Source organism: Allomuricauda sp. d1 (assembly GCF_039592695.1).
Classification (GTDB): domain Bacteria; phylum Bacteroidota; class Bacteroidia; order Flavobacteriales; family Flavobacteriaceae; genus Flagellimonas_A.
In genome coordinates this window covers 346,030-461,372 of the sequence record NZ_JBBUTK010000003.1, presented here as the reverse complement: position 1 = coordinate 461,372, position 115,343 = coordinate 346,030, and the positions used below count along the sequence as shown (strand labels likewise).

At 43.7% G+C, this 115,343-nt stretch carries 87 protein-coding genes (2 of these 87 only partly in view); 46 read left to right on the top strand and 41 right to left on the bottom strand.

Going from position 1 to position 115,343, the window contains the following annotated elements:
• Both AAAH86_RS13810 and AAAH86_RS13805 read left to right on the top strand, forming a co-directional pair.
• A protein-coding gene (locus AAAH86_RS13810) for a glycerol-3-phosphate dehydrogenase/oxidase (protein ID WP_343488236.1) crosses the window boundary here: on the top strand, positions 1 to 1,195 show its 3' portion. 482 nt of this gene lie to the left of the window's left edge; the window shows 1,195 of its 1,677 coding nt (coding positions 483-1,677); its start codon lies off the left edge, out of view; the stop codon is at positions 1,193 to 1,195.
• A gap of 83 nt (positions 1,196 to 1,278) precedes the next feature.
• Positions 1,279 to 1,734, top strand: a complete 456-nt coding sequence (locus AAAH86_RS13805; protein ID WP_343488235.1) for a hypothetical protein — start codon at positions 1,279 to 1,281, stop codon at positions 1,732 to 1,734.
• A gap of 192 nt (positions 1,735 to 1,926) precedes the next feature.
• Here the strand turns inward: AAAH86_RS13805 and AAAH86_RS13800 are convergent, their stop codons facing one another.
• Positions 1,927 to 2,928 (bottom strand): NAD(P)H-dependent glycerol-3-phosphate dehydrogenase, encoded by a 1,002-nt coding sequence (locus AAAH86_RS13800; protein WP_343488234.1) that lies wholly within the window; start codon positions 2,926 to 2,928, stop codon positions 1,927 to 1,929.
• A gap of 128 nt (positions 2,929 to 3,056) precedes the next feature.
• On the opposite strand from AAAH86_RS13800, the gene AAAH86_RS13795 reads away from it, so the two are divergent.
• Entirely contained in the window at positions 3,057 to 3,974 is a 918-nt protein-coding gene (locus tag AAAH86_RS13795) for a nicotinic acid mononucleotide adenyltransferase (RefSeq protein WP_343488233.1), read from the top strand.
• A gap of 156 nt (positions 3,975 to 4,130) precedes the next feature.
• On the opposite strand, the gene AAAH86_RS13790 is transcribed toward AAAH86_RS13795, so the two are convergent.
• The gene (locus AAAH86_RS13790; RefSeq protein ID WP_343488232.1) at positions 4,131 to 4,571 is read right to left on the bottom strand and encodes an SRPBCC family protein; all 441 of its coding nucleotides are present in this window, start codon (positions 4,569 to 4,571) and stop codon (positions 4,131 to 4,133) included.
• 118 nt (positions 4,572 to 4,689) lie between these two features.
• Between AAAH86_RS13790 and AAAH86_RS13785 the strand changes: the two genes are divergently transcribed.
• Together AAAH86_RS13785 and AAAH86_RS13780 are read left to right on the top strand one after the other, a co-directional pair.
• Positions 4,690 to 5,661, top strand: a complete 972-nt coding sequence (locus tag AAAH86_RS13785; RefSeq protein ID WP_343488231.1) for a phytanoyl-CoA dioxygenase family protein — start codon at positions 4,690 to 4,692, stop codon at positions 5,659 to 5,661.
• A gap of 165 nt (positions 5,662 to 5,826) precedes the next feature.
• Positions 5,827 to 7,407, top strand: a complete 1,581-nt coding sequence (locus tag AAAH86_RS13780; protein WP_343488230.1) for a SulP family inorganic anion transporter — start codon at positions 5,827 to 5,829, stop codon at positions 7,405 to 7,407.
• Positions 7,408 to 7,495: 88 nt separating this feature from the next.
• On the opposite strand, the gene AAAH86_RS13775 is transcribed toward AAAH86_RS13780, so the two are convergent.
• The 7 genes from AAAH86_RS13775 to AAAH86_RS13745 all read right to left on the bottom strand — a co-directional run bounded on the left by AAAH86_RS13775 (position 7,496) and on the right by AAAH86_RS13745 (position 12,187).
• Positions 7,496 to 8,023, bottom strand: coding sequence for a hypothetical protein (locus AAAH86_RS13775; protein ID WP_343488229.1), 528 nt, complete (start codon positions 8,021 to 8,023; stop codon positions 7,496 to 7,498).
• 62 nt (positions 8,024 to 8,085) lie between these two features.
• The gene (locus AAAH86_RS13770) at positions 8,086 to 8,439 is read right to left on the bottom strand and encodes a hypothetical protein (RefSeq protein ID WP_343488228.1); all 354 of its coding nucleotides are present in this window, start codon (positions 8,437 to 8,439) and stop codon (positions 8,086 to 8,088) included.
• Positions 8,440 to 8,448: 9 nt separating this feature from the next.
• Positions 8,449 to 9,159 (bottom strand): membrane or secreted protein, encoded by a 711-nt coding sequence (locus AAAH86_RS13765; protein WP_343488227.1) that lies wholly within the window; start codon positions 9,157 to 9,159, stop codon positions 8,449 to 8,451.
• A 9-nt stretch (positions 9,160 to 9,168) separates the two neighbouring features.
• On the bottom strand, positions 9,169 to 9,546 hold the full coding sequence (locus tag AAAH86_RS13760) for an ester cyclase (RefSeq protein WP_343488226.1): 378 nt from the start codon (positions 9,544 to 9,546) through the stop codon (positions 9,169 to 9,171).
• Positions 9,547 to 9,614: 68 nt separating this feature from the next.
• Positions 9,615 to 10,094: a cytochrome c gene (locus AAAH86_RS13755; RefSeq protein ID WP_343488225.1), complete on the bottom strand. Its 480-nt coding sequence runs from the start codon at positions 10,092 to 10,094 to the stop codon at positions 9,615 to 9,617.
• 102 nt (positions 10,095 to 10,196) lie between these two features.
• Positions 10,197 to 11,171, bottom strand: coding sequence for an alpha/beta fold hydrolase (locus AAAH86_RS13750; RefSeq protein WP_343488224.1), 975 nt, complete (start codon positions 11,169 to 11,171; stop codon positions 10,197 to 10,199).
• Entirely contained in the window at positions 11,171 to 12,187 is a 1,017-nt protein-coding gene (locus AAAH86_RS13745) for a bestrophin family ion channel (protein ID WP_343488223.1), read from the bottom strand. The genes AAAH86_RS13750 and AAAH86_RS13745 overlap by 1 nt, the downstream gene beginning before the upstream one ends.
• Positions 12,188 to 12,372: 185 nt before the next feature.
• Between AAAH86_RS13745 and AAAH86_RS13740 the strand changes: the two genes are divergently transcribed.
• Together AAAH86_RS13740 and AAAH86_RS13735 are read left to right on the top strand one after the other, a co-directional pair.
• A complete protein-coding gene (locus AAAH86_RS13740) occupies positions 12,373 to 12,660 on the top strand; it encodes a UBP-type zinc finger domain-containing protein (RefSeq protein WP_343488222.1) in 288 nt (95 codons plus the stop codon).
• A gap of 1 nt (position 12,661) precedes the next feature.
• A complete protein-coding gene (locus tag AAAH86_RS13735; protein ID WP_343488221.1) occupies positions 12,662 to 14,320 on the top strand; it encodes an FAD-dependent oxidoreductase in 1,659 nt (552 codons plus the stop codon).
• Positions 14,321 to 14,322: 2 nt separating this feature from the next.
• Here AAAH86_RS13735 and AAAH86_RS13730 read toward each other — a convergent pair whose 3' ends face one another.
• On the bottom strand, positions 14,323 to 15,297 hold the full coding sequence (locus tag AAAH86_RS13730) for a nitronate monooxygenase (protein WP_343488220.1): 975 nt from the start codon (positions 15,295 to 15,297) through the stop codon (positions 14,323 to 14,325).
• A 207-nt stretch (positions 15,298 to 15,504) separates the two neighbouring features.
• On the opposite strand from AAAH86_RS13730, the gene AAAH86_RS13725 reads away from it, so the two are divergent.
• Positions 15,505 to 15,978 (top strand): thioesterase family protein, encoded by a 474-nt coding sequence (locus tag AAAH86_RS13725; protein ID WP_343488219.1) that lies wholly within the window; start codon positions 15,505 to 15,507, stop codon positions 15,976 to 15,978.
• On the opposite strand, the gene AAAH86_RS13720 is transcribed toward AAAH86_RS13725, so the two are convergent.
• From AAAH86_RS13720 to AAAH86_RS13695, 6 genes are all read right to left on the bottom strand, one after another.
• Positions 15,973 to 16,875, bottom strand: a complete 903-nt coding sequence (locus AAAH86_RS13720; RefSeq protein ID WP_343488218.1) for a DMT family transporter — start codon at positions 16,873 to 16,875, stop codon at positions 15,973 to 15,975. The genes AAAH86_RS13725 and AAAH86_RS13720 overlap by 6 nt on opposite strands.
• Entirely contained in the window at positions 16,872 to 17,225 is a 354-nt protein-coding gene (locus AAAH86_RS13715) for an ArsC/Spx/MgsR family protein (RefSeq protein WP_343488217.1), read from the bottom strand. The genes AAAH86_RS13720 and AAAH86_RS13715 overlap by 4 nt, the downstream gene beginning before the upstream one ends.
• Positions 17,226 to 17,315: 90 nt before the next feature.
• Positions 17,316 to 17,918 (bottom strand): short chain dehydrogenase, encoded by a 603-nt coding sequence (locus AAAH86_RS13710; RefSeq protein WP_343488216.1) that lies wholly within the window; start codon positions 17,916 to 17,918, stop codon positions 17,316 to 17,318.
• A 10-nt stretch (positions 17,919 to 17,928) separates the two neighbouring features.
• The gene (locus AAAH86_RS13705) at positions 17,929 to 18,621 is read right to left on the bottom strand and encodes an aspartate/glutamate racemase family protein (protein ID WP_343488215.1); all 693 of its coding nucleotides are present in this window, start codon (positions 18,619 to 18,621) and stop codon (positions 17,929 to 17,931) included.
• 181 nt (positions 18,622 to 18,802) lie between these two features.
• Positions 18,803 to 19,105: a helix-turn-helix transcriptional regulator gene (locus AAAH86_RS13700; RefSeq protein ID WP_343488214.1), complete on the bottom strand. Its 303-nt coding sequence runs from the start codon at positions 19,103 to 19,105 to the stop codon at positions 18,803 to 18,805.
• 78 nt (positions 19,106 to 19,183) lie between these two features.
• The gene (locus AAAH86_RS13695; protein WP_343488213.1) at positions 19,184 to 19,936 is read right to left on the bottom strand and encodes a DUF4163 domain-containing protein; all 753 of its coding nucleotides are present in this window, start codon (positions 19,934 to 19,936) and stop codon (positions 19,184 to 19,186) included.
• 86 nt (positions 19,937 to 20,022) lie between these two features.
• Here AAAH86_RS13695 and AAAH86_RS13690 point away from each other — a divergent pair, with 86 nt between their 5' ends.
• From AAAH86_RS13690 to AAAH86_RS13675, 4 genes are all read left to right on the top strand, one after another.
• The gene (locus AAAH86_RS13690; RefSeq protein ID WP_343488212.1) at positions 20,023 to 21,177 is read left to right on the top strand and encodes a cystathionine gamma-synthase; all 1,155 of its coding nucleotides are present in this window, start codon (positions 20,023 to 20,025) and stop codon (positions 21,175 to 21,177) included.
• Between the two features lie 106 nt (positions 21,178 to 21,283).
• Positions 21,284 to 22,627 carry an NADP-specific glutamate dehydrogenase gene (gene gdhA / locus AAAH86_RS13685; RefSeq protein ID WP_343488211.1) on the top strand — a complete coding sequence of 448 codons (1,344 nt, stop codon included), beginning with the start codon at positions 21,284 to 21,286 and terminating at the stop codon, positions 22,625 to 22,627.
• A 75-nt stretch (positions 22,628 to 22,702) separates the two neighbouring features.
• Entirely contained in the window at positions 22,703 to 23,422 is a 720-nt protein-coding gene (gene recO / locus AAAH86_RS13680) for a DNA repair protein RecO (protein ID WP_343488210.1), read from the top strand.
• Between the two features lies 1 nt (position 23,423).
• Entirely contained in the window at positions 23,424 to 25,838 is a 2,415-nt protein-coding gene (locus AAAH86_RS13675; protein ID WP_343488209.1) for a TonB-dependent receptor, read from the top strand.
• 54 nt (positions 25,839 to 25,892) lie between these two features.
• Here AAAH86_RS13675 and AAAH86_RS13670 read toward each other — a convergent pair whose 3' ends face one another.
• Positions 25,893 to 26,225, bottom strand: coding sequence for a hypothetical protein (locus AAAH86_RS13670; protein WP_343488208.1), 333 nt, complete (start codon positions 26,223 to 26,225; stop codon positions 25,893 to 25,895).
• A gap of 277 nt (positions 26,226 to 26,502) precedes the next feature.
• Here AAAH86_RS13670 and ileS point away from each other — a divergent pair, with 277 nt between their 5' ends.
• The 4 genes from ileS (at position 26,503) to AAAH86_RS13650 (ending at position 31,836) form a co-directional block, all read left to right on the top strand.
• Positions 26,503 to 29,967 carry an isoleucine--tRNA ligase gene (gene ileS / locus AAAH86_RS13665; RefSeq protein WP_343488207.1) on the top strand — a complete coding sequence of 1,155 codons (3,465 nt, stop codon included), beginning with the start codon at positions 26,503 to 26,505 and terminating at the stop codon, positions 29,965 to 29,967.
• 2 nt (positions 29,968 to 29,969) lie between these two features.
• Positions 29,970 to 30,353 (top strand): TraR/DksA C4-type zinc finger protein, encoded by a 384-nt coding sequence (locus tag AAAH86_RS13660; protein WP_343488206.1) that lies wholly within the window; start codon positions 29,970 to 29,972, stop codon positions 30,351 to 30,353.
• A gap of 86 nt (positions 30,354 to 30,439) precedes the next feature.
• Positions 30,440 to 30,997 (top strand): DUF4097 family beta strand repeat-containing protein, encoded by a 558-nt coding sequence (locus tag AAAH86_RS13655; protein ID WP_343488205.1) that lies wholly within the window; start codon positions 30,440 to 30,442, stop codon positions 30,995 to 30,997.
• Between the two features lie 191 nt (positions 30,998 to 31,188).
• Positions 31,189 to 31,836, top strand: a complete 648-nt coding sequence (locus AAAH86_RS13650) for a lipoprotein signal peptidase (RefSeq protein WP_343488204.1) — start codon at positions 31,189 to 31,191, stop codon at positions 31,834 to 31,836.
• Here the strand turns inward: AAAH86_RS13650 and AAAH86_RS13645 are convergent.
• Positions 31,824 to 32,384 (bottom strand): 5-formyltetrahydrofolate cyclo-ligase, encoded by a 561-nt coding sequence (locus AAAH86_RS13645; protein WP_343488203.1) that lies wholly within the window; start codon positions 32,382 to 32,384, stop codon positions 31,824 to 31,826. The genes AAAH86_RS13650 and AAAH86_RS13645 overlap by 13 nt on opposite strands.
• A gap of 410 nt (positions 32,385 to 32,794) precedes the next feature.
• Here AAAH86_RS13645 and uvrC point away from each other — a divergent pair, with 410 nt between their 5' ends.
• The 8 genes from uvrC (at position 32,795) to AAAH86_RS13605 (ending at position 45,878) form a co-directional block, all read left to right on the top strand.
• Positions 32,795 to 34,582 (top strand): excinuclease ABC subunit UvrC, encoded by a 1,788-nt coding sequence (uvrC, locus tag AAAH86_RS13640; RefSeq protein WP_343488202.1) that lies wholly within the window; start codon positions 32,795 to 32,797, stop codon positions 34,580 to 34,582.
• The gene (locus tag AAAH86_RS13635; RefSeq protein WP_343488201.1) at positions 34,566 to 36,836 is read left to right on the top strand and encodes a patatin-like phospholipase family protein; all 2,271 of its coding nucleotides are present in this window, start codon (positions 34,566 to 34,568) and stop codon (positions 36,834 to 36,836) included. Before uvrC ends, AAAH86_RS13635 begins: the two co-directional genes overlap by 17 nt.
• 303 nt (positions 36,837 to 37,139) lie before the next feature.
• Positions 37,140 to 37,916, top strand: coding sequence for a DUF3108 domain-containing protein (locus AAAH86_RS13630; RefSeq protein ID WP_343488369.1), 777 nt, complete (start codon positions 37,140 to 37,142; stop codon positions 37,914 to 37,916).
• 168 nt (positions 37,917 to 38,084) lie between these two features.
• On the top strand, positions 38,085 to 39,053 hold the full coding sequence (locus AAAH86_RS13625; protein ID WP_343488200.1) for a tryptophan 2,3-dioxygenase family protein: 969 nt from the start codon (positions 38,085 to 38,087) through the stop codon (positions 39,051 to 39,053).
• On the top strand, positions 39,053 to 40,369 hold the full coding sequence (locus AAAH86_RS13620; RefSeq protein ID WP_343488199.1) for a peptidoglycan DD-metalloendopeptidase family protein: 1,317 nt from the start codon (positions 39,053 to 39,055) through the stop codon (positions 40,367 to 40,369). Before AAAH86_RS13625 ends, AAAH86_RS13620 begins: the two co-directional genes overlap by 1 nt.
• Positions 40,335 to 41,972 carry a glucose-6-phosphate isomerase gene (gene pgi / locus AAAH86_RS13615; protein ID WP_343488198.1) on the top strand — a complete coding sequence of 546 codons (1,638 nt, stop codon included), beginning with the start codon at positions 40,335 to 40,337 and terminating at the stop codon, positions 41,970 to 41,972. The genes AAAH86_RS13620 and pgi overlap by 35 nt, the downstream gene beginning before the upstream one ends.
• Positions 41,973 to 42,136: 164 nt before the next feature.
• On the top strand, positions 42,137 to 45,346 hold the full coding sequence (locus AAAH86_RS13610; protein ID WP_343488197.1) for a carboxypeptidase regulatory-like domain-containing protein: 3,210 nt from the start codon (positions 42,137 to 42,139) through the stop codon (positions 45,344 to 45,346).
• Positions 45,347 to 45,440: 94 nt separating this feature from the next.
• Positions 45,441 to 45,878, top strand: a complete 438-nt coding sequence (locus tag AAAH86_RS13605) for a hypothetical protein (RefSeq protein WP_343488196.1) — start codon at positions 45,441 to 45,443, stop codon at positions 45,876 to 45,878.
• Between the two features lie 103 nt (positions 45,879 to 45,981).
• Here the strand turns inward: AAAH86_RS13605 and AAAH86_RS13600 are convergent, their stop codons facing one another.
• Positions 45,982 to 47,031, bottom strand: a complete 1,050-nt coding sequence (locus tag AAAH86_RS13600) for an endonuclease/exonuclease/phosphatase family protein (protein ID WP_343488195.1) — start codon at positions 47,029 to 47,031, stop codon at positions 45,982 to 45,984.
• A gap of 90 nt (positions 47,032 to 47,121) precedes the next feature.
• On the opposite strand from AAAH86_RS13600, the gene AAAH86_RS13595 reads away from it, so the two are divergent.
• Entirely contained in the window at positions 47,122 to 49,854 is a 2,733-nt protein-coding gene (locus tag AAAH86_RS13595) for a carboxypeptidase-like regulatory domain-containing protein (protein ID WP_343488194.1), read from the top strand.
• 58 nt (positions 49,855 to 49,912) lie between these two features.
• Complete coding sequence (locus AAAH86_RS13590; RefSeq protein WP_343488193.1) at positions 49,913 to 51,274, top strand: DUF5689 domain-containing protein; 1,362 nt, start codon at positions 49,913 to 49,915, stop codon at positions 51,272 to 51,274.
• 49 nt (positions 51,275 to 51,323) lie between these two features.
• Here AAAH86_RS13590 and AAAH86_RS13585 read toward each other — a convergent pair whose 3' ends face one another.
• From AAAH86_RS13585 to AAAH86_RS13575, 3 genes are all read right to left on the bottom strand, one after another.
• Positions 51,324 to 51,950 carry a DinB family protein gene (locus AAAH86_RS13585; RefSeq protein WP_343488192.1) on the bottom strand — a complete coding sequence of 209 codons (627 nt, stop codon included), beginning with the start codon at positions 51,948 to 51,950 and terminating at the stop codon, positions 51,324 to 51,326.
• A 239-nt stretch (positions 51,951 to 52,189) separates the two neighbouring features.
• Positions 52,190 to 52,594 carry a response regulator gene (locus AAAH86_RS13580; RefSeq protein WP_343488191.1) on the bottom strand — a complete coding sequence of 135 codons (405 nt, stop codon included), beginning with the start codon at positions 52,592 to 52,594 and terminating at the stop codon, positions 52,190 to 52,192.
• Positions 52,591 to 54,477 carry a PAS domain-containing protein gene (locus AAAH86_RS13575; RefSeq protein WP_343488190.1) on the bottom strand — a complete coding sequence of 629 codons (1,887 nt, stop codon included), beginning with the start codon at positions 54,475 to 54,477 and terminating at the stop codon, positions 52,591 to 52,593. The genes AAAH86_RS13580 and AAAH86_RS13575 overlap by 4 nt, the downstream gene beginning before the upstream one ends.
• Positions 54,478 to 54,654: 177 nt before the next feature.
• On the opposite strand from AAAH86_RS13575, the gene AAAH86_RS13570 reads away from it, so the two are divergent.
• Together AAAH86_RS13570 and AAAH86_RS13565 are read left to right on the top strand one after the other, a co-directional pair.
• On the top strand, positions 54,655 to 55,140 hold the full coding sequence (locus AAAH86_RS13570; protein ID WP_343488189.1) for an ankyrin repeat domain-containing protein: 486 nt from the start codon (positions 54,655 to 54,657) through the stop codon (positions 55,138 to 55,140).
• Positions 55,137 to 55,898 (top strand): amidohydrolase, encoded by a 762-nt coding sequence (locus AAAH86_RS13565; RefSeq protein ID WP_343488188.1) that lies wholly within the window; start codon positions 55,137 to 55,139, stop codon positions 55,896 to 55,898. Before AAAH86_RS13570 ends, AAAH86_RS13565 begins: the two co-directional genes overlap by 4 nt.
• On the opposite strand, the gene AAAH86_RS13560 is transcribed toward AAAH86_RS13565, so the two are convergent.
• Complete coding sequence (locus AAAH86_RS13560; RefSeq protein ID WP_343488187.1) at positions 55,885 to 57,582, bottom strand: Ig-like domain-containing protein; 1,698 nt, start codon at positions 57,580 to 57,582, stop codon at positions 55,885 to 55,887. The two genes, AAAH86_RS13565 and AAAH86_RS13560, sit on opposite strands and share 14 nt — an antisense overlap.
• Before the next feature lie 63 nt (positions 57,583 to 57,645).
• Positions 57,646 to 58,362 (bottom strand): ComF family protein, encoded by a 717-nt coding sequence (locus AAAH86_RS13555; RefSeq protein ID WP_343488186.1) that lies wholly within the window; start codon positions 58,360 to 58,362, stop codon positions 57,646 to 57,648.
• 31 nt (positions 58,363 to 58,393) lie between these two features.
• Here AAAH86_RS13555 and AAAH86_RS13550 point away from each other — a divergent pair, with 31 nt between their 5' ends.
• Together AAAH86_RS13550 and AAAH86_RS13545 are read left to right on the top strand one after the other, a co-directional pair.
• Positions 58,394 to 59,296, top strand: coding sequence for a hypothetical protein (locus AAAH86_RS13550; RefSeq protein WP_343488185.1), 903 nt, complete (start codon positions 58,394 to 58,396; stop codon positions 59,294 to 59,296).
• A 137-nt stretch (positions 59,297 to 59,433) separates the two neighbouring features.
• On the top strand, positions 59,434 to 60,975 hold the full coding sequence (locus AAAH86_RS13545; RefSeq protein WP_343488184.1) for a glycine--tRNA ligase: 1,542 nt from the start codon (positions 59,434 to 59,436) through the stop codon (positions 60,973 to 60,975).
• 74 nt (positions 60,976 to 61,049) lie between these two features.
• Here the strand turns inward: AAAH86_RS13545 and AAAH86_RS13540 are convergent, their stop codons facing one another.
• Complete coding sequence (locus AAAH86_RS13540) at positions 61,050 to 61,559, bottom strand: nuclear transport factor 2 family protein (RefSeq protein ID WP_343488183.1); 510 nt, start codon at positions 61,557 to 61,559, stop codon at positions 61,050 to 61,052.
• Between the two features lie 166 nt (positions 61,560 to 61,725).
• Here AAAH86_RS13540 and katG point away from each other — a divergent pair, with 166 nt between their 5' ends.
• Complete coding sequence (gene katG, locus AAAH86_RS13535) at positions 61,726 to 63,978, top strand: catalase/peroxidase HPI (protein WP_343488182.1); 2,253 nt, start codon at positions 61,726 to 61,728, stop codon at positions 63,976 to 63,978.
• A 314-nt stretch (positions 63,979 to 64,292) separates the two neighbouring features.
• Here katG and AAAH86_RS13530 read toward each other — a convergent pair whose 3' ends face one another.
• Positions 64,293 to 66,401: a glycoside hydrolase family 97 protein gene (locus tag AAAH86_RS13530; protein ID WP_343488181.1), complete on the bottom strand. Its 2,109-nt coding sequence runs from the start codon at positions 66,399 to 66,401 to the stop codon at positions 64,293 to 64,295.
• Positions 66,402 to 66,461: 60 nt separating this feature from the next.
• Positions 66,462 to 68,531: a TonB-dependent receptor plug domain-containing protein gene (locus AAAH86_RS13525; RefSeq protein WP_343488180.1), complete on the bottom strand. Its 2,070-nt coding sequence runs from the start codon at positions 68,529 to 68,531 to the stop codon at positions 66,462 to 66,464.
• A gap of 76 nt (positions 68,532 to 68,607) precedes the next feature.
• Here AAAH86_RS13525 and AAAH86_RS13520 point away from each other — a divergent pair, with 76 nt between their 5' ends.
• Together AAAH86_RS13520 and AAAH86_RS13515 are read left to right on the top strand one after the other, a co-directional pair.
• Entirely contained in the window at positions 68,608 to 69,369 is a 762-nt protein-coding gene (locus tag AAAH86_RS13520) for an exodeoxyribonuclease III (protein WP_343488179.1), read from the top strand.
• A gap of 48 nt (positions 69,370 to 69,417) precedes the next feature.
• The gene (locus AAAH86_RS13515) at positions 69,418 to 70,458 is read left to right on the top strand and encodes an aldo/keto reductase (RefSeq protein ID WP_343488178.1); all 1,041 of its coding nucleotides are present in this window, start codon (positions 69,418 to 69,420) and stop codon (positions 70,456 to 70,458) included.
• A 247-nt stretch (positions 70,459 to 70,705) separates the two neighbouring features.
• Here the strand turns inward: AAAH86_RS13515 and AAAH86_RS13510 are convergent, their stop codons facing one another.
• The 6 genes from AAAH86_RS13510 to panC all read right to left on the bottom strand — a co-directional run bounded on the left by AAAH86_RS13510 (position 70,706) and on the right by panC (position 77,786).
• Complete coding sequence (locus AAAH86_RS13510) at positions 70,706 to 72,874, bottom strand: pyrroloquinoline quinone-dependent dehydrogenase (protein WP_343488177.1); 2,169 nt, start codon at positions 72,872 to 72,874, stop codon at positions 70,706 to 70,708.
• A 31-nt stretch (positions 72,875 to 72,905) separates the two neighbouring features.
• Positions 72,906 to 74,267, bottom strand: a complete 1,362-nt coding sequence (gene radA / locus AAAH86_RS13505) for a DNA repair protein RadA (RefSeq protein ID WP_343488176.1) — start codon at positions 74,265 to 74,267, stop codon at positions 72,906 to 72,908.
• 174 nt (positions 74,268 to 74,441) lie between these two features.
• Positions 74,442 to 75,584 (bottom strand): alpha/beta hydrolase-fold protein, encoded by a 1,143-nt coding sequence (locus tag AAAH86_RS13500; RefSeq protein WP_343488175.1) that lies wholly within the window; start codon positions 75,582 to 75,584, stop codon positions 74,442 to 74,444.
• A 22-nt stretch (positions 75,585 to 75,606) separates the two neighbouring features.
• The gene (locus AAAH86_RS13495) at positions 75,607 to 76,572 is read right to left on the bottom strand and encodes a lysylphosphatidylglycerol synthase transmembrane domain-containing protein (protein WP_343488174.1); all 966 of its coding nucleotides are present in this window, start codon (positions 76,570 to 76,572) and stop codon (positions 75,607 to 75,609) included.
• 1 nt (position 76,573) lies between these two features.
• Positions 76,574 to 76,924 carry an aspartate 1-decarboxylase gene (panD, locus tag AAAH86_RS13490; RefSeq protein WP_343488173.1) on the bottom strand — a complete coding sequence of 117 codons (351 nt, stop codon included), beginning with the start codon at positions 76,922 to 76,924 and terminating at the stop codon, positions 76,574 to 76,576.
• Between the two features lie 13 nt (positions 76,925 to 76,937).
• Positions 76,938 to 77,786 carry a pantoate--beta-alanine ligase gene (panC, locus tag AAAH86_RS13485; protein WP_343488172.1) on the bottom strand — a complete coding sequence of 283 codons (849 nt, stop codon included), beginning with the start codon at positions 77,784 to 77,786 and terminating at the stop codon, positions 76,938 to 76,940.
• A 102-nt stretch (positions 77,787 to 77,888) separates the two neighbouring features.
• Here panC and AAAH86_RS13480 point away from each other — a divergent pair, with 102 nt between their 5' ends.
• From AAAH86_RS13480 to AAAH86_RS13455, 6 genes are all read left to right on the top strand, one after another.
• On the top strand, positions 77,889 to 78,698 hold the full coding sequence (locus tag AAAH86_RS13480) for a glycogen/starch synthase (RefSeq protein ID WP_343488171.1): 810 nt from the start codon (positions 77,889 to 77,891) through the stop codon (positions 78,696 to 78,698).
• A gap of 5 nt (positions 78,699 to 78,703) precedes the next feature.
• The gene (locus AAAH86_RS13475) at positions 78,704 to 80,572 is read left to right on the top strand and encodes a DUF4270 domain-containing protein (RefSeq protein ID WP_343488170.1); all 1,869 of its coding nucleotides are present in this window, start codon (positions 78,704 to 78,706) and stop codon (positions 80,570 to 80,572) included.
• Between the two features lie 123 nt (positions 80,573 to 80,695).
• The gene (glmS, locus tag AAAH86_RS13470) at positions 80,696 to 82,543 is read left to right on the top strand and encodes a glutamine--fructose-6-phosphate transaminase (isomerizing) (RefSeq protein WP_343488169.1); all 1,848 of its coding nucleotides are present in this window, start codon (positions 80,696 to 80,698) and stop codon (positions 82,541 to 82,543) included.
• A 207-nt stretch (positions 82,544 to 82,750) separates the two neighbouring features.
• Entirely contained in the window at positions 82,751 to 85,501 is a 2,751-nt protein-coding gene (locus AAAH86_RS13465; RefSeq protein WP_343488168.1) for a TonB-dependent receptor, read from the top strand.
• 169 nt (positions 85,502 to 85,670) lie between these two features.
• Positions 85,671 to 87,179 carry a F0F1 ATP synthase subunit beta gene (gene atpD, locus AAAH86_RS13460; protein WP_343488167.1) on the top strand — a complete coding sequence of 503 codons (1,509 nt, stop codon included), beginning with the start codon at positions 85,671 to 85,673 and terminating at the stop codon, positions 87,177 to 87,179.
• A gap of 86 nt (positions 87,180 to 87,265) precedes the next feature.
• On the top strand, positions 87,266 to 87,544 hold the full coding sequence (locus AAAH86_RS13455) for a F0F1 ATP synthase subunit epsilon (protein ID WP_343488166.1): 279 nt from the start codon (positions 87,266 to 87,268) through the stop codon (positions 87,542 to 87,544).
• Positions 87,545 to 87,640: 96 nt separating this feature from the next.
• Here the strand turns inward: AAAH86_RS13455 and AAAH86_RS13450 are convergent, their stop codons facing one another.
• The 7 genes from AAAH86_RS13450 to AAAH86_RS13420 form a co-directional block, all read right to left on the bottom strand.
• Positions 87,641 to 92,557, bottom strand: a complete 4,917-nt coding sequence (locus tag AAAH86_RS13450) for a T9SS type A sorting domain-containing protein (protein WP_343488165.1) — start codon at positions 92,555 to 92,557, stop codon at positions 87,641 to 87,643.
• Positions 92,558 to 92,561: 4 nt separating this feature from the next.
• Positions 92,562 to 94,679 carry a hypothetical protein gene (locus AAAH86_RS13445; RefSeq protein ID WP_343488164.1) on the bottom strand — a complete coding sequence of 706 codons (2,118 nt, stop codon included), beginning with the start codon at positions 94,677 to 94,679 and terminating at the stop codon, positions 92,562 to 92,564.
• Positions 94,679 to 99,583 carry a hypothetical protein gene (locus AAAH86_RS13440; RefSeq protein WP_343488163.1) on the bottom strand — a complete coding sequence of 1,635 codons (4,905 nt, stop codon included), beginning with the start codon at positions 99,581 to 99,583 and terminating at the stop codon, positions 94,679 to 94,681. Before AAAH86_RS13440 ends, AAAH86_RS13445 begins: the two co-directional genes overlap by 1 nt.
• Before the next feature lie 123 nt (positions 99,584 to 99,706).
• Complete coding sequence (locus AAAH86_RS13435) at positions 99,707 to 100,438, bottom strand: NADAR family protein (protein ID WP_343488162.1); 732 nt, start codon at positions 100,436 to 100,438, stop codon at positions 99,707 to 99,709.
• A gap of 2 nt (positions 100,439 to 100,440) precedes the next feature.
• Positions 100,441 to 104,514: a fibronectin type III domain-containing protein gene (locus AAAH86_RS13430; RefSeq protein WP_343488161.1), complete on the bottom strand. Its 4,074-nt coding sequence runs from the start codon at positions 104,512 to 104,514 to the stop codon at positions 100,441 to 100,443.
• Between the two features lie 11 nt (positions 104,515 to 104,525).
• A complete protein-coding gene (locus AAAH86_RS13425; protein WP_343488160.1) occupies positions 104,526 to 106,973 on the bottom strand; it encodes a hypothetical protein in 2,448 nt (815 codons plus the stop codon).
• A 136-nt stretch (positions 106,974 to 107,109) separates the two neighbouring features.
• Positions 107,110 to 107,640, bottom strand: coding sequence for a GNAT family N-acetyltransferase (locus AAAH86_RS13420; RefSeq protein WP_343488159.1), 531 nt, complete (start codon positions 107,638 to 107,640; stop codon positions 107,110 to 107,112).
• Positions 107,641 to 107,699: 59 nt separating this feature from the next.
• Between AAAH86_RS13420 and AAAH86_RS13415 the strand changes: the two genes are divergently transcribed.
• Genes AAAH86_RS13415 through bioD form a run of 3 tightly spaced genes read left to right on the top strand, consistent with a single transcriptional unit; the run spans position 107,700 to position 109,848 of the window.
• Positions 107,700 to 108,854, top strand: coding sequence for a pyridoxal phosphate-dependent aminotransferase family protein (locus AAAH86_RS13415; protein ID WP_343488158.1), 1,155 nt, complete (start codon positions 107,700 to 107,702; stop codon positions 108,852 to 108,854).
• A complete protein-coding gene (locus tag AAAH86_RS13410; protein ID WP_343488157.1) occupies positions 108,851 to 109,237 on the top strand; it encodes a DUF2007 domain-containing protein in 387 nt (128 codons plus the stop codon). The genes AAAH86_RS13415 and AAAH86_RS13410 overlap by 4 nt, the downstream gene beginning before the upstream one ends.
• Entirely contained in the window at positions 109,234 to 109,848 is a 615-nt protein-coding gene (gene bioD, locus AAAH86_RS13405; protein ID WP_343488156.1) for a dethiobiotin synthase, read from the top strand. The genes AAAH86_RS13410 and bioD overlap by 4 nt, the downstream gene beginning before the upstream one ends.
• On the opposite strand, the gene AAAH86_RS13400 is transcribed toward bioD, so the two are convergent.
• Complete coding sequence (locus tag AAAH86_RS13400) at positions 109,840 to 111,336, bottom strand: glycosyltransferase family 39 protein (protein ID WP_343488155.1); 1,497 nt, start codon at positions 111,334 to 111,336, stop codon at positions 109,840 to 109,842. The genes bioD and AAAH86_RS13400 overlap by 9 nt on opposite strands.
• A 56-nt stretch (positions 111,337 to 111,392) precedes the next feature.
• On the opposite strand from AAAH86_RS13400, the gene bioA reads away from it, so the two are divergent.
• From bioA to AAAH86_RS13380, 4 genes are all read left to right on the top strand, one after another.
• A complete protein-coding gene (bioA, locus tag AAAH86_RS13395) occupies positions 111,393 to 112,691 on the top strand; it encodes an adenosylmethionine--8-amino-7-oxononanoate transaminase (protein WP_343488154.1) in 1,299 nt (432 codons plus the stop codon).
• The gene (locus tag AAAH86_RS13390) at positions 112,688 to 113,950 is read left to right on the top strand and encodes a beta-ketoacyl synthase N-terminal-like domain-containing protein (RefSeq protein ID WP_343488153.1); all 1,263 of its coding nucleotides are present in this window, start codon (positions 112,688 to 112,690) and stop codon (positions 113,948 to 113,950) included. Before bioA ends, AAAH86_RS13390 begins: the two co-directional genes overlap by 4 nt.
• 79 nt (positions 113,951 to 114,029) lie before the next feature.
• On the top strand, positions 114,030 to 115,130 hold the full coding sequence (gene bioB, locus AAAH86_RS13385) for a biotin synthase BioB (RefSeq protein ID WP_343488152.1): 1,101 nt from the start codon (positions 114,030 to 114,032) through the stop codon (positions 115,128 to 115,130).
• Positions 115,131 to 115,186: 56 nt separating this feature from the next.
• A protein-coding gene (locus AAAH86_RS13380) for a cupin-like domain-containing protein (RefSeq protein WP_343488151.1) crosses the window boundary here: on the top strand, positions 115,187 to 115,343 show its 5' portion. It continues 725 nt past the right edge of the window; the window shows 157 of its 882 coding nt (coding positions 1-157); its start codon is at positions 115,187 to 115,189; its stop codon lies off the right edge, out of view.

The window sequence follows — 115,343 nt, the reverse complement described above, 5'->3', positions numbered from 1 at the left end:
GAACGGCGCGGGGTACTATGCAGAATATCGTACCGACGATGCCCGATTGACCATTGAAAACATCAAGACCAGCCTTCAATATGGTGCAAAAGCATTGAATTATGTCGAGGTGACCGATTTCTTATATCAAGATGAAAAAGTAGCGGGAGTCAAGGTCAAAGATGTTCCCACGGGAAATGAGTTCGACATTAAATCAAAATATGTCATCAGTGCGGCAGGCCCTTGGGTCGATGAGCTCAGAAGTGTCAATAACTCTAAAAAGGGTAAACGCCTGCATTTGACGAAAGGGGTGCATTTGGTCTTTCCTCGAGAAAAGCTTCCCGTGAAGCAATCAGTGTACTTTGATATTCCCGATGGGCGTATGATGTTCGCCATCCCCAGAGGAAAAATTACCTATATCGGAACGACCGATACCAATTATAATTCCGACAAAGACAATGTACAGACCGATTTGGCCGATGCGATTTACTTGATATCCGCAGTGAACAACATGTTCCCAGACATCGATTTAGAGATGGAGGACATCATCTCTTCTTGGGCAGGATTGCGCCCTTTGATCCATGAAGAAGGAAAATCGGCTTCCGAACTTTCCCGTAAGGATGAAATTTTCACGTCAGATACGGGCCTTATCAGCATCGCTGGTGGCAAGTTGACGGGCTATCGCAAAATGGCAGAGCGTGTGGTCAATCGAGTGGCCAAAAAATTTGAGGAAGACCACGATATTGAGTTTGAGGATTGTACTACTGATAAGATTCCGTTGTGCGGAAGCGACTTCAAAAAGTTCAAGCATGTTAAGAGGTATATTGACGAGGTCTTTGACCGAATCAAAAAAGATGGATTCTCAGCTTATGACGCTTGGTATTTGGTGACCGCCTACGGAAAACAGACCGAGACGATACTTAATCATTATCTAGTGTTCAAGAACAAAGAAGCCGACATACGTATGATACGGGCTGAACTCAAGTTTGCCATAGAACATGAAATGGTGCTCAATCCTATGGATTTCTTTATCCGTCGTACGGGCCGACTTTATTTTGATATTGACAGCGTACGCCAATACCTAAAGCCCTTACTGGATGATTTCAAAAAAGGATTTGGCTACGATGCGGAAACACTGCAATCTTTTGAAGAAACCATGCTGCACGAATTGAAAACGCATTCCGACTTTTCGTTGGAGCGCAGAATGTCTGACTAGGCTTCTTAGTTCTTAATGATAATTTAGTCCTAGAAGTTTTCAATTCTACCAATCCTTAATTATTTTAAAGGGAAAACAAGAGTATGAAAACACTTATTGTTCTTTTGGGAGTTTCGGTGATGGCCCTCATAGTTATAAAAATTATCAATGGAACCTATGATTTGGCCTTCGCTGCACGAATCGGTATGTCAGCCATGTTGATTTTTGCGGCGATGGGGCATTTTATGTTTCCCGATGGTATGGCGATGATGATACCTGAATTTATTCCGCTCAAAAAAGAAATGGTGTACTTTACTGCAGTACTCGAAATTGCTGCCGCAGTCGGATTGCAGATAGGTCAAATTCGTGTACTGACGGGATGGTTGCTGATTATTTTTTTCATTCTAATACTTCCATCAAACATCAAGGCAGCTATGGAGCATCTTGATTTTCAGAAGGCCACTTTTGACGGAAAAGGCCCAATATACCTATGGTTCAGGATTCCCCTTCAGATATTCTTTATTGTTTGGGTGTATGTAAGCTCAATCAAGTTCGACTAGATTTTCTGTCTGGAGTGGGAGAAAATATAACCATCTTGGCTCCCCTCTTAAGTCTAAGAGGGGTGTCCCGCTATAGCGGGACGGGGAGTTTTGTTATCGCAATTCCGCTTATACCAAGATTATTTCAAACCCTCCGTCTCGTCCCTTGGCCGAGACTCCTCCCTTTGTCTAAAGGGAGGAGCTTTATAATTACTAATCCAGCTTTTCGGTTAGTGCCTTGAATGTCTTTTTGGCATTTTTCCCCTCATAGAGAATGGCATACACTGCGTCAATAATTGGGGTTTTGACCTTTTTCTTGAATGTCGTCTTGATTTCATGGGCGCTTTTGGTGGCGTAATAACCTTCGGCGACCATGGTCATCTCCATCATGGCACTTTTTACCGTATACCCCTTGCCAATCATATTGCCGAACATACGGTTGCGGCTAAAAGTGGAATAACCAGTGACCAACAAATCCCCCAAATAGGCAGAATCATTAATGTTGCGGTCAATATTGTGGATGCGTTTGGTATAGCGTTTCATCTCGCGTATCGCATTGCTCATCAACACACTTTGAAAATTATCGCCATAGCCGAGACCATGGGCAATACCCGCGGCAATGGCATAGATGTTTTTCAACATTGCGGCATATTCGGTACCGATGATGTCTTCAGAGACTTTGACATTGATGTAATGACTTTTAAAGTGTTCGCCCAGTGTTTTGGCCTTCTTTTTATCTGCACAGGCTAGAGTCAAATATGACAAGCGCTCCAATGCCACTTCTTCGGCATGGCATGGACCTGTGATGACCCCTATATTTTTAAAGGGCACATCAAACTTTCTATGAAAATGCTCTCCCACAATCAATCCGCTTGAGGGAACGATGCCTTTGATGGCGGAGAAAATAATTTTATCCTTCAGTGGAAGACGCAGTTTTTTCAATTCTTCCTCTAAAAAGGCAGAGGGGATGGCAAAAATGAGCCAATCACAAGCATTGATGGCCTCATTGATATCATCGGTGAGCACCAGATACTCGTTGTGCAACTCGACTGAACTCAAATAATTGGGATTGTGCCCTTCTTTTCGAATGTGTGCTATGGCATCGGTATTGCGCATATACCAATGCACGGTATCCAGGTTTTCGGTCAGCATCTTGACGATGGCCGTGGCCCAGCTTCCTCCTCCGAGAACAGCGATTTTTAGGTCTTGTTTCATTCAGTCAAGTTAAAATTCAAAGGTATTGAAATCCATTTCATAAAGATAAATTACTGATTATCAAAACGTTATATTTTTTGGCACAATGCTTGACATTATCCAAATAGAATCCCGAAAAACCAGACACTATGAGGGCAAGAAAATTACTTTTAGGATTATTGGGCATTGCAATGTTGGCGAGCTCTTGTTACACCGAGGTCATTTTAGACGATGCCGTTATTGCAGCATCTCCTTTTGAAACGGATCAGGCGTTACAGTCTTACGATTTATGGTACGTAGATATCAATGCTACACGTGGTAATGGCGAAGTGCCTTTTTTGCAAAGTGCTTTTACCGTTTCATTTGATAGGGGAGTATTCTACGCAAACAACAATATTGTCGGTATTGGCAAGACGGGCAACGGCTTTGGCATTGATGTGGGTTCATTTGCGACACTGGCGGGGGCGGTCGAGATTGACCACGATGTGGATGGACTTTGGTTTTTAGAGGTTTTTGCTGTTAACAACAATACAATAGAACTGTATGACCCACGCTCAGATACCTCATATTTTCTCAGAGGCTATCAACGGAACAACTTCGATTATGATTTGGTCTTTTATGAAAATCTGGACTATTTCTTGCAAGAATATGAAGCTTGGGAAAAAACCTATACCAGTGAGGTGGGTGCTGTCAATGAATTTGATGAAGAGAATTTCTTGCGATTTTTCTCTGACAACGGCGGTTATTTTCAATCCTCAATAGATGCTGTGGGAACCCCATTGCCAAATTTACAATGGGATTTTGAGGGAGACTATGAGGTCTTTGATACTGATGACCCCACGCTCAAAACTTTAACATTGGGTTACGATTTTTTGGGCAATGATTATTTTGAACTCTACGTTATCAATGATGGTACCATAGAGTTGTACCATGTAGCAAGCGAGACCATCTATGAATTTGGTGGCAGGGGCTTTCTACAGTATTTAAAGTCGGGCGATAAAGTGGGCAAGAAGCGAACAAAGTCCACAAACAAAAAGATGAAGGTGACCCGACAGCGAAAAATGTAAGATATAGTCATAGTCTACGACTATAGAAATAAGTTTTTTGGTTGGTTATTTAGTTGGGAATCGCCCCGTAGCAATACAGCTCGGGGCGGTTTCTTTTTCAACGGCATGATGTGAATTGTACCCAGAATCTACACAGAATCAAACAGGCGAACATAATCATTGCCTTTCGGCAAATTCTTTGAACTGTCTCATCCATTTTTCAATCTGCTTTCTATACACACTCGGAAATAGAATCGCCATAAGTCTTGGCATGACCCAACTCATGCGAACGTAGTCAACTTCGTATTCGTACCGTGTTTTGTTATCGCCAATCGAGACAAATGTGCATTTCATGGTATTGTCCATGTGTTCGTGGTGATATATTGCCTCAAAAGACTCAGGTAGTCGGTTAACAGTGATCGTCTCTGTCAGTTCCATCTCTCGTTTACCGTGTTTATAGTACATTTTTGAAACGGCACCATCTTGTCCTATTTGTCCACTGACCAATTCTTTTCTCTGAAATCCGTCTTGATACTCCTTTAGATTATTTGGGTCGGCAAACAGTTCAGCAACTAAGGATTTTGGCTTATTGATGTCGATTGAGCCTTTGATTTTCATGCCAGTCTCTTTTGACTAAGATTTCTAATGGTTATAAAGCACACTCTAATATCCACAATTTACCCATTAAGTGTATATCAACAAGAAATACTGCTCCTTTTTTTATAACTTACTGTCTATGAACGAGGAAGAGAAAATCGAAATGGCCAACAAGGCCCATGAAGAAATTCCGGGCAATCCTTCCACGGCCACGAGCAGCAAACAGCAATTGAACGACGGCTCCAACGGTAAACCCCTTCGGATTTTATCGAAAGACGATTGGGATTTCTGGATTGAAAACGGCTATGTCATCATCAAAAATGCAGTGCCTAAAGCACAGGCAAAAGCGACCGCTGATTTTTTATGGGAATTTGAGGAAAAAGACCCCAAAAACACCGAGACTTGGTACACGGCTCCACGTGCAGAGATGAAGATGAAAGAATTGGCAGGTACGGGTATGGTCGAGGTCTACAATCACCAACACCTTTGGAACAACCGCCAGACCCAACGGGTCTATGATGCCTTTGTGGATGTTTGGGGCACCGAAAAATTGTGGGTCACTATAGACCGGGCCAATTTGAACTTTCCGAACCGACCGGGGTTTGAGCAAAAAGGATTTATCCATTGGGATTATGATCCTGAGACCCGACCTCAAAACGTACAGGGCGTATTGGCGCTTGCCGACCAGTTGGATGAACAAATGGGTGGATTTCAGTGCATCCCGTGGCTCTACCGCAATTATGATACATGGAAGCTGGCCCAGCCCGAAAACCGCGACCACTTTCAGCCCAATGTTTCTAACCTTCAGGATAAGCTTGTAAAAGTCACCATGGAGGCAGGGGATTTGTTGATTTTCAATAGTCTGCAACCGCACGGCATCCGTCCGAATAAATCCAAGGATAAAGTCCGTATAGCCCAGTACATTTCCATGATGCCCGCCGAAGAGGATAATGAGGAGCTTAGAAATTGGCGCATCCATTCTTGGAAAAATAGAGTGGCCCCTGAAGGCTATGCTTTTCCTGGTGACCCACGGAATTGGGAACGTGACAAATACGAAACTGCTAAGTTGAGCCTGCTCGGTGAGAAGTTGTTGGGGTTGAAGCGGTGGTAGTCAGATTTATTGAAGTTGATTGTATGCATTGTCCCCTTGAGGGGACTTTAGGGGTGTAAAAAACACCTCCCTCAATCCCTCCTTTTTAGGAGGGAAGACGAATCATAAAACTTTTAAGGTCGGCTCAAAGAATAACACTATTTTTGCCCGCTTCAAACGGAAGCCATGAAGAAGTACTTGAATCTCTTTGATTTCTCCCAAAAGGTCAACTATCGCACTGAAATACTTTCAGGCCTGACCGTGGCCTTGGCCTTGGTGCCCGAGGCCATTGCTTTTGCCTTTATTGCTGGGCTTTCGCCGCTTACTGGACTCTATGCGGCTTTTGTGATGGGCTTGGTCACCTCCATTTTCGGGGGCCGGCCCGGAATGATTTCCGGGGCTACCGGAGCGATTGCCGTGGTCATTGTCTCGTTGGCCAAGGATTTTGGGGTTGAGTATGTGTTCGCCACCGTTATTTTAGCGGGACTCCTTCAAATGGCAGCAGGGTTTCTGCGTCTGGGCAAATTGATGCGTTTGGTGCCGCATCCCGTGATTTTTGGATTTGTGAACGGCCTTGCCATCATCATTTTTATGTCACAACTGGACCAATTCAAGACCACCGATGGCAATTGGCTTTCGGGCGTGACGCTCTATATGTTTTTGGGTCTGGTGCTGTTGACCATGCTCGTCATCTGGGGGTTGCCAAAATTGAGCAAGGTGGTGCCCGCATCCTTGGTGGCGATTTTGTTGGTTTTTGGCATTGTATTTTTCTTCGGATTGGAAACGCGCACCATCGGCGATATCGCTTCCATCAAAGGTGGTTTTCCACCATTTCATATCCCCGATTTGCCCTTTTCTTTGGAAACGTTGAAAATCATCTTTCCCTATGCGGCAATCGTCGCTGGGGTAGGATTGATAGAAAGCCTCTTGACCCTGAACATTGTGGATGAAATCACCGAAACCCGTGGTCGCGGCAATAAGGAAGCCGTGGCACAAGGGGCGGCCAACATTTTGTCCGGACTCTTTTCGGGTATGGGCGGTTGTGCGATGATTGGGCAGAGTTTGATCAACATTTCCAATGGCGCGAGAGCAAGGCTTTCAGGTATTGTGGCCTCGCTCATGCTATTGGCTTTTGTGATGTTTGGATCAGAACTGATCGAGAAAGTACCGATGGCCGCCTTGACAGGCCTTATGGTCATGGTCGCATTAGGTACGTTCGAGTGGGCCAGTCTGCGCACCTTTCGTAGAATGCCAAAATCAGATGTGTTGGTCATGGTATTGGTGACCTTGGTGACGGTGTTCTTGCACAACTTGGCGTTGGCCGTTTTGGTAGGCGTCATCATTTCGGCACTGGTTTTTGCATGGGACAATGCCAAACGCATCCGTGCACGAAAGCGAATCGATGAAAACGGGGTCAAACACTACGAAATTTACGGACCGTTATTTTTTGGCAGTACGAGTCTTTTTGGTGAAAAGTTCGATGTATTGAACGACCCCGATGAGGTGGTTATTGACTTTAAGGAAAGCCGTGTGGTCGATATGTCTGCTATCGAGGCCTTGAACAAAATCACGGAGCGCTATCAAAAAGTGGGCAAAAAAGTACACTTGAAACATTTGAGCCGCGATTGCATCCGTTTGCTTGAAAACGCAGATGACATTATTGAAGTCAATGTCTTGGAAGATCCCACGTACAAGGTGGTAACCGACAAGCCACAGCGAAAACCCACTAAAGATGGTGAAAATCCTTTTAAGGTCTGGGGGCTTTGATTACGAGCGTAGCAAAGTAATCCGCTTCTTTTGATTGAGATTGCTTCACTTTGACTTCGACTGCGCTCAGTCTGACAGTTCGCAATCATTATTCCCTCACCTTACCAGTAAACACACTGATATTCGGATTGATGGGATTGCCGTTCATGCGCCGCATCAAGGTAATCTGCCCCGCATGGTAGATACAATCGGAAAGCATGCCGTTGAGCAGATTCCAAAATGGGAAATCGGCTTGGTTATCGCCCCGTTGAAACACCACTTTTGAAAACTCAAAATCATGAGCCTGCATAGCAGCGTATCGGGCACTTGCATTCTCTAGGTTTTCAAGGGTCATTTTTCGCAACTCTTGAAATGTGAATTTAGAAAAATCCATAGGCCGAACATTGGGCTTGGCATCTGCAGCGTTTTGTATCATGTCTGACATGCCATAGATATGCTGCAAGGTTTCAATGACACTGCGGCCTTCGGCAGTAGGGCGGTACTCCAAATCTTCTTGGGTCAATCCCTCTGTCGCCCAATAATACCGAAATCCGAGTCCGTCAACCATCCTTGAAACGATATTCCCAGATGAATATTCGACGGGTTGTTCAGGAATTTCTCGGAAGGGGAGCTCCATATCTTGAGATTGTATATGCACTGCCGAAAATAGGACTAATATGATAAAAAGGATTTCTGTTTTCATTCGATACAACCTTTATAGAACGGTGCGAATGCATGCACTTCAACATCAAAAAGTTGGTTCTGTACGGCAATATCAGAATTGATAAGCATCTTTGCAGACTCTAGGTCCATGGCCTTGAATATTACCATGCCCGTATCACCGTAGCGGGCACCCATGGCAATACTTTTGTCACTGCGAAGTTGCTGCAAGAAGCTTGAGTGCTCTTTAAAATGGGTCTGCTCATTGGGCGGTTTTTCAGCATCCCAATTTTTGCCTACGGTATAAAGGGCTATAAAAAGCTGTTCTTTTTTCTCAGGGGTTTGTTGACCGATCACCAAAAAGGGAATCGATAAAAATAATAGTAATCGCATACGCTATTTTTAAGGGAGCCTTTTGCTCCAAACTTCATATATCGGCTGGCCCTTACTGCTCAGACCCGAATGGTGCCAGTCGCCATTTTTCAGTTCGTAATCAAATTCGAGCGTGGCCCCGACACGGGAATCATCACGTGAAAAGAATTCGATATTCTCGATGTATTTGCCGTTTTCGGTTGTGTAGGTGCCCCCGCCCGTGCCCATAAACTCCTTGGTCTCGGTATTATAGGCAATCCATTGAAAACGGGTGCCTGACAATATTTTCATGGTCTTTCGAGGGCGGGTGGTATCCATGCTCCGCATTTCGCCGTCCACTTTTCGGCCAGATATCAACCAAGCTCCGTCCAACTCGCCTGGTGTGCCATTGTCAATGCGTTTCCAAACCAAGGGGGCTCCTTGAATTTTAAGCTCGTCATCAGATACATCGATTTCAAAGGTATTGGTTTGACCAACCCGTGCTGGATTTTCGGTATCAAACTCTATAACTTCTGTAATGGTTTTATCCTCCAAACTCCAACTGCCGCCATTTGTGCCCATAAAGGCACCAGTTTCAGCATCATAAAAGGTGCCCACTTGATGATTGTCAGAGAAGATGACAACACTGCGTACTTTTTTGCCCCTAATATCTCCATTGGCTTCCCAAGCGCCGATAAGGGATTGCGAATTCAAAGTCAAAAAAGAAAAGAGAATGGCAAAGGTTGTGATAAGAATTTTCATGTTTTATTATTAATACATCATATTTGGATTTGCTGATTTCTGTGGAATTTGTTGAATGGCATCCCAATGTTCACAGATTTTCCCGTTTTCATCAAACCGAAAGAAATCCATGGTCACATATTGGTCATTGCCAGGCCACGTTTGATGAGTGTGCAGTGCCACCAAATCTCCTTCGGCAATACATCTTACAAAATCAATGGATTTATCTGGATATTCTCTTTGCATCCGCTCAAAATAATCAATGAACCCCTGAGTACCATCCACAACATCGGGATTGTGTTGAATATATTGGCCACCCACATATTTTTCCACTGCTTTTTTCGGATTGCCCAAATAGGCCGTTCTATAAAATGCGATGGCGTTTTGTTTGTTTTTTTCTAAATCCATTTGAAATAAAAAATACTGTTACCAGAGTTGGATTTGGTAACAGCATTTCATAGCATTTAAATAAGATTTTATAATGTTCTCAAGTACTCTGCTAAATCTCTTGCCTCGTCTTCGGTGAGGTTTTGGTTGAGCATGATGGCATTGTTATATTCCTTTAACAATGCTTTGGCAATGGGATCTTCTTTCAACATTCCATCAGGATTCAACATCATGTTCATCACCCACTCAGGACTCCTTCGTTCGTAAACCCCAGCCATGGCTGGTCCTATCATACGTTGGTTGGTCATGTGACAGGCCACGCAAATGGCATTGAACTTGGCCTCGCCACGGGCGGCCATCTCTTCGTTGATTTCATCGGGAAACTCCAAATTTTTGATGGGTCCCACGCCTTTGTTGCTTAAATCTACGGGAACGCCCTCAGAAGATTCGGCCACTTTTTCTTCGGTCTTTTTTCGGCTGACCTCAAAGCCATCGTCTTTCTTTTCTTTTTTTTCGCCACAACTGACTATGAATGCCCCTAAGGCAAGAAACAGGATAAGTTTTTTCATGTTCATTTGATTAGAAACACTAATATAAGTAAATCTTGTTAGTCATTACGAGCGTAGCGAAGTAATCCGTTTAATGTAGAAATATTGCTTCTTTCCGAATAGTCATGGGGATTCTCGAAACGATGTGAAAAACTCCACAGCCCGTTGCTCGGCATAGGTGACATTCTGTTTTCCCCAAAAACCAACGTGGCCCCCAAAAGTGGGTATTTCAAGATGTAGGTTTGGATTTTCTTTGGCCTCTTTTACAGGATAACAATTCTGACCCAAAAACGTGTCGTTCTCAGCGTTGATGATCAAACTGGGCATTTTGATATGGGGCAGAAATTGCTTGCAACTACATTGTTTGTAGTAATCAAAGGCATCTCTAAAACCATGGGCGGGAGCGGTGTACGCATCATCAAAATCTTTTAAGGTTTTAATGGATTTAATGTCCGTTTTGGTAATCCGTTCAGGAAAGAGCTTTTGTTTGATTCGCAGTTTGGTCAAGAGGTATTTCTTGAAGCGATTCGAATAAATCCAGTTTTTGGGTTTCATCAACTCAACACATGCTTCCTTGAGGTCGCAAGGCACCGAAACACCCAATCCAGCTTTGATTTCTGGGGGAAGCGTTTCATTTTCGCCCAAATATTTTAGCAACAGGTTGCCACCGAGACTGAATCCCATTAAAAAAATTTCTGAATGTGTTTTTGTGGTAAGAATATGGTCGATGACTGCCTCCAAATCTTTGGCGGCACCAGAATGATAAGAACGGTACAGACGATTGGGTTCACCGCTGCACCCGCGAAAGTTGAGGGCGCAGGCATCAAAACCGTTTTGGTTCAAAACCTTGGCACTGCCCATGATGTAGTGTCGTTGGCCGTCACCTTCCAATCCGTGCAGGAGAATGACCACTTTTTTAGATTTTCCATTGGAATGGCTCCAATCCAGATCCAGAAAATCACCGTCGGGCAGTTCGATACGTTCACGTTGCTGTTCGACTCCTTTGATTTTTCGAAAAACAGCTTGGTAAATGGTCGAAAGATGACCATTGCGAAAAAACCATGATGGCTGATAATTTTGGGGAGGCACCAAGGGCATCAATACAAAATATTGTCTTTTGGGGCTACTGGTTCGGGCAAATCATCCTCATTCAACATATCACGCAAATCAATTTCAATGGTGCGGCAGAGAGCGGTCATTGGCACGTCATTGATTCGGCCTTCAAAGGGATCTTCACTATTGTCGCCCACCGTTTCCATGGTGATGAAAATCCATGAAATGAGCACCGAAAACGGAATCTGTAAAAAAATCATCCATCCCATTCCAGAGGAAGCAAAATCCTGTAAATGCCGTTCAAAGACATTCAGCAAGCCCAAAGGAACCAATAGCACAAAAATCCATGTAAATACCCTTGAGAAGTACGCATATTGACGCGGAAAAGGAGTGTTCTTGATACGCTCACACTTGCCCTGAAGGTTGTAGAACTCCTCCAACACGCTTTGTAGCTGGTCTTCCTGAAAGCCATCGATGCTGTTTTCCTCGCGTAGTTTGGTAACATCCATGGCCTGGTTTTTTACCAAATGCGTGGCCGGATTGACCCTTTTTTTCAAATCACTGAACTCGCGCATGCTGACGTAGTTGTAGGCCTCGTTGCATGAAATGTTGCGCTCACCATGTTTATCAAACATTTTTTCGACCATTCGCCCCTCTTTGATGGCCCATGATTTGGGCTGGCGCAGTTGTACCCGCAATGCGTTGAGCCAAGCGATATGGCGATGGATCATACGCCTTTGGGTCTCCTTATCTTTTTTGGCATCGCCACTGTGTACAAAAGACAGCACTTGTATGCCCCACGTTCGGCTGTAGTTGACTATGCCGCCCCATATTTTGCGTCCCTCCCAAAAGCGGTCATAGCTCTGGCTGTTCTTAAAGCCGACATAAAAGGCGACGGCGATACCGATAACGGTCAGCGGCTGAAATGGAATGTCAATGAACTTCCATCCCAAAAAATAATAAATGCTGAAAATGGCAAAAGCATAGATAGTGAAGAAAACGAGGTTTTTCCAAGCATACCTCAAAATCAGCCCCCAGCCAATATTTCTTTTGATGTACATAACGATTGGTTATTGAGTTTTTCTCGGCTCACACGATTTACTGTAAAAACCTTCATCTAGCCGCAAAATCCATTTTTTTCGCTCGAATCCCATGAACCAAGAAAAACTCCTGTCTAAAAATACTGAAATCCCATCAAGAATTGATGTTGAGGATAAATTGAAAAGTAAAGTTTGTCGTATTTTTAATGGATATGGAATTGCGGGGTAAAAAATGCGAACATTTTCAGGCTATTCAAGAAATCAAGGAGGCCAAAGCTTATGAATGTAAAGCATGCGTTGAGGTTGGTGACAGATGGGTACATTTGAGAACCTGCCAGGAATGTGGCACTACCCTTTGCTGTGACAGCTCGCCGAACCAACATGCCAGTAAACATGCTAAATCACACGAACATCCTGTCATTTCTTCGGCCGAGCCCAATGAAAATTGGCTTTGGTGCTATGAGCACCGTACGATTGTAAAATACCAAGATTGATATGAAAGACCCTAGATTTCCTGAATTGACGGCACGCCAGATTGCGACGCTCAAAGAATACGGCAAAATTGAAAGCTATGGAGAAGCCACTCGAATCTTCAGTTTGGGTGACCTGCAATACGATTTTTTTGTGGTCATGGCGGGCGAGATTTCCATCGAAGACCCCTACAATGACAACAAGCCCATTGTGGTGCACCAAAAAAATGAGTTTACGGGCGACAGCGGCATGCTCTCGAACAGAGGCGCCCAATTTCACGCGGTAGCACAACCCAACACCTGTGTACTGCGCATCACACCAAAACGCCTAAAGGAAGCCATTGCCAAGCACAGTGATATCAGTGATGTGTTGCTGAACGCCTTTTTATTGCGACAAGAAACAGTACTGTCTGAATTTGTGGGAGGAATAAAATTAATCGGCTCGTCCAACTCAAAGGAAACCTATGCGATTCGTGATTTTATGGACAAAAACCACCTTTGGTATAACTTCTTGGATGTCGACACCTCAAAGGAAGCCAAAGAACTTTTGAACAATTTTGGATTGTCTGAGGATGACCTGCCGATACTCATAAACAACGATGCCAAGGTATGTCAAAATCCGTCTTTGGATGAACTCGCACGTTATGCGGGTGTCTTGATGGATTTTGAGGATAAGGTCTTTGACCTTTTGGTCATCGGTGCGGGGCCTGCAGGTTTGGCGGCCAGTGTATATGCCGCATCGGAGGGATTGGATGTTGTGACCATCGATAGCAAGGCCCCGGGCGGACAAGCGGGAAAAAGCTCAAAAATTGAAAATTATCTGGGCTTCCCAACAGGGATTTCAGGAAGCGACCTTGCCAACCGTGCCTATGTACAGGCGCAAAAGTTTGGGTGCAATATTTCGATTCCGCATAGGGCGGAAAGCATCGAGCACACAGGAAGCCATTTTATCATCATAGCCACCAATGACAAGGTCATCAAGACCAAAGCTGTGATGGCGGCTACAGGAGCCAACTATCGACAACTGCCCATTGACAACATCGAAAAATATGAAGGCAGTGGCGTTTACTATTCCGCTACAGGCATGAACGCCTCAGCCTGTAAAGATGAGTTGGTCGGTGTTGTGGGAGGTGGAAACTCTGCAGGGCAAGCGGCCCTATTTTTGGCCGACCATGCCAAGGAAGTTCATGTGATTCTTCGCGGTGGCGATTTGGGGGCCAAAATGAGCAACTATTTGGTGCAGCGTATCGAGGCAGCGGAAAATATTATGGTGCAACTGCATACTGAGGTTGTAGAGTTGCACGGCCAATATCATTTAGAATCTGTGGTATTGAAAAATGGGGATGGCGAACGGATACAAAAAAACATCACCAACCTATTCACGTTTATCGGCGCCAAACCCTGCACGGATTGGCTACAAGATTTGGTGGAGACCGACGAACGCGGTTTTATCTGCACTGGTCCGGGCATCAAAGAAGAAAAACTGTTGAATTGCCCCATTTTTCGAGAGCGCAAGCCCCAGTCGTTGGAGACCAGTATTCCTGGATTCTTCGCTGTGGGCGATGTTCGGAAAGGATCTGTCAAACGTGTGGCCTCCGCTGTGGGCGAGGGCTCCATGGCGGTCAGCCAAGTGCACCAGTTTTTGAGTGACTTAAAGGCTACGGAAGAAGCAGTGGAAGCCTAAAATTATTTTGGAAATCTTTCCAGCAAGGCGGTCTGCTCCTTTATCGCTTCCTTAAACTCCGATTTCAATTGTGCCACCAATTCAGAAACAGGCAAGGTGTTCTCAATCGTAGCGACACCCTGACCGGCCGACCAAATCGTTTTCCAAGCTTTGGCCTCGGTATCAAGTTCTTTGCCGAAATCAATTTTCGTATCCTTTTTTAAATCCTCTTCAGTGATGCCCGCAGCTTTGAGACTGGCGGACAAAAAATTGGCATGCACCCCTGAAATGGCCGCCGTATAGGTCACGTCGCTGGCCCCAGCTTCAATGATCATCTTCTTGTACTCATCGGGAGCCTTGCTTTCTTTGGCATTGATAAATCGGGTGCCCATATAGGCCAGATCAGCACCCATCTGCATGGCAGAGGCAATGTCACGACCTGTACTGATGCAGCCAGAGAGAATAATGGTCTTGTCAAAGAATTTTTTGACCTCGGCCACCAAAGTCATCGGATTGATGGTGCCCGCATGGCCTCCCGCCCCAGCGGAGACCAAAATAAGTCCGTCAACCCCTGCTTCTGAAGCCTTTTCGGCATGCCGTTTTTTGATGATGTCGTGAAACACGAGTCCACCATAGCTGTGCACCGCATCGACCACTTGGCGAACCGCCCCCAAAGAGGTAATGATGAGTGGCACTTGTTGTTTGACACAGAGTTTGAGATCGGCTTCTAATCTAGGATTTGTAGGGTGCACTATTAAATTCACCCCGAACGGGGCTGCTTTTTGTCCCGTTTCCTCTTCAAATTTTTTGAGTTCCGATTTGATTTCGATGAGCCATTCTTCGAAGCCTTCACTCGAGCGTTGGTTCAGGGCAGGAAAAGTGCCCACGATTCCGTTTTTACAACATTCAATGACCAGTTTTGGTCCAGAGATTAAAAACATAGGGGCGGCTATGACCGGTAGTGCAAGGTCGTTGATGAAAGGTACTTTTTGGCTCATCGTAAAGGATTTTCAGAAAATTTAATTATCGAAATGGCGTTTCCCTCAAAACTATGGTATTTTTACGAGGTATTATGCGTGCATAGTTTATTTTGCAGATTAAGCTAAAAGAAGGAATATTTTAAAATATCATCCGCTGTGAAAGATAGTCTCAAGAAGTCTTTAATCTTTCGTCTAAAAGCAAAGCGGTCTTAAGTCTTAAGAAAAATGTTTTATAAGGAATTTGAAATCCGTTGGAGCGACCTCGATGCCAACCGCCACTTGGCCAATTCGGCCTATATCAATTTTATGAGCCATACCCGCATGGCCTATTTGGGGCAGCTAGGCTTCAACCAAAAAACCATGGCCAAATACAATATTGGCCCCGTGGTTTTCTACGAGCACGTGTATTATTTTAAGGAGGTGTTTCCAGGCAGACCCATCAAGGTTTCCTTAGGGTTCAATGGTATGAGCGAAGACGGCATGTTCTTTGAGTTTCAACATGATTTTTATGATGCGGATGGAAAAAACTTTGCCCGATGCGAAATGATGGGGGCGTGGATGGATTTACAGGAACGAAAACTAACCGCTTTGCCCCAAGAATTTTTGGATGCCTTTGACAATATGGAGAAAGCAGATGATTTTAAAACGCTGACCAAAGCCGATACCCGAAAATACGCAAGAACACCCAAAGACTTATAGCTTGGGGGGACCGAGAGGGGCTCTTTTACTCGCGAGATACACTCCCACCAGCACTAAAATCGCAGCTAAAATTTTAATCGTGGTCAATGCATCTTTTCCGGTAACCAGCGCAAAAAGAATTCCGATGACAGGTTGTACATAGATAAAAGCCCCAATGGTTGACGCCTTGAGTTCGGTCATGGCAAAAATGTTGAACAAATAGGTGCAGAAGGTGGTGCCGACAATGACAAAGGCAATCACACCGTAGGCCCAAAAAGGCATGGTGGCCCATTCAATTTGGGTAAACTCTGTAAAAGTGATGGGGAGGTTGATAACCACTGCTATGGTGAACAACCACTTCATCAAGGTAAAAGGGTGGTATTTTGAGACCAATTTTTTGGCCACAACAAGGTATGCTCCGTACGAGGTGGCATTCAAAATAAACAAACTGTTGCCCAACGGAATGTTCGGGGCATCTTGCCGCAATTCTGCCCCGAAAAGTACGAGCCCAAGTGCGCCTACAAAGCCCAGAAAAATTCCAAAGCCCTTATTGAAGGTGATACGCTCGCTCAAGAAAAAAGCGGATAAGATGACAACGATAATGGGGCTTATGGTGACAAGTACCGAGCTGTTGATGGGCGTAGAGAGTTCCAATCCCTTAAAAAAGGCCAACATGTTGATGACCATGCCCAACAAAGCCGCTAGAACGAGCCTGCCCCAATCCCGCTTTTCAATTTTCTCTTTCGGGCCAAAAAATGAAACGCCCCAAAAGAGTATCGCCGCACCTACAACCCGCAGAAAGATAAACCCAAAAGGGGTGACATAAGTAGGCATGACCCCCTTGGCAATAGTATGGTTAATGCCATAAATGGTGGTGGCCGCTACGGCAGCCAAAAGAGCGAGCGTTCTTTTGCTCATCCGTGCAAGGCGGCTTTGGCCCCTTCGACCTGTTTTTTGGCGTTGCCGATAAAGATTTGGCCATCGACAACTACTACAGGGCGTTTTAAAAAGGTGTAATGTTCCAAAATCAAGTTTTTGTAATCTTCCTCGCCCAAATCTTCATCGTTTAGACCCCGCTGTCGAAACAACATGGCACGGCGGCTGAACAATGATTCGTAACTATCAGTTAGGGCTCGCATTTCTTCCAACTCATCTTTGGTGATGCCCTTTGATTTGATTTCTCGGAGTTCAATGCCATCCAATGGTTCGAGTTCTTTCAAGATTTTTTGACACGTTTTGCAGGTTTCCAAATGGAATATTTTTTTCATCAATTATTATTTTTTCATTTCCACGATGGTGGAAATCTGTTCTTTGTCATTCCCATGAAGATGGGAATCCATTCAATTTTAGTTTAACTATTATTCATAAATTCGAATTACTTGACCATTGTTCTTTCCCAGAACACTTCGCACGTATCCGTTGACCACTTTAGCCATTGGCACAGGATTATGCCCGGGAAAAAATTCTCTATACTTTTCAAATGCGGCATCCACGGTTCCCGCAGAAACTGCATTGAGCCGAATGCCGAATTTTAAATCTAAAGAAGCGGCTTTGACAAAGCTATGAATTGCCCCGTTCACCATAGCCGCACTTGCGGTTTTTTCAACCGGGTCATCTGCTAAAATGCCCGTAGTCAAGGTAATGGAGCCATTTGTGTTTAAATAAGACTTGCCTATTCGGGCAAGATTCACCTGCCCCATGAGTTTACTTTTTATTCCAACGTAGTAATCTTCTTCTTTCAGATTGCTGAAATAATCCCACTTGGCTTCACCGGCGACATTAACAATGGCATCTAACTTTTCTGTTTTTTTAAATAGTCTTTCGATAGAGTTACTTGATTCGATATCTACAAGAAAATCACCGCTGCTTCGTCCGGCAATGATTACCTCTTCGTTTTTTTTGAAGTGCTCGGCAACATGCTTGCCAATGGTTCCGTTGCCACCTACAATTAAAATTTTCATCTGTTTCGCTTTAGTTTAATACAAACTTGACAGCCGCCTTTGAATGAATCATCGTAGTATCAAAGGAAGGAGCATCAATTTCATCTTCTGGAATCAATATGGGAAGTTCAGTGCACCCTAAAATAATACCATCAGCACCTTGGGCGGTCATATTTTCGATTATGGACAGACACTTTTTTTTGGAAGATTCTGTGAACACACCCTTTGCCAGTTCTTGATATATAATGGTGTGCACGGTGTCTCTGTCTTCAACATTTGGAATGGTGACCTCAAGACCAAAATCTTCTTCAAGCATTTTGGTGTAAAAGTCTTTTTCCATGGTAAATTTTGTTCCCAAGAGCCCAACTCTTTTAACCCCCCTCCTTTTGATAGCTTCTCCTGTAGCTTGAGCGATGTGTATAAAGGGAATGGCTACCGCTGCCGTAATGTAATTGCTGACCATGTTAATGGTATTTGAGCCCAGAATAATGACATCGGCACCAGCATCCTCCAACCTTTTGGCTTCTATGGCCATCAATTTTCCAATCTCTGCCCAATTGTCTTCAAAGGACAATTTCTCGATTATGGCAAAGTCAACAGAACTCATTAAAATTCTGGCAGAATGGCTTCCACCTAAAGTATCTGCAACAATCTGGTTCAGATATTCATAATAAAACTTAGAGGACTGCCAGCTCATACCCCCGATCAAACCTATTGTTTTCATATTTTAACTTATTTAGTTTTTGACATTTGTTCAGCTCCAAGGATTTTTACCGATAGAAACCACCTTACCAGATGGCCGCTCCAGCTTTTTTCTTTGGGTGTGCGATCTTTGATAACGCAGCTTGTGGAGTTTGCCATAATATTGATATTTCGCTATTTATCGATTTGTATAATCAAATTTTTTATAATTTATCTTTTAACGTATTTACATACGCGTTAATGACCTCTTCGTTTCTTCTATAGTATGTCCACTTACCATGTCTGGTAGGGATGAGCAAATCAGCATTTTGCATCGAGTTCAAATAGGTTGATATTGTCGATTGTGACAAGCCAGCCTTGTCCTGAATGAAACCGACACAAACCCCGTCATCAAAATGATCGATATCTTGGTGTGGCGGAAAGTTTTCTTCAGGATTTTTCAACCATTTCAAGATATCTACCCGGGTTTTATTGGCGAGAACTTTGCTTATTTCCACAATATCCATGAAGCAAATATATAAAACATATCGATATATCGAAAAAATTAGATATGTTTAACATTAAAAACCTCCATTTCTTGAGAACTACAACTTTGGCTGGAAGGTTTTTTTCAAGAACGGATTGGCTTCATCAAAAGAAATGGTGAGTAGTATAGGTCCATCGGCATACGACGCCACCTCGTATTGGTTGTAGACCATCTGGAGCCCTTCGGGAGTGAATCCGATATTATCTGCAAGGTGAAATTGGTTTTTTTCAAACATGAAGCCTGTTGTATTGATGTCTCCATTTTTGGGAATGTCCTGCTCGCTTCTGAATTTGGTTTCTGCCAATGTTGTAAAACCCTCTAGGTCTTTGAAAAGCTGCCAATTGTCAAGCTCTTCCCCCTTATCTTTATCAAAATTTAGATATGTGGTATACCCGTAACCGTGGGCGCCGCCCGTGTAGGTGTACCCATTGAGTTGAATGGTGACGAGACTTTTATCTTCATAAATGACCTCGGCTTTGATTTCTGCTTCCCATTCTGAGAGGCTCGCCATATCGGGGAATTCACTCTTCATTTTATGATACTCAGCAGTAAAAGAGTCCATGGCCCCTTCAATATCTGAAGCGTCATTTTCATCCTCAAAACTCAAAGAATAGATGATCTCTTCACGTAAAGCGGTGTTGATGGTTTGGGCCACCTTGTTCTCACTCAACACTTTGGGAATTTTGATCACCATCGCCGGGCAGTCACTACAGCCTTCGTTGGTCAACGTCATGGTTTCAAACGTAAGTTTTTCTTTTTTTTCGCAACCAATGGCAAGCAACAGCAACAGACAAAACGTAATTTTTTTCATGAAAGCAGGGGCATAAGAAAACAATTGATAAATTTCCAAATAGGCTCTAAAACAATAACGATACCTTTGCACAACAATTATACAAAATGAGCAAAAAAGACTTAAAATTCAATAGCAAAACCATTCACGGCGGGCAACAGCCCGATAAAGCTTATGGGGCCGTAATGCCACCTATTTACCAAACCTCGACCTATGCACAGACCACTCCTGGTGGGCATCAAGGCTATGAATATTCGCGCAGTGCTAACCCAACGCGAACCGCTTTGGAAAATGCACTGGCCAGCATCGAAAATGGAAATTTTGGACTGGCTTTTGCCAGTGGACTTTCCGCGATGGATGCAGTCATCAAATTATTGAATCCTGGGGATGAGGTGGTGTCCACCAACGATTTGTATGGGGGCAGTTACCGCATCTTTCGTCAAATCTTTGAAAAGTATGGCATCACCTTTCATTTTGTGGGGATGCAGAATGTTGCTGCGATTGAAGAAAAAATCAATGAAAAGACCAAACTGATTTGGGTAGAGACCCCGACCAACCCCATGATGAACGTGGTTGATTTAAAGGCTGTTGCAGGTTTGGCAAAAGAACACAGTGTTCTATTGGCCGTTGACAATACGTTTGCGACACCTTACCTACAACAACCATTGAATCTTGGTGCCGACATCGTGATGCATTCAGCGACCAAGTATTTGGGAGGCCATAGCGATGTGGTTGTCGGTGCTTTGGTGGTAAAGGATAAAGAACTTGCAGACAAGCTTTACTTCATCCAAAATGCGAGCGGGGCCGTCTGCGGACCTATGGACAGTTTTTTGGTGCTCCGTGGTATCAAGACGCTACATGTTCGTATGCAGCGCCACTGCGAAAATGGGGAAGCCATTGCAAACTATTTGAAAAAGCATCCAAAAATCGAGAAAGTGTATTGGCCGGGCTTTGAAGACCATCCCAACCATGATATCGCCAAAAGCCAGATGAAAGGTTTTGGGGGCATGATTTCCTTTATCCCTAAAGGAAGCTCATTTGAAGATGCGGTCAAAATCGTTGAAAAATTAGAGGTCTTTACCCTGGCTGAATCGTTGGGCGGTGTAGAAAGTTTGGCAGGCCACCCGGCAAGTATGACCCATGCGAGCATACCCAAAGAGGAGCGTGAAAAAAGTGGTGTTGTCGATTCGCTGATTCGGTTGAGTGTGGGCATTGAGGATGCTGACGATTTGATGGCAGACCTAGAACAAGCAATAGGATAATGGGCTTCAAAATATTTTTAAAAATCAATCCCCCAAATTATGTAAATAGCATAATTTTGACTTTAAATTCCTAATTCAATAATTTAACAGCACATATCCTATCCCAATGGAAGAAAAAATCAAAGTATTTATGGATGAGGTCAAGACCAGAAACGGTCATGAACCTGAATTCATCCAAGCGGTACAAGAAGTGGCCGAAACGGTAATTCCCTACATCGCCAAACACGAGATTTACAACGGTAAAAATATTTTGTTGCGCATGGTCGAACCAGAACGGCTGATTTCGTTTCGTGTGGCATGGGTTGACGATGACGGTGAAATTCATGTGAACCGTGGGTATCGAATTCAGATGAACTCGGCCATTGGGCCATATAAAGGCGGGCTTCGATTTCACCCAACCGTAAATGCGAGTGTTTTGAAGTTTTTGGCCTTTGAACAGGTGTTCAAGAACAGTCTGACCACATTGCCGATGGGTGGTGGTAAAGGCGGTTCTGATTTTGACCCCAAAGGAAAATCAGACGATGAGGTGATGCGTTTTTGCCATTCTTTCATGCTCGAACTGTGCAGGCACATTGGCCCGAACACTGACGTCCCTGCAGGTGACATCGGCGTGGGTGCTCGTGAAATCGGATTTCTTTTCGGGGCCTATAAAAAAATTCGAAATGAATTTACCGGGGTTTTGACCGGGAAAGGAATGTCTTGGGGTGGTTCGTTGATTCGTCCAGAGGCTACGGGATATGGAACGGTGTATTTTGCCGATAGCATGTTGAAGACCAAAAATGATTCCTTTAAAGGTAAGAATGTCGTGATTTCCGGTTCTGGAAATGTCGCTCAGTATGCCGCTGAAAAAGTATTGCAATTGGGTGGTAAGGTCTTGACCCTTTCCGATTCAGGCGGGCATATTTATGACAAGGATGGAATTGATGAGGAAAAACTGAAATGGGTGATGGATTTAAAGAACAACCGTCGTGGACGCATTTCAGAATATGTGAAGCAATATCCTAATGCCGAATATAAAAAAGGCGTAGCCCCTTGGGAAGTGCCCTGCGATGTGGCCCTGCCCTGTGCAACGCAAAACGAATTGAATGGTGAGCATGCAAAAATGTTGCTGAAGAATGGCTGTACGGTCGTTTCCGAGGGTGCAAATATGCCGTCTACTCCCGAAGCGATACATGCATTTCATGAAGCAAAGATTTTATTTGCCCCTGGTAAGGCTTCCAATGCAGGGGGTGTGGCCACCTCGGGACTGGAAATGTCACAGAACTCGCTCCGCATCAGCTGGACACGTAAAGAAGTCGATGAACGCTTAAAAGCTATCATGGAAGATATACATGATTCTTGCATTGAATATGGTAAGGAAGAAGACGGCTATTGCAATTACGTCAAGGGAGCCAATATTGCTGGCTTTGTAAAGGTTGCCGATGCGATGTTGGCACAGGGGGTGATTTAAGCTTCCTAGAGTTAAAAAATAACAGCCTAGACCTTCATGGTTTTCGAAACCTTGAAGGTCTTTTATCTTTGAAAAATGCAAGTCACTACCAAGGCCATCGTGTTCTCGTCACTCAAATACGGTGATACCAGTCTCATTGTCAAAGCCTTTACAGAGTCTGACGGCCTCAAATCATATTTGCTCAAAGGGATACTTTCCTCAAAAAGGGGCAAACTGAAAACCGCATATTTTCAACCGTTAATGCAGCTGGAGCTTATTGCCAATCACAAGAACAAGGGTACTTTGGAAACCATTCGTGAGGCCAAGCCCATCCATCCCTACAAGACGTTGCATACTGATATTCTGAAGAACAGCATGGTGCTTTTTCTAGCTGAAATGCTCTCGAACAGTGTTCAGGAACAAGGCAGTGATACAGGATTGTTCCATTATTTGCAATATGCTCTTGACTGGCTAGACCACAGTGACCCAGAGCCCAATTTTCATATTCTCTTTTTACTGAACCTGACAAAATATCTGGGCTTTTATCCTGATAATGAGTACAAAAATGCCAGCTATTTTGACCTTCAAGAGGGCATGTTCATCAACGCACCATCGTTAAACCCGATTTTGGAGGGAAAAACACTTGAAAACTTCAAACACTTTTTGGGCATAAATTTTGATGTATTGAAGACAGTACACATGACCAGAAAAGACCGTCAAGAGCTGTTGGCCAAGGTAGTTCTCTATTTTGGGCTACATTTGCACGGATTCAGAAAACCCAAGTCTCTGGGTGTTTTAAATGCCGTTTTCAACTAGTATGCACAGACATATCTGTATCATCCTTTTTTTTCTTTTTTCGATACTGGGTTTCGCTCAAGAAATTACGGTTCTTGATATTGATTCGGGTACTCCAGTGGTGAACGTGGCCATTTTCAATGCAGATAAATCAAAGACCACGATTACCGATTTTGATGGCAGGGCCGACCTCTCAAAATTCAGTGGCAACGAACGTATCATATTTCGCCACATCAGTTACGAAGAGTTGAGGACAACCAAAAACAAACTGGCCAACAAAGGCTATCGCGTTTATTTAAACTTAAAGGCTGAACAGTTGGAAGAAGTGGTCATGTCGGTATCAAAATGGCAGCAACAACGAAAGGATGTTCCCCAAAAAATAGTTTCCATAGATGCACAGAGCATCGCTTTGATGAATCCACAGACCTCCGCAGATTTATTGCAGGGCAGCGGTAAGGTGTTTGTACAAAAAAGCCAATTGGGGGGTGGCAGCCCCTTGATCAGGGGGTTTGCTACCAACCGCATTTTGCTTTCTGTGGATGGGGTACGCATGAATAATGCTATTTTTAGGGGTGGCAATGTTCAAAATGTAATCAACATCGACCCTTTTACGGTCAAGAATACGGAAGTGATTTTTGGCCCGGGGTCGGTCATTTATGGCAGTGATGCCATCGGTGGGGTCATGAACTTTTTCACACAAGAGCCAAGGTTTTCATATACGGATAGTTTAACAGTTTCTGGCAATGCTGCGTATCGCTTTGCTTCGGCCAATTTCGAGAATACGGCACATGTCGATTTTAATCTGGGCCATCAGACCTGGGCCTCCTACACCAGTTTTTCATACAATAATTTCGATGATTTGCGTATGGGTTCCCATGGGCCAGAATCATATCTGAGGAACAATCTGGTCGTTCGACGTAACGGCCAAGATGAACTGGTGCAGAATGGAAATCCAAAAAAACAAGTGCCCTCGGGCTATGACCAGATTAACTTTCTCCATAAACTGAAATATCGCCCAAACTTAAATTGGACGTATGATTTGGGACTTTACTATTCCACTACTTCAGATTATGACCGGTACGATCGTTTGATACAGCCAACCAGTGACGGTGAGGGGCTGCGTTCGGCAGAATGGTTTTACGGTCCCCAGCGATGGTTTATGGGCAATCTACAGATTACCAAACAGGGAAGAAATAAATTCTACGATGGGGTCAAACTGACCACGGCCTACCAATTTTTTGAGGAAAGCCGCAACAGCCGTGATTTTCAAGACCCAATACAGTTCACCAATCGCGAGCGGGTGAATGCGCTCTCTGTCAATCTTGATTTTGAGAACAAAAAAATCGGTGATTTGCGATTGTACTATGGCGGGGAGTATATCTTCAATAAAGTCAATTCTCAGGGTAGCCAACAAAATATTGAAACTAACGAAACCGCTGCCGCCGCCTCTCGTTACCCCGATGGGGCCACGTGGCAGACATTGGCGGGCTACATCAATGGCGAATATCAAATACAACCGAATTTGACGCTCCTTTCGGGGGTGCGCTACAGTCAGGTTTGGGTCGATGCACAGTTTGACGATACTTTTTTTCCTTTTCCCTTTGAAGAGGCAGATTTAATCACCGGAGCGTTGACGGGTAGTTTGGGCGTGAGTTGGTTTCCTACGGCAAATTTGCAATTGACCCTCAATGGATCCACGGGTTTTCGGGCCCCCAATATTGATGATGTGGGAAAGGTTTTTGATTCAGAACCGGGTTCCGTGGTGGTGCCCAATCCTGATTTGGTGCCCGAATATGCCTATAGTGTGGATTTTGGCATCCGTAAAAACTTCAATGACAAAGTGGTCTTGAAGGCTTCAACCTATTACAGTTATTTGGTGGATGCTTTGGTGCGAAGGGATTTTGAATTCAATGGCCAGCGTGAGATTATCTACAACGGCGAGTTGAGCAATGTGCAAGCCATTCAAAACGCAGCCCGCGCCTATGTTTACGGATTCGAATTTGGTTTGGAAGCCTTTTTTAATGAAAACTGGTCTTTTATGGGCAACCTCACCCTTACCGAGGGTGTGGAAGAAGATGACGACGGCACTGATTCACCCGCCCGCCATGCGGCACCTACCTTTGCCGATGCCCATATTCTTTGGAAGAACCAAAAACTAAAGTTGGATTTTTTCATGAATTACAACGGTGAGATACCTTTTGAAGATTTGGCCTTTACCGAACGCAACAAGCCCTTTATCTATGCTGCCGATGAAAACGGAAATCCATTTTCACCTTCTTGGTACACCTTGAATTTTCGGTCACAATATCAAATTTCGAATGCATTGACGACTTCCTTCAATTTAGAAAACATCACGGATCAACGTTATCGTACCTACTCATCGGGTATAGTGGCCCCCGGTATCAATTTGATTTTAGGGCTGGGTTACCGTTTCTAAATAAAAAGCCCCAACTCAAAGTCGGGGCCTTCTGATAAATAGTACTAATTCGACTTAATTGTCGTCAGTGGCTTCTTCCACCTTCTTGGCAGCGTCATTTGCCGCTTTTTTGGCATCATCGCCCATTTTTTCGGCACCTTCTTTCATTTTCTCACCAGTTTCTTCTGCCTTGTCCATGGCTTCTTCACCTGCTTCTTTCATACTGTCTCCGGCCTCTTTCATGGCATCAACAGCATTCTCACCAGCTTCCTCAAGATTTTCGCCCGCTTCTTCTAGAGCGTCTCCTGTTTCTTCAGCGGCATCATTCATTTTGTCCGTACATCCTTCACAAGACTGGAATCCGAATGTTAGTGTAGCCAATGCAAATACTAGAATTACTTTTTTCATTTTTTTGTGGTTTTAGTGTTTCGATAAATATACGCATTTGGTGTTGGTATGGATTATTCTACCATCACATCTACTATGTTATCAAAGATATTTTCACTCTAAATTCTTAATTTTGCACACTTGTAAATTTAGAGACTGTTTGGAAATGTAACGTTAGAATTATGATAGCCTATTTTTGATGCAGATTGAGGCAAAATTTTAACGAAAATATGCGCAAAAAGAGGTTATAAGAAAATAATCGAGATATTTCCAAACAGTCTCTTAGAAGCATAGCGGCATGAAGTTTAGGGAATATAAGGGTTTGGATTTGCCCAGAGTGGCCGAGGAAGTTTTGGCCCACTGGAAGCAGCACGACATCTTTGAAAAAAGCGTGTCTACCCGAGAGGGAAAGGAAAGCTATGTTTTCTATGAAGGTCCCCCGTCTGCCAATGGCATGCCCGGCATTCACCATGTAATGGCCCGAACCATTAAGGATATTTTTCCGCGGTACAAGACTATGAAAGGGTTTCAGGTAAAGCGCAAGGCAGGATGGGACACCCATGGCCTCCCTATCGAGTTGGGTGTAGAGAAAGAATTGGGCATCACCAAAGAAGATATTGGCAAGAAAATATCCATCGAAGAATACAACGAGGCCTGCAAAAAGGCGGTGATGCGCTATACCGATGTGTGGAATGACATGACCGAAAAAGTGGGGTATTGGGTCGACATGGATGATCCCTACATCACCTACAAACCCAAATACATGGAATCGGTCTGGTGGTTGCTCAAGCAGATTTACGATAAGGAGCTGATTTATAAGGGCTACACGATACAACCCTATTCTCCAAAGGCGGGCACGGGGCTAAGCTCCCACGAATTGAACCAACCGGGCACCTATCAAGATGTGACCGATACCACGGTGGTGGCACAGTTTAAATGCCTCTCCCCAACCCTCTTCTCAGGAGAGGGAGCAAAATCTGTGTGGGCTGCCTTTGGTGTGGATTCCTCCCTTGGGGGAGGTGCCGAAGGCGGAGGGGGTAAAGGGACTGCCTTTTTCTTGGCCTGGACCACCACCCCATGGACGTTGCCCTCAAACACCGCTCTCACGGTCGGGCCGAAAATAGATTATGTGCTGGTCAAGACCTTTAACCAATACACCTTTGAGCCGATTCATGTGGTTTTGGCCAAAAACTTGGTTGGCAAGCAATTTTCAGGCAGGTTTTTTGAAGCTGAAAGCGATGAAGACTTTGCGAGTTTTAATAGTGGGGACAAGAAAATCCCCTACAAAATCTTGGCAGAAGCAAAAGGCGCTGATTTGGTCGGCGTTCGCTACGAACAGTTGATTGATTATGCCCAGCCCTATCAGCATCCAGAAAATGCATTTCGGGTCATTGCGGGCGATTTTGTGACCACTGAAGATGGCACGGGCATTGTGCACACGGCTCCCACCTTCGGTGCTGATGATGCCATGGTTGCCAAGCAGGCAGAGCCTGAGGTGCCACCGATGTTGGTTTTGGATGAAAACAACAATCCCGTTCCATTGGTGGATTTGCAGGGGAGGTTCAGACCCGAAATGAAAGAGTGGGGTGGTAAGTATGTCAAGAATGAATATTATGAGGATGGCAAAGCCCCCGAAAAATCCGTTGATGTTGAGATTGCCATCAGATTAAAGGAAGAGAACAAAGCCTTCAAGGTCGAAAAATATGTGCACAGCTATCCGAACTGCTGGCGTACCGATAAGCCGATTTTATATTATCCGTTGGATTCCTGGTTCATCAAGGTGACCGACGTTCGCGACCGCATGTATGAACTGAACCAAGAAATCAACTGGAAGCCAAAGTCCACAGGCGAGGGCCGTTTTGGCAACTGGTTGGCCAATGCCAATGACTGGAACCTTTCCCGCTCAAGATACTGGGGTATCCCACTCCCGATTTGGCGTACCGAAGACGGCCAAGAAGAACGTATCATCGGTTCCGTTGAGGAATTGAAAGCCGAGATGGCAAAGTCGGTCGAGGCGGGCCTAATGGAAAAGGATATTTTCGAGGATTTTGTTGTGGGCGACATGAGCGAGGTCAACTACGATAAAATTGACTTGCACAAGAACATAGTGGATCAGATTGTACTGGTGTCCCCATCAGGAAAACCCATGAAACGGGAAGCTGACTTGATTGATGTCTGGTTCGACAGTGGTTCTATGCCTTATGCTCAATGGCACTATCCTTTTGAAAAAGCCCAATGGATTGACAATCGGGAGGTGTTCCCAGCTGACTTTATTGCTGAAGGTGTGGATCAAACAAGGGGCTGGTTCTATACACTCCACGCCATTGCGACCATGGTATTTGATTCTGTGGCCTATAAAAATGTGGTTTCCAACGGACTTGTTTTGGATAAGGATGGCAAAAAAATGTCAAAGCGCTTGGGCAATGCGGTAGATCCCTTCGATACCATGAACGCCCACGGCGCCGATGCCACCCGCTGGTACATGATCTCGAATGCGAACCCATGGGATAACCTGAAGTTTGATATGGACGGGGTGGTCGAGGTCAAACGCAAGTTTTTTGGCACCCTGTACAACACCTATTCGTTCTTTGCGCTGTACGCCAATATTGACCGATTCAACTATGCTGAAGCTGACATTCCATTAAAAGATAGGTCAGAATTGGATCAATGGATTCTATCGGAGCTGCATACTTTGATTACTATTGTTGATGAGGCATACGCTGATTACGAACCCACCAAAGCAGCCCGGGCCATTTCAGACTTTGTACAAGAGAACCTGAGCAATTGGTACGTGCGTTTGAGCCGAAGACGTTTCTGGAAAGGCGATTACCAGCAGGATAAAATCTCGGCCTATCAAACCTTGTATACTTGTTTGAAGACTGTGGCAAAGCTTTCCGCTCCGTTGGCACCTTTTTATATGGATAGGCTTTACAGCGATTTGGAAGCCGTTACCCAAAAAGAAAACCAAGAAAGCGTGCATTTGGCCGATTTTCCCGTGAGTGATAAAAAGTACATCAACAAACCATTGGAAGAAAAAATGCAGATGGCACAGAAAGTTTCCTCATTGGTGCTTTCCATCCGCCAGAAAGAAAAAATAAAGGTGCGGCAACCGTTGCAGAAAGTGATGATTCCTGTTTTGGATGCTTCTCAACGAGCAGCAATCGAGGCGGTATCCGACCTTATAAAATCCGAAGTCAATGTCAAAGAGATTGAACTGCTCGACGATGCTTCTGGAATTTTGGTAAAACAGATCAAACCAAATTTCAAGGCTTTGGGGCCTAAATTCGGTAAAGAAATGAAGGCCATCGCGGCTGCTGTTTCCAAATTGGACCAGTCAGCTATCCAAAAAATCGAGCAAGAAGGCGAAATATCGCTTGATTTGGAAAATAAAAGCATTAAATTACAGTTGTCTGATGTAGAAATCACCTCGCAAGACATTGAAGGTTGGCTCGTGGCCAATTCAGGACCGTTAACCGTGGCACTTGACATTTCCATCGATGAAAACCTTAAGAATGAGGGTATTGCGCGAGAGTTGGTCAATAGAATCCAAAACCTGAGAAAAGAATCGGGCTTTGAGGTGACCGATAAAATTGACATCAAAATATTGAAAGACGGTTTTGTCGAAAAGGCAATTGAAAGCAATAGAGACTATGTCAAGTCTGAAACGTTGACCGCAGCGCTTGACTTTGAGGAGACTATGGAGGAAGGCACTGAAATCGCCTTCGACGAGGTAAACACTAGATTGTTCATTCAAAAACATTGAAAATGGCACAAGACACCAAAGTAAGATATTCAGATAAAGAATTGGAAGAATTCAGAGCCTTGATAGAAGAGAAGATCGAGAAGGCCAAAAGCCATCTTGAACTTTTGAAGAGTTCATATATGAACGATGGCAATAATGGCACTGATGACACATCACCTACTTTTAAAGCTTTTGAAGAGGGTTCAGAAACAATGAGCAAAGAAGCGAATACGCAATTGGCAATTCGCCAAGAAAAGTTCATCCGCGATTTAAAAAATGCATTGTTGCGTATCGAGAACAAAACGTACGGAATCTGTAGAGTGACCGGAAAACTCATCAACAAAGAACGTTTGAAGCTTGTACCGCATGCGACCTTGAGCATCGAGGCAAAGAACATGCAGAAATAGCACCACACAAATCAAGGCCGGTGCGCGCCATTTGCTTTATAGTAATCCTGCTACTTTTTTGTGCACCTACTTTTGCGCAAAAGCGGGTGAAAAAGGTATTGGTCAACCCAGAGAGCACATCCATTCTTATTAATGCTGATAAGTGTTTTCAAGTTGATTTGAAAACCGTTTCGGGCAATGAGATTCTGGTAAATGCAACCATTGATGGTGAGTACCGAAAAGATTTGGTGGTCTTGATAGAGGAAGAAGGCACCAATGTTTTGATCAGTGCTGATTTTCAACCCAATTTTGTGAATCCGAACGACAAGCTGAGCGCCCATAAAGTATTGTCGATTTCGTTGGAAATTGTGCTTCCAGAATATGTAGATGCCCATCTTTTTGGCACAAACACCAATGTCTTGGCCACAGGGCATTATAGAAAATTGAAGATTGACCTCTCTGATGGAACGTGCACTCTTGAAAATGTCAGTGAAAAAGTGTCGGTCAAAACCCAATCCGGAACCATTTTTTTAAAGGCTGCATCCGGCACGGTAGACGCAAAAAGTCAATATGGTCAAGTACTGGGAAAAAGCATTGTTTCTGGAGACAACTACTTTGACCTGCACTCGATTGAAGGCGACATTCATATCATGAATACCGAATAATATACATACTTTTGCGCCATTATTTTTTTGGTGCCTGTTTACATTTGTACGATTGATTTTTGTAATGCCGTTTTTGATGCAGAATAAGGCAAAATCGAAGATAATAGCAGGGCTACTTGATGAGATTTTAACGTAATTATGCGAAAAAGAGGTTTAGAAAAACTATTGGTGGAAATATAAATAGGCACTAGATGGATTTAAAGAAATCTGCAATCTTGGTCATACTTGTTTTACTGGTCGATCAGATAAGTAAAATTTATATCAAGACCCATTTTGTACTTGGCGAACCTTATGAAGTCTTCAGTTGGTTCAAGATACTTTTTATAGAAAACGAAGGTGCAGCTTGGGGCACCAAGTTGAGCGATATTTTACCCATTTCTGATGCTTCGGGCAAGCTATTTTTGACCATTTTCAGGCTTCTTGCCATTCTGGGCATTGGGTACTGGCTTTATGATATCATTAAAAAGAGTGCTCCCAAGGCATTGATTATCGCTGTATGCCTCATTTTTGCCGGGGCATTTGGCAATATCGTTGACTCCGTGTTCTATGGGGTGATTTTTGATGATAGCAATAATCAGGTGGCCACCTTATTTGCTGAAGAACCTTATGGAAAATTGTTCTACGGTAAAGTGGTCGACATGCTTTATTTTCCTGTCATTGACACAACTTGGCCTGAATGGGTTCCCGGTCTCGGCGGGAAGAACTTTCGATTCTTTGAGCCTGTCTTCAACATAGCGGATACTGCCATAAGCACTGGTGTGGCAATACTCATCATATTCAACAAAAAGGCTTTTCCAAAAAAAGAAACAGATCTTGGGACTGATTCTCAGAATTCGTAAATTTTTTTGGGTGTGACGCAATAGTTAAGCGGTACATCATTTTCTTCCACATCTTCAATATGCTCTTCAGCTTCAAAAAAGGAAAGTCCAATTTTCAAAACATCAGCCCTACATTTCCGTAAAAAGGTGTCGTAAAAGCCTTTGCCATAGCCCACACGCTGCCCCTTTTTATCAAAGGCCAATAGTGGCACAAACACGATATCGATTTTATGTTCAGGTACTTCGATGCCATCAACAGGCTCGGGAATCTGCCATTTATTTTTTTTAAGGATGGTGCCATCGGTCAAAAGGTAGTTTTTCAGCGATTGTTTACCAACGACTTTTGATAGTACGATGTCTTTGTCTCTCGCTTGAAGCAATGTGATGATGGGCTCGGTATCTACCTCTTTGCTTTTGGCGATGGTCAGAAAAATATGATAGTAGGAAGCACTCCAGATATGGAGATTCAACAACTGATTGGCAATGGCGATGCTATTTTTGGAAATAAAAAAAGGAGAAAGCAACTTTCTTTTCTCCTTGTAGGTCGTTCGCAGTTCGTGTTTTAACATTCTGGAACTTTAATCCGGGGGATGTTTTGGATCAGATACTTACTCTCTGGTCGATACAGAGAAATAAATTTTGAAGAACAGCATCAAAATTAGATACATGCCCAAAACAATAATGTAGTTTTCCATTCAGTTTACATTAATTTGACCTAAATGTAATTAAAATTTTAAAAAAACACCCATGAAGTGCACTTTTTTATCGTTGAAATGCACTTTTTTATAGAAATTTTAACTCATTCACCAATATGACACCTAAATAGAATTATATAGAACGCTGATTTTGTGAAGGTTAAGATTTAATATGGAACCATGTGTTAAAAATGAAAAAGAACAGATAGCGTGATTTTAGCATTTTCTTTATGAAAAAACACCGTAATTTCACGATGCGTTTGGTTGCTCTTTCCTAAAAATTTATGTCTGACCTGCCTTTAGAAATTCAAGTGAGTGCATTGCCCAGCAATCCCGGGGTCTACCAATTTTATAATTCAGAGGGAAAGATACTTTATGTGGGCAAGGCAAAAAACCTGAAGAAAAGGGTCTCATCCTATTTTACCAAAAAACACGCTTACGGTAAGACGAGGGTGTTGGTAAAGAAAATCCGTTCGATCAAACACATCGTGGTAGCGACAGAATCTGATGCCCTGCTTTTAGAAAACAACCTTATCAAGAAGTATCAGCCAAGGTATAATGTGATGCTTCGAGACGATAAATCCTATCCATGGATATGTATAAAAAACGAGCGCTTTCCACGCATATTCATGACCCGCAGGCTGATAAAAGACGGTTCAGAATATTTTGGGCCCTACACAAGTGTGAAAACGGTAAAGACACTGTTGGATCTCATCAGAAGCGTTTACCCCTTGCGTACATGCAATTATGATTTGTCTGAAGAGAAAATACAAGCAAATAAGTACAAGGTTTGCCTCGAATACCATTTGGGCAATTGCAACGGACCCTGTGAGGGGCTTCAGTCTGCCGAGAATTATCACAAGCAGATGGATGATATACGCAATATCATCAAAGGAAATTTCAAGAATTCACTTTCAAACCTGAAAGATGGAATGAAAGCGCTTGCTGCCAAAATGGAATTTGAGAAGGCACAGCGAATCAAGGATAAGATTGAAATTTTAGAGAACTATCAGGTCAAGTCGACCATCGTCAACCCGAAAATCAGCAATGTGGATGTGTTTTCCATCATTTCAGATGAAACCCATGCATACATCAATTTTCTTCAATTGTCACATGGCCTTATCATTCGTTCGCACACCCTTGAGCTCAAGAAAAAATTGGATGAAACTGAAGAAGAATTGTTGCAATTGGGCATTGTTGAGATTCGGCAGCGTTTCAATTCGCAATCCAAAGAAATTTATGTGCCATTTCCAGTGGTATTGGATGAGGATATCAAAGTCACCGTTCCCAAACTGGGTGACAAGAAGAAATTGGTGAGCCTATCTGAACGCAACGCCAAATTCTTCAGGCAAGAACGATTCAAACAGATGCGGATCGTAGACCCCGACCGACATACGAAACGGGTGATGGCACAGATGAAGGCCGATTTACGCTTATCGGAAGAACCCCGACATATTGAATGTTTTGACAATTCGAACATTCAGGGCAGTAATCCTGTTGCGGCATGTGTGGTGTTCAAGGATGGAAAACCAGCAAAAAAGGAATACCGTCACTATAACATCAAAACCGTTGAAGGCCCCAATGATTTTGCGTCTATGGAAGAGGTGGTGTTCAGAAGGTACAAGCGTCTGTTGACCGAAGATGAATCACTGCCCCAATTGGTAGTGATAGATGGCGGCAAAGGGCAACTTTCATCAGCCCTGAAAAGCCTTGAAGTATTGGGTCTTCGTGGCACAATCGCCATAATAGGCATTGCCAAACGTTTGGAAGAAATCTATTTTCCTGAAGATTCGATTCCCTTGTACTTGGATAAAAAATCAGAAACCCTAAAGATTATACAGCAATTGCGGAATGAAGCCCATCGTTTTGGCATTACCTTCCATAGAAAAAAGCGCAGTAAAGCTGCTATCAATTCTGAACTTGAAAATATTGAGGGCATTGGCGAGAAAACGGCGGAGCAATTGTTGAAAGAGTTTAAATCTGTTAAGCGGATTAGGGAAGCGAGTATTGATAATTTGACAAAGGCCATAGGGGCTGCAAAAGCGAGGAGGGTGTATGAATCGTTCCATTAGTAGACACATCATACTGGTTTGCCTATTGGTTTTGGGCTTTTTTGCCCGTGGCCAAGACAATGAAGTACCGGTAAAGGTAGGTGTTGTCTTAAGTGGCGGCGGGGCAAAAGGGTTGGCCCATATTGGGGCTTTAAAAGCAATTGAAGAAGCTGGGGTCAAAGTCGATTATATTGGGGGCACCAGCATGGGCGCCATCATAGGGGGGCTTTATGCTGCGGGCTATACTGCCAAAGAACTAGACTCTATTTTTAAGGGTACCAACCTTGCAGAGCTTATTCAAGACGATGTTCCCAGGGGTGCAAAAACGTTTTATGAAAAGGAAGATTCTGAGCGTTATGCACTGGCACTGCCATTTGATAACTTTAAGGTTTCTTTCCCACAGGGGCTTTCCGGTGGCCAAAATGTCTATAACGAACTGGTTAGGTTGTTGTTTCATGTGAAAGATGTGGATGATTTTGACAAGCTTCCCGTTCCATTTGTATGTATTGCGACCAATGTTGAGACCGGTGAAGAAATAGTCTTGGATCAAGGGTATCTGCCAGAAGCGATTATGGCGAGCGGCACACTGCCCTCATTGTTTGAACCGGCTGAGATTGATGGTAAGATTTTGATTGATGGCGGGGTTGTGAACAATTATCCCATAGAGGAGGTCAGGGCCATGGGCGCTGATGTCATCATCGGGGTAGATGTACAACATGGGCTCTCTGAACGCGAATCACTGTCATCCGCCACAGAAATACTGTTGCAAATCAACAATTACCGTACCGTCAAAGACATGCGAGAGAAATCAAAAAAAACCGATATCTACATACGGCCAGATATTGATGAGTTCTCGGTAGTCGATTTTGAAAAAAGGGATGAGATCATAGAAAGTGGCGAAACAGCGGCAAAAGACCAAATCACCATACTGACTGATGTTGCCCAAAGACAAAAAGGCCATAAAAAAGAAAGACGGGCAATTAACAAAACGGATAGCCTTTCAATAAATCGGTTGATAATCGAAGGCGGCAACAACCATACCAGGGGCTATGTAAAAGGAAAGCTACGCTTTGATTTGGGCGAACGCGTCTCGTTCAAAGAACTGAGGCAGGGCATCAACAATTTGGCGGCGACTGGTAATTTCAAGGCGATTAGATATCAGTTGGTGTCCAATGGCTTGGGCACAGATCTGGTTTTGAAGCTCAAGGAAGATCCGGTCAAAATGCACATCAAAATGGGGGCACATTATGATGATTTGTACAAAAGCTCTGCATTGATAAACCTTACCAGAAAGAACCTGCTCACACGTGATGATGTCACTTCTTTCGATTTTATTTTAGGAGACCATATCCGATATCGTTTTGATTATTATGTGGATAAAGGGGCGTATTGGAGTTTTGGTTTTAATTCAAGTTTCACTGATTTTGATGAAGAAATCGACTTCAATCTCATTCGCTCAAACTTTGATGTCATTGACGACCCCAATATCAGTGAAATCAATCTTGACGTGACCGATTTTACCAACCAAATTTACCTGCAGACTGTTTTGCGTGAAGAATTTGCGTTCAGTTTGGGTGTTGAGCACAAGCTATTGAGATACAGCACGCGAACCCTGAATCAAATATCCCCTGAAAATGATGGGGCTTTTCAACCCACTTCTGGTGAACGTACTTTTTTTGAAGACAGCAACTATTTTAGCACGTACGGTAAATTGACGTTGGACACTTACGATGATAAATATTTCCCAAAAAGGGGATTGTATTTTGATGGCGACTTTCATTTTTACCTGCTTTCCTCTGATTTTAATGACAATTTCAAGGAATTTTCAATAGCTAAAGCCCGAATGGGGGGGGCATTTACCCCGCTTAACAAGCTGCATTTGAACATTGAAACAGAGGGGGGCTTTAAACTCGGTACTTCAGGGGTTTCTTCACTAGATTTTGTCTTGGGCGGATTTGGCAATGACCTTGTGAACAATTTTATTCCCTTTTTTGGATATGATTTTTTGAGCCTGCCGGGCAACAGCTTTGTCAAAGCGTACGGTAGGTTGGACTATGAGGTGGCCCCAAAAAATCACATTTTGCTGACAGCTAACATCGCTAATGTGGCAGATGACCTGTTTAGAACCGGCGAGTGGTTCACAGAGCCTGATTTTTCAGGCTTTGGCATAGGGTACGGGTTAGAGTCTTTCTTAGGGCCAGTACAGATTTACTATTCATGGTCTCCCCAAGTTGATGATGGCAATCTTTTCTTTAGTGTGGGCTATTGGTTCTGATATATATAGCGTTATCTCTCTTAAGGAATTGTCAAGATGTTCAGGGGGTAAGTTAAAGTACGTTAAAACCTACAAATTGTAAAAATGCTGCTGTATATTTGATATCACATAAGGGGTGGTTCCCTTATTACTTTAAGTATTGGTTTTTCATAATTTAAAGTTTGGTTGGTTATTTAGAAAAAGCCCTGATGGTTACATCGGGGCTTTTTTTATGCAATACTTTGGAACAACTTTTGTTTAAGTAATTGTAAAAATATGGGCAAAAAGCCCGTATTTACTAATTTTATGCTTGCAAATTGTATGATGAAAAAGATAATAACGATACTGGCGTTTGCATTGGCCTTGAATGTTACCTCGCAGGTGAAACCTGCTTTTAAATCTGGTGAATGGCTCAAATTCAGGATTCATTATGGGTTTTTGAACGCAAGTTACGCCACCCTGAAGGTAACCTCGGAAAAATTGGATTCAGTTCCCGTATATCATGTAGTGGGCAGGGGAAAAACAACGGGTTTTGCCAGCATATTTTTCAAAGTTGACGATACCTACGAGACCTACTTTGGCCGCTATGATGGCAAACCCTACAAATTTATCCGCAAAATAGATGAGGGCGGGTACACCAAAGATATTGAGATAGATTTTGATTATCAGAACCGTACGGCATACTTGGTAGACAATAAGAACAAAAAAAGCTATGATTTTGAAATAAGCAACCAAGTCCAAGATTTAGTTTCCGCAGCCTACTATCTTAGAAATAACTACACTGTAGACGATTTAAAGGAAGGTGAGAGTATTGCGATGGACATGTTATTTGACGATGATGGTATGTACAAGTTCAAACTGAAATACTTGGGCAAAGAGGTGGTACGGACCAAGTTTGGTAAAGTAGAATGTCTTAAATTTAGGCCTTATGTTCAATCGGGCAGGGTGTTCAAGGAACAAGAGAGCTTGACACTTTGGGTTTCGAACGACTTGAACAAGATTCCGATTCGTATCAAGGCCGATTTGGCCGTGGGCGCCATAAAGGCCGATTTGGATGGATTCAATGGCCTTAGGAACCAATTTAAGATAATCATGGATTGATTTTATTGAAACAAACATGATTTTTTTTAATCAAAAACTACAATCTGTGGTATGATTAAAACAACCCCGATAGCTATCGGGGCATGTGAGAACGGGTGCAACGAGTGGTCGCACAGGTTCTTAAATTTTTATGGAATTTACCTTCAATCAGTTAAAAATTTTAAACACTTGAAAAAAGACAAGCTCATTGAGTCCCAAATCAACAAGCTTGAGGAAAAGTTCAAAAATTCTGGCCAAGATTTAAGCTCCTATCTTGATGGATTGCTCTACCAGCGCTATCTCACCTACTGGGATTATATTCACCTAGATACCCTTTTGAGTTTACAGGTGCCGAGAACGCATTTCCCCGATGAGGAAATCTTTATCATGTACCATCAGATTACCGAGCTCTATTTCAAGCTGATTTTGCATGAACAGAAACAGATTGTTGATGACAAATCGCAAAATGTGGATTTTTTCATAGAGAAAGCCACTCGTATCAATAGCTACTACACAGCGTTGATATCATCTTTCAGCATCATGATTAAGGGCATGGAGCGCGAGCAATTTCTTCGCTATCGTATGGCACTGCTTCCCGCAAGCGGATTTCAATCAGCCCAATATCGAATGATTGAACTCTATGCGACCCCACTCGAAAATTTGGTGCACCACACTGAACGCAAAGATTTTTCCGAAAAAACCCCCATTGAAGAGCTTTATGAGCATATCTATTGGAAAAAAGGGGCTACCGATCTGGCCACCGGTGAAAAAACGTTGACCCTCAAGCAGTTTGAATACCGCTACACCCCCCGGTTGATTCGAATTGCCAATCAGGTGAAAGACAATACGATATATCATAAATATCTGAAACTTTCCCAAGCATCCAAAGAGAATAAAACGCTCATTGAAACGTTACAAAAATTAGATATCAATGCCAATGTCAATTGGCCATTGATGCACATGGGCTCGGCATATCGCTATTTGGCCAAAGATAAAATGGCAGTTGATGCCACTGGGGGCACTAATTGGAGAGATTATCTGCCGCCCAGTTTTCAGAAAATAATATTTTTCCCAACTTTGCACTCCGAAGAAGAACAGCAGAATTGGGGCAAACAATGGGTAGATCACATGTTCAACCCAAATAATTTGGAAAGATAATGGGGAGAAAATATGTAGTGGCCGTTTGGGCACTATTCCTTTTGTTTTCGTGTAAAGAAGATAAACCAGAACTAAAACCAGATTTGGCTCAAGAACTTCAGGTAGAAGAAGAGCCCGTATTGAATTTCGGTTTTGATTTCGATCAATACGAAGTGGTGCGCGATACCGTCAAATGGGGCGACAGCTTTGGTGAATTGATGTTGAAGAACAAAGTTGATTATCCTAAAATAGTTACGGTTTCAGAAAAATACCGAGATACTTTTGATGTCAGAAAAATCAGGGTGGGCAAGCCGTATGTAATTTTGAAATCAAAAGACACCACATTGGGCGCACAGATTTTCATTTACCAGAATGACAAGGTCAACTATACCGTAGTCGATTTTAGAGATAGTGCCCAGGTGTACAAAAGCAAAAAAGCGGTTCGTTTTGTTGAACGTGAAGTTGCAGGAACCATTCGAAACAACCTTTCGGCAACACTTGACAGCCTTGGCGTTGACTACAATGTGACCATTGATCTGTCTGAGATTTATGCGTGGACCATTGATTTCTTTCGGTTGGAGAAAGGAGACAGATTTAAGGTGATTTACGATGAGCGCTACATCAACGATACGGTTTATGCAGGTCGCGGCCCGATCAAAGCAGCACTTTTTGAACATAAGGGGAAGCCGGTTTACGCCTTTCCCTACGTAACAGATTCATTAAAGAATATTCTTGATTACTATGATCAAGATGCCAACAACCTTCGAAGCACCTTTTTAAGAGCCCCCATTAAATTTGGCTATCGGTTGTCGTCAAGATACAATCTGAAACGCCGAATCGCATACTACGGTTACAGGGTACGACCTCATAAAGGCACAGATTATGCTGCACCGGTGGGCACGCCGATTATTGCCACTGCCGATGGTACGGTCACCGAATCAAGAAGGCGCGGCGGCAATGGTAAATATGTGAAAATACGCCATAACGGCACCTACAGCACCCAATACCTGCACATGAAGGCCCAAAAAGTAAAAAGGGGTGAGTTTGTAAGACAGGGCGATGTCATCGGATGGGTCGGCATGACAGGCAACACAGGAGGCCCCCATGTTTGCTACCGGTTTTGGAAAAACGGCAGGCAAGTGGATCCATTACGTGAAAAACTTCCTACAGCCGAACCCATAGCCGATTCTTTGAGAACCGCCTACATGGATTATATACATCCAATCAAAACACAATTGGACTGTATCGAATATGAAGCCCCCAAAGTACCAGAAAACAACATGATCACCCTGAACGAGAACCATGGCACTACCCAAAATCAATCCCACCTCAACTAAGGCTTGGACTAGCCTACAGTCTCATTTTGAAACAATAAAACACACGCATCTAAAAGAACTTTTTGAGAACGACCCTCAAAGGGCCGATAGGTTTAGCATTGACTGGCAAGAATTTTTGGTCGACTATTCAAAAAATCGAATTGACGACAAAACTTTGAAGTTGCTTTTGCAGCTCGCAGATGAGGTGCAGCTAAAAGAGGGCATTTCTAAATATTTCGGTGGTGATGAAATAAACGAGACTGAAGGCAGGTCCGTTTTGCATACTGCGCTTCGTGCTAAAAAAGGGCAACGTATTGTTGTGGATGGGCGAAACATTGTTCAAGAAGTATACCAGGTCAGGGAACAGATCAAAGTATTTTCTGAGGCTGTCATCTCGGGTGAAAAGAAGGGCTATACCGATAAAAGTTTTACAGATGTGGTGAACATTGGTATCGGAGGCTCAGACCTGGGCCCAGTAATGGTCACCGAAGCTTTAAAATTTTATGACAACCACCTCAAAGTCCATTTTGTAAGCAATGTTGATGGTGACCATGTGCATGAAATATTGAAAGAGTTGAACCCAGAGACCACGTTGTTTGTGGTGGTTTCAAAATCATTCACCACTCAAGAAACCTTGACCAATGCCCTGACCATTAAAAAATGGTTTTTACAACATGCAAATCAAGCAGATGTTGCAAAACATTTTGCAGCAGTGTCCACAAACACTGAGAAAATCAATGAATTTGGCATTGTTCAAGAAAACGTTTTTACGATGTGGGATTGGGTCGGAGGCCGATTTTCACTGTGGAGTGCAGTCGGTCTCACCATCGCCTTGGCAGTTGGGTATGACAACTTTTCCCAATTGTTGGATGGTGCCCATGAGATGGATGAGCATTTCAAAACGGCAGATTTCTCAGAAAATATTCCTGTGGTGCTTGCATTGTTGAGTATTTGGTACAATAATTTTTATGGTGCCGAAACGGAAGCTTTGATTCCGTACGCACAATACCTGCACCGTTTTCCTGCCTATTTGCAACAGGGGATTATGGAAAGTAATGGCAAAAGCATGGACCGTGCTGGTAATCGAGTGGGCTACGAAACGGGCACAATTATCTGGGGTGAGCCAGGTACGAACTCGCAGCATGCATTTTTTCAGTTGATCCATCAGGGCACAAAGCTCATTCCCACAGATTTTATCGGGTTCAAAGAATCACTACATGGCGATATGGATCATCACAACAAGTTGATGGCCAATTTTTTTGCGCAGACGGAAGCGCTTATGAACGGTAAGACCAAGGCAGAGGTGAGAGAGGAACTTGAATCAAAAGACCTTTCTGAAAAAGAAATTGAAAAGCTATTGCCTTTTAAAGTGTTCGAAGGCAATAAACCTACCAATACCCTGCTCATCAAAAAACTGACCCCAAAAACTTTGGGAAGCCTCATTGCGCTTTACGAACATAAAATCTTTGTACAAGGGTTGATATGGAATATTTTTAGCTATGACCAGTGGGGTGTCGAATTGGGAAAACAGCTTGCCAAAAACATACTTCAAGACATCGAAAATCCGCAAACTGGCAAGCACGACACGTCAACTCTAAACCTTTTGCATTTTTTTAAGGATTGAATTACGTTTTCGTAAATCCTAACACCTCTTTTAAGTGTTGATATACTAGGCTCTGTAGGAAATTTAGTTAAGGAACAGCGATGGTTTCTTAATGTTTTCTTAACACATCAGAGCGTAAAAAGCAGGACTTTTGCGGTACGATTCAAACATTTAAACACTAAAAAATGAAAAGATTTTACTTGGTAATTGCAGCCCTTTTGGTATCTGCGATTTCATTCGCGCAAGGAGTTACCACCTCTTCTATGGGAGGTAAGGTCACCGATGCTTCTGGAGAACCGCTTCCAGGTGCCAGCGTGGTTGCCGTGCACACCCCTTCCGGTACCACTTATGGTGCCGCTACTGATTTTGATGGGTTTTACCGAATCTCGGGTATGAGAACGGGTGGGCCTTACACGGTTACTTTTTCCTATATAGGATTCAACGATGATGTCAAACAGCAAGTCTTCTTGGGGTTGGGCCAAACACAAAGGATCAGTTCTCAATTAACGGAGTCTGCCACTGCGTTGGACGAAATCATAGTTGTTGGCCAAACAACTGGCTTATTTGATTCTGGGAAAACTGGAGCTGAGACTAATGTCAGTTCAAGACAGGTCAACAATCTACCATCCATTTCTCGGAATATTGCAGACTTTGCAAGGCTGACACCACAAGCTAGGGTAACAGGCGATGATGTTATTTCAATTAGTGGACAGAATAACCGCTTTAATGCTATTTATATTGATGGTGCAGTGAACAACGATGCATTTGGTTTGGCAGGTAATGGAACAAATGGTGGTCAAACAGGCGTAAGCCCTATATCGCTTGATGCCATTGAGTCTTTCCAGATTAATGTGGCACCTTTTGATGTTCGTCAATCTGGCTTTGCGGGTGGTAGCATCAATGCGACAACAAGATCTGGAACAAATGAATTCATAGGGTCTGCTTATGCACTTTTTCGCAACGATAGTTTTTCCGGTAAAACACCTGTTGATTTAGTAGGCGATGGTGGAGAGCGAGAGAAGCTTGATGAGTTTACAGCGAATACCTACGGTGTAAGGCTTGGTGGACCACTGATTGAAAATAAGCTGTTTTTCTTCGTAAACTATGAAAGACAAGAAGTAGAAGAGCCTCAACCTTTTGACATCACAACGTATCGTGGAGATGCAACAGCCGGTGATTTGCAAGGATTAAGTGATTTTCTAGTGAACAATTTTGGCTATAACCCGGGTACTTTTGATGATAGTATAGAATCTTTGACCAGTGACAAACTTATCGCCAAAATAGACTGGAACATTAATGAAAAAAATAAGCTTTCGCTACGGCACAGTTATGTAAAAGCTGTACAATTTAATGCCGCTGGATCGAATACAGGGTCTATCAATTTTCTCAATCGATCGATTAATTTTGAATCTATTACCAATTCATCAGCCTTGGAATTGAATTCCCAAATTGGCGATAACATGTCCAATAATTTTGTATTAGGCTACACTAGGGTTCGAGACGATAGAGATCCCTTTGGAGATCCATTCCCTTCGGTTCAAATATTTGACGCGGCAGGAACATCTATATTCTTTGGATCCGAACCTTTTTCAACGGCTAATGTTTTAGATCAGGATATTTTTACATTGACCAACAACTTTCAAATTTATTCAGGTCGCCACACCATCACTATCGGAACAAACAATGAGTACACATCCGTAAGAAATGTTTTCTTCCGCCAAAATTTTGGGGATTATCGATTTAGTAGTTTAGATGATTTCCTTAACGGAGAATTAGCAAACAGATACCGTCATGGATATTCTTTGATTGGCGGATTTGGAGATGATTCTGAGGGTGCAGCAGAGTTCAATATTTTTCAGTTCGGGCTCTATGTTCAAGATGAAGTCGATATCACTGATAATTTCAGGTTTACCGTAGGGGCACGTATTGATGTGCCCTATTGGGAAGATGGTCGTGTCAATGATGACTTCAATACAAGAACAGTAGCATTGTTGGAAGCCAATGGTAAGGATTTAGAAGATGCCCGTGTTGGGCAAGGAATAGACCCAAATATACATTTCTCACCAAGGGTGGGCTTCAATTGGGATGTTAAAGGAGACAGGTCTACACAGCTTCGCGGTGGATTGGGTATATTCACTTCAAGAGTTCCGTTGGTATGGCCAGGTGGACAGTACACAAACAATGGTGTTTCTACTGGTTTTATCCAAAGAACAAGCAGTGATGGTCCAGTGCCAGAATTCAATCCAAATCCAACAGGTCAGTTGCAGGTGCCACCTCAAGGCTCTGGTGCGGTAGGTGGTCAAATAGATTTATTTGCCAAAGATTTCAAGCTTCCGCAAATTTTCAAGACCAATATCGCCATCGACCAAAAGTTGCCTTGGGATATGATTTTCTCCGCAGATTTTATTTGGAACGATAATATCACCACCGTAGCATACGAAAACCTGAATTTAGAAGGACCTCAGTTCTTTACTACAGGTGCAGGATCAAGACCTAATTACGGTTTCCAAAGAATAGATTCTACTTACGATGCGATTTATTTGGGAACCAATACAAGCGCGGGCAGTTCTTATAACATTACGGGTACATTGACCAAGAATTTCTTTGGCCCTAAATTGGACGCTACGGCACAAGTTTCGTATACTTACGGTGATTCAGATGGCTTGTTTGATGGAACAAGCTCACAAAATAGCTCTCAGTGGAGGAATTTGGAAACGGTAAATGGATCCAATAGACCGGATTTATCAATATCAGATTTTTCACCAGGGCATAGGATAATCGCCAATTCTACAGTCACATTTAAATGGACAGATAATATTAGAACTAGATTGGGTTTCTTTTATGAAGGTGCAGAGGGCACTCCATTTAGTTATGTGTACAATGGCAGTGGTTTGCTTTCTGATACTGGTAGTTTTTCAGCGTTGATTTTTGTGCCTGAAACACAAGAACAAGCACAGTTAATCGATTCTGATGACTTTACTGTAGCAGAACAGTGGCAAGCGTTGAATGCAGTGATTGAGGGTGATGAGTATTTGAGATCAAGACGCGGTCAGTTTGTCGAAAGAAATGCTAGTCGTACAGATTGGACCCATATCATAGACCTAAAATTTGCGCAAGAATTTGGCATCAAATGGGGAGAAAATGTACATAAGCTTGAGCTGACAGCTGATATATTCAACTTCACCAACTTATTGAACAAAGAATGGGGAGTTAGAACTTTCACAAATTTCAATCAAGTTCAATTGTTGAATTTCGAAGGTTTTGCTGCTGATGGTACAACTCCACAGTTTACTTTTGATCCAGGGGTTGAAGAAACCACTAACATTATCGATGATGCTGGGTTAGTGTCTTCAAGATGGCAAATGCAATTGGGCGTTCGATATAGCTTTAACTAATCAGAAGTTGATTTATCCTATTAATAAGAACCCTGCCAAAAAGCAGGGTTTTTTGATTGTAAAAAATCAGTATTTTTAGGCCAATATGTTTGTTATGGAAACCTTACAAAATCTACACTCCTATTTTGCCTACATCGTCTTGGCCGTTTTGATTCTTGCAGTCGTGAATGCTTTTTCGGGTTGGTTTGGCAATCGAATCTTCAATTTGCAACGCGATTTGCGCATCAGCCTCTTTGCACTGATTTTAAGCCATCTGCAATTGGTGATTGGGCTGATTCTCTTTTTTGTGTCCAGTAACGGGCTAAAAGCCATTCAGACCTTGGGCATGGGTGGCCTGAATGCCCCTGCACGTCTTTTGGCTTTGGAACATCCGTTGACGAATATCATTGCCATTGCATTGATTACCATTGGCTGGTCACGCCACAAAAAGTTTATGGAAGGAGACAAAAAATTCAAGAGCATTGCCATTTTCTATGGCCTGGGCCTCTTACTTATCCTAAGTAGGATTCCTTGGAGCCAGTGGTTCGAATAGGGCAATTGTCCCCTTGAGGGGACAGTCCGCTCAGGCGGACAGGGGTGTTTTTATATTGCATAAAGAAAAGTAATTGACTCCCATAAAATAGGAACATATTGAATCATCTTTCTGCCCCAGAGGAGGCTTCTTTTATCAAATATAGATACACCGGAAAATGATCGGCATAACCGCCTTGATAGGTGGTGCCAACATACGTTCTGAAGGGATAGCCTTTGTATTTTCCTGAATCGTTTTGCAGGTATTTCGGATTAAAAATTCCTGCTTTCCAGTAGGAATAGGTGGTTTTTTCTTTATCAATCAAGTTTGGGGTGAGCAAAAACTGGTCAAAAAGATTCCATCGGTCACGATAGGCCAAGGTACCTGCCCCTTTGCGAAATAGTTTTTCCATGGGGTTGAACAGGCTCAAGCTATCCAACTGTTTTTGCTTTCCCTTGCTTTTCAATACATTTTTGATGCTTTCATCCCTTGGGTCGTCATTGAAATCTCCCATTGAGATGATTTTGGCATCAACGTCCATTTTTTGGACAGAGTCGATGATTCTCTTGCCCAACTGGGCAGCCTTGATGCGATTGGGGCGGCTTTTGGTTTCACCACCTGAACGTGAGGGCCAGTGGTTGACCAAAAAGTATAGTTGTTCGCCATCCAAAAAACCACTGACCACCAATTGGTCCCGGGTATAATCACGATTTCCATCCACATCAAAAAGCAATAGCCGATGGCTCTTAAATGAGGAAGGTATGAATGCTGATTTTTTATAGAGTAGGGCGACATCGATGCCACGGTCATCGGGGGAATCAAAATGAACAATGCCGTAATCTTGTTTCTGAAGTAGAGAGTGGTTGACCAAATCACGCAATACGTCAATGTTTTCCACTTCACAAAGCCCGATGATATCGGGGGAGTTGCCCACCACATCGCGCCCAATTTCTGAAAGTACTTTGGCGATGGATGAAATTTTCTTTTGGTAACGTGCTTGCGTCCATCGGTAGCGGCCTTCAGGTGTTCGTCCGTCATCAAAGATCAAGGTGTCGTTCTTTGTATCAAAAAGATTTTCGACATTGTAAAAAGCGATGACCCTGACCTTAAATTCTTTTTGGGCATGAACCGAGATGAAGAAAAATAAAATAAAAGAAGAAAAGAGAATCCTCATAAAACTTAAAACACCAAGAATAGTGTTTTTAACCCAAAGTAAAGTTGAATTGTACGATTTTATGTACATTGGGGCACACTGACCAAACCCATGCGCTTTCTTTTTCTTCTTTTCTGCGTGTCCATTTCAATATATTCCCAAGAAAAGAAACGGATTACAGGTGTTGTTGTTCAAGAAAGAAACAATCTGCCGATTACAGATGCTCTCGCTACAATCGAGGGAACAGGCCTAAGTACAAAAACAGATGATAGTGGCCGTTTTGAGCTGTTAACGGAACTTGATGGGCCATATATTTTAAATATTTCAGCCATTGATTTTGTCACCCAACGGCTTTCAGTCGTTTTGGAGGGAAGTGACCTTGATATCGGTACACTGACCCTCAGACAAGATGTGACCCTTGAACAAACCGACAATCTGGTCACATTGACCGATGCACAACTCTCAGATGATGGTGAGACGATTTCAAATGCATCGGGATTGTTACAGGCGACCCGCGATGTGTTTTTGAACCGTGCGGCGTTTGATTTTTCACAGGCCTTTTTTCGTGTACGCGGCTACGACTCTAGAAATGGCCAAGTATTGATCAATGGCATTGTCATGAACCAATTTTTCAACGGTAGGCCGCAGTGGAATCATTGGGGAGGCCTAAATGACATAGTGCGAAATCAAGAATTCTCAAATGGACTGGAGCTCTCACCCTACACCTTTGGCGGTATCTTAGGCAATACGAATATTGACACGAGACCTTCGGGATTGCGGCCTGGCACACGCCTTTCCGCTTCGGCATCGAACCGAACGTATACTGGTAGGTTGATGGCCACTTATAATTCGGGACTACAAGAAAATGGACTCGCTTATGTTTTTTCGGCATCGCGACGCTGGGCAAAGGAAGGATACATTGACGGAACGTTGTACGACGCTTTTTCTTTTTTCGGTGCATTGGAGTATCAATTCAACGACAAAAACAGTGTGGCACTTACTGCTATTGTTGCAAAAAATCGACGGGGTCGCTCAGCACCCATCACAGAAGAGGTTTTTGAGTTAGCGGGAAATCGATACAATCCCTACTGGGGCGAGCAGCATGGTGACGTCAGAAATTCGCGGGAGCGTGATATTTTCGAACCTGTCACCATGCTCAATTATTATTTAGAGACTGAAAACTTTACATTGAATTCCGGTGTTGCCTACCAATTTGGCACCAATGCCAGAAGCCGCTTGGGGTATTTCAATGCCCCGAATCCTGACCCTACCTATTACCGCTATCTTCCTAGTTTTTACATCAATAATCCCATAGGTGCCGATTTCACCAATGCTGATTTGGCAAGGGAAGGGTTTTTGGCAAATCCACAATTGAATTGGGGCACTCTATATCTAGCCAATGCCAATGTGGCTAATCAGGGCAAGGCGGCTTATGTATTGTATGATGATACCGTAAAATCAAATCGCTTGTTCTTCAACAGTGTTGCAAACTGGAAGTTGAATGATGTCGTCAAATTGGATTTCGGTGTCGGATACCGAACCCTTTCCTCAGAAAATTATGCCGAGATTCAAGATGTATTGGGAGCGGATTTTCATGAGGATATTGACCCGTTTTCAGATACCCGAAACGATATTAATGGTGAGTTGGCGAAAACGGATGGTGCTATTTTCAATTACAACTATGAAATGGATGCCTCATTTTTTAATGCATTTGCCCAAGGCACAGCCAACCTTGGCAAATGGGATGCTTTTGTATCGACATCAATTTCAAGTACATCGTATCAAAGAAATGGACTTTTTCAGAACGAACGCTTTCCCGATACTTCATTGGGCAAAAGCGAAGAGGTTACTTTTTCAAACTACGGCATCAAAGGCGGATTGGGTTACCAATTGTCAGGAAGACATTGGTTAAAAGCCAATGGGGCTTACCTCACCCGCGCTCCTGTGCTTCAAAATATATTTATCAACCCTCGGGAGAACAATGAGGTGGTGCCAGAAATCCAGAGTGAAACGGTGACCTCCGTCGACTTGAATTACTTTATGAGATTGCCAGATTTGATGGCGCGTTTGACAGGATTCTATACCCGTTTTATGAACACCACCGACATCAATTTCTTTTTTGTCGATTCTGGTGTGGGTTCTGACTTTGTGCAAGAAGTGATTACGGATTTAGATCGGCTGCACATGGGGTTTGAACTGGGAGTGGAATATCGGGCATCTCCCACCGTAAAACTTTCTGCCGTGGCCAATGTAGGCAAATACATTTTTGCGAGCGACCCCTCGGTCACCATCAATTTTGATACCGCTGGGCAAGAAGAGCCCATCAACCAAGAAGGCAATATTGATTTGGGCATTGCGAACATCAAAGATTTAAAATTGGGACAGGGCCCTCAGACCGCAGGTTCTTTTGGTGTCGAGTACAGGGATCCAGACTATTGGTGGGTGGGTGCAACGGCAAATTACCTCGCCAATAATTTTATCAACATTTCGACCATTACGCGAACGCAGAGCTTTTTGTTGGATCCAGATACGGGAGAACGTTTTGTGGATGCCACCGACGAGAACGTAGCAAAATTATTGCAACAACAAGAACTGGATGATTTTTACCTGTTGAATTTGGTCGGTGGAAAGTCTTGGCTCAAAAACGGAAAGTACATGAGCATTTTCGCCAGCGTGAACAATCTGTTTGACACCCAATTCAGAACAGGAGGTTTCGAGCAGAGCCGCAATGGCAATTTTGGCCAGTTGCAACAAGATAATTTGAGAAACAACCCCACATTCGCACCGAGATTTTGGTACGGTTTCGGCCGCACCTACTTTTTGAATGTGGCATTTAGTTTTTAGTCAAAATAGAAGATGAATATTTGGATTGTCCCCTTGAGGGGACTTTAGGGGTGTATAAATGAGATTCAGGGAACTACATATTCGGTTAAGTCTATTGGTGCTGTTGGCTATGTTCATGTCTTGCATCAAAAACCAAGATGTTGACCCCATTGCCAATGCCTGCAATGAAAATTTAGTTGCCAATGCGACTTTTGCCCAAGTAAAGGCATTGTATCAAGGCGAGCTGTTGCGAATACAGGAAGATTGGGTCATCGAAGGCTATGTGGTCTCTTCCGATAGGAGCGGTAATTTCTTCAGCGTGCTCCATTTTCAGGATAGTCCCAACAATCCTACTGAAGGGTTTCAGATGGAAATCGATTTGTTTGAATCACATTTGCTGTTTGAACCGGGCAGTAAGATTTTCATAAAGACTAAAGGCCTGTACTTGGGGCAGAGTCGCGGCGTTTTCAAATTGGGCGGCACCTTTGCAGCCTTTGGCACCACCTCGGTAGGGCGTTTGCCGGCCCTGAAAATTCCAGAGCATCTATTTAGAAGCTGTGACCCCATAGCTGAGATTGTTCCGACCAGTCTCACTATTACAGAATTGGATAGTACCCTTGTCAGTACTTTGGTACGGTTCGATGGTTTGGAAATCTTTGAAGAAGAATTGGGCCTTGCCTTTACAGAACCCAGAGAGGAAACGGAACGCACACTCAGAGACTGTGATGGCAACGAGCTCATCTTTTTGAATTCGGGTTTTGCCGATTTTCAAGCAGAACTGCTTCCTGAAGGGAATGGGGCAATCACTGGAGTGTTGCTCCGTGAAAATGATGATTTTTTATTGGCCATTCGAGATTTGGAGGATATTGATTTTATCGGTGAACGCTGTGCAGCATCCCAAGTGACATCAAACCGAGTCTTCTTTTCAGAACTTGCGGATCCAAACAATAATACGGGTGCTCGATTTGTTGAACTGTATAACTCGGCTACTGAGCCTTTGAATCTGGATGGATGGACCATCCGAAGGTACACCAATGCAAACCAAGAGGTAAGCTCCACCATTGATTTGACCGGTTTTGCCATCGAAGCTGAAAACACCTTTGTGATTTCGCCCAATGCGGATGAATTTGAACGGGTATATGGTTTTGCACCTGATTTGGGAGTTTCCACAAATAGCCCTGCAGACTCTAACGGCGATGACAATCTTGAACTGGTCGACCCCTTCGGAACGGTGATTGATGTCTTCGGAATTGTGGGCGAAGATGGTTCAGGCACTAACCACGAATTTGAAGATGGCCGTGCCCTACGAAACAGTGCTATTTCTGAAGGGAATCCGACCTACACATTCGCTGAATGGATGGTCTTTAACGATACGGGCGGGGCGGGTACGACAAACTTTCCCCAGAATGCTCCTGAGGATTTCAGCCCTGGAATTCGGTAATAAAAGACCCACCATTGGGGCGGGTCATTATTAGATTTAAAATGGACTATTATTCTTTCCCACCCATATCCTCCGAAGGAAAATCATTGTGCGCCATAATTTCTTCCATTTGCAATACATGCCGTTCACAATGGCCTGCAGCAAACAAAAGCAATTGATACCCATCGACCACGCCAAAGGGCAAATCGGTATTGAATCGGTTTCTAAGGTCGTCATTGGTGGTTTTCACATAGTTGATGTGTTCGTCTCGCTTTTTGTTGAATGCTTTTACAGTTGCTTCGTGCGAACCGAATTTACCACTTGGTTCAAATGGTTCGGCGGTTTTCACTTTTTGCGAACGGTTGGTAATTTGGGCAAAAAGGTCATTGTCTTTCCACTGCACCGAATCTTTCAAGTGGGGAATGTTGCCTTCGGCAACGGTCTTTTTGACAAAATTTTCAAAGGCGTGCTCTGCAATCGTGATATGCTCAACGCACTCAGCAATCGACCAAGACTCGGCAGTTGCCTTAAAATTCAATTGTTCTTCGGTCAATCCATCAAGAACTTGCATCATGTGCTCTCTTGATTCAGTCAAATGCGCAACAGCATTAGTACGTTCTTCATCGGTCAGACCATTTTTTAAGGTAAAACACAGTATCAGAAGTAGTACAATCGGGAATAAAATCAATCTTTTCATCTGTTTATTTTTTGGTGAAACAATCTATTCGCTTTTGTGACGTACAAAAGGGTATACAATTGGACATGAAACACGAGAAAATGGTGTTTCGTAGTCTTATTATAAAAGTATGGTACAGAATGCGGTACAGTCAGGGGGGATTTATGCCAAAAAACAGGGGCATAAACACTCGGCTTTCTGAGATTGGAAGAATTTAGGGGATTATAAACCTAAATATTGAAAAAGCGATAGGAATTGGGTTAGACCACCACTGCCATGACCTCTTTAAGTTGTTCTACGGTGAGGGGTTTTAAAATGTAGTTGTGAACCACATCAAACTGTTTTGCCCTTTCCAGGTCTTCTTGGGCTATGGATGAGCTGACGACGTATACCAATACTTTTGTATCATTTTGATGGGGAATCTTTACGAATTCCTCCAAAAAATCCCAGCCATTCATGATGGGCATGTTGATATCCAATAAAATCACTTCAGGAAACTTTTCTCCGGCGGTATTGATTGCTTTTAATTCTTCAATCGCCTGTTGGCCATCATGGTACACCAAAATATTTTCGCTCAATTCTAATTCTCGTATCATTTTGGTGGTCCAGAACAAATAGATTTCATCATCGTCGATGACCCAAGTGGTTTTAATTTTTTTCTTCAATGTTCAACTTTTTTTGCTCTTTCAAAATCCAGTTTAAAAGTGGCACCCTTATCTACCTTGCTTTCGACGGAAATGTTTCCGCCCATGGCCTCAATTTGATTTTTGGTGATGAACAGGCCAATGCCCTTAGCATCTTTATGTCGGTGAAAGGTCTTGAACATGCCGAATATTTTATCACCATGACGCTCTAGGTCAATGCCCAAACCGTTATCCTTAAATTCTAGAACAATTCTCTTGTCACAAGCTTTTGAAGTTATTCTCAATAGCGGTGTTCGCTCTGGGGAACTGTATTTCAATGCGTTTGTGAACAAATTCAACAGGATACTGTCTAAATAGGCAGGTACCGCCTTTACTACATGGTCAGTTGAGACATCGACATCTATTTGGGCGTTTTTTTCTCCGATAAGAGCCTGAATATTGTTTTTGGCGTCTTTTACCGCTTGAACGAGATTGACCGTTTTCATCAACTGAAGAGCCGTGGTCTTTATTTGAACGACTTCGTTGAGGTGTGTAACGGTCTCATTGAGTCCGTTTGAGGCAGATTTGAGCATGCCCATTATTTTTTCCTTTTCTGAAGAATTTTTTTCCTTGTTCAGAAAATCAATCAACATCGACATGTTTGTGGAATGTGACCTCAGATTATGTGACACAATATGGGCAAAATTCAACAAGTTTTTATTTTGCTCCATGGTGATTTCGTTCAGTTTTTGCTGTTTTTCCTCAGCTTCTATACGCGAGGTGATATCAACAATCTGCGATATGAAATGTGACAGTGATCCATCAACGTTATAAACCCCGGTGACCGTCAAAAGCACATAGACCAAGTACCCCTTTTTATGGTAATATCGCTTTTCAATTTGATAAGAGTCGCGTTTGCCATCGATGAGTTCTTGCAATAGTTGAAGGTCTTTTTGCAGATCGTCGGGATGGGTAATATCCTGAAAGGTAAGCTGCATCAATTCTTCTATGGTGTAGCCTAAACTGTTGCAAACACTGTTGTTGACCTGAATCCATTTGCCATCCAATCCGACCAATGCCATACCAACCGAGGAGTTCTCGAAAGCACCGGCAAGCGATTCTTGGCTGCGCAACAGTTCAAGGCGGGTATTTTTGAGTACGGTGATATCATGATTGATCCCGATCATCTTCAAAGGATTGCCACTACTATCACGTTGAACGGTGGCATGGGCCTTGATATGGTTCACCTCACCATTTGGCTTTATGATCCTGAATTCGGTATCAAATTCTTTTTCACCCTTCAGTGCCAATTCAACCTCATGTTGGCTTCGTTCTTTGTCGTCGGGGTGTATGCTTGACTCCCACGCTTCAACGACTCCAGAAAAATCAGTTTTTTTTAGGCCATAAAGCTTGAACATATTGTCATCCCAAACCAATATGTTATCGACCACATTATAATCCCAGATACCGATTTTGGCTTCATTAGTGGCCAAAGCCAACCTTTTGGAAGCTTCATTATATTTGATTTGGGCTCTTTTCTTTTCATCAATGTCTTGAAAGGTGCCAAAAAGACGGACAGGTTTGCCGTCAACAATCTCAACCTCACCTTTGGCCCTGACCCACACTTCGTTACCGGTTGTGGTCACAATGATAAGTTCGGTATCCCACGGAACACCTTTTTCCATGGCAGTTTGTACCAGCCTTGAAATCTCTTCACGGTATTTGCCCTCCTTATAAAAGTTGACGCCCTCCTCAAGATTGGGAATGTAATCATCGGGCACTTCATGAATTTCTTTGGTAATTCGTGACCAAGTTACCTTGTTGTTGGTCAAGTCGACCTCCCAAAAGCCGATACGGGCAACGCTCAAAGCTTTTTCAAGCATTACTTCTCGCTGTTCTATTCCCAAGTCAACAAAGTTTCTCATACGGGTCACACCTCACTACCGTGATTTTCTAGAAAGGCAAAAATCTTACATAAGGTTAACATTCAATCGATAAAGGTAAGATTTTACTTATTATATGCGTAAGTAACATAATTTTTTTTCAATAGTTGTCTGTATGGCACCACAAAGTGGTTGGAGAGTTTTTTTACCTTTAGCCAAATGGAAGTTACAGTCACTTTTTTTAACGCGATTCGTTTAGGCGATTTGGCAACTATCGAGACGCTTTTAAGCAATCAACCCAATTTGTTGAAGGTACGCGATCAAAGAGGGTCTACACCGCTGATTCTGGCCACCTATTACAATCACCTTGACATAGTAAAGTTACTGTTGAAGCGTGGCGCCAAAGTCGATGAGAAAGATGCTTCGGGCAATACGGCTCTGATGGGGGTCTGTTTTAAAGGCTATGAAGCGATAGCAAAATTACTGATAGAACACGGTGGCAATGTGAATGCCACCAATGCAATGGGGGCATCAAGCTTGATATATGCCACCACCTTCAACCAATTACAGCTTGCCAAACTGCTTTTGGCACACAATGCTGATCCAGCACATAAAGATGCACGCGGACAAACCGCTTTGGACCATGCAAAAATGCAGGGAGCCCAACCTTTGATCGAGCTACTGGAAAATCATCAGGCGTTATGAACATAGCCCTCGTACAGTCGCATTTACTGTGGGAAAACCCAGGGGCCAACAGAAAAATGTTTTCTGAAAAGTTCGAGGGTATTTCTGAGGATGTGGACTTGATCATACTGCCTGAAATGTTCACCACAGGTTTTACGATGAATCCGCAACATATTGATGCATCCGAAGGCATGAAAACTGTGGAATGGATGCAATCTGAGGCCCAAAAACACAATTCGGCCCTGGTCGGAAGCTTGGCTTTTCAAGAAAAAGGCCGTTTTTACAATAGGTTATATTTTGTTGACCCAGATGGCAATCACTCCTTTTATGACAAGCGCCATACGTTCACCTTGGCGGGCGAGGATAAGGTATACCATCGTGGAGGTAAAAAAACACTTCATGAATATAAAGGTTTTCGGTTTTTTCCATTGATATGCTATGATCTGCGATTTCCGGTCTGGTCAAGAAATACAGATGATTACGATGTGCTGATCTATGTGGCCAACTGGCCCAAACCCCGAATCAATGCGTGGGATGCTTTGTTGAAGGCCCGTGCCATTGAGAACATGGCTTATTGCATTGGGGTAAACCGTATCGGGCTTGATGGAGATGGATATGAGTACTCTGGCCATTCAGCAGTGTATGATGTACTGGGCAACCAGTTGGCCTATTCTAACAAAGAGGAAATTGTATATGCGACACTTTCCAAAGAACACATTCAAACCACTAGGAAGAAATTGAGGTTTTTAGAAGATCGGGATGAGTTTACTCTGAAATGACAAAAGTTTCGTTCTTTTCCCAATTGGACCTGATTTCAATGATATCAGGATAATATTTGATACTCTCGGGCTGTATTTTTTTTAGATAGTTGCCCGTATCCCATTTTCCATTGCCATTTTCATCAAAAATGATGCGAACGCCGTAGTTGCCGGGCCTAAGATTGCTGAATTCATAGGGTTTTGGTTGGTCAGAGACAATCTCGCGTTCCAGTTCACCCTTTTCTGTTGTAAGCTGTATGATCAGAGGATAGGTGACCACCCCTGAAAGATTGAGTGTCAAATTACCAAAATCGGCATAGCTGCCCGTTGTCGGTTTGAAATTGAGGGTATCGTTCTGCTCCCCAAAAAAATCTTCAATTGCTCCCGGAAGTATGGTGATATCATACGATTGGTTATCAACAATATCAAAGTCAACATCAACTTTGTTGACTATGGTGTCAAGGGTCATCGAAAAGGGTACGTCAACAGTATCTTTATCGATAATGGAAACCTTACTTGAATCAATGTTGACCAAGGGCGTGTTGGCCAAAAGGTGAAATTTGTCTTCAAAACCGATTTGACTACGATGACTTGGGGTGAGTTGCAGCGTATCCATTTCCAGTTTTCGGGTTTTTACGGTAAACGTATCGATTGCCTGCAAGCGTTCATTGGTGACCGTAAAAATAATGGAATCGATATCTGTGGGTGTCAACCAATAGTTGAGCGTATCTTTTTCACGCTCTTTTTGAATGCGTGTCTTTACCGAATCGGGCATTGTGGTCAAGGTGTTGATGGCAATATCTTTACGCTCGCCCTGATACCCGAAAATGATTCGGTTTTTGGCCACATAACTGGGCACCGACGCACTGTAATCAGGCACTTCTTTGAACAGGGTCAGCAAATAAATGGAATCAGTAGGTAGCGTGATTGTATCCGTCAGAAAACCAATTTTATCCGCTCGCTGATCAAAAACATTGTTCTTTCCCTTATCTTTTATGGCAAACAATCGATAACTGCCCGCTTTCAGGTTGTTCAGTTGAAAAAGGGGCAGACTGTCCAACGTATTTGTAATATAATTGGGAGGATATTTGTAAATGGAAGAATCATTGTAGATACTATCAATCTCGTACAGCATCACACTGACAAACTGGTCGGCAGTGCGGTTAAAGGCATCCTTGACGGCGCCCGACAGTGATAATGAATCGATGTAATCCCCCGTGGAAAAGACATAGCTCAGAAAACTGTTCGGATTGCCCTCGTTGTTGTCAACGATGCTCTGCCCAAAATTGACCGTGTACGTGGTGTTCTCGCGCAATGTGTCCTTAAAAGTAAGCTCGATGTACTTGCTGGCACTGCCCTGGGGTGTTATTTCTGGCTGATATTTTAACGGGGGCGAGACCACCAATTGGTTTTGTACGTCTTCCAGTTTTATGTATTCATCAAAGTAGAGCCGTATGGTATTGCCATCAAAATTTGTGGTAAGGTTCTCAGGGTCGGTGCGCAACAGCACAGGAGGTTCAATATCTTTCGGGCCACCAGTGGGATTGCCCCTTCTGGCACACTGCCACAATGCGGCACACAACGCAAAAAGAAAGCACAAAATCAGAAATTTCCTGATGAGGTTCATGGCAAATTTATCAGCGACAAAGAAACGATAATTTAGAGCCTGTTTAAAAATTTGTGATTGAAATCCTTTATTGGCCATTTTTGACGCAGCAGGGCGCAAAAAGGGGCGTAAAATACAATCTACAAGTTTCTAGATTGGCTCTTAGCTCCCCAATTTAGGCACGAATGCCATTGTTGCCACATAAATTTCAATAGCTTTAACAGTGCTGAGTGCCTTGGCACACGCTTCAATGGTGGCCCCGGTGGTGATAACGTCATCGACCAACAACACTTTTTTGCCCGATAATGAATAGTCGGGGTTGGGCTCGTACAGATTTTGACTGCTTTTCCACCGAAAAAGACGGTCTTTTTTGGTCTGGGTGCGCGTATTGGCCGTTTTGTACAGCGCATCACCCAAGAATTGGGCTTTTAGGTGTTTTGCCATGCTTTTTCCGAAGGCATCCACTTGATTGTACCCTCTCTTTTTGAGTTTTTTAGGGTGTAGGGGTACAGGGATCACATAGTCAACTGCTTTTAAATGCCCCTGTCTTTTTAAGGTTTTTCCGAACCAATCCCCTAGAAACTCCCCAATAAGCTCTTGATTTTTGTATTTCAGGTGGTGCAATAGATTTTTTACCGTTCCAGTTGGTGAAAAATATAGCAAAGAAGCTGCCTTTTTGATACGGATTCTGCCATAAAATGTTTGGTCTACTTCGTTTTCTTTCAGGAAATTATGCCCTGTCACAGGCAAATCATGACGGCAAACGGTACATAAAAGATGTTCTGCATCCAATAAATGTGCATTACATCCAAAACATACCCTTGGCAATAGTATGGAATTAATAGCGTTTATTATTTTTGAAAACTGTGTTCGATTCAAATCGTATACCTACTTTTGCCACTTAATTTTCATGGAATCCCAAGATACCAAATTCAACTATAAGATTATTATGGCCGCTCTTGTTGCGGTTATCGTAGGTGTCTTGATTGCATTTTACTACAGCTACGCACAATCACAGAACCAGTTAAACTTTCTGGAACAAGAAAAATCGCTATTGGTGAAAGACATGAGCCTTATGAAAGCCGAGGTCGACAGACTGTCTGGCTTGAACGAGGTCAATGAGATTGATTTGCAAGATTCTCGTTTTCGTGTACAACAACTGCTCGATTCTGTTGGAAGGCTCAATTTTAACATTGCCAAGCTTAAAGAGAGCAGAAAAGAACTGCGCCAGCTTGAAATCAAGTTCGATAGCCTCAAACTCAAGAACAACTTTCTCCGCTACAACAACAGTCTATTGGCGAGCCGTTACGACGAGACCCGTAAACAACTTGAAGAACTCCGTGGCAAGAGCAGCTCATTGGCAGAAGCCGAGGCCTTGTTGCGGCAAAAGAACCAAGAGTTGAACCGTGAACTCAAACTTAAAAGTTATGTAAAGCTGCAAAATGGCGCGACAGAAGGCACCGCTTTTCGTTTGAGGGCCGGCAGGCCATTACAGACCAATAAGGCCTCAACCGTTGAAAAACTTCGTGGCTGTGTCACGATATTGGCCGATAATGACAAAAAGACCAAAACCAAGGTACTCTACTTTCAGTTTTTGGATCCCAACATGAAAATCATTGAAGACAACGCCAATACCATCTCGGTGAGTGGCAATACCTACAGCAAAAGGGTTGAATTGGTATACTTTGGCGAAGAGCTTGATGTCTGTGATGCCATTACGGTGCCTGCTGAATCGCTTGAAGAGGGCATTTACACTCTCAATGTATTTGAAGATGAACGTCTGCTATCTTCGGCAGAATTTCAACTGAAATAATTGCCCCCTTGAGGGTTCCGATAGCTATCGGGAAGCTAAGCAATGTAAAACATTGTGAGCAGGGGTTTTTTAAATAAATCGTTCAAACACAGAAATCTTTCGTTTTTCAATTTATCCCATTGTTTTACTTTTGCCCAATGGCAAATCAAGAAGACATTTTTAAGAAGGTCATCTCTCATGCTAAGGAGTATGGCTATATTTTTCAATCCAGTGAGATTTATGATGGCCTTAGTGCGGTATATGACTATGGCCAAAATGGGGCAGAGCTCAAGAAAAATATACGTGAATATTGGTGGCAGGCCATGGTGCAATTGCACGATAATATTGTGGGTATCGATGCGGCCATTTTTATGCACCCTACCACGTGGAAGGCTTCTGGCCACGTAGATGCCTTCAACGACCCCTTGATTGACAACAAGGATTCTAAAAAACGCTATCGTGCCGATGTGTTGGTCGAAGACCATGTGGCCAAAATTGAAGCTAAAATCGATAAAGAGGTAGCCAAAGCGGGCAAACGTTTTGGCGATGCTTTTGACAAGAAGCAGTTTTTGGCTACGAATCCACGGGTTTTGGGCTATCAAGAAAAAGTAAATGCCATTTTGAAACGATTGGGCAAATCGCTCGAAAACGAAGACTTGGCAGATGTAAAGGCTTTGATTGAAGAGCTGGAGATTGCCTGCCCGCTGTCAGGTTCAAAAAACTGGACGGATGTCAAACAGTTCAACCTGATGTTCGGTACCAAGCTTGGCGCTACCGCCGATAGTGCGATGGACTTGTACCTGCGACCAGAGACCGCGCAAGGTATTTTTGTCAACTTTTTGAACGTACAGAAAACGGGGCGGATGAAGATTCCCTTTGGCATTGCCCAAACCGGGAAGGCCTTTCGGAACGAAATTGTGGCCCGACAGTTTATTTTTAGGATGCGCGAGTTCGAACAGATGGAGATGCAGTATTTCATCAAGCCGGGTACCCAAAAGGAATGGTACGAAGCCTGGAAAGAAAAACGCATGAAATGGCACCTTTCCTTGGGCATGGGAGAGGACAACTACCGTTTTCACGACCATGAAAAATTGGCGCACTATGCCGATGCTGCCTGCGATATCGAGTTCAAGTTTCCTTTTGGATTTAAGGAGCTAGAAGGAATCCATTCCCGTACAGATTTCGACCTCGCCAACCATGAAAAATATTCGGGCAAAAAACTACAATATTTCGACCCTGAAACCAACGAAAGCTATGTGCCTTATGTTCTAGAGACTTCTATTGGTCTCGACCGGATGTTCTTGGCCATATTTTCGAATGCGTTGCAAGAAGAAGAGCTCGAAAACGGAAGCACACGCACCGTTTTAAAAATTCCCGCAGTGCTCGCACCCACCAAAGTGGCTGTTTTACCATTGCTGAAACGCGACGGACTGCCCAAAGTGGCAGAAAAACTGGTCAATGAACTCAAATGGGACTTTAATGTGGCTTATGACGAAAAAGATGCCGTGGGCCGACGTTACCGTCGCCAAGATGCTAATGGCACGCCATTCTGTGTCACCATTGACCACCAAACACTGGAAGATGACACCGTCACCATTCGTCATCGTGATAGTATGGAGCAGCAGCGTGTCAAACTTTCTGCGATCAAAGATATTATCGCTGAAGAAGTAGCCATGAAAGCATGGTTGCAAAAAGTTTGATACTTGGTATTGTCCCCTTCTTGCATCCAACGGGCATACGAGAGGAATGCATAACTTTAGAGGGTGCTTTTACTTTATTCTTCGAATCCATAGATAGTGGTGTGCATTCCCGCAATTTTCCACTGGCCATTTATCTTTTCCATAAGCCTGGTTTCCCGCTTTAGGCCTCGCAATGAGTCCTGTTGTTCATAAGTGACCCAAGCGCCGTTGTCATACAGCCGAACGTTAATATCATTGACCAATTCTGGAACTGGCTCAGGTTCAGGATGTTCTTCAATGAATGTTTTGACAAAACCGCTTATCTCATCCCATCCAACAGATTCAGAAAAACTATGTTCACCAAAGTCTATGTATGTTTTACTGATATCAGGGTCATGTACCCAGTAGCCTTTCCAACTTTCATAGTCCCTTTGAAAAGCAGCTTTGGTTTCGTTGTTCAGGGTATTTAAAATGGCTGCTCTTTCTTGTTCGTAACTGACGGTTTCATTAACCTCAGGCGTTGTTTTTTCATGGGTCGCTTCTTTACAGCCAATCGCATAAAACAAAATGGCGAAGAAGGGTATTAATAATGTCTTGCGAATCATATCAGTATTTTATTCATGTACTCGTATCTAAGATAACAAAAACAATAGGATCGTTATGATACCATAACCAATCCCAATATCCACATAACACATTTTAATCAATCGTTTACATTTCCCATCTATAGGAGTTGTAATTTTAAGATGTATAACCGAAAACACTATCGACATGAATAATAACAACCCACATTCCAACGGCCATGGCGAGGCTTGGGATGTCAATGAATCAACAGCCAAATGTCCGTTTTTGAACGGAGAACTGAATGCCGCTGCTGGTGGCGGCACCACCAATAAAGACTGGTGGCCCAACGCCCTTAATCTGAACATCCTGCGCCAACATTCTGAACTGGCCGACCCTATGGACAAGGATTTTGACTATGCTGAGGAATTCAAAAAACTGGATCTATCGGCAATCAAAAAAGACTTGACCGATTTGATGACGGATAGCCAAGACTGGTGGCCTGCCGATTATGGCCACTACGGTCCTTTTTTCATTCGTATGGCATGGCATGCAGCAGGTACATACCGTATTGCCGATGGTCGCGGTGGTGGCGGTACTGGCGCACAACGCTTTGCTCCTCTCAACAGCTGGCCCGACAATGCGAATTTAGACAAGGCCAGATTGCTGCTATGGCCCATCAAGCAGAAATATGGCAAAAAAATCTCTTGGGCCGACCTCTTGATTTTGGCGGGCAATGTGGCCCATGAGAGTATGGGTCTGCCCATGTATGGTTTTGGTGGCGGCCGAGAAGACATCTGGCAACCCGAAGAAGACATTTACTGGGGCTCAGAAGGTGAGTGGCTGGGCAACAAACAACGTTACAGCAAGGATGGTGAATTGGAAAATCCGCTTGGGGCAGCCCACATGGGGTTGATTTATGTGAATCCCGAGGGCCCGAATGCGAATCCTGATCCAGTTGCTGCAGCACATGATATACGTGAGACCTTTGGCCGTATGGCGATGAACGATTATGAGACTGTGGCCTTGATTGCTGGCGGGCATACCTTTGGCAAGACCCATGGAGCGGCACCCGATACAGAATATGTGGAAGTAGAACCAGCAGGGGCATCCATCGAAATGCAGAGCATGGGCTGGAAGAACAACTTCGGAAGCGGTGTCGGCAATGACACGATTACTAGCGGACTTGAAGGGGCATGGACGGATACCCCCATCAAATGGAGTCATAAGTATTTGGAAAATCTTTTTAATTACGAATGGGAACTCACCAAGAGTCCAGCCGGGGCACATCAATGGAAACCCAAGGATGGAGCTGGCGCAGGAACTATTCCTGATGCACATGACCCGAGCAAAAAACATGCACCCTTTATGTTGACTACGGATTTGTCGCTTCGTATGGATCCTGATTATGAAAAGATTTCAAGACGTTTCTTGGAAAATCCCGACGAGTTCAAGGAAGCCTATCAAAAAGCGTGGTTCAAATTGACGCACCGTGATATGGGGCCAAAAGAATGCTATTTGGGTGCTGAGGTGCCCCAAGAAGATTTGGTTTGGCAAGACCCCATACCAGCGGTTGACCATGAGTTGATCAATGATGCAGATATTTCAGAGTTGAAGAAACGCATTTTGGCCTCTGGCCTATCGATTTCTGAACTGGTGTCCACGGCATGGGCCTCTGCCTCAACATTTAGGGGTTCTGACAAACGTGGTGGTGCAAATGGTGCCCGAATCCGTTTTGCGCCGCAGAAGAATTGGGAAGTCAACAATCCACAACAATTGAATAAAGTTTTGGAGACTTTGGAAGGAGTTCAAAAGGAATTCAACGATGCCCAATCGGGGAACAAGAAAGTTTCATTGGCCGATTTGATTGTGTTGGGAGGAAATGCCGCGGTTGAGGAAGCCGCTCAAAATGCCGGTCATGGCGTAAGTGTGCCGTTCACACCCGGTCGCATGGATGCTCTGGAAGAACAGACGGATGCCGAAGCTTTTGATGCCTTGGAGCCGCGAGCTGATGGTTTCCGCAATTATGTAAAAGGAAATCCCAATACAAGGGCCGAAGAACTGTTGGTAGATAAAGCACAATTGCTCACGTTGACAGCACCTGAAATGACGGTATTGGTTGGGGGGATGCGTGTTTTGAACACCAATTATAATGGTTCTTCGCATGGGGCTTTCACCGACAAGAGTGATGCCTTAACCAATGATTTCTTTGTGAATCTATTGGATTTAAGCACAAAGTGGAAAGCGGTCGATGGCGATGAAACCGTTTTTGAGGGTACCGACCGAAAAACGGGCAAAACCAATTGGACCGGCACCCGAGCTGATCTCATCTTTGGCTCAAACACTGAACTTCGTGCTTTGGCCGAGGTATATGCGTGTGACGACGCCAAAGAGAAATTCGTAAAGGATTTTGTCAAAGCTTGGAACAAGGTGATGAATTTGGATCGCTTTGACCTGAACTAACAATTGTTATGAAATGAAAAAGTGATAGCGTCCGCCAATGGCGGACGCTTTTTTATTGAAAATTGGGAAAACTTCCACCTTTGATGGAAGTCCGCTCTTTTGGTTTTACCATTTTGCAAGGTTCCAATTTTAATCCACAGGCTCTATCCGTCTTGGTAGGGAAACACCCCTAAGGTCCCCTCAAGGGGACAATTTGACCGGTATGGATTCCTCCCTTGAGGGAGGAGTAAGGAGGGTGTCTTTAAAAACTCTTCTAGAGCTTGATCAAAGCCACCACCAATGGTAGCTGATATTTACTGTTACCTGATAAAAGACTACTCTTTCATCAAACTAATCGCCAATCCTCCACCTTCTTTAAGGGGAAAGTTTTTTGAATCCCCTTTTTTGATCTCCATATTTTCAATGATAAGGGCTTCGGGATTGTTTCTATAATGTGCGTCGTCGGCATCCCGATAAATCAAGGCCTTATAATTTTTTCCATCCTCTAAAAAATCAAAATCTATGGTGATATTGCGGGCATTTTCATCAGTAATGGCCCCTACAAACCAATGACCAGTTTCGTACTCTTCACGGGCGATGGTGACAAAATCGCCTACTTCACCATTCAAAACTTTAGATTGCTCCCAATCAACCCCTACGTCACGTATGAACTGCATGGCCGGTTGCCCCTCATAATTTTCAGGGAGGTCACAGGCCATTTGAATGGGACTGTAGATGACCACGTACAACGCCAATTGTTGGGCCAGTGTTGTATTGATTTGATTATTGGGCTTGGTGGGTAAGGCCATATCAAAAGCCCCCGGGGTGAAATCAATCGGGCCGGACAACATTCGTGTAAACGCCACGATGGGTAAATGCCCAGGCGGATTGCCCCCATCAGTCGCCCATGCATTGAACTCTTGGCCACGAAGGCCTTCCCTAGAAATGGCATTGGGATAGGTGCGTCGCAATCCCGTTGCTTTGATGGGTTCGTGTGCATTGATGGCCACTTCATATTTTGCTGCGGTTTCTAACACCTTTCGGTAGTGGTTGACCATATATTGCCCGTGATGGTACTCACCTTTGGGAATGATTTTGCCCACATAACCCGTTTTTACTGAATGGATGCCCAAGTCTTTCATTAAGCTATAGGCGGTATCCAATTGTTTTTCATAGGTTCCAGTGGCCGCTGAGGTTTCGTGGTGCATGATGAGCTCGACACCCTTTTCTTTGGCATAAGTGGCCAAGGTTTTGATGTCATAATCGGGATACGGGGTCACAAAATCAAAAACACCTTCACGGTCTTCGAAGCCAATCCAACGCTCCCAACCCGTATTCCATCCTTCGACCAAAACTCCACCTAAACCGTTATCCGCGGCAAAGTCAATATATTTTTTAGTGTTTTCAGTAGTGGCACTGTGTTTACCGTGGGCCTTGCCCACATCTTGCCATACGCCGTTTTCATCCATTTCCATACCATAATCCCAAGTGCCTTTTTCAATGTGCATTTCCCACCAGATGCCATTGTACTTCATGGGTGTGAACCATGAAACGTGACCAAGAACATTGGGTTCGTTCAAGTTGACTATCAATTTTGAATCGATGAGTTCCGTCGCTTTGTCTGCAATTTGAATCGTGCGCCATGGGGTTTTGAAAGGAAGGGTTACTTTGGCCTTGTGGCCCTGTCGTTCCGAACCGACCAATTCACTGGTCAATATCAAGTTTTTGGAATCCACTTTTAAGGTCATTCCCGAATAGTTGGTCAAATTGGCTTCGTGAAAACTGAGGTGCAGTCCATCATCGGTGCGCATGGTAACCGGAGTGTTCACCGCATTCTCGGGAATATAGGTCGCGGCCAAATTTGGGTCATTCCGTTTGGAGAGCGCATCGATTTCCGAGACTTTGGTGGTGCTGTACAGATGTTCGTAGATGTCCCAATCCCCAGGAATCCACCATGCCGTATGGTCGCCGGTCAGTTGAAACTCGGTATGTTCATCCATAATCGTGAGACTCTCCAACCCTTCTTGCTCAGGAAACTCATACCGAAAGGCAACCCCGTCGTCATAGGCCTTAAAATGGATGTGCAGCCTGCGATTGGGCGTCTCTCTTTCCTGAAGTTGCACCAAAAGGCCATTATAGTGATTACGAACTTCACGCTGTTCGCCCCAGGGCATTTCCCAAGTTTCATCCATGGCATCCATTTGGGTGTTCACAATCTCAAAACCATTTTTAAAGGGATTTTGGTCTTTGAAATCGAATGCCATCGAAGAGGTGTCGATAACCGTTTTGTTGTTGTGCATGACTACGTAGTTTGGAATGCCATCCGCTGTCAAGTTAAAGTGTATCGCATTCTTGCCGTTTGGGGAGGTGACGGTGGTTTCCCAGTTATCCTTTTGGCAGGAGATAAGAGCTATGGCAGCTAAGAGAGTGATTGATTTTTTCATTTTATGGGATTCAAAATATCTATTAAAAATAAGGTAATTATACTCTTTTCTTTATTCTTATCAGAAAGTGTAATTGAGTTGGGCACCCAAATAATAGTTTCTTCCGTTCGAAGGATAATAGTATCGCGGCAGATTACCACCAAATCCAACAGCATTAATCAGCACAGATTGCGCGTAGTTGGTATCAAAAAGATTGTTCACTCCTCCATTGAGTTGCAGTGAAAAGTGATTTGAGAATTCTTTTTGATAGATTGCTGAAAGTGCAAAAAAATGATAGGATTCACTGCTCAATGTATTTGCATCCGTTAAGGGAATCTCATCAACAAATTGATGGTTAATTCGGAAAGAAAAGCTTTCAGAATGGGCCAAGCTGAAGCCAGAACTGATCCTATGTTTGGGTACACCCGTCAACGGATTTCCTGAGAAATCTTGGTCACCGTCCACAAATTCCACAAAACTATGGTCACTGAATGTATATGTGAAATATGGATTTATGGACAGTTTCTCGGAAATGTCGGTACGATGGTAAATCTCGAACTCAAACCCTTGATGCCTTGTTTGGCCTGCATTTTGACCTACAAATTGGTCTTCGCCCACACGTTGGGCGACCAATAGGTCGTTGATGTTCATTCTATAGAGTGCGAACTCGGCCGATATCTTTTCCTTGGGAAAACGGAACCAACCACCTACTTCGTAGTTCACCCCCTTTTCTTGTTCAATATCAGGATTGATAATACCATCTGGTGTCAAGGTCTCTTCCAAACTCGGATTTGAAAACCCACGACTAACATTGACATAGAAATAGCCATACTTGAACAAATACTGCAATCCGAAACTGGGCAAAAGGATGGCTTTGAAATCTCGACGGGCAGAGGTATTGTTTCCATCTGAAAGAAACAGGTCCCTAAAATCATAGGACGTTTGGTTCAGGTTCAAGCCTGCTTGGAAATAAAGCTCTAAAGTAATCGGAAATGTAAATGTGCCAAAAAGGTTGAACTGCCTTCTAAACTCACGGTTTCTACTGATTTGTTCTCCTTGAAGACTGCCATTGCCATTGTTGTCCCGAAAAAGGTTTTGATAGGTGCTCCAATGGTATTCGTCACGATAAAACTCACTACCAAAACTGACTTCGGGCCCATTTAAAAATCTGCCATCAAAAACTGTTCGGAAACCGTAACCGTTGGTAAATTCATCCAAGATATTGAACGGCCTGGGCTCATAATGGTCCAGATATGTGTAGAAAATGCTCGAAGTATTTTTGATAGCATCAGTGAGTTGCAATTTGTTCGAAATACCCATCAATAAATATTTGTTGGCTTCAAAACCTTGTGCTTCCAACCAGTTGGACGCAGCAGCGGTCGGATTTTCCTCAAAATCGGTCTGGTTTAATGAACTGGGAATCTGGGCCGTATAATCAATATAATTTAATAACAAAACGACCTCATTTTTTGGACTGGTATTGACCTTGGCATTTAACAGCAAGCCATCTCGCTCAAAGCGATTGTTCTGCCGATAGCCATCAGTTTCAAAATGGTTATAGCTAAGGCCTAAACTAAATTTATCAAGCTCTGAATACCTAAAAGAAAGATTGTCTTTCAACATATTATAGGAGCCCATGGTGAAGCTATTGGAGAGCCTTGCCTTGCCAAAATCTGGGTCTTTGCTGGTCAGTGTCAATGCACCGCCAAGATTCGCTCCAAGCGTAGTACCTTTCGGCCCCTTTACGACCTCTACAAGCCCCAGGTTTTCTAAATCGAATGCCTCGATGGTTGAAAATCCCGTTCCGTTTGTAACGGGAATACCATCAAAGTACATACGAAGCTTATCGGTGCCAAAAGGGGTGCGGGAGCCAACACCGCGAATAACAATACGGTTGGTATTCAAGGCCCCTGACAAAAAGTTGACCCCAGGAATAATGTTCATGCTCGAAGAAATATCAACAGGTCCAAATCTCTTAATACCGTAGCTTCCTATCACACTTGATGGAGTAATACCCTGTACTTCGCGAGGTGTGAAGTCTTCTATCATCAAAACTTCGATAAGCTCAATCACGCTGTCTTTTTCTTGTTGTTGTGAGACAATCTCAATTGTAAAAAATAGCAATAGGGCACAACAATATATTTTTATCATTTTGGTCATCCTTTCAAAAATAGCTTTAGTTTTCGCAAAGAACAGAAGACAATAGTATTTTTACCAAAAAGGGAAAATGAAAATAGTTTCTTATAACGTCAATGGTATTCGTGCTGCTTTGAACAAAGGGTTTATAGAGTGGTTGAAATCTGTTGATCCAGATGTTGTTTGTCTTCAAGAGACCAAAGCGATGAAAGAACAAGTTGATGTTTCGGTTTTTGAAGAAGCGGGGTATGAGTACCATTATTGGTTCAGTGCCCAGAAAAAGGGCTATAGTGGCGTCGCCTTGCTGTGCAAACAAAAACCCGACCATGTGGAATATGGCACGGGCATCGATTATATGGATTTTGAGGGAAGGAACCTACGCGCCGATTTTGGCGATATTTCTGTCATGAGTATGTACCTGCCCTCGGGCACCAACATGGCCCGATTGGAACATAAGCTGACCTACATGGCAGATTTTCAAAGGTATGCCGACCAACTTCGAAATACCCATGAAAACCTGATTGTCTGTGGCGATTATAATATTTGCCATAGGGCGATTGACATTCATGATCCTGTGCGTAATAAGAATGTATCTGGATTTTTGCCAGTCGAGCGGGAATGGATTGGCAATTATATCGACAGCGGCTTTATCGATAGCTTTCGCCATTTCAATGCAGAACCTCACAATTATACGTGGTGGAGCTACCGCGCCAATGCCCGTGCCAACAACAAAGGCTGGCGATTGGATTATGGCATGGTCAACGAGAGTCTTCGCGACCGATTGAAGCGTTCCGTGATTTTGTCCGAGGCAAAACACAGCGACCATTGCCCGATTTTACTTGAGATAGAATAGGCTTATATTCCTTAAACAATGGTTAATTTTGTGCTTTCTTAATGAGCTATGAAATACACTTTCCTCCCACATACCAACATCCGCGTCAGTAAAATCTGTTTGGGCACCATGACCTGGGGCCGCCAAAATTCTGAAGAACAGGCTTTCGAACAGATGGACTATGCCCTTGACCAAGGGATTAATTTTTTTGATACTGCTGAGCTCTATCCGATTCCCGCCAAAAAGGAATTTCAATCCGTAACGGAGGAAATCATTGGTAACTGGTTCAAAAAGACGGGCAAACGGGAAGAAGTTGTGCTTGCCACCAAAATTGCAGGCAGGGCGGACTTTACCAAGTTCATCCGTACCACGGGATTTAGCAAAGATTCCATCATAGAAGCGGTAGAGGGAAGTCTACAAAGACTACAGACTGATTACATTGATTTGTACCAACTGCACTGGCCCGAACGTAATACGAACTATTTTGGCCAACGGGGCTACAATGCCGAAAGCAGTGATCACTGGGAAGACAACATTCACCAGGTGCTGGAAACCTTACGTGATTTGGTGACCGAGGGTAAAATCAGGCATGTTGGCATTTCCAATGAGACCCCGTGGGGTACCATGCGTTTTTTGGAAGAGAGCAAGGTGCACACCCGATTGCCACGGATGATTACGATTCAGAATCCGTATAGTCTTTTGAACCGTTTGTTTGAAGTGGGATTGTCTGAGATTTCGATGCGCGAAAAGATAGGGTTGCTGGCCTATTCCCCTTTAGCATTTGGCGTGCTGAGCGGGAAATATCTCGACGGCATTGCACCACCAAAATCACGCTTGGCACTTTTTCCACAGTACAGCCGGTATAACAGTGATACCGCTGTTGCGGCCACCAAACGCTACGCTGAGTTGGCCAAAGAACATGAACTCTCGTTGGCACAGATGGCATTGGCTTTTGTGAACAGCCGTGCATTTTTGACCAGTAATATTATCGGTGCCACCACCATGGAACAGCTTAAGGAAAATATTGCGAGCATTGATATCGAATTGTCCGATGAGGTGTTAAAGGGCATCGAAGAGATTCATAATGCCATACCAAATCCCGCACCATGATGATTACAACTACTTTTCTGAAAATAGGACTGGGTCTAATCGTATTGATTCTTGTCGTCATACTTGCGATTTTTTTGGTCACAAGAATGTTTCGCAATAAGCGGTGAATATTTTTTTGAAGATTAGACCTGTTTGAATTTTCCCCTCTTGGGAGGGGATTAAGGGGCGGGTATCCATTCTTTTGAAAGTTTAAGACCCACCCCTCCCAATTTCATCGGGTGTCCCCTCCCAAGAGGGGATTTAACTACTATTTCTTAAGCGAATACGCCCGATACTCATCCCCAGAATCCGTGCCCATTTTACCCCCACCGCAGGCGATGACCAATAGTTGTTTCCCATCGACTTCATACGTGGCGGGAGTGGCATAGCCGCCAGCGGGCAGATCATCTTCCCATAAGAGTTCGCCTGTTTTCATGTGAAACGCACGGATTTTTTCATCTTTTGTTGCAGCGATAAACAAAACTCCACCAGCAGTAATCACAGGGCCGCCATAGTTTTCGGTACCTGAAACGGGGTAGTCTGAGTCGTCAAAATTAGGTTCTTCTCCAAAGGGAATTTGCCACAAATATTCACCCGAGTTCAAATCCAAAGCATTTAAAGTGCCCCATGGCGGTTTCATGATCGGGAAACCTCTGTCATCTTTGAACCGGCCAAAACCTACTACGGCATAAGGCACATCCACCGAAGTTTTCTCGGCCCGATGGTCGGTGTCCAGTTCCATATCAGAAATAAAATGGGCAATGGCATCTATTTCTGAATCGGAAAGATTGGGCATGCCGGGCATGGCACCCTTTCCATTTTTAATAATGGAAGAAACCGAATCCAGTCCGATTCGATTTTTCACGGTTTGTAATTCAGGAATACCCGCTAAGCCCTGCAATTCTCCCCCGTGACATCGAGCACAATGGATTTGTGTCAATGCTTCCCCTGGATGGGAATTTTCAGTGTCATTTTCCGATACTTCTTTCATACGAACAATCCATGCCATTTCGTTGGAGTTCACATACATCACCCCATTTCTCGGGTCAACGGCCGCCCCGCCCCATTCAGCGCCACCATCCGCACCAGGATACAGCATGACCCCTGTGGTATCAATGGGCACAAACTGACCTTCGGAAGTGATGCCACGGAATTTTTCAAGCACTGTGGGCGGATTGATATTCTGGTCCTTGTCCACAAAGTCATCGACAAAGGCAGGTTGGTCGGGGGCGTATAAATCTTTTTCGGTGAGTTTTTGTTTGGCGAATGGTTCGGGCTTGGTGGGCAAGGGCTGGGTTTTATAGGCTTGCTCTCCCCTTAATTTTGAGGAAGGATATGCTTTTTCCTCAATCGGGAACAACGGTTCGCCCGTTACCCGATTGAACACAAAAATATGGCCGCTTTTGGTGACCTGCGCCACTGCGGGGATGGTTTTTCCGTCACGCTGCATATCAAAGAGGTTGGGCGGGGCGGGCAAATCACGATCCCAGAGATCGTGGTGTACCATCTGAAAGTGCCAAAGCCGTTCGCCGGTTTTTGCATCAAGAGCCAGTAGGCAGTTGGCAAAGAGATTTTTGCCATGACGGTCACCCCCATACCAGTCAAAGGCCGCCGACCCGGTGGGAAAATAAACAATTCCCCGTTCCAAATCCACTGCATTGCCCGACCAGCTATTGGCTCCACCAACGGTTTTATAAGCATTTTTGGGCCATGTACCATAGCCAAACGTTCCCGGTTGCGGAATGGTATGGAACGTCCACTCGATTTTACCTGTGGTTACATTGTACGCCCGAATATGCCCTGGGGAAGACCCAGGGCCTTCGCCAACTCGTGTCCCCATAATTATTAAATCCTCAAAAATGGCACCTGGGGTATTGGCGTAAACAGCCATTTTTTCCTTATCACGACCCAGGCCATCACGTAAATCTATGCTTCCATTCTCTCCAAAATTTGAAATGGGTTTGCCTGTTTCGGTTGACACGGCATATAATCGAAATCCGGAAGCTAAAAACAAACGGCTTTCCTCCGCTTCAGTTTGCGACTCCCAGTAACTTAATCCACGATTGAGACCCAAACCAGTATTGTCTTTTTCACCCGGAATAAATTTCCAAAGTTCTTCCCCTGTTTTGGCATTTAGGGCGAACAATTCAATGGCTGGATTTACCCCATAAAATGTATTGCCGATAATCAACGGATTGGTCTGAATCTGGGTCATGCGGCCTTCCTCCAGCCCACCGCTGTTGTAAGTCCACGCCAGTTTTAACTGAGATACATTGGTAGTGCCAATCTGTGCCAGATTTGAAAAATGGGTGCGTGCGGGGTCGCCAAGATAATGTTGCCAAGAGGTGAAATTCGGATTTGAATCCACGGTTTTTGAACTTTCATCCGAACAGGACGCTATTGCCAGTACTGACAATAATAAAGAGAACTTTCGCATGATTAAATATACGGATACACTTGAAAAGTGTTTACCCGAACAACCGCTCGACCACATCCTCAATTTTGGAGACCAATTGCACTTCGACTTTCGGATTTTTAAGTCCGATTTTATTGCTCTTGGAAACAAAAATGGTCGAGAAACCCAATTTTTCAGCTTCCAGAATACGTTGGTCCACTCTTTGTACGGGGCGGATTTCACCTGCTAAACCAATCTCGGCGGCAAAACAAACTCCTTTCTCCACAGGAATATCGGCATTACTTGAAAGAATGGCTACAATAACAGCCAGGTCAATCGCCGGGTCATCAACTGAGATACCACCGGTAATGTTCAAAAAAACATCTTTGGCCGCGAGTTTGAAACCTGCTCGTTTTTCAAGAACTGCCAGAAGCATGTTCAATCGTTTGGCATTGAACCCGGTGGCCGAACGTTGTGGGGTACCATATACCGCTGTACTGACCAAAGCCTGAATTTCTATGAGCAGGGGCCGCATGCCCTCAACAGTGGCCGCAATGGCGGTACCGCTCAAAGCTGTGTCGTTTTTTGAAATGAGCACTTCTGACGGATTGTTCACCTCTCGCATACCACTGCCCTGCATTTCGTAGATGCCCAGCTCTGCGGTGGAGCCAAATCGGTTTTTGAGCGAGCGCAGGATTCGGTAGACATAGTTGCGGTCGCCCTCAAACTGCAGCACGGTATCGACCATGTGCTCCAAAATTTTGGGTCCCGCAATCATGCCGTCTTTGGTGATGTGCCCAACCAGAATTACGGGGGTGTTGCTTTCTTTGGCGAATTTGATGAGCTCGGCTGTGCATTCCCGAATCTGTGAAATGCTTCCCGCTGCCGAATCGATATAATCGGAATGCAAGGTTTGAATGGAGTCAATGACCACCAAATTGGGTTCAAGGGTCGAAATTTGCTGAAAAATATGTTGGGTCTTGGTTTCCGTGAGTATATAGCAATTTTCGCTGTTTGGATATAAGCGGTCGGCCCTCATCTTGATCTGTTTTTGGCTTTCCTCGCCCGAAACGTAGAGTGTCTTTATGGGAAGCTTCAACGCAATCTGCAACAAGAGCGTACTCTTTCCGATACCGGGCTCACCGCCCAGCAAGGTCAACGAGCCGGGTACGAGTCCACCACCGAGTACGCGATTAAATTCTTGGTCTTGGGTATTAATGCGGATTTCTTGGTCACTCGAAATTTCGTTGATGGGCAATGGCTTGGCCACTTTTTTGGCAGCTTGTCCGTTCGACCGCCATGAACTTTTATCCTCTTTTTGAACGATCTCTTCCACAACAGTGTTCCACTGTTTGCACGAAGTGCATTGCCCCACCCATTTGGCGTATTGGGTGCCACAGTTTTGGCAGAAAAAGGCGGTTTTGGTTTTGGGCATTTTTGAGTGATTCCCGTTTGTTGATAAAGGTAATGAGAAGTTTGTAATGGACGGGTTCTACAGGGGTGTAGAAATTTAGTTTAGATGTTTATAAGTTTAAGCTTAGCAAAATGGGAATATCATTTGAACTCTTAAACCTCTAAACTTAGAACAAAACTCGAAACCCGAAACAGATTAATACCCAAAATCAGCCTTCAATGCATCAATTTTTTCCAAAGCCATATCTTTGGTCAAGAAATCGATTTCTTCCATCAAAAAGGCTTTTTCAAAGGCTTTCATGGCCTTTTTGGGCTCTCCGAGCAGTTCAAGGTATTCCCCCTCAAAATAGAAACCGAGCATCGTTTTCGGGAAGGTTTTTTTGCAGATTTCAGACAATGCTTTCAACGAATCATAATCGTCTTTTTTCAAACTGGCGGCGTAGATGGCCATGACATCATTGAGCTCCACCTCTTTTTTGATGCCCAAGAGCTTTTCAATCATCGAATAGCGATTTTCAAGATAATTGATGGCAGGCTCGTCAGAGGTCAATATTTCTTTTTTGTACTCTTTTGGACTGATGGGTCTGAAGGGCATAAAGATTTTATCGAAGGCCTTGCTGATGCCATAAGCTGCAATAGAAAGATGGTCGGGTTCTTCGTATTCGTCAAAATAATAATGGATGTTCTCTTTGGTGATGGATTTCAATGCGTTGTTCAATTGCAGTATACGCTGGCGGTCTTCGGTCTTTTCTTTTTCCAAGACCACATTGTAGAAGATTTCTTGATTCAAATCTGATAAGCGTGCCGGAATGCGGCTTTCCATCTCTGTTGCCAATACAGGAGAAATCGCCAGATAGGCATTGAACAGTGATTTATCCTTGAACAAAAAATAGTTGCCAAAGTTGGCGGTGATATCATAGCCGATGAACATTTTAAAGGGCGCGATGTTATAGCTCGTTTCCAGATAGGGAATGATTTCGGTGCCCAAAAATTCATAGAACAGCTTTCCTTTTTCTGTGGGTAGCCCCGTGGTCTGCTCAAAGTCACAATCTTCCCACCGAATGTCATCCTCGCTTTGGTGAATGCCCACGATGATGGATTGTGGCATTCTGTTGTTGCCGCTATAAAATTTGACATTGGCGACGACAAGGTCGAACAGGTAGTCGGCATCCAACACCACAATCAATGGATATTTCTTTTCCTCCGAATAATCCTCAGGAAAGTAATAGGAAACATCCCTACGTTCCTGCAATTTGAAAGATTCAAAGATTTCTTTCTTGACTTGGGCGTTGCTGGCAAAAGCAACCACCAAGAAAATAAAAAGTAGTTTTTTGGTCATCGGTACGGTTTTGAAAAGAGGACTATTTACCCCTGTTCAATAACGGCAACAACACAAAAGATATTGCCCCAAAGACCACAACCATCAAGGTCTGGGCAATCCACATAATCCACCCGAAAGCATCGCCCGAAACCGATGAAATACCAAAAAGTGTTAGCGAGGCGCTGACGGCGATGGGGTACAGCCCAATGCCCCCATTGGTGGTCGACATGGCAAAGGCGCCGCCCACAAAGGCGACCAACAGTTCACCAAATCCAAGCCCAATGGTCTCTGGCACCGTAAACTTGACCACCCAGAACATCAGTATATAACAGCCCCAGATAAAAAAAGTGTGAAACACAAAAGCCCATTTGTTCTTCATTCGTGAGATACTGGTGACCCCATCCAACAATCCTTTTAGAAAATTCTTCAACTTTAGGGCAAAGCCTGATTTTGCCTTTCTTATGAGAGATAAAAAGACCATGAGACCAATAATGCCTACCGCGAGCACCGCCACTGCCAACACCAAGTTGACGCCTTTTTGGTTTAAAAACTCAATGATAATGTCCGTTTGAAGTGCCAAAGCCACCAAAATGATCAGCAATAACATGATCAGATCGATGACCCTTTCGGTGACAATGGTGCCAAACCCCTTTTCAAAAGGTACATTTTCATAGGTGCTGAGTGCTGTGGCCCGTAAAATTTCACCCGAACGGGGAATGCCCAAATTGGTAAAATAGGCAGCCAGGATAATCAAGATGTTGTTGATGAGTTTGGGCTGATAGCCCAAGGGTTTGAGCATATAGTTCCATCGAATGGCCCTTGAAATGTGGCTCAAAATGCCAATGATCACTGAAAGACCCACCCAAAACGGACTCGCATTTGAGATGTAGCGCAGTATCTGTTTCCATTCTTCTGGAGTGGTCGATTGGTATGAATACCACACTAAAAAAAGGCCCAATGTGATGGGCACTATAAGCTTGAGTGTTTTTTTTAGCGAGGCCCCCAAATCAATTTAACAGATTGGTGGCTTCATTCGGAAAGACCAATGAGGGATTAAAGTTTTTGGCCTCATCTACACTCATCCAAGCATAACAAATAAGGATGAGTACATCGCCTACGGAAACTTTTCGTGCCGCGGCACCGTTCAGTGTAAGTTCACCAGAGCCTCGTGGGCCCGGTATGGCATAGGTTTCGAGGCGTTCACCATTGTTGTTGTTGACAATCTGCACTTTTTCACCACGGATAATGTTGGCGGCATCCATCAAATCTTCATCGATGGTGATGCTACCGATATAGTTCAGGTCGGCGCCCGTCACTTTTACGCGGTGTATTTTAGACTTTACAACTTCTACTTGCATGGGGCAAAATTATTCAATTCAGGGCGATATTGTCGATCAATCGAATGTCATCGGCATAAACGGCAATGAAGGCCCTATATTTTTGGTTCTTTTTTCTTTTTGTGATTGGGGTCAAGGTATGCACATCTGCTATTTCAAAATATTCCAGCTCAAACAGCTTGTTCTTGTCAAAAACATTCTCGACCCAAACCGCAATATCATTAGCACTTTCTGTGCCAAATTTATTTTTGGCAGTTTTTAGGGCATGATAGATAAAACCAGCCTGTTCACGGGTACTTTTTGGCAGTCTTTCATTGCGGGAGCTCATGGCGAGCCCATTTTCTTCCCTTTCGATGGGGCAGGGAACGATTTCTAAAGGAATGTTCTTCGAAGCCACCAATTTTTTGATGATTTGCAATTGTTGAAAATCTTTTTCACCAAAATAGGCCCTATCAGGTGCGACTGCTTTGAACAGGAGTTCAACGATGGTGGCCACGCCCTCAAAATGGCCTTTTCTAAAAGTGCCTTCCATCACCTTTTCCAACCCATCAAAATGATAGGTATCAGATTTTACGTCACCATTGTAGATTTCTTCCTTGGTCGGTGCAAAGATGATGATATGCTCTGAAATGCTTTTCAAGAGTGCAGCATCCCCATCAAAATCACGGGGATATTTTTCCAAATCCTCTTGATTATCGAACTGGGTGGGATTGATAAATATGCTGACCACTACCACATCGTTCTCAGAAACCGCTCTTTTTACCAATGTTAAATGTCCACTGTGTAATGCCCCCATGGTCGGTACCAAGCCGATGGTATGGTTTTTGTTTCTCGCATCGTGAAGAATGGACTGCAATTCGGTTTTGCGCGAAGTAACCAGCATGGTTAAAGATTAAAAGCTCGCAAAAATAGTGTAAATACTATGAATGCCATAAATTTTGTACTTTTGCAGCTACGTTTTTCAGACAAGCTAAAGAATGCGTCTATGAATGGAAAAAAGATATTGTTCGTATCTTCTGAATTAGTGCCATACCTTCCCGAGAATCCAGTCTCCTTAATGTCATACGAAGCCCCTAGAATGGTCAATAGTAACGGTGGCCAAATCAGGATTTTTATGCCGCGATATGGCAACATCAACGAGCGTAGACACCAATTGCATGAGGTAATTCGGCTATCGGGCATGAACCTTGTCATCAATGATATGGATATGCCGCTCATTATAAAAGTGGCCTCGATACCCAGAGAACGTATTCAGGTATATTTTATTGATAACGAAGAGTACTTTAAACGCAAGGGCACTTTTACAGATAAAGAGGGCAATCTGTTTCCCGACAATGACGAACGTGCCATTTTCTTCGCCAAGGGCGTTGTAGAAACGGTCAAAAAATTGAACTGGTCTCCAGATATCATTCATGTCCATGGATGGATGGCCTCATTGGTGCCCCTTTATTTGAGAAGGTACTACGCCGACGAACCCATCTTTGCCGACAGCAAAGTAGTGACCTCTGTTTACGGGCGTGATTTTGAGGGTAACTTGAACAACGACCTCATCAAAAAAATTGCCTTTGACGGCATTGATGAAAGTGCGATAGAAACGCTTGCCAATCCTGACTATAATAATTTGTTAAAGGTTGCCGTCGATCATTCTGATGCGGTTATTTTAGCCACCGAAGAGGTCAGTGACGACTTGAAAAAGCATATAGATGGCTTGAACAAACCCGTTCTATCGTATGTATCACTTCAAGAAACCGAAGAGGCCTACTCTAATTTCTATCAAAACGAGGTTTTAAAATAATTCCAATGTATTTTTTTAGGAGGATGATGATTCTGGCCTCGGCCGGAATTTTAATGGTGATGACTTCTTGTGAAGAAGAAGAACTAAGCACACTGGGCGAAGGTGTAATCGGTGACGAGCCCTTTACCACTGGTTCTGCCACATACGATGTTTTTGCATTCAACAAACAGTTGACCGCGGTGCAGACCAATAGGTTGCCCTTATACCAATTGGGTACTTTCGATGACCCCGTTTATGGAAAGGTGAAGGCAAGTATCACTACTCAGTTGAGACTTCCTGTAAGTCAGACAGGTAGTGTGGTCAATACCTTTGGAGAGTTCTCCCAAGCTATTGAAGACCAAGCTGATTCTGATGAAAGTATTTCAACAATACCCGAGAACGAAACGGTAAAAGAGGTGTTTCTATATTTGCCCTATCAGCGTCCTCCAGCCAATATACAGGACAGGGATAGGGATGGGGTTGATACAACACTTGATGATGATGATACTGATCCCAATAGCGATTCAGACAATGATGGTGTTTCAGATGCTACAGAGACCGCCAATGGTACAAACCCATTAGATCCAGATACCGATGGCGATGGCATCGGCGATGCGGATGATGACGATACCGTTCGTAATAGTTTTCCTAGAAGAGTTGATTTGGATAGTATTTATGGTGATCGCACAGAACCTTTTCGGTTGAAGGTTGAACGATCTACTTTTTTTCTTAGGGATTTAGATCCCGATTCCAATTTTGAGGAAGCCCAAGAGTATTTTTCAACCCAAGAATTTTCGCCGACCTTTACTTCGGATCTGCTCTTTGAAGGTGATGTTCAGATTAGCAATGAAGAAATTCTTTTTTTTGAGGAAGACGACCCCGATACAGAAGAAGATGAATCAACCACGGTAGAAGAAAGATTGAGTCCGGGCATCAGGGTTCCGCTTGATGCGCAATTTTTTCAAGAGAATCTTTTGGATAAAGAAGGAAGCTCAGAACTGTTGAGCCAAGCAAACTTCAGTGATTTTCTAAGAGGCGTGCATATTTCGACAGAGACTATTGGCGATTTTGATATCATGATGCTCTTTGATCTTTCTCAGGCCAATATCACCGTGACATACGAGTATGATGATTACAACAACAACGGTACAACTGACAATACCGATGATGACTTCGTTGAACAGACCGAAAGAGACTTTACATTAAATTTCATATTGAGCAATAATGGGCTAATTACAGGAAATGCCGTCAATACTTTAGTAGGTGAAGATTTACCGCCCGAAATTTTAAATGAGCTTGATACCGGTGAAAATGCCTCTCGAATATACTTGCGAGGCGGCTCAGGAATCGTCGCCGACGTAGCGCTTTTTGATGAGGATGGCGGACAAGACATCATCAATGAAATCAAGGCCAATAATTGGATTATCAATGAGGCCAACCTCGTTTTCTTTGTCGATCGGGCAACTTTGGATAATTCAGGCGGTGATGTGGTTGAGCCCCTTCGGCTGTACCTTTTCAATGCCGAAACAAATGCACCACTCTACAATGCATTTACAGAACCTGACCCTACTGGGGGTAGTCTGCTTTCTGTATTTCCCAATTATGATGGGGTGTTGCAAGAAGAAAATGATAGGGGCATACAGTACACGGTACGTATCACCGAACACATCAACAATATTATAGTTCGTGATTCTGCCAATGCCCGATTAAGATTGGCTCTTTCATCCAATATTTTAGATGTCTCGGTAAGAGAGGCAATGATTGAATCGAATGGTATTGATGTGCCCACGATGTCGACCATTACGCCATTGGGCACGGTATTGTTTGGTAGTGCCGATTCAGTATCCGAAGACAAAAAGCTACAGTTGCAACTATTTTACACTGAGGCGAATTGATTCTTTTCTGAGTGAATCTCATACCACTGGTGGTATTTTTACGTTCTAGAACTAGTATTTGTAAAGTTTCCCAGCTACAAGTTTTAAATTTGATACTTTAAAAAGTCAGAAAATCAACAGATTATGTGTGGTATTGTAGGATATATTGGCCATAGGGATGCTTACCCTATCATTATCAAGGGACTTCAACGACTGGAATATCGTGGGTATGACAGCGCAGGTGTTGTACTGTTTGATGGCGAAAACCTGAGCCTTTCCAAAACCAAGGGGAAGGTTGATGATTTAAAGAAGAAAACAAAAAAGGAAATATCCACTAATGGTAAATTAGGGCTTGGTCACACAAGATGGGCAACACATGGTGTGCCCAATGATATCAACTCGCATCCACACTATTCAAATTCTGGTAATCTGGTCATCATCCACAACGGAATCATTGAAAATTATGAATCCATCAAAAAGGCCCTGACAAAAAGAGGCTACACTTTTGAGTCCGACACTGATACCGAGGTGTTGGTGAATTTGATTGAAGAAGTAAAGAAGAAAGAAGGGGTTAAGCTGGGCCAAGCTGTACAAATTGCGCTTACGCAAGTCATCGGAGCCTATGCCATCGCTGTCTTTGACAAGAACAAACCTGATGAAATCGTAGTGGCCAAACTGGGTAGCCCTTTGGCCATCGGTATTGGCGAGAATGAATATTTTATTGCGTCTGATGCCTCTCCATTTATAGAATACACCAATAACGCTGTGTATTTGGAGGATGAAGAAATGGCGATTGTTCGAATCGGCAAGGAGATAAAAATGCGAAAAATCAAAGACGATTCGATCGCTTATCCTAATATTCTTGAGCTTCAATTGAACCTTGAGGAAATTGAGAAGGGCGGCTATGACCATTTCATGTTGAAGGAAATCTATGAGCAGCCAAGAGCCATTCACGATACGTTTCGTGGCCGTCTTTTGGCCGATCAGGGCATCATCAGAATGGCCGGTATTGACCAGAACATTGAAAAATTCATGAATGCCAACAGAATTATTATTGTTGCTTGCGGTACTTCATGGCATGCTGGCTTGGTGGCTGAATATATTTTTGAGGATATGGCGCGAATTCCCGTTGAGGTCGAATATGCTTCTGAGTTCCGATATAGAAATCCTGTCATCACTGATAAAGATGTGGTGATTGCCATATCGCAATCTGGTGAGACCGCTGATACGTTGGCAGCCATTAAATTGGCCAAAGAAAAAGGTGCTTTTGTATTTGGAGTTTGCAATGTGGTGGGTTCTTCCATTTCAAGAGAGACCCATGCAGGTGCCTACACCCATGCTGGTCCAGAGATTGGTGTGGCCTCTACCAAAGCATTTACGACACAGATTACGGTTTTGACCTTGATAGCCACTAAGCTTGCCAAAGAAAAAGGAACATTTTCAGAATCAAGGTTCCATGAAATACTTGCTGAACTAGAGGGCATACCCCAAAAAGTCGAAGCTGCCTTGCTCGCCAATGAATTGGTTGAAGAGATTGCCGATGTATACAAAGATGCCTCCAATTGTCTTTATTTGGGAAGGGGATACAATTTTCCGGTTGCTTTGGAAGGGGCCCTTAAATTGAAAGAAATCAGTTACATTCATGCCGAGGGTTATCCAGCTGCAGAAATGAAGCATGGCCCTATCGCTTTGATTGACGAACAAATGCCCGTTGTGGTCATTGCCACACGAAAGGGCCATTATGAAAAAGTGGTCAGCAACATACAAGAGATAAAATCAAGAAGCGGAAAAATCATAGCTGTGGTCACCGAGGGCGATAAAACGGTCAAAGAATTGGCCGATCACGTCATTGAAGTACCTGAAACCTCTGAGGGCCTTTCGCCACTGCTTACCACGATACCATTGCAGTTGTTGTCATATCATATTGCGGTCATGCGAGGCTGTAATGTGGATCAACCGCGTAATCTCGCCAAATCGGTTACCGTTGAGTAACAAAGTTTATTATAGAAAAACTTGAAAAACCGCTTTTTGAAGCGGTTTTTTTGTTAATATATCAATTAGATAGTTTCATAATTGCGGAAAAAATACTATGCATGCATAATTTTTTTAGTTTTTTCGAAACTTGAAATGAAAAAAAATGTATATTCCACCCCAATTATAACCTTTAGTTTAAACTAACTTAACACAAATTCAAACGTGATGAAAAATGTAATTGTTGCTCTTTTCATGTTGATTGGTCTCACCGCGTATAGCCAAACCACAATCACTGGAAAAGTGGTCGATGAAGAGGGTAATCCTGTACCAAATGCCAACGTAATTGTTATCGGAAAAGCAGAGGGAGCCGTTGCCGATTTCGATGGAAATTTCACTCTTGAAACTTCTGAAGTATTTCCTTTTCAAATCAGGGTAACCAGTGTAGGGTATTCCGATTCGGTGGTAGATGTCAACTCAGCAGACCAATCTTTGACAATCACGTTGAGCGAGGTGTCCACCATACTAGACGAAATTGTTATCTCGGCTTCGAGAACACCTGAGCGTATTTTTGAATCCCCTGTTTCAGTAGAGCGGTTTGGCATTCGCGAAATTCAGAATACAACGGCAGAATCATTTTATGGTGGATTACAAAATTTGAAGGGCGTCGACATTAACACGAACAGTTTGACCTTTCAATCCATCAACACAAGAGGTTTTGCCACATTCGCAAACACACGATTCTTGCAATTGGTGGATGGAATGGACAATACCGCACCAGGCCTCAACTTTGTACTCGGTAACCTGGTCGGCATGAACGAGTTGGATGTACAAAGTGTTGAAATACTTCCTGGTGCTTCTTCAGCGTTGTACGGAGCTGGTGCGTTTAACGGCATCCTGTTTATGCGAAGTAAAAACCCTTTTGACTTTCAAGGCATCAGTGCCTATGCCAAAACAGGTATTACTTCCCAAGAAGCTGCAGGCGACAATGCCTACTATGATGTTGGTATTCGAGCGGCCCATGCCTTTAGTGATAAGTTTGCTATCAAGACCAGTTTCTCGATTTTACAAGGAGAGGATTGGCATGCAACCAGTAGAGAGGACCTTAACAATCCTGGGGCAGATAGAACAAATCCAGCCTACGATGGATTAAATGTGTATGGGGATGAAGTGGGTACTTTGCTGAATTTTGATGCAGCGGCAGGATTGCCCACGGGTACAGTTGGGTCTGCATTTGTTACAAGAACAGGTTATGATGAGCGTGATTTGGCAAATTATAATGCCCAAAGTGTAAAAGCAGATTGGGCATTGCACTATCGGCCTTTCGGCGATGATTTGGAATTGATTTATAATGGTAGAATTGGCCGTGGAACCACCATCTACCAAGGCGCAAATCGTTATTCTGTAGCCGGGTTCAAAATGCAACAGCATAAACTGGAATTAAGAAATGATAATTTCTTCATTCGCGGATATATAGTAGCAGAGAATTCTGGGGATGCCTATGATACCCGGTTTACGGGAATCAATATCAATAGACGATGGAAATCAGATACACAATGGTTTACGGAATATGCACAGACATTTATTGGTGCAAAATTAGGGGTGGGTACAGGTGTTCAGGCAACAGACGAGCAAGCCCATGCCGCTGCTAGGGTCGCCGCTGATACAGGCAGATTGATTCCTGGCACACCAGAATTTCAAAGCGCTTTCAATACAGTGACAAATGATGGAGATTTGACGACGGGTTCAAAATTTATTGATAATACCAAATTCCGTCATGTAAATGGAAATTATAATATTGCCCATCTCATTGACAATTGGGCCGATATTCAGCTAGGTGGTTCATTTAGGGAATATGAATTGAATTCCCAAGGCACCATCTTTACCGATATCGATGGACCGATTACGTATAATGAATACGGGGGCTATGCCCAGTTGCAGAAAAAGTTTGTTGACGATAGATTAAAATTGACTGTTTCTGGTCGTTATGACAAAAATGAATTTTTTGATGGTTTTGTATCTCCAAGAGCGGGTCTATCTGTTACTTTGGGTGAAAATCGCAACCATAATATAAGGACTTCGGTACAGCAAGGTTTCAGAAACCCGACCACGCAAGATTTATTTATCGGGTTGGATGCCGGAGTGGCAATTTTGGTGGGTTCTGCCCCCGACAATCTAGATAGGGATGTCAGAACATTCGATGTCAGTCCACAGGGCCAGACCATTACAGGTTCACCAACGGTTCAGGTGGTAGGCAGGGCCGCCTATGAGAATGCTTTTTCTGCTAGCTCAGCACAAGCCGGTAATCCAACCGCAGTGAACACCCCATTGGTGCAACCAGAAGAAATAACAGCCTATGAATTGGGCTATCGTGCCCAATTGGGTAAATTCACCATTGATGCCAGTGGGTATTACAACAGCTACGATAACTTTATTTCCCAAACACAAGTATTGGTGCCACTATATGGTGAAGCTGGAGATGGTGGGTTATCGTTATTGGCACTGCAGAATGGTGATAGAGAAGTTTATCAAGTATATACCAATTCATCGGAGGAGATAACTTCCTACGGAGGTACAATAGGTGTTGATACAAAAATCGAAGGTTTTGACTTGGGTGTCAACTACACATATACCAAACTTGAGGATGCAGAACAACTGAGAGAGCGTGGCATACGAACAAACTTTAATACACCTGAACACAAGGTGAAGGCTTCTTTCGGTAAGACTGATTTATTTAAAAACTTTGGCTTTGGTGTGAACTACCGTTGGAGTGACAGCTTCTTCTGGGAGGCTTCTTTTGCCGATGGCAACGTTCCTGCATATACCGTTTTGGATGCCCAGATCAACTATACGGTGCCAAGTATCAAATCGGTATTCAAAGCGGGAGGCTCGAACATTTTGGGCGATGAGTATTTTACAGCTGTCGGCTCTGGTCTTATAGGATCCATTTATTACATATCGTGGACCATAAATCCATAAGACTTAAAATCAATAAAATGATAAAAAAGGGTGCTGTTTTCAGCACCCTTTTTCTTGTCGAAAAAACCGTTCAATAAGTTTCAGTTTAAAAAGGGAATAACCTATCTTTGCGCCCGAAAAAACAGAACGTTTCCCCAAGGAAATTTGAAATAATCGAAATTTTGAAGTAATGGCCAAAGTTACAGGAAAAGTTGCCCAGATAATCGGACCCGTCATCGATGTTGAATTTGAATCGGGAGTTGAGATTCCGAAGATTTATGATTCTTTGGAAATTGATAAAGAAGACGGTTCAAAACTGGTACTTGAGGTACAGTCGCATATCGGTGAGAACACGGTTCGTACCATTTCGATGGACTCTACAGACGGATTGAGCCGTGGGGTAGACGTTGTAGCCACGGGTAACGCCATTCAGATGCCTATAGGTGAGGATGTCTACGGTCGACTTTTCAATGTAATCGGTGATGCCATTGACGGTATGCAAAACCTCCCAAAAACAGGAGATAACGGATTGCCAATCCACCGTGAAGCTCCGAAATTCGAAGATCTTTCAACCTCTACCGAGGTTCTTTTTACGGGGATCAAGGTTATCGACCTTATTGAGCCTTATGCCAAAGGGGGTAAAATCGGTTTGTTTGGTGGTGCCGGGGTAGGTAAGACCGTTTTGATCCAAGAATTGATCAACAACATCGCTAAAGGCCATGGTGGTCTTTCGGTTTTTGCAGGCGTTGGTGAACGTACCCGTGAAGGAAATGATTTGCTTCGCGAAATGTTGGAATCGGGCATTATCAAGTATGGCGATGATTTCTTGCACTCTATGGAAGAAGGCGGATGGGATTTGAGCAAGGTGGATAAAAAGGCCATGAAAGAATCAAAAGCAACCTTCGTTTTCGGGCAGATGAACGAACCCCCTGGAGCACGTGCCCGTGTGGCGTTGTCAGGGTTGACGATTGCAGAATACTTTCGTGATGGAGCGGGAGATGGCCAAGGAAAGGATGTATTGTTCTTTGTGGATAATATTTTCCGATTTACACAGGCAGGTTCTGAGGTATCGGCCCTTTTGGGGAGGATGCCCTCAGCAGTGGGCTACCAACCTACATTGGCCACCGAAATGGGGGCCATGCAAGAGCGGATTACCTCTACAAAACGAGGATCGATTACATCGGTACAAGCAGTATACGTTCCTGCGGATGACTTGACAGACCCCGCACCTGCGACTACTTTCGCCCACTTGGATGCTACCACCGTATTGTCTCGTAAGATTGCCGAGTTGGGAATCTATCCCGCAGTGGATCCATTGGATTCCACCTCTAGAATCTTGACCCCTGAAATCTTGGGTAAAGAGCACTACGCATGTGCGCAGCGTGTAAAAGAGCTGTTGCAGCGGTATAAAGAATTACAGGATATTATCGCCATTTTGGGTATGGAAGAATTGTCTGAAGAGGATAAGTTGGCCGTAGGTCGTGCGCGACGTGTACAGCGTTTCTTATCACAGCCTTTCCATGTGGCAGAACAGTTCACCGGTATTCCTGGAGTATTGGTTGACATTAAAGATACCATCAAAGGATTCAACATGATTATGGATGGTGAATTGGACCACCTTCCTGAATCTGCCTTTAACCTAAAAGGAACCATTGAGGATGCCATAGAGGCTGGTGAGAAGATGTTGGCGGAAGCTTAATTTAGTTAAGAGTTACGAATGAAGAGTTCAGAGTTTTCAAAAAAATAGACTCATCACTCATAGCTCAACACTCATAACTATAAAACATGTATTTAGAAATAGTATCCCCAGAAGCGACTTTGTTTGCAGGTGAAGTAACCTCTGTTACGGTACCCGGTATCAATGGTGAGTTTCAAATGCTACAGAACCATGCCCCCATTGTTTCTTTGTTACAAGAAGGCAATGTGAAGGTTCAGGGTAACCTTGAGATTGACGAGGAGTTTCAAAATAAGTTTACCCAAGGAGCCAACGGCGAAACAGTGTTGTCGATTACAAGTGGCACGGTTGAAATGAAAGACAATAAAGTGATTGTGTTGGCAGATTAAGCCTCCCCCTATTCCTCCAAAGGAAGGAATTCAATATAGCATCCTCCCAGAAAATAGATAGACCTTTAGGGCTCTAAAACCTGAAAGGTTTAATTTTTACCTCCTGACCACTTTTTGTAGTCTATTTCCATACGGGGTTTCCAATAAAACCACATAAACGCCTGAAGGCATTCCTGATAAATCAAAAGGAATAGCGTACGAACTCGCTCCCCGCTCTTTGGCCGAAGCCATTAGGGCATTGTTGGCAAAACTGAAGATTTTGACACTGATATTCGCCTGTTCGGTCAACGTAATACTTGCCGTGAACCTACCATCAGTAGGATTGGGGTAGATTATAAAATCATCGATATTTTTAGTGATGTCCGTTTCACCTTCATCAGTTATGGTGGTGTCTTTTTCTACAATCAGGATTTTTTTGGTCTGTGTCGCAATACACTGCCCGACCGAAGTGATGATGCCGATTTCATACTCACCCGCCTCTGAAAAAACCAGCTCCAGCTCGTCGGAATCATTTTTTACAATGGTCGCCTCTTCGGGAACAATCCATTCCACTGTCTCGGGTATTGGGTAGCTGATGTCAACAGCAATTACAGATTCATTTACGAATGCTTGGCTTGACACTGCAAATTCAGCACTGATTTCTTCATCAGCAACGTCTACTGTGATACTTTCTGAAGCCGTACAACCACTTGCCGTATTTATGGTAATGGTGTATATACCGCTATCGGTAATCGTAACCATAGGTTCTGTACTAGAAAAACCATTATTGGATGTCCATTCGTAGGTTGCAGTCGCATCATCTACGGTGACATCAAAGAACAATTCTTGTGCTGCACAGAGCACTCGATCACCACCCAGCCCCACTTGCAATGGCAAAGGATCTTGCAGAACATAGGTACGGGTAAATGGCCCTTCGTCAAAACCGGTCACCGTTACCGTATAGCTTCCTGCAACCAGGCCAGAAATTGTATTTGTCGTTGCACCTGTACTCCAATTGTAGGCAAATGTGCCATTACCTTGGTTGACGACCAGTGAAATGCTTCCATCAGAATCACCAGAACATGTCGGTGGGGTGATGGTAGCATCTATAATATCAGGTTGTTCAATTTCATAGGTTTCGGTTACTGAACATCCATTGGCATCAGAAATGCGTACTTGATAGGTATCGGCCACTAGCCCCGATAGTGTAGGTTGGTCACCAAGATCCGCATTATCTGAAAGTCTTGTCCAAGAAATGATATAGGGGGATAGCCCTCCAGAGATATCGAGCACAATACTGCCGTCGTTTCCTGCATACTCGGAAACGTTGGTAACGGTAGCACTATCAATTTGAAGCGCATTTAGTGGCGTATCTACCACAACGGTTTCTTGGACAAAGCAACCGTTGCCATCAACCACTTCGATGGTGTATTCTCCTTGGGGAAGGTTTACTAAATCTTCGGTGGCAGCACCGTTGCTCCATAAATATTGATAGGGCAGTGTGCCCCCTTCTACAGATATGTCAATGGCCCCAGTCTCTTCACCGCTGCACTGAACATCCGTGACCGAATCAATTCTTATTTGCAACGGATTGGGTTCGGTCAGGCTCACGATATCAGAATCGACAGTAATGTTATTGGCATCCGTTACACGGACAAAATATTCGCCCACCGATAGATTGTCGATGGCTTCGTCTGCTACCCCTAAATCTATATTGTTTCCGTTTGCAACTTCAAACCAAGTATACGTATACGGAATCACACCGCCTTGAGCTGTGGCCATAATTTCACCAAAAGCATCACCGAAACATTCCAAAGCTGTGGTAATTTGTGTAGTGACCCCTAATTCTCCAGGTTCTGCAATCACAAAATCCCTGACCAACGTACAACCGTCAGCATCATTGGTCTGGTTGGCATCTCGAACAATTAATGTGTAGGTGCCTCCAGCCAGATTGGTAATATCTTCATCTGTGGAAGCAAACCCATTATCGGCAAACCATTCATAGGTGTAAGGGGGCGTACCACCTGTAATCGTGATTGAAATTGCCCCATCATCGGTATTCGCTGCGGTCAAGCTTCGCTGTTCATCAACGACCAACGATAGCTCTTGCGGTTGACCAATAGTTGGACTGGCAGTTGTGGTACATAGATTGGCATCTCGCACCAATACCTCGTAAGCATTGGGCGTGAGACTCGTGAAAACAGGATTTGCCTGAAAAGTAGCCCCGTTATCCAGCGAATATTCATAAGGTGCGATGCCGCCTGAGGCATTTATTTGAATAGCTCCGTCAGCACCATCAAAGCAGGTCGCATCGGTCGTGGTGGCAGTTGCGGCAAGTATTTCCAAAGGCTCACTGATAATGACTGTATCGGTGACTTCGGGGTCGCCCGATGCATCGGTCAGTCGCAGGGTATAGGTGCCCACGGGCAGATTTTCAATAGTAGGGGCGTTCGGTGCCGAAAAGCCGGCATCGCCCTGTCGCTCCCAGACATAGTTAAAGGGCGGCAAGCCGTTAACGTTTGCGGTGATGCTGCCCGACGCCTCGCCGAAACAATTGACATCGGTACCGTTCAAGCTGATGATTTGCAGGGGGCCGGGTTCCGTAAGGGTGATGGGTTGAGGCAAACTAGCTATACAATTATTCGCATCGGTAACTTCCACTTCATAATCTCCAGGAATAAGATTATCAAGATTTTGATTGGAAGATGTGAATCCGTTTGGGCCTGTCCAGTTGAAGGTGTAGGGCGTGGTTCCGCCTTGTACGTCAATCGTTATCGAACCATCATTGCCACCGTTAACGGTGATGTTTGAACGGGCCAATTCGCTGACGGCCAAAATATCGGGTTCATTGATGAAAACACCTGTAATTGCAGTAGATTCACAATTGTTTTGATTTCGGATGATCAAATTGTACGTGCCCCCGTTGGGTATTGTAATAATATTGGAAGCGGGCAAGGTCGTCCATACCGCTCCTGTGAAAAGAATATCATCACTTAAAAGATATTCATACGAGGTTCCTCCTGACAATGTAAGCGCAATGGAACCATCCGCCGCACCATTACAGCTGATAGGGTTTGCAATGATATTATCAATACGGACCTCAGCAGGTTCGACCAAGAATATGGACGTTTGTGCAGCGGCTGCCGTATTGCTGATGTCTACCCCCGCTGATACAACCGTCAATTCGTAGGTGCCGTCATCCAAATTGGATAGTGCAAACTTACTATCCGAGGAAGTGCCAAAATCAAATAAGGTACCATTGCGGATCCACTGGTAAGTGTATGGTGTAGCCCCACCCGAAACAGGTATGGTAATGGAACCATCCGCTGCATTCAAACATGAAATTTCGTTAATGACGGGAGTGCCCAAAATGGGGATAGGGGCCGCCTGTAAGGTAATATTCGCACTGGTATCGGAACAGTCATTGCCGTCGGTGACAACGACATAGTAAGTGCCTTCGGACAATGCCGTAAAATCTTCTGTTGTATTGACACTTACGATTTCAGTTATTTTTAGGTCATTGGCCGCATTAAAAAGTTCATAGGTGTAATTCGCAACCCCATTGTTGGTGATGATTCGAAGGCTACCATCATTGGCAGTCGGATTACTGGGTTGTTGTAAGAAACCTGATCCTGCATTAATGGTAAGGCTATTTGTGACGGTGTTGATGGTAACTGATTCTGTATTGATGGCCGAGCAATTTTCTGAAAGCACCAAGCGTGCGGAAAAATCATAGGTATCACCCTGCTCTAAGTCATTGAATGTTGGTGAAGACTGCCATGTTGCCCCACTATCATTTGAAAACTCATAAGTACCCGTTTCAAATTCATCTCCCCCTGTTGCTGATAAGGTAACCGAGCCGCTTTCTCCGGTACACTGAGGTTGCACTACGTTAACTACAGATAGTTGAACAGGCGAGGGACTATTTATGGTAAAAAAATCTGGAGTCAATTCTCCACTTTTTACGGTCACTGGATTAGTATTGTAATTTACTTCTTGATATAAAATGTAGTATTGTCCTGACTCGAGATTTTCTTCGGTACTACCACTGAAAGTCCCATCACCGTTGTCAATCAATGCACCCAATCTTAAATCCTCGTAGGCCTGTGGTGGATTTGGATTATCAGTGCTACCTTGAAAAGCATCTTGCGGCGACGCAGCACCTGAGGTATTCTGATAGATATAGTATCGCATTTCATATCCATTAGTGGCATCAACATTATCGTTGAATGTTAAGGTTGCACTACCGTCATTTGAATCTGAACAAGTTTCATTTTTAGTTACTGGGGCACCTTGGAGTTCAGGTGAACAGGCTATAAAACTTGAAGAAATCCATTCTGAAATTTCTTCAGGAGAAGGGTTTTCAGTGTAATGGATTCTGATTTCAAACAACTCATTCACATCCAAACCAGGAATATCATCAATATTTAATTCAAAAATTCTTGGATTTTCTCGATAGGGCACAATTGTGATTGGACTTCCTGCTCCTATCCTTGCCTCAACTTTATATTTAAATCCGCAGTAGTTGCTAACTACTATATCTCTGCCCTCACAAACGGGTATCGTCTCAGAAAAATCGGGATTAGCAGTTACAAAATCGTCTAGAGGAAATAACCGTTGAAGTCCATTTTGTTGAAAAAAAACACAATCGTTAAAATCACTTGTTGCAAATGGTAAAAAAGTACACTCAGATCCTGAAAAAGGAAAGTTTTTTGTAATGCCATTATTTGGACAGGTGGGATTGCCACTTGAAGCGAAATGAAATACATCAAAACTTTGAATTGGACTATTATATTCCAGTATGGCCTCTCTTTTTATATTTCGAGGCCCTGGTGCTCCAAACGCAGTAACAAGGAAAGAGGCATCTGAGGAGCCATTTGCTAGACGAGCAGTTACATAAACTTCAATGGATGCACCAGCACCCACAGAAGAAGAATTGGCAACCAAATCATAATCGTATTCAACTTTATACTTTACTTGACCAGAAACATATGTACAGATTAATATGAGTAAAACAATTATATATTTTTTCATAGTCTTAATATTTCACATTGACTTTCTCAATCCCCGAAACCACTCCACTTTTAGACACTGCCTGTAACCCATAGACATAGTCTGTATTGATTTCCAAGTCAGTATCGTTAAACGTTTTGGTCGTGCCATCGAGTGTCTTGTACAGTTTTAGAGGTTCTCCCTCCCTCCCACGGTACAAACGCCATTCAATGACTTCCACATTTTTTTGGCGCCATGATAGGCCAATGAACCGTAGCTCTCTGTTCGCCGTCGCTGAAAATTTGATGCCATTCTCAGGATTTTTTTTCGACCTTACGACCACTTCCAACGGATTGCTGGGCGAGCTTTCCCAACCTGTGCTGTCTTGTGCCACAATGGTATAGGCAACGGCCTGTCCGTTTTTGACACTGGTATCCGTAAAGGTGTTCTCTGTTATAAGGGTATTTTTATATACAGGCTCCCATAACGCGTTTCCAACGGACAAGTCTCTTCTATAGACCAAATGGCTAGCAACATCTTTACTGCTACTCGGTATCCATTTCAGCTGTACCCCTTCATCGGTGACCTTGTAGCTTTGGAGCACTGCAGGCGAAGGCGGACTCAAATCAGGCTTCTCCAATACCAAGATATCTGAAAACTCAGAGGCATTGTACCGTTGATCTTCGGCCAGAATCTTGTAGTAAATGGTTTCATTGAGGTTTTTGACCGCAATGGTATCGATATATACGGTTTGATTGACAGCAGTTTTGGTAATCTGGTTAAACTCACTATCGGGATTATTGGCGCGGTATATCCTATACCCCCCTAGATCTTTCTCAATATTGGTACTCCACTGTAAGCGAACCACGCCAAGCGTGTCAATGGTGCCCCCAAGACCTGATGGTGGTGCTGGCGGTACTGAATCCACGGGCTGTACCATAGTGGGGTAAGACTCACTTTCGACTCCGTTTTTGCCCATGGCCACAATGGCGAAATAGTTGATTCGCCCTAATCCGGAATAGCTTGTTTTTCTGGATGTTGCGGGTAGTTTTTGCTGTACCGTCTCAAAAGGCCCCCGAATGGTATTCGCACGGCGCAACTCAAAGCCCGATATGAGTTCATTGCCTTTCTCATCAAACTCCCACTCTAAAATCACTGAATCATCAGTCGGTAAGATTTTGCGATTGATTCGAGGTACGAATCCCAATTGTTGTGTGGCTTGGCCCTCGACGATATCAGAGGGCGGCCCCGTCTCATTGAATGCGGTCCTGCCCTTAACACGATAATAATACGTTTTTCCATTGGGAATGGAATCATTGAAGAACAGCGAAATATCAGAGGTCTCCTGTGATTGCTGTGCATTGAATATGGGTGCACGATTGAGGGTCTCAAAATCGACACCGTTGACAGAGCGTTCGATGCTATATCTTGTGTAGGTATTTTGCAACAGGTTAAAATTCCAACTCAGGGCGACATGGCCGTCCCCAAAAACAGCAGCCAGACCAATGGGTTTGGGCAAGGCTTCAAATTGGTCTGCCCCTGCATAGACCGCTCCATCCGCAATTTGATAGGGGCTATCATGGGGCAAGGCTACTTTAATGGTATAGAGATAGCTTTCGTTCGGCTGTATACTGTTGTCTTCGTAGGCCCAGCCAGCCAGCTTGGCTGCTTCATAGTTCTGCTCAGCGGCCAAAAGTGAAAAGGTAAATCGCTGTTCGAGTGCCGCGTTCACGGCATAAATTTCTGCAAGGGCTCCGCCAGTGGGGGCCGTGGTCTCAAAGGTGTCCCCGTAAAGCGCCTGTGCCACTACGGCCGCATTTTGGTCGGTCGTTGCCAAGGCTTCCCAAGCTTGTAACGGGGCAGGTTTGATGGGGGCAAGGGTAAGCACTGTTTTCTCAAGGGGCAGTACGGCTTCTCCATTTTGTGAAATGGTTGCCCGTTCGACCCAAAAACCGTATTCGTTGGTCTTTTTCCAAGCCAAGGGCTGGTCAACCGCCCAACGTAGCATGACCTTCTCAGGCAGTGAACGGGCGATTACCTGTACCGAAGCGGTGTCTTGGCCGTAGGTATTCCATCCCAAAAATAGTATAAAAAGCAGTGACAACTTTTTCAACACTATTTGGCATTCTGATTTCACGCTGATTTTCTTTCTAACATCCAACATCAATCATTTACATATTCAATATCATATCCTTTTTCATACAAGCCCCCTGGGGTTCGATATACCAACTTTGATTTATAATTGCCCAAGGGTAACGGGGGAAATGCGGTCAACAGGTATTTATAGCGGTCATACATGGCTTGTGTCGCCGCTGAATTGGCATAGCGGTTCAGGATTTCATTTCGAAAATGCACATGGTCGGCCTTATACTGATAGGGCAGGTTATAGACAAAAGGAACCCTGTTTTTCACCCATGCGGATGATGGATTGTTCTCAAGATTTGCCAAATATTCATTGCCAATGTAAAAAGAACGTATTGGGGGCACGCCCAGAACCTGCTCGTCGCGATCTACCCGAATGGTGCCGTTAAGTGGATACTCTTCATAGAGTAACGGATAGATTTCATTCTTATAATAGCGGTCTTTCAAAACAGCCTCGGCATAGACCAGTGGTTTTGACGCGGTATATTTTCCACCGAGTATTTCAACTTTTTCTAAATATTCATAATCAGCCACCTTGATGGAAAGCGAGTGCACATCGGCATAGATAAAATTCGTCAGGTTGTTGGTCACGTTCAACGAACGTACCTTATCGCCAAAACTGAGGTGTACACTGGTTTGAAACGCATATTCTAGTATGGTTTTGGGCGCTCCGTTTGAAATGGTCACATTGGCCGCTTTTTTGTTGCTGATCACTACTGTGGCCGAGGTATTGGTCGTTTCTTGCTGACCGCTGGATGGGTCAAACCAGTTGGTGTCCCCCGCTTCTTCACCGTAGGCGATTTCGGTTTCCTCTACCACGATGTCAGAGGGCACATCCTGACCTGGTGGAAATACCACTAAATTCAACTGATAGGGAGTGGAGGTCTGCATTTCGGGGATGTCAAAAACCACCTGTTTCTGTGAAGCACTATAGGACAGATCGGTGCGTTTGCCCTGCCCGTTGGCCACAAATTCACCGCGCATTTCAAATCCACCCTCAAAAAGATAGTTCTGGCCCGTGATCAATTGCACATATCCTTTTTTGAATTCCTCGGGATGAAAGCTCCGTTGTTCAGGCACGGGATACAGAAAGGCGATATTCTCCCAAGGAATGTAGTCTGGGGCCCTATCCGTTGTGAAGACCACTTCACGTTTCTCAACAACAGGCTTGCCATCTTCAATAAGGGTCTGGTACGAACCACCAATCTTTTCGTCAAAACTGACCTCGACCGTGACCTTGACCTCTTTTTCGGAAGGCAGTGTTTCTTCAGGTTTGAAAGTTACGGCATCATTGGTGTCGTTCCATTCCAGTTCCCCGGAGATGGTATTGCCTTGAGAGGTCATTTTGAAATTCTTCAGCTGTAATTTGAACGTGCGTTGGCCGCCATCGAGTTCAACCGAAAAGTCTTGGTTGGTCGCATAGTTGAAAACGGCCTGCGGTGCTGTAAATACCGAAACATCATCGCTTTTATCCCTTGGGGTCACATCAGAAATAATGGGCACTCCCACGGCATCGGCAATATTTTCGAGTTCACATTCTTCACCCATTTCTACCTTTAGGCGCAAACGACCTTTGACCAATCCGCCCAAAATATTATAGTACATGCCCACATACCCCTGTAAATAGACCGGGTTCGGAAACTGCCCCCGTAACATGGCCGATACCCCGGCTTCGGCCACTTGAAACTTTCCTTTGATGAACAAGAGATTGACCTTGACCCCAAATTCACCGTAGAGATATGCATAAACCTGCCCCATGGAGTACCAGCCGTCATTGCCCACGGGCCCGCTACGGCCCTTACATTTTGCGTCGGGGTAATAGGCGTGCATCACATCAAAACCGGCACCAGCTTCCAACGAGGCATAAAAAATCAAGAATTCATAGTTCTTTCGGTAGGCAAAATTGAGACCGAAAGCGAAACCCTTACCGGCCTGCAATTGGTTTTCCCTTCTATTGCCATTCAAAATATCGCTGCCCAATATCTTGACCACCTGTGGATGGGGGTCCAGTTGTGAGGGCAATTGGGTTCCCGTCATAAAATAACCACCCACTTCAAGCTCGACCGCTTTAAGGGAAAATACCAGTGAGATGCGCCGTTGGGGAGTGCCTATATAGATGTACCAATCCGTTGGGCTGGTGTGCATTTTGGCATAGCCGGCCAAGTTGTCTTCACCGCCCCCACGTATGCCCGTTTGGTTAAGGTACAGTTCAAATTCGCCATCGAAGGTATCGTTCACAAAGTCTTTTTCGATGCCCACATAGACCCCGATTTTACCCTCTTTTGCCACTTGGCTTTTTGGAATGGCCTGCTTTGACAGCTCCATATAATTGCCATATCTGGTCAGCTCTTGGGCAGTCTGTGTATTCTCGTTGATAAAATTGTTGACCTGTTGTTGGGTTTTTTCGAGGTCATCCAAACTTTGGGTATTCACATCGCTTTTGCCCATGAACGCCCCTTCACCCATAAAACCGATGCGGTTGAGACCGCCATGGGTGTTGAATTCCATTTCTAGATAGGCGCGGCCACTGAAACTTTCGGCATTCTGTGTGGTGATTTTTACCCCGGCCCGCAAACCCAAACCTGTATTTGCATCAGGCTCGTATATGGCACTTGAAGGGGTGAAACCATTGCTGTTGCCACTGACCTTTCGCATTCGGTTCGAGAGGCCGCCCACGAAAGAATCGATCAACAATTTACTGTTGCTAGCGCTTTCATTGGCATCCGTCCAGATATCCACAAACCAATACCGGAAGTCTTTGGTACCGAACATGGCCTTGCCATTCGCCGAGAAGTTGAGCTTTTTGATGTTGGCCTTGAGTTCACCTGAAAATCCATCACCGTAGGTGGGGTCATCATCCATGATTTCAAGGCTTCCTGTAAGTTGCACCCCGCTTTTTTCATAGTCGATTTCGATGCCATCGACCTTTACTTTCTCGAATTCCCACTTTTGTATGGGTGCATCCGTGGGCAGTCTACCCAAAATATCCATACTTGTAGTGGCATGCGAACCGCTCTCATCCAAATTAATGGTCAAATCGAAGGAAAGGCCCGCTTGGTCGTTGCCGGGGGTGACCAGTTGAAGGTTCGATACCGAGGCAGGAAACTTCATGACATCCATCTCACCGTTGAAACCAAATTCTTTGGCCTGTATGGTCGGTTGGCCAGGTTCGGTCTGAAGTTCCAATTCCTTAAAGACAATTCCCTTGAAATTAAAAGCTCCCGATGCATCATCAGCATTGTTCTGTGTCGAGGTGTAGGTCTCTTGGCCGATCTTACCCGCTATGGAAAGACTGCCCGTAAGGTTGGCGTAGGGATAGACCTTATCTTCCTTCACCTTGATGGCCACACTTGAATTTCGGGCCAGTTGCATTTCACCCAAAAACACAGGAGTCTTATAGGTAGATTGTAGGGTGACGCTCAGGCCATATTCCCGCGGGGCAATATAACCCTCATAGGCCATGGGTTCTTCGGTAATCGGCACTGCAATGTCACCGCCAATGGAACCTCCCGTCAGGGTGTTGGCAAGCAGGCTGATACTGACATCATCAATGGTAAAGCCCCATTTGCCGGCGGCACCATCGCCTGCTTTCAATACATTTTCGCCGTAGAAAGTGCCTGAGACACCTTGACTGTCCAACAACAACTGTTTCGCTCCAAAGCTGACCCTTCTATTGGCAGTCTTAGTATTTTCGATGCCCTTTGGCAAGGTAACACTTACTTCTTCGGCATAGATGCCGCGCCATAAGTTTTGGTCGCCGCTGGGATACAACTGGCTGTAGGAAGCCGGAAAGGTCATGTTCGATGCACCCCGTAGGTCGCTCATATCCAGCACGACATTTTTCAGTTGAAAGCCCCAGCCCTTGAGACCGGTGACTTCAAAATCGGGAAGGGATATTTCCATCAAGAGGTCGTTCCAGCCATCGGCTTTGACATTGAAGGATGCTCCGACATAGCATTGGTTGTCGATGGTATTTCCTTCGGTGAATTGGTTGCCGGCACTGTTGCCACAAACATAGTTGCCCTGGTCATCAATGGGCAACAAGACATTTCGTGAAATGCGCAGGTCGCCTTCAAGCCCCACGGATTTCAGCCCCTCGCAGTCAAACTCTACAAACGACTGGTCGTTGAAAGCCGCTGTTTTTAAATCAATTCCTCCTTTCAGGGTGAGCAACCAATTATCGCCGTTGAAAGCGATGGGTTGATTGCCCAAGAGCACTAAGCGCATACCGTCGATAAGGGCCCCGTCATGGGAAAGTTTGACCCCCTCTGCCCCGAAATAGAGCTCACGACTTTTTTGGCCATCACTGCCCTTAAAGGGCACAATCAGCTTTGCCCAGGCCTTGAATTCGGCATACTGGGGGGTAAACTGAACCTCGGTTATTGCAAGTTCGACACTGTTGCCCGAAGTAGGATCTTTTTTGCTCAGGCCCACGGGGAGTCTCAAGAGTTCGTCACCTGTTATGATATCAACAAAATTGCCCAATTCTTTGATCGCTTCAAAGGCCTTTTTTGCTTGGGCCACCAAGGTATCGACCTTTGGGTTTGCCGAAAATTCAGCCTTGAGATAGGCTTGATTGAATTCAGGTTTTTGAGTGGTAAGGCTGTGATAAAATGAGTTGGTTTCAATGGCTTTGTCGAGTTGGGGGAAAAGCCTCCTCCCAGCCCCTGTGCCTTCCTCTCCCCCGAAATCTTCGGGGTCTTCGGAGGCAGGGGGGGAGGGAACATTTGATTTTTTTGCGCCAAAAATACTGCTACCCATATCGCTGTTTTGCTGTAGAAGAGCTAACTGTTGTTGGTAGGCAGATTTGGTTTTGGTAGAGTCAATCGGATTAATCGGCCAAACCATATTTTTGGCATAGGCCTTGGATGCCCAAAAAATCTGGATGAGGAGTAAGAGTATAATATGTGGGTAGTTATTTTTCATTCAAGTTGGTTTTTGACATTTTTCATTTTGTCAACACTGTTTTATTTTTTTCAGGTTTTGATAGCTTGAAGTCGGGAGACCTGACTTCCGACAAAGTAGTTTTATACAACTGATTTTTATCATTCAATATATTCCATCCATGAACTCCATCCTCAACAGAGTCAGTATTTCACCTAATAAATTTTTTCCTTCCCAAGTCTCTCTTTGTTTAGCTTTAGGGTTCTCTGCCTTAAGCCCAATTCCCCAGATTTTGTCATTAGGTGCTGCTTCTACGAGAGTCGTTCCCATAGTATTTATTAAAGCATTCATTTGAGCGGGATTTTGTTTGAACTTCAGAAAGTTTCCTATATAAACAATATTGCTCCTATGGTATTTCCACACCTCATCGTCATAGTTTTTTACCTGTCTCCCAAGTTCTTTTATTTTTCTAGGGTTTGAGGTTTTCATTATATCTTTCGCAATTTCTCTATCTAAGAAGATTATTGCCTTGTGGTACATCATAAATTGCTCAGCAGAACAAAACTCCAATTCTTTAGGTAAGCTGTCTTTTAAATATTCTTTTTGATGCTCATTAATCCCTTGGTGAAAAAATTGTTCAGAAGAAATAAAAGAGGATTTATACCATTGCGAAAAAGGACTTTTTGTCTCCCAAAAAAACGTAAATTGAGTTTCATCTCTCTCTCTAATCGATTTGATAAGATTTCTGTCTTTCCAGTGTAGAAAACTTAACCTTTCCAATGATATTTGATTATTTAATGCAATATCAATAAGCTCTTCTTTAGATTCAGAACCTACGTCTCTTCTTCCAACATAAAAACTCAGCGCACCTAAAATTTTTAAATCTTCCTGAACCATAACTATTCTGATAGTTTAATTATGTAACGAGTAGAGCCATCATTTTTAGTTGTTTTTATGACATCTAAAATCTCATAGTCTTGATTATTCGATAAAATCACTTCTTCTTGAACCAAATTACATTTAGGATTTTTCGGGCATAGATTTTTTCCATAATTTGATATATCATCTATGTCAACGCCCCTTTTTGAATTTATTTCAAACATTATTTCTGTATAATTAGGCTTTTTGCTACTTGAAATAAATTCTTCAGCTACATCTACGCTCTTAGACGTTGAAAGTAAAGGTGGTTCGTTTGCCCTCGGAGTAATACCTCTTGCAACCCCTTCATTATAAACATTAACATACCTTTGAATGATTTCTGTCTCGGGTCGGTTTGTACCTCTGAACACTTTTCCTTGGTAATTTCTGATAGGTCTCAACTTATCAAGTCCAGAGTTAACCAAATCAATCCATTCTTGCTGCTTAGCAGTTAAAGTTCCTAGATAAGACCCACTAGTTAATTCAAAATTGTTGACGGTATATCTATGAATTGCAGTAATTTCTACATTACTTATTTCACTCATTAGCTTTAACAAATCATTTTTTTTGAGTACATCAAATGATTCGAGCCATCTAATATCTATGCTGAAAGAAGTGTTTTGTAATATTTCCCAACTATCAACCAATCCTGGATTTTTGGCAATCTGTTCAATAATTTCATCTGGAGCATCTCCAAAATCATCTAGGAAGGTCTGCTTTGAGTCACCAAGGTTATCCAATTTTTTTGAAATTGCGCCGCTTGCATTATCAAAGGCCTTGAATCTTCGAAGTGTTTTGGCTCGAGCTATTTTCGCAGCAAGACTCAGGGCCATGTCTGGTAGCTCAGAGAGAAACTTGCCCCCTGCCAGTATCGAAGCCACTGTTCGTACAGAAGTCTTTGAGGTTCGGTGTTGACCAAGCCCTGTCTCTACGTTTAGATTGGCAAGTTCATCGGGCGTTAGACCAGTAATCTCTTCAATAACCACTTCTTTGACTATTGGGTAAAGCGATGAGGGGTCATCTTTTATCTTGTCTTTTATGGCGATAAAACCATCAACGGTTTCTTGACGTACTTTTTCGTCGGTAGCCACATCGTAGACCATGATGACCATGCTGGTAATTTCGGTAACTTCTTTTGCTGCACCTTCAACAGTTCCGGTCAGTACGGGAGGCCCCCTTAATATCTGGCCCTGTTTTGGATTATCGATGTAAACATCTTGTTCAATCTTAGTGGTTTTGATGAAAGTTGTGGTGATACCACCCAATTCAGAAAAGTATTTTACAAAGTTTACATCCTTGTTTATTTTCAATTTTTTTCCATCAGGATAATTATCACTGTCGAAGAAATAATTTGAAGCTGCCAAAGTCTTCAGAATATCAGAAACTTTATACTCGAGCAGTAAATCGTTGGATTTGGCGCGTATTTTATTTGATATTTCTTGAACATTAATCTGCTTTCCATCTTGATTTTTGATACTATTTCTAATGCCGAATGCTCTGAACTGAAGAATGCCATCTTGATTGAATGCAAACCGCATTTTCAAGTCAATGTCTGAATCGGACCAATCACCTGTATTGATCTGTTCATTGGTCAACGCATTGCCTACCAACTCAGGTTGTCCTTGTTGATTGAGCCTGTAGATTTGGCCTTTTATTTCATACTCTACATCTTGATTGGCCCTAATCTGGTCTTTGAGTTTTCTAAGGGTTGACGCCACATCATTGGCACTAATCGTGTTGCCCAAACATTTTTTAAGTTCCTCAGTCACAAGATTTATCTCTGCATTAGAGACTCTATCATTTTCATGATTGCAGTGTTCTTCTAAAAAGGTCAGTGGAACTTGGCATTCAATTAGATTTGTCGATGACTGTGCCACCACCAGAAATTTATCTTTGAAATTGATGAATGCAGCCAATTCTTGCTGTAGCTCAGTAGTTTTACTGTCTTCTGAAACAGTTCCTTGTGTGTTTTTATGTAGAGCGATAGGTTCATTTGGATTTTCTGTTTTCTCTCCTACGATACATTTTAGATATTTCCCGATGTCGCCAAGTGCATTGATGAAAATGGTACCTTCACCATCGATAGGTTGAAATTCATTGTCACTGTTTTCACATTTCTTGCATTTAATAAATGCCTTTCCGTTCAAGGAGGTCATAGCTTGGGCCAACCTATTGAGTGCTTCTTTATTCTTTTTTATAGCTCCAACTTCTTCTTGTAATTCTCCAAATGCCCCACTTGAGTTATTAAAATAGCCATCAGCATTGGGGCCGCTTGGATTCTCACCGAAATTGTCAAAGGATTGGCCTCCAGTCTCGTAAAGGTCAGCTACTTTTTCTTTGACGTTTTGAGGAATTGTTGGGTCGTTAAGAATATTGTCAATCTCTGAAGAAAATCCATCAATCTGTGTGTCTATGTTTTCAATTTCTTCTGCTGTTCCCGAAAAATTTTCAAAAGAGTCATTCACTTCGGCCAAACCGTCGAATAAATCAGATATTGAGTTTATAAAATCAACAATATCATCCACCGTATCCACCGCATCATCTACATCCAAAATGTTTCCGGCATCACTGTCATAAACCGTTCGTGCCGTGCCCTCGGCCAGTTGTTTTTCAGTGTTGATGAGCACATTGGTAAATTCAACGCTCACCTTGATGTTGTTCAAATAGGGGATGGTCACATACCCCTTGCCCGTAAACCGACCGTTGCTGCCGCTGACCTCGGTGACGGTGACCTGAAAATCACCAGCTTTAAATCGTTCACCCGAGCTGATATTCTGCAACGGGTCTTTATTGCTTATTTCAAAATCTGGGGTGATACCACATTCATAAAGGCTGGTCTCTTCGTTTGTCAAAGCAGTGGTGAATTCTTGAGCGATGCTCCAGTCGCTTTGATCGAGCGTACAGGTTTTTTGCACCTGGTATTCATAGGTGGTGCCCGGTTTTAAATCCCAAAGCGTAATGTAATTTGCCGTGGTCTTGGTTTGAAACCATTCAGCCCCCTCCAAACCTCCCCCAGTGGGGGAGGCTTTTTGTCTGTATCTTATTGTAAACTCTGGTATATCGGTCGTGAAATCTTCCCAAAGAATATTGACATTGGTGCTGCCTTTCACCTGATGTGAAATGGAAGTGGGCAATGTACAGATGCCCGAATAGCCGAACGAATAGATTTCACTGTACCCCTGGTTTTCGAAAAGTCCGATTTCCTCTGTGCCCTGAAGGGCCACGGCGCGCACCCGCCACGCATAGTTTTTGCCCGAGAGGAGCAAAGGGTCGGCCGGTGAGTAAACATAGGTGGTCGCTGTGGTCGTGGTCTGAAAAATGGGGGGTGAGCTCAGAAACGCTTGCTGGGGGTCGACTTGGTTGTCCCAAATCTCGACGATGCTGAGTTCGTACTGCACATTGCTAACGTTGATGTGCCGCGGTGTCCATTGAAAAACGATGTTCTGTGGATTACGTTCTTCGACCATACTTTTATCAATGGGCAGTACCAACAAGGGCGGATCATTCTGAAAAACAGCCACGAGGGTACAGCTTTGTTGAGAAAGCCGATTGCCCGTGAGCACATCAAAAACCTCAAAACAGATTTGATAAGCACCCTCATCCAACGCCTGCCCATAGGCATTGGGCGATACTCCGATAATGTTCTCAAATTGAAAATAGGGCGCCAGGTCTGAGTGGGTCAGCACGAGCGGTGTACCACCTTCAAGAAACAAGGGGTTTGCCCCAGCGACGATATCGTTGCTCTGAAATGAGAGGCCATTGCCCTCAAAATTGACTCTGAGCCACACCTCGCGTGTCGGAATAGTAAAATCGTTTAAGATGAGCTGTACCCGCAACGGGCCGTTCACCGTGCTGGCATCAGCATAATTGGAGAGGTATATCGGAGCGGGCGGCACGGACTGCGGCACTACCTGTACCGGAAAAGACTGTGCCGTTACCAGGATACAATTGATGGCTAACGACAGGCATAGCCGCACTCTTGTCACATCTCCGCAGGGTATGGCGAGAAAGCTTCTGGTTCTTTTAAAGAATAGCCTATGTAATAGTATCCCCATATAATGCCTTCCTAGTTTTTGTTGATATATTTGAGTTCAAAGAGTTCTGGGTCCACTACCTGCAGCGATTTTTTATAGTAAAAATCGATGATCTCTTTTTCCAAAAAGTTTTCCAAAGCTTGTGCATCATTGGTTTCGTCAAAGAGCTTGTACGAGGCTTCCATCCTAAAATCCTTGAATTCCTTCAGATAACCTTTCGCATTTTGTACACTTTCAAAACCATCAAGGGTCTCAAAATGTTCTTCCATCCATCGATGCCCTACGAGCTTTTCCATACGATTTTTCCGCTCGGCCAAAAGGGCTTTATATCTTAAGACTAGTCTTTTATCGGCTTCAGTGTAAGAAGCCTCTGGTTTATTGTGCAAACGGTGCCGATCCACCTTTAGTTTTGTCGCTACGAAAAGACGTTCGAGTTGCTCATCAATGCGTTTCATGTCTCGTTGAATCTTTTCGATTACCCTGAACATAGCAGAGTTGTAAACATTTTTGAAATCCTCAAAATCATAGAGTTCTCCCAAGAACAACAAGGCACTTTCCTTATATTTTTCATTGCGCTTTTGTGATTTGACAATGTTCAAGAGCAAGGTCAGATCGTCTCTTTTGTAAGCGGGAATATTGCTGAACTGGCTGCTGTTGAACACGTTGGTCAGCTGCTCGTTGAGTTGCGGTAGGGTGCCACTGTATGAAACACCTCTGTAGCGAAAGCTCAAAATGGCGGCACGGCTGTTTTTCGTTTTTTGGCTTCCTTTCAAATCCAATCGAAAATTATCGAACGTATAGGTGTAGCCAAAAGTGACCGTGAAATCATTGTTATTTTGTAGTACCGTATTTCTGAAAAGGGATAGCACATTCATGCTGAAATTGTGCTTTTGCAACCACGTGTAGTTGCTTCCAAGTCTGAAATTATACACCGTATTATCTTGTTCCCCGTTTGTATAGGAAGTATTGTAACTGCTCGAAAAATTAGTACGCAATCTTTTATCAAAAAATTGCTTGCCAATGGCCAGTGTGGGACCGAGAATCAGGTTATCGTCGGTATCTCCAATGGCATTGTAAGAAGCATTGGTCGCGAGCGAAACGGTGAATGCAGCTTTCGGAAACCCCCAACTGTACGAGGCGGTACCATTGTAAAAACTATTGCTGCCACCGGCTATGGTCTGGCCATCTTGCTGGTTGTCAGAATTTTGATAGACCAAATTGAGATTGGCACTATGTTGTTTTGTTTCTGTTTTTTTGACGATATAATTGATGCCCAGATTGGCATTCTGCGAAATTTGGCGATAGTTGAGTGTGTCAACATTGTCAAGCTCACCGACTTGGTTGATAAAATCGAACTGGTCACGAATGTTGGTGTACGATTGAAAGTTAGAGTAGGATCCATTGATGCCCAATCGGTCAGAAGCGGTATAGTTGAGATTGATGGCACTGACAATGCGTTGCAGTTCTGCAGATTTGGCATTGTTCAGGTTGTCTTGCTGTAGCCCTGCATTGACACTGACATTCAGTTTGTTGTTGAACAGGTTTTGTGTGGCGTTTATGGTGATGTTTTCCAAATCGTTGTTGAAGAAGTAGGCCCCGAAAGTGCGGTAGTCGGGGTCAATGCGTTCATACCCAACCCCAAGGGTGCCGTTGCCTGCAGGATAATTGAGGGAAGCATTAAAGGCACTATAGTAATTCGTACTGATATTCTCATCCAGCAGAAAAGAAAAAGGGCCGTTGGCGAATCGGGGTTGTGCCAATCGGGTATCTTCAGTGATGCCCGAAAGGGCGTATTCGACCCGTATCACTGCCTTGTCGAACAATCGGAAGTTGGATTCAAGTGAAACAACGGCGTTGTCTTTGGGTGTTAGCCCAAGCTCTACAGGAAATGGATTTTCCAACGAGTTTTCATCATCTTTGGCTTTGAAAAAAATCAGTCCAATATTGGCAAAATCAAAATTGTAGGCCGTTTTAAAACCAAAGCCCGTTCTGCGATAGGCAGTCAAGGCCTGAGGCTCTTCGGCATTGTGTTCGGTGGCCCGCAACAGGCGGCCGTACATGGCACTGAATTGAAATTTTCCCTCGGGTGCGAGGTCAAATCCGAATCCTGTGAATTGATGTCCAGCCAAAGTGTAGGGCGAAAAGGTCATGTTCACATCGCCGATGTGCGCCGTCGCCCATTTGTAGGAGGGGTGCAGGCTCAGCCGATTGAACTGAAACGGATTAGCAAAATTGAAGTCTTGGTTCGAATAGGTGAACGATAGGGGTATGTTGTAGAGCCCCGCTATGTTGAAATTCAGATTACCGTTCAAAAAATAGGTAAAAGGTTGCCTGTTGGCCGTGCCATCATAGTAAATGGCACTTGCGGAAACGCCCCCGTTGTAACGTAGCCATTTTTCCTTGCCCAGTTGGTCAAAATTGATATTCTGTGAAAAACCAAGGGCAGTGACCATAAAAAAGGGAACTAGTAACCGTGACAAGCTTAGGTTGATTGTATCTTAAAAATACGTTAAAGCAGCTGTTTTAGTGCTTACTTTTCGATGAAATGCACAAAATGCCCTAAAACCAATCGAAGAGCGTTTCTTACACAAGAAATTGATTTTAGTGACAAAAGTACTATCCCAATATAATCAAAGACCACTCTTTTCCATCTGCTTCGTAACGTTTCAATTCAACAAAACCCATGGCCTTATGGGCTTGCATCGAACGGCTGTTCTTGACATCGACCTCGGTGATGATTTTGGTGTAAGTGGGTTGGAGAAATTGTTGCATGTGAGTGTACAATCCCCTAAAAATACCTTGCCCACGATGTGATTTGGCCACACAGACCTGCCCCATGATGATATAGCGTTCCGATTTTGAAACCACTTTAGTGATTTCGGCAAACATGGGCTTCAAAACAGCAATTTCCTCTGCAAATTTAGGATGCATTGACAACAAATACGCTATGACCTTGTCGTCTATCGTAGCGATGGTATGAGCACATTTGTCGTTCATTTTCTTGAGCAATTCAAAATCATGTTCCACAGTCAAAAACCCCTCTTGTTTGATTTCCTCTTGGGATAGGTTTTTGGGAAGATTCCGTTGTTGCAATGCCAAGATTTGCCGCAGATCACTTTCTGTGGAAGCCTGTTTGTAAACGACCATATAGGATGGTATTTCAATAAAGATAGTACTTTTGGTCCATGCCCGATTTCCCAAAAAAATTGGAAACAAAACTTCAAAAAAGAGCGGATGAAGATGCGCTTAGAAAGCTTTCTTATGATGAGGGTCTGGTGGATTTTTCTTCCAACGATTATCTGGGCTTTGCCCGAAATTCGGAAATTGAAAACATTGCTTTAAAGCAGCTTTCCCAAATGAACCATCCTAAAAATGGTGCCACGGGCTCTCGATTGCTTTCGGGGAGTTATCCATTGTTGGGAACATTGGAAGAATCCATTGCTAAATTTCACGAAGTCGAAGCGGCCTTGGTGTTCAATTCGGGTTACGATGCCAACATCGGCTTTTTTTCGAGTGTTCCGCAACGGGGCAACTTTATTTTTTACGATGAATTGGTGCATGCCAGCATCCGCGACGGCATCCAAATGAGCCATGCCAAGGCCTATAAATTCAAGCATAACGATTTGGAGGATTTACGCTGTCATATTGAGCGCATCTCGCCTACCGGCAGGCAGGGTCGAAATATAGACAGCAGTGTAGAAATTTATGTTATCACGGAATCTGTTTTTTCGATGGATGGAGATGTGCCTGACCTAGAATCACTGGCAATTTTTTGTTCTGAACACGGCTTTCGATTGGTGGTCGATGAAGCCCATGCCACTGGAATCTTTGGCGAGGGAAAAGGCTTGATCAATGAGTTTGGCCTAGAAAAGAAAGTCTTTGCCAGACTTGTGACTTTTGGCAAAGCCATGGGCTGCCATGGTGCGGCATGGTTGGGCAGTGAGAAAATGAAATCATACCTTATCAATTTTGCACGCAGTTTTATCTATACCACGGCCTTGCCACCCCATACCGCAGCGTCTATCTTGGCAGCGTATGAAGTACTTCAAAAGAGCATCGGAAAGGAAAAAATCGATACCCTAAAAAGCAACATTCATTTTTTTGTGGACACTGTTAAAAATTTGGGGCTAAATACCTATTTTGGATTATCCGATTCGGCCATTCAAATTTGCTTTGTCGATGGAAATCAAAAAGCGAAACAACTTTCAAAAGAACTGAAAGAAGAAGGTTTTGATGTGCGACCCATTTTTTCACCAACAGTGCCAAAAGGAAAAGAACGGCTGCGATTTTGCCTACATGCTTTCAACACAGAACATGAAATAAAAAAAGTTTTGAATTTGGTTAAAGGGCATTTGAAATGAAGAACGAGTGGATTACCTTGGGCAGTTTTGAATTTTTGGCCGATGTACAGGTCATCAAGGGAAAGTTAGAATCTGAAGGTATTCAGGTGCACTTGAAAGATGAGAATACGGTGAGCGTTGAACCCTTTGCCAGCAATGCACTGGGTGGCATCAAACTTCAGGTACTGAAACAAGATGAAGAGGAGGCTCGAAAAATTTACGATGAACTCCGAGTGTATGCCGTTGATGAATCTGGTAATCTGGTGACCTGCCCCAACTGTAAAAAACAAAGATCAGAGGTATATTATGCCCGAAAAACTTTGTTGTACAAACTCTTCCCCTTTTTTGAGCCAAAAAAATACCGCTGTCTAAACTGTAATATTATCAGAAGAGCTGCCTCATGAAAGTATTTGTCACGGGCATATCCACCGAGGTAGGAAAAACGATTGCTTCCGCGATTTTAGTTGAAGCATTGGAAGCTGACTATTGGAAACCGGTTCAAGCAGGTGATTTAGATGATTCGGACAGTCACAAGGTGAAAAACCTTGTTTCAAACACAACGACCAAAATCCATTCCAACAGCTATGCCTTGAACACCCCGATGAGTCCTCATGCGGCGGCTGATATCGACGGGGTCAACATCAGTTTGGATGCAATCAACGAACCTGTGACCGATAACCACTTGGTCATTGAAGGGGCGGGCGGACTTTTGGTGCCGCTAAACGATACTGATACCATTCTTGATTTGATCCAGTCTGATTATAAGGTAGTGGTCGTTTCCCGCCATTATCTGGGCAGTATCAACCATTCATTGCTTACCATCAATATCCTCGAAGCAAAAGGTTTTAAAGTGGGCATCATTTTCAGTGGCAATGAGCATCCGACGACAGAAAGTATCATTCTTTCAAAAACAAAAGCGGTTTTTTTGGGAAGGATTGAAGAAGAGAAAGCATTCAATAAAAAAACCATCAAAAAATATGCGGAACGGTTTCAATCTGCATTGACATCATTCTAATCTCTGATGAATCAAGGCTGCGTCCACTGAATCTAGTTTTTGGTAGTTTTCTTCAAGGTATGCATTGATATAGGCGTTGGCTTCTTCCATTTTTTTGTCAAAGACCCTCCGGTTTCTTCGGGTAACCACGATTGGGGGCCGTACTTTTTCCATTAAATAGCGCAATTCTTCCATGCTTGTTTTTCGCGGATTCTGCATGTAGGGAAACATCGATTCCCTTAAAATGGTACTCGGGTGGGTCGCTGCTTTGGTAGGTGGTTCTTCGTTCAAAAGCCAATATCCGATGTGATATTCGAAGAAAAGAATATTTTTTGTATCTATTTGATTGCCAATAATATATTTTGGAACATTGATACCTTCCCCATTAAAAAACGTATCATTTTGCACCTTATTCTTGATGATATTGTAATATTCCAGATACGCTTCCATAGGAAGCAAAAGAAAAACAATCAGTAGGATTGATGGCCGATTCAGCTTTTTCAGCCAGCCGATTTTTGAAACCGACAATTCTATCAAAAGCAACAATGGGGGATAAATCAAAATCAAATAATGCCCATTGATTTTGCCTGTTTGAAGAAATGAAAAAACGATTCCGAAGGAAATCACAACAAGTATTTTTGCTTCCCTTTTTTTGAAATCCAACCATCCCTTTTTGAATGAGAATAACACCCAAACTGAAAACAGCAAGAAGAAGAGGACCACTTTAATGATTGTTGCAGGCTTTGAACTCGAGTACGCCATGGGTGCCATAAAAACCGATTGCCACCACAACATTGTTTCGCCAGACAGATAATACGGCAGAGCGGTCATCGTTATCACGATTAAAATGCCAAAGCCCAACCAAAACAGCTTTTGAATGGCAGCAGGTAGTCTTTTCTGACGGAATGCCTCCCAAGTCAAATAGATGACCAAAAAGAAAATCGGATAGGCAACGTTGAGTTTTGACATCAGTGATAAACCAAAGAATACTCCTGAAAGCAACACAAAATACCATTGCGGTTTAAACAGAAAGGTGTACAGCCCCACCATGAAGAACGTAATACAGATGTGTTCTGACATCACCCCCTGCAGGCTTCCGAAAAGCGATTGAAATATGACGGTGAAGATTCCCACCCAAAAGGCAACTTTTGTCGAGGTTGTTCTGTTTGCTATTTTATAGGTACAAATAGCAGTGATGGCCACCATCAAAGTGCCTGCCAAACGAATGGCGATAAAACTCTTGCCAAAAAGCTTGATAAGTATCGCAAAGAATAGAAAAATGATGGGGGGTTTTAAATCCCATAGCTGGGTGTAGGGCAGATGGCCATCAACCCATGATTGTGCCATAATGATGAACGTGCTCTCGTCACGGTCAATATAATCCCTAAAAAAAAAAGGAAATCGAATAAATAACGCGCAGCTAAAAAACCAAAAGAAAACCGTACTAGTTTTCAGCTTCTGATAATTTGGGGTAAGGTAGTCGGCGATTTTTTTAAGCACTTGGGCCATCAGGTTTTTTTGGTTTTAATCCCCATCTTTGCAAGATAGATAAATTGACGATTTTGTTGCGCGAAACACAACCAAAATCATTGACAGCACGAGACCAAAACTACCTTTGGCATCCACTGACACAGCATAAAACGGCCCCACCGCCCTTGGGCATTGTCAGGGCTGAGGGCGCATTGCTCTTTGATGAAAAAGGCAACACCTATATTGATGGAATCGCTTCATGGTACACCGCCATGTACGGCCATGCGAACAGGCATATCGTTGATGCCATGACCCGACAGATGCAGCAACTTGATTTTGTGATGTTCAGTGGATTTACCCACAAACCTGCCATCGAACTTGCCGAACGTTTATTGGCACTTCTACCCTCAAATCAAAGGCGTATTTTTTTCAACGACAATGGCTCAACGGCCATTGAGGCCGGTATCAAAATGGCGCTGCAATACCATCATAACCAAGGTGAAAAACGTGACACCCTCATTGCTTTTGAAGACGGATTTCACGGGGATACTTTTGGTGCCATGAGCGCTTCGGGGCTATCGGTCTACAACGGCCCTTTTGAAGATTTTCTGCTGAAGGTGAAGCGAATTCCTGTTCCCCAAGAAGATAATTTGGCCGACGTACTTTCGCAGCTCAAAGCCATTATTGACGAAAATGCCTGTGCAGCCTTTGTTTTTGAACCTTTGGTGCAAGGGGCCGCTGGCATGAAATTCCATACTGCAAAAGGATTGGATGCTTTGATGGCAATTTGCCAAAAGGCAGGTGTATTGTGCATTGCCGACGAGATTATGACCGGGTTTGGCAAGACCGGAAAAATTTTTGCGTCCGATCATCTTGAACAACAGCCTGATATGGTCTGTCTCAGCAAGGCGCTTACCGCTGGCATGTTTCCATTGAGCATCACTTCTGCCAGCGAACAGGTTTTTAACGCATTTTTGAGTGATGAGGTGCACAGGGGCTTTTTTCATGCGCATACCTATAGCGCACATCCCGTGGGTTGTGCCGCAGCCTTGGCGGGATTGGATTTGTTGACTTCCGAACAAATTGCAGAACGCAGGTCGTACATTGCAAAAGCCCATGAAAAGTTCATCGATAAGATTCCTGGCCATCCCGCTGTCGAAAATGCACGCACTATGGGAGTCATTTTGGCTGTGGATTTGGCCGTCGAAACTGACCGCTATGGTAATTTTAGGGATAAATTGTACACGTTCTTTATGGATAGGGGCGTGAACCTCCGCCCTTTGGGAAATACCCTATACACCCTGCCACCTTATGTCATCACAAATGAACAATTGCAACAGGTTTATGATGTGATGGAAGCCGCACTGGATGCGGTTGAAACTTGGCAATCATGATGCAGGATTCGCAAAAAAGAAAAGCTTCCCATCCCTATGGGGAGGAATTGAGTGAGGGATCGTTAAAACAATCCATTCATATCACTGCGCTATCCTCTATTTCTGCATTGGGAAATTCCCAAGAAGAGGTTTGGCAATCGTACCAAAGCGGGAAGCATTTTTTGTCGAAAACCCAAATTGGCAAACAATCCGTTTGGGCAGCCCCATTACCTCGGGCAATCAAAGAAGAAATCGGGATACTTTGCCGTTCAGATGCCAAATACAAAAATTTGGATGATTCGGTGCTATATGCCATCCATGTGGCGAGAACCACTGTTAAAAATGCAAGATGGGGCCATGATTCAAACTTTGGAATCAATATCGGCTCTTCTCGCGGGGCAACATCCCTTTTTGAAAAATTCCATCAAGAATTCTTGGAGACTGAATCCACCTCAACACTGGCTTCGCCCACTACCACTTTGGGCAATATTTCTTCATGGGTAGCGCACGATTTAGGGTCAAAAGGTCCCGAGATTTCACATAGCGTTACCTGTTCAACTTCGTTGCATGCTCTGTTGAACGCCATTGCTTGGCTTCAAAGCGGAATGACCGAGAGGTTTTTGGTCGGGGGCAGCGAAGCGCCATTGACCCCCTTTACCATTGCCCAGATGCAGGCCTTGAAAATCTACGCTGATTCCAATGTGAGGCTGAGCGCAGTCGAAGCCTCCTTCAACGATGCTTATCCTTGTAGGGCACTCGACTTAAAAAAGAAACAAAACACCATGGTCTTGGGCGAAGCTGCGGCCATGGCCTGTTTGGAAAAAAATCCGAAAGGCGACTCCCTCGCAGAAATCGTGGGTATCGGCTATGCCACCGAACCTTTGCAGCACAATGTATCGATTTCGACGGATGCGCAGTGTTTTCAAAAATCCATGAAAATGGCTTTAAATGGATTGGATGTTGCCGAAGTTGATGCCATTGTCATGCATGCTCCCGGCACGGTAAAAGGCGACAGTTCAGAATTTAATGCAATTAAAAAAGTATTTGGAGAGAAGCATCCGGCACTGACGACCAATAAATGGAAAACCGGACATACTTTCGGGGCTTCTGGCATGCTAAGTATCGAAATGGCCATTTTGATGCTACAGCACCAAGAATTTATTTTCACCCCGTTTTTTGAACAATCCCATCCCAAAGAAATCAAACATGTAATGGTTAATGCAGTGGGGTTTGGTGGGAACGCGGTTAGCATCCTTCTGAAAGCACCAAGTAGCAAATGAAAAATTTCAATGTTGTTGTTTTTGGAATTTGATGCTTGTATTTTGGTATTTGATTTTTCGAAATCCCTATTTTTGACCCATGGGCGAAACAAAACACAACTGGACCAAAGAGGAAATACTCGAGATCTATAACAAACCTTTGATGCAGCTGCTCTACGAAGCAGCCACCGTGCACCGTCAGCAACACGACCCGAACACGGTGCAGGTTTCCACCCTGCTTTCCATCAAAACTGGGGGGTGTCCAGAAGATTGCGGCTATTGTCCGCAGGCCGCTCGCTACCATACCGATATCGAGGGCAATGATCTGATGTCGGTACAGCAGGTCAAGGCACAGGCACTTCGCGCAAAGGCTTCGGGTAGCTCACGCGTATGTATGGGCGCCGCTTGGCGAAACGTTAAAGATGGACCTGAATTTGATCAAGTGCTCGAAATGGTGCGCACCATCAATAAATTAGACATGGAAGTATGCTGCACCTTAGGCATGGTCACCGAAAATCAAGCCAAACGATTGGCTGAGGCCGGGCTTTATGCGTACAACCACAATTTGGATACTTCTGAAGAGTATTACAAAGAGGTCATTTCAACCCGTGGCTACGAAGACCGTCTACAGACCATTGAAAATGTTCGCAAGACCAATGTGACCGTTTGCAGTGGGGGAATCATTGGTATGGGTGAATCAGCCGAAGATAGAGCAGGTATGCTGGTGGCACTATCAACACTGAATCCACAGCCGGAATCCGTGCCCATCAATGCGTTGGTAGCCGTTGAGGGTACACCCATGGAAGAACAGAAACCGGTCGAAATTTGGGAGATGATACGTATGGTGGCCACCACACGAATTGTGATGCCAAAGACCCAGGTTCGCTTGTCGGCGGGCCGTACTGAAATGAGCAGGGAAGGGCAGGCGTTGTGTTTCTTTGCTGGGGCAAACTCCATCTTTGCGGGCGATAAATTGCTGACTACCCCAAACCCTGATGTCAATGAAGATATGGAGCTCTTCAAGCAATTGGGGTTGAACCCGCAAAAAGCTTTTGAAAAACATCCGCAACCCAAAACTGTGGAAAAAGTAGATTCTGAGCTTCAGCCCCTTGGAGAAAAACCAAAGTGGTCAAGACCAGGGCATACCATTGAGCGCAACGAGAATGCCAAAGCAACTTCAAAATTGGTACGCAGGGAATAGAATTTACTTCATTTATGATCGGTTTTTTAAATTAGCCAGTTCGAAACACTCAGATTTTGGAACTTAACGTTCAGCAAATTCCGAGGGTAAAAACCCTTACAAAACGGGAGTTTATCCGTGATTATTTCAGACCACAAAAACCTGTGGTCATTGAGAATTTTATCGAAGATTGGCCCGCCTACACCAAATGGAACTTGGATTATATCAAGCGGG

What these genes read in the sequence shown, in the direction of transcription:
- AAAH86_RS13805 (WP_343488235.1), top strand. Translation starts at nt 1,279, where the DNA reads ATGAAAACACTTATTGTTCTTTTGGGAGTTTCGGTGATGGCCCTCATA.
- AAAH86_RS13800 (WP_343488234.1), bottom strand. Translation starts at nt 2,928, where the DNA reads ATGAAACAAGACCTAAAAATCGCTGTTCTCGGAGGAGGAAGCTGGGCC.
- AAAH86_RS13795 (WP_343488233.1), top strand. Translation starts at nt 3,057, where the DNA reads ATGAGGGCAAGAAAATTACTTTTAGGATTATTGGGCATTGCAATGTTG.
- AAAH86_RS13790 (WP_343488232.1), bottom strand. Translation starts at nt 4,571, where the DNA reads ATGAAAATCAAAGGCTCAATCGACATCAATAAGCCAAAATCCTTAGTT.
- AAAH86_RS13785 (WP_343488231.1), top strand. Translation starts at nt 4,690, where the DNA reads ATGAACGAGGAAGAGAAAATCGAAATGGCCAACAAGGCCCATGAAGAA.
- AAAH86_RS13780 (WP_343488230.1), top strand. Translation starts at nt 5,827, where the DNA reads ATGAAGAAGTACTTGAATCTCTTTGATTTCTCCCAAAAGGTCAACTAT.
- AAAH86_RS13775 (WP_343488229.1), bottom strand. Translation starts at nt 8,023, where the DNA reads ATGGAGCTCCCCTTCCGAGAAATTCCTGAACAACCCGTCGAATATTCA.
- AAAH86_RS13770 (WP_343488228.1), bottom strand. Translation starts at nt 8,439, where the DNA reads ATGCGATTACTATTATTTTTATCGATTCCCTTTTTGGTGATCGGTCAA.
- AAAH86_RS13765 (WP_343488227.1), bottom strand. Translation starts at nt 9,159, where the DNA reads ATGAAAATTCTTATCACAACCTTTGCCATTCTCTTTTCTTTTTTGACT.
- AAAH86_RS13760 (WP_343488226.1), bottom strand. Translation starts at nt 9,546, where the DNA reads ATGGATTTAGAAAAAAACAAACAAAACGCCATCGCATTTTATAGAACG.
- AAAH86_RS13755 (WP_343488225.1), bottom strand. Translation starts at nt 10,094, where the DNA reads ATGAAAAAACTTATCCTGTTTCTTGCCTTAGGGGCATTCATAGTCAGT.
- AAAH86_RS13750 (WP_343488224.1), bottom strand. Translation starts at nt 11,171, where the DNA reads ATGCCCTTGGTGCCTCCCCAAAATTATCAGCCATCATGGTTTTTTCGC.
- AAAH86_RS13745 (WP_343488223.1), bottom strand. Translation starts at nt 12,187, where the DNA reads ATGTACATCAAAAGAAATATTGGCTGGGGGCTGATTTTGAGGTATGCT.
- AAAH86_RS13740 (WP_343488222.1), top strand. Translation starts at nt 12,373, where the DNA reads ATGGATATGGAATTGCGGGGTAAAAAATGCGAACATTTTCAGGCTATT.
- AAAH86_RS13735 (WP_343488221.1), top strand. Translation starts at nt 12,662, where the DNA reads ATGAAAGACCCTAGATTTCCTGAATTGACGGCACGCCAGATTGCGACG.
- AAAH86_RS13730 (WP_343488220.1), bottom strand. Translation starts at nt 15,297, where the DNA reads ATGAGCCAAAAAGTACCTTTCATCAACGACCTTGCACTACCGGTCATA.
- AAAH86_RS13725 (WP_343488219.1), top strand. Translation starts at nt 15,505, where the DNA reads ATGTTTTATAAGGAATTTGAAATCCGTTGGAGCGACCTCGATGCCAAC.
- AAAH86_RS13720 (WP_343488218.1), bottom strand. Translation starts at nt 16,875, where the DNA reads ATGAGCAAAAGAACGCTCGCTCTTTTGGCTGCCGTAGCGGCCACCACC.
- AAAH86_RS13715 (WP_343488217.1), bottom strand. Translation starts at nt 17,225, where the DNA reads ATGAAAAAAATATTCCATTTGGAAACCTGCAAAACGTGTCAAAAAATC.
- AAAH86_RS13710 (WP_343488216.1), bottom strand. Translation starts at nt 17,918, where the DNA reads ATGAAAATTTTAATTGTAGGTGGCAACGGAACCATTGGCAAGCATGTT.
- AAAH86_RS13705 (WP_343488215.1), bottom strand. Translation starts at nt 18,621, where the DNA reads ATGAAAACAATAGGTTTGATCGGGGGTATGAGCTGGCAGTCCTCTAAG.
- AAAH86_RS13700 (WP_343488214.1), bottom strand. Translation starts at nt 19,105, where the DNA reads ATGGATATTGTGGAAATAAGCAAAGTTCTCGCCAATAAAACCCGGGTA.
- AAAH86_RS13695 (WP_343488213.1), bottom strand. Translation starts at nt 19,936, where the DNA reads ATGAAAAAAATTACGTTTTGTCTGTTGCTGTTGCTTGCCATTGGTTGC.
- AAAH86_RS13690 (WP_343488212.1), top strand. Translation starts at nt 20,023, where the DNA reads ATGAGCAAAAAAGACTTAAAATTCAATAGCAAAACCATTCACGGCGGG.
- gdhA (WP_343488211.1), top strand. Translation starts at nt 21,284, where the DNA reads ATGGAAGAAAAAATCAAAGTATTTATGGATGAGGTCAAGACCAGAAAC.
- recO (WP_343488210.1), top strand. Translation starts at nt 22,703, where the DNA reads ATGCAAGTCACTACCAAGGCCATCGTGTTCTCGTCACTCAAATACGGT.
- AAAH86_RS13675 (WP_343488209.1), top strand. Translation starts at nt 23,424, where the DNA reads ATGCACAGACATATCTGTATCATCCTTTTTTTTCTTTTTTCGATACTG.
- AAAH86_RS13670 (WP_343488208.1), bottom strand. Translation starts at nt 26,225, where the DNA reads ATGAAAAAAGTAATTCTAGTATTTGCATTGGCTACACTAACATTCGGA.
- ileS (WP_343488207.1), top strand. Translation starts at nt 26,503, where the DNA reads ATGAAGTTTAGGGAATATAAGGGTTTGGATTTGCCCAGAGTGGCCGAG.
- AAAH86_RS13660 (WP_343488206.1), top strand. Translation starts at nt 29,970, where the DNA reads ATGGCACAAGACACCAAAGTAAGATATTCAGATAAAGAATTGGAAGAA.
- AAAH86_RS13650 (WP_343488204.1), top strand. Translation starts at nt 31,189, where the DNA reads ATGGATTTAAAGAAATCTGCAATCTTGGTCATACTTGTTTTACTGGTC.
- AAAH86_RS13645 (WP_343488203.1), bottom strand. Translation starts at nt 32,384, where the DNA reads ATGTTAAAACACGAACTGCGAACGACCTACAAGGAGAAAAGAAAGTTG.
- uvrC (WP_343488202.1), top strand. Translation starts at nt 32,795, where the DNA reads ATGTCTGACCTGCCTTTAGAAATTCAAGTGAGTGCATTGCCCAGCAAT.
- AAAH86_RS13635 (WP_343488201.1), top strand. Translation starts at nt 34,566, where the DNA reads ATGAATCGTTCCATTAGTAGACACATCATACTGGTTTGCCTATTGGTT.
- AAAH86_RS13630 (WP_343488369.1), top strand. Translation starts at nt 37,140, where the DNA reads ATGAAAAAGATAATAACGATACTGGCGTTTGCATTGGCCTTGAATGTT.
- AAAH86_RS13620 (WP_343488199.1), top strand. Translation starts at nt 39,053, where the DNA reads ATGGGGAGAAAATATGTAGTGGCCGTTTGGGCACTATTCCTTTTGTTT.
- pgi (WP_343488198.1), top strand. Translation starts at nt 40,335, where the DNA reads ATGGCACTACCCAAAATCAATCCCACCTCAACTAAGGCTTGGACTAGC.
- AAAH86_RS13610 (WP_343488197.1), top strand. Translation starts at nt 42,137, where the DNA reads ATGAAAAGATTTTACTTGGTAATTGCAGCCCTTTTGGTATCTGCGATT.
- AAAH86_RS13605 (WP_343488196.1), top strand. Translation starts at nt 45,441, where the DNA reads ATGGAAACCTTACAAAATCTACACTCCTATTTTGCCTACATCGTCTTG.
- AAAH86_RS13600 (WP_343488195.1), bottom strand. Translation starts at nt 47,031, where the DNA reads ATGAGGATTCTCTTTTCTTCTTTTATTTTATTTTTCTTCATCTCGGTT.
- AAAH86_RS13595 (WP_343488194.1), top strand. Translation starts at nt 47,122, where the DNA reads ATGCGCTTTCTTTTTCTTCTTTTCTGCGTGTCCATTTCAATATATTCC.
- AAAH86_RS13590 (WP_343488193.1), top strand. Translation starts at nt 49,913, where the DNA reads ATGAGATTCAGGGAACTACATATTCGGTTAAGTCTATTGGTGCTGTTG.
- AAAH86_RS13585 (WP_343488192.1), bottom strand. Translation starts at nt 51,950, where the DNA reads ATGAAAAGATTGATTTTATTCCCGATTGTACTACTTCTGATACTGTGT.
- AAAH86_RS13575 (WP_343488190.1), bottom strand. Translation starts at nt 54,477, where the DNA reads ATGAGAAACTTTGTTGACTTGGGAATAGAACAGCGAGAAGTAATGCTT.
- AAAH86_RS13570 (WP_343488189.1), top strand. Translation starts at nt 54,655, where the DNA reads ATGGAAGTTACAGTCACTTTTTTTAACGCGATTCGTTTAGGCGATTTG.
- AAAH86_RS13565 (WP_343488188.1), top strand. Translation starts at nt 55,137, where the DNA reads ATGAACATAGCCCTCGTACAGTCGCATTTACTGTGGGAAAACCCAGGG.
- AAAH86_RS13560 (WP_343488187.1), bottom strand. Translation starts at nt 57,582, where the DNA reads ATGGCCAATAAAGGATTTCAATCACAAATTTTTAAACAGGCTCTAAAT.
- AAAH86_RS13550 (WP_343488185.1), top strand. Translation starts at nt 58,394, where the DNA reads ATGGAATCCCAAGATACCAAATTCAACTATAAGATTATTATGGCCGCT.
- AAAH86_RS13545 (WP_343488184.1), top strand. Translation starts at nt 59,434, where the DNA reads ATGGCAAATCAAGAAGACATTTTTAAGAAGGTCATCTCTCATGCTAAG.
- AAAH86_RS13540 (WP_343488183.1), bottom strand. Translation starts at nt 61,559, where the DNA reads ATGATTCGCAAGACATTATTAATACCCTTCTTCGCCATTTTGTTTTAT.
- katG (WP_343488182.1), top strand. Translation starts at nt 61,726, where the DNA reads ATGAATAATAACAACCCACATTCCAACGGCCATGGCGAGGCTTGGGAT.
- AAAH86_RS13530 (WP_343488181.1), bottom strand. Translation starts at nt 66,401, where the DNA reads ATGAAAAAATCAATCACTCTCTTAGCTGCCATAGCTCTTATCTCCTGC.
- AAAH86_RS13525 (WP_343488180.1), bottom strand. Translation starts at nt 68,531, where the DNA reads ATGATAAAAATATATTGTTGTGCCCTATTGCTATTTTTTACAATTGAG.
- AAAH86_RS13520 (WP_343488179.1), top strand. Translation starts at nt 68,608, where the DNA reads ATGAAAATAGTTTCTTATAACGTCAATGGTATTCGTGCTGCTTTGAAC.
- AAAH86_RS13515 (WP_343488178.1), top strand. Translation starts at nt 69,418, where the DNA reads ATGAAATACACTTTCCTCCCACATACCAACATCCGCGTCAGTAAAATC.
- AAAH86_RS13510 (WP_343488177.1), bottom strand. Translation starts at nt 72,874, where the DNA reads ATGCGAAAGTTCTCTTTATTATTGTCAGTACTGGCAATAGCGTCCTGT.
- radA (WP_343488176.1), bottom strand. Translation starts at nt 74,267, where the DNA reads ATGCCCAAAACCAAAACCGCCTTTTTCTGCCAAAACTGTGGCACCCAA.
- AAAH86_RS13500 (WP_343488175.1), bottom strand. Translation starts at nt 75,584, where the DNA reads ATGACCAAAAAACTACTTTTTATTTTCTTGGTGGTTGCTTTTGCCAGC.
- panD (WP_343488173.1), bottom strand. Translation starts at nt 76,924, where the DNA reads ATGCAAGTAGAAGTTGTAAAGTCTAAAATACACCGCGTAAAAGTGACG.
- panC (WP_343488172.1), bottom strand. Translation starts at nt 77,786, where the DNA reads ATGCTGGTTACTTCGCGCAAAACCGAATTGCAGTCCATTCTTCACGAT.
- AAAH86_RS13480 (WP_343488171.1), top strand. Translation starts at nt 77,889, where the DNA reads ATGAATGGAAAAAAGATATTGTTCGTATCTTCTGAATTAGTGCCATAC.
- AAAH86_RS13475 (WP_343488170.1), top strand. Translation starts at nt 78,704, where the DNA reads ATGTATTTTTTTAGGAGGATGATGATTCTGGCCTCGGCCGGAATTTTA.
- glmS (WP_343488169.1), top strand. Translation starts at nt 80,696, where the DNA reads ATGTGTGGTATTGTAGGATATATTGGCCATAGGGATGCTTACCCTATC.
- AAAH86_RS13465 (WP_343488168.1), top strand. Translation starts at nt 82,751, where the DNA reads ATGAAAAATGTAATTGTTGCTCTTTTCATGTTGATTGGTCTCACCGCG.
- atpD (WP_343488167.1), top strand. Translation starts at nt 85,671, where the DNA reads ATGGCCAAAGTTACAGGAAAAGTTGCCCAGATAATCGGACCCGTCATC.
- AAAH86_RS13455 (WP_343488166.1), top strand. Translation starts at nt 87,266, where the DNA reads ATGTATTTAGAAATAGTATCCCCAGAAGCGACTTTGTTTGCAGGTGAA.
- AAAH86_RS13450 (WP_343488165.1), bottom strand. Translation starts at nt 92,557, where the DNA reads ATGAAAAAATATATAATTGTTTTACTCATATTAATCTGTACATATGTT.
- AAAH86_RS13445 (WP_343488164.1), bottom strand. Translation starts at nt 94,679, where the DNA reads ATGTTGGATGTTAGAAAGAAAATCAGCGTGAAATCAGAATGCCAAATA.
- AAAH86_RS13440 (WP_343488163.1), bottom strand. Translation starts at nt 99,583, where the DNA reads ATGAAAAATAACTACCCACATATTATACTCTTACTCCTCATCCAGATT.
- AAAH86_RS13435 (WP_343488162.1), bottom strand. Translation starts at nt 100,438, where the DNA reads ATGGTTCAGGAAGATTTAAAAATTTTAGGTGCGCTGAGTTTTTATGTT.
- AAAH86_RS13430 (WP_343488161.1), bottom strand. Translation starts at nt 104,514, where the DNA reads ATGGGGATACTATTACATAGGCTATTCTTTAAAAGAACCAGAAGCTTT.
- AAAH86_RS13420 (WP_343488159.1), bottom strand. Translation starts at nt 107,640, where the DNA reads ATGGTCGTTTACAAACAGGCTTCCACAGAAAGTGATCTGCGGCAAATC.
- AAAH86_RS13410 (WP_343488157.1), top strand. Translation starts at nt 108,851, where the DNA reads ATGAAGAACGAGTGGATTACCTTGGGCAGTTTTGAATTTTTGGCCGAT.
- bioD (WP_343488156.1), top strand. Translation starts at nt 109,234, where the DNA reads ATGAAAGTATTTGTCACGGGCATATCCACCGAGGTAGGAAAAACGATT.
- AAAH86_RS13400 (WP_343488155.1), bottom strand. Translation starts at nt 111,336, where the DNA reads ATGGCCCAAGTGCTTAAAAAAATCGCCGACTACCTTACCCCAAATTAT.
- AAAH86_RS13390 (WP_343488153.1), top strand. Translation starts at nt 112,688, where the DNA reads ATGATGCAGGATTCGCAAAAAAGAAAAGCTTCCCATCCCTATGGGGAG.
- bioB (WP_343488152.1), top strand. Translation starts at nt 114,030, where the DNA reads ATGGGCGAAACAAAACACAACTGGACCAAAGAGGAAATACTCGAGATC.